This window comes from Rhizobium sp. 01L410 (assembly GCF_056400165.1).
In genome coordinates this window covers 167,541-278,891 of record NZ_JBFTST010000006.1, presented here as the reverse complement: position 1 = coordinate 278,891, position 111,351 = coordinate 167,541, and the positions used below count along the sequence as shown (strand labels likewise).

At 61.6% G+C, this 111,351-nt stretch carries 109 protein-coding genes (1 of these 109 cut by a window edge); 46 read left to right on the top strand and 63 right to left on the bottom strand.

All coding sequences use genetic code 11. From position 1 onward, the window contains the following. The 3 genes from AC1DV9_RS15665 to AC1DV9_RS15655 all read right to left on the bottom strand — a co-directional run. Positions 1-74, bottom strand: partial view of a zinc-binding metallopeptidase family protein gene (locus tag AC1DV9_RS15665; protein ID WP_477948915.1) — the 5' portion only. It extends 1,012 nt beyond the left edge of the window; only the first 74 of its 1,086 coding nucleotides appear in the window; the start codon lies at positions 72-74; its stop codon lies beyond the left edge, outside the window. An 85-nt stretch (positions 75-159) separates the two neighbouring features. Beyond that, on the bottom strand, positions 160-351 hold the full coding sequence (locus AC1DV9_RS15660) for a CsbD family protein (RefSeq protein ID WP_112386435.1): 192 nt from the start codon (positions 349-351) through the stop codon (positions 160-162). Between the two features lie 87 nt (positions 352-438). Next, the gene (locus AC1DV9_RS15655; RefSeq protein ID WP_112386436.1) at positions 439-1,044 is read right to left on the bottom strand and encodes a YqgE/AlgH family protein; all 606 of its coding nucleotides are present in this window, start codon (positions 1,042-1,044) and stop codon (positions 439-441) included. A gap of 142 nt (positions 1,045-1,186) precedes the next feature. On the opposite strand from AC1DV9_RS15655, the gene AC1DV9_RS15650 reads away from it, so the two are divergent. Together AC1DV9_RS15650 and AC1DV9_RS15645 are read left to right on the top strand one after the other, a co-directional pair. Then, on the top strand, positions 1,187-2,023 hold the full coding sequence (locus AC1DV9_RS15650) for a protein-disulfide reductase DsbD domain-containing protein (RefSeq protein ID WP_477948913.1): 837 nt from the start codon (positions 1,187-1,189) through the stop codon (positions 2,021-2,023). A 66-nt stretch (positions 2,024-2,089) separates the two neighbouring features. Beyond that, entirely contained in the window at positions 2,090-2,575 is a 486-nt protein-coding gene (locus AC1DV9_RS15645) for a peroxiredoxin (protein ID WP_112518223.1), read from the top strand. 243 nt (positions 2,576-2,818) lie between these two features. Here the strand turns inward: AC1DV9_RS15645 and AC1DV9_RS15640 are convergent, their stop codons facing one another. Next, positions 2,819-3,061, bottom strand: a complete 243-nt coding sequence (locus tag AC1DV9_RS15640) for a ribbon-helix-helix domain-containing protein (protein ID WP_477948911.1) — start codon at positions 3,059-3,061, stop codon at positions 2,819-2,821. A 243-nt stretch (positions 3,062-3,304) separates the two neighbouring features. Between AC1DV9_RS15640 and AC1DV9_RS15635 the strand changes: the two genes are divergently transcribed. From AC1DV9_RS15635 to AC1DV9_RS15625, 3 genes are read left to right on the top strand one after another with little or no spacing between them, the layout of a single operon-like run. After that, entirely contained in the window at positions 3,305-4,045 is a 741-nt protein-coding gene (locus AC1DV9_RS15635; protein WP_477948910.1) for a metal ABC transporter ATP-binding protein, read from the top strand. Then, entirely contained in the window at positions 4,042-4,914 is an 873-nt protein-coding gene (locus AC1DV9_RS15630; RefSeq protein WP_112518167.1) for a metal ABC transporter permease, read from the top strand. The genes AC1DV9_RS15635 and AC1DV9_RS15630 overlap by 4 nt, the downstream gene beginning before the upstream one ends. A 15-nt stretch (positions 4,915-4,929) precedes the next feature. After that, positions 4,930-5,829, top strand: a complete 900-nt coding sequence (locus AC1DV9_RS15625) for a metal ABC transporter solute-binding protein, Zn/Mn family (protein ID WP_477948907.1) — start codon at positions 4,930-4,932, stop codon at positions 5,827-5,829. 37 nt (positions 5,830-5,866) lie between these two features. Here AC1DV9_RS15625 and AC1DV9_RS15620 read toward each other — a convergent pair whose 3' ends face one another. Continuing rightward, complete coding sequence (locus AC1DV9_RS15620) at positions 5,867-6,175, bottom strand: Dabb family protein (protein WP_310291876.1); 309 nt, start codon at positions 6,173-6,175, stop codon at positions 5,867-5,869. 248 nt (positions 6,176-6,423) lie between these two features. Here AC1DV9_RS15620 and AC1DV9_RS15615 point away from each other — a divergent pair, with 248 nt between their 5' ends. Then, positions 6,424-7,866: an FAD-binding oxidoreductase gene (locus AC1DV9_RS15615; RefSeq protein ID WP_477948905.1), complete on the top strand. Its 1,443-nt coding sequence runs from the start codon at positions 6,424-6,426 to the stop codon at positions 7,864-7,866. 60 nt (positions 7,867-7,926) lie between these two features. Here AC1DV9_RS15615 and AC1DV9_RS15610 read toward each other — a convergent pair whose 3' ends face one another. Further along, positions 7,927-8,301 carry a DoxX family protein gene (locus tag AC1DV9_RS15610; protein WP_477948904.1) on the bottom strand — a complete coding sequence of 125 codons (375 nt, stop codon included), beginning with the start codon at positions 8,299-8,301 and terminating at the stop codon, positions 7,927-7,929. 261 nt (positions 8,302-8,562) lie between these two features. Here AC1DV9_RS15610 and AC1DV9_RS15605 point away from each other — a divergent pair, with 261 nt between their 5' ends. Further along, the gene (locus AC1DV9_RS15605; RefSeq protein ID WP_477948902.1) at positions 8,563-10,458 is read left to right on the top strand and encodes a diguanylate cyclase; all 1,896 of its coding nucleotides are present in this window, start codon (positions 8,563-8,565) and stop codon (positions 10,456-10,458) included. Here the strand turns inward: AC1DV9_RS15605 and AC1DV9_RS15600 are convergent. The 6 genes from AC1DV9_RS15600 to AC1DV9_RS15575 form a co-directional block, all read right to left on the bottom strand. Then, positions 10,455-11,258 (bottom strand): endonuclease/exonuclease/phosphatase family protein, encoded by an 804-nt coding sequence (locus tag AC1DV9_RS15600; protein WP_477948900.1) that lies wholly within the window; start codon positions 11,256-11,258, stop codon positions 10,455-10,457. The two genes, AC1DV9_RS15605 and AC1DV9_RS15600, sit on opposite strands and share 4 nt — an antisense overlap. Before the next feature lie 24 nt (positions 11,259-11,282). Continuing rightward, positions 11,283-11,723 (bottom strand): ribonuclease HI, encoded by a 441-nt coding sequence (gene rnhA / locus AC1DV9_RS15595; RefSeq protein WP_112386446.1) that lies wholly within the window; start codon positions 11,721-11,723, stop codon positions 11,283-11,285. Continuing rightward, positions 11,720-12,685 (bottom strand): homoserine kinase, encoded by a 966-nt coding sequence (locus tag AC1DV9_RS15590; protein WP_477948898.1) that lies wholly within the window; start codon positions 12,683-12,685, stop codon positions 11,720-11,722. The genes rnhA and AC1DV9_RS15590 overlap by 4 nt, the downstream gene beginning before the upstream one ends. A 213-nt stretch (positions 12,686-12,898) precedes the next feature. Beyond that, on the bottom strand, positions 12,899-13,900 hold the full coding sequence (gene ispH / locus AC1DV9_RS15585) for a 4-hydroxy-3-methylbut-2-enyl diphosphate reductase (protein WP_477948896.1): 1,002 nt from the start codon (positions 13,898-13,900) through the stop codon (positions 12,899-12,901). Positions 13,901-13,962: 62 nt separating this feature from the next. After that, entirely contained in the window at positions 13,963-14,712 is a 750-nt protein-coding gene (locus AC1DV9_RS15580) for an SURF1 family protein (RefSeq protein ID WP_477949076.1), read from the bottom strand. Between the two features lies 1 nt (position 14,713). After that, the gene (locus AC1DV9_RS15575; RefSeq protein WP_477948894.1) at positions 14,714-15,094 is read right to left on the bottom strand and encodes a DUF983 domain-containing protein; all 381 of its coding nucleotides are present in this window, start codon (positions 15,092-15,094) and stop codon (positions 14,714-14,716) included. Between the two features lie 128 nt (positions 15,095-15,222). Here AC1DV9_RS15575 and AC1DV9_RS15570 point away from each other — a divergent pair, with 128 nt between their 5' ends. Then, entirely contained in the window at positions 15,223-15,864 is a 642-nt protein-coding gene (locus AC1DV9_RS15570) for a chloramphenicol phosphotransferase CPT family protein (protein ID WP_477948892.1), read from the top strand. Positions 15,865-15,925: 61 nt separating this feature from the next. Here the strand turns inward: AC1DV9_RS15570 and AC1DV9_RS15565 are convergent, their stop codons facing one another. The 6 genes from AC1DV9_RS15565 to coxB form a co-directional block, all read right to left on the bottom strand. Beyond that, entirely contained in the window at positions 15,926-16,804 is an 879-nt protein-coding gene (locus AC1DV9_RS15565; RefSeq protein WP_112537352.1) for a cytochrome c oxidase subunit 3, read from the bottom strand. Between the two features lie 58 nt (positions 16,805-16,862). Continuing rightward, complete coding sequence (locus AC1DV9_RS15560; RefSeq protein WP_112386450.1) at positions 16,863-17,471, bottom strand: cytochrome c oxidase assembly protein; 609 nt, start codon at positions 17,469-17,471, stop codon at positions 16,863-16,865. Positions 17,472-17,475: 4 nt separating this feature from the next. After that, positions 17,476-17,616, bottom strand: coding sequence for a hypothetical protein (locus tag AC1DV9_RS15555; RefSeq protein WP_162698648.1), 141 nt, complete (start codon positions 17,614-17,616; stop codon positions 17,476-17,478). After that, the gene (locus AC1DV9_RS15550; RefSeq protein WP_310291898.1) at positions 17,613-18,569 is read right to left on the bottom strand and encodes a heme o synthase; all 957 of its coding nucleotides are present in this window, start codon (positions 18,567-18,569) and stop codon (positions 17,613-17,615) included. The genes AC1DV9_RS15555 and AC1DV9_RS15550 overlap by 4 nt, the downstream gene beginning before the upstream one ends. A gap of 66 nt (positions 18,570-18,635) precedes the next feature. Further along, the gene (gene ctaD / locus AC1DV9_RS15545) at positions 18,636-20,336 is read right to left on the bottom strand and encodes a cytochrome c oxidase subunit I (RefSeq protein WP_477948890.1); all 1,701 of its coding nucleotides are present in this window, start codon (positions 20,334-20,336) and stop codon (positions 18,636-18,638) included. 20 nt (positions 20,337-20,356) lie between these two features. Then, complete coding sequence (gene coxB, locus AC1DV9_RS15540; protein WP_112386453.1) at positions 20,357-21,244, bottom strand: cytochrome c oxidase subunit II; 888 nt, start codon at positions 21,242-21,244, stop codon at positions 20,357-20,359. 340 nt (positions 21,245-21,584) lie between these two features. Here coxB and AC1DV9_RS15535 point away from each other — a divergent pair, with 340 nt between their 5' ends. From AC1DV9_RS15535 to AC1DV9_RS15525, 3 genes are all read left to right on the top strand, one after another. Then, positions 21,585-22,190, top strand: a complete 606-nt coding sequence (locus AC1DV9_RS15535) for an invasion associated locus B family protein (protein ID WP_112386454.1) — start codon at positions 21,585-21,587, stop codon at positions 22,188-22,190. A gap of 86 nt (positions 22,191-22,276) precedes the next feature. Further along, positions 22,277-23,692: a metalloprotease TldD gene (tldD, locus tag AC1DV9_RS15530; protein WP_477948888.1), complete on the top strand. Its 1,416-nt coding sequence runs from the start codon at positions 22,277-22,279 to the stop codon at positions 23,690-23,692. An 18-nt stretch (positions 23,693-23,710) separates the two neighbouring features. Continuing rightward, positions 23,711-24,205 (top strand): GNAT family N-acetyltransferase, encoded by a 495-nt coding sequence (locus AC1DV9_RS15525; RefSeq protein ID WP_477948886.1) that lies wholly within the window; start codon positions 23,711-23,713, stop codon positions 24,203-24,205. 10 nt (positions 24,206-24,215) lie between these two features. Here the strand turns inward: AC1DV9_RS15525 and AC1DV9_RS15520 are convergent, their stop codons facing one another. Both AC1DV9_RS15520 and AC1DV9_RS15515 read right to left on the bottom strand, forming a co-directional pair. Further along, positions 24,216-24,515: a pyrophosphohydrolase domain-containing protein gene (locus AC1DV9_RS15520; protein ID WP_112537162.1), complete on the bottom strand. Its 300-nt coding sequence runs from the start codon at positions 24,513-24,515 to the stop codon at positions 24,216-24,218. Positions 24,516-24,576: 61 nt separating this feature from the next. Next, a complete protein-coding gene (locus AC1DV9_RS15515) occupies positions 24,577-25,854 on the bottom strand; it encodes a D-alanyl-D-alanine carboxypeptidase family protein (RefSeq protein ID WP_477948884.1) in 1,278 nt (425 codons plus the stop codon). A gap of 221 nt (positions 25,855-26,075) precedes the next feature. Between AC1DV9_RS15515 and AC1DV9_RS15510 the strand changes: the two genes are divergently transcribed. Beyond that, positions 26,076-27,122 carry a polysaccharide deacetylase family protein gene (locus AC1DV9_RS15510; protein WP_477948882.1) on the top strand — a complete coding sequence of 349 codons (1,047 nt, stop codon included), beginning with the start codon at positions 26,076-26,078 and terminating at the stop codon, positions 27,120-27,122. 4 nt (positions 27,123-27,126) lie between these two features. On the opposite strand, the gene pdxH is transcribed toward AC1DV9_RS15510, so the two are convergent. Further along, a complete protein-coding gene (gene pdxH, locus AC1DV9_RS15505) occupies positions 27,127-27,747 on the bottom strand; it encodes a pyridoxamine 5'-phosphate oxidase (RefSeq protein ID WP_112537160.1) in 621 nt (206 codons plus the stop codon). 66 nt (positions 27,748-27,813) lie between these two features. On the opposite strand from pdxH, the gene AC1DV9_RS15500 reads away from it, so the two are divergent. From AC1DV9_RS15500 to AC1DV9_RS15485, 4 genes are all read left to right on the top strand, one after another. Further along, the gene (locus AC1DV9_RS15500) at positions 27,814-28,272 is read left to right on the top strand and encodes an RT0821/Lpp0805 family surface protein (RefSeq protein ID WP_112518182.1); all 459 of its coding nucleotides are present in this window, start codon (positions 27,814-27,816) and stop codon (positions 28,270-28,272) included. A gap of 241 nt (positions 28,273-28,513) precedes the next feature. Further along, positions 28,514-29,695, top strand: a complete 1,182-nt coding sequence (locus tag AC1DV9_RS15495) for a J domain-containing protein (RefSeq protein ID WP_477948880.1) — start codon at positions 28,514-28,516, stop codon at positions 29,693-29,695. A gap of 122 nt (positions 29,696-29,817) precedes the next feature. Beyond that, positions 29,818-30,636 (top strand): enoyl-ACP reductase FabI, encoded by an 819-nt coding sequence (fabI, locus tag AC1DV9_RS15490; protein ID WP_112386463.1) that lies wholly within the window; start codon positions 29,818-29,820, stop codon positions 30,634-30,636. Between the two features lie 26 nt (positions 30,637-30,662). Continuing rightward, positions 30,663-31,253: a histidine phosphatase family protein gene (locus AC1DV9_RS15485; RefSeq protein WP_477948878.1), complete on the top strand. Its 591-nt coding sequence runs from the start codon at positions 30,663-30,665 to the stop codon at positions 31,251-31,253. A 6-nt stretch (positions 31,254-31,259) separates the two neighbouring features. Here the strand turns inward: AC1DV9_RS15485 and AC1DV9_RS15480 are convergent, their stop codons facing one another. After that, on the bottom strand, positions 31,260-31,520 hold the full coding sequence (locus AC1DV9_RS15480) for a DUF1344 domain-containing protein (protein ID WP_112386465.1): 261 nt from the start codon (positions 31,518-31,520) through the stop codon (positions 31,260-31,262). A 245-nt stretch (positions 31,521-31,765) separates the two neighbouring features. On the opposite strand from AC1DV9_RS15480, the gene AC1DV9_RS15475 reads away from it, so the two are divergent. The 3 genes from AC1DV9_RS15475 (at position 31,766) to ribB (ending at position 37,318) form a co-directional block, all read left to right on the top strand. Then, on the top strand, positions 31,766-34,942 hold the full coding sequence (locus AC1DV9_RS15475; RefSeq protein ID WP_477948876.1) for a bifunctional diguanylate cyclase/phosphodiesterase: 3,177 nt from the start codon (positions 31,766-31,768) through the stop codon (positions 34,940-34,942). Between the two features lie 164 nt (positions 34,943-35,106). Beyond that, positions 35,107-36,204, top strand: a complete 1,098-nt coding sequence (gene aroC / locus AC1DV9_RS15470; RefSeq protein ID WP_477948874.1) for a chorismate synthase — start codon at positions 35,107-35,109, stop codon at positions 36,202-36,204. 10 nt (positions 36,205-36,214) lie between these two features. Continuing rightward, a complete protein-coding gene (gene ribB, locus AC1DV9_RS15465) occupies positions 36,215-37,318 on the top strand; it encodes a 3,4-dihydroxy-2-butanone-4-phosphate synthase (RefSeq protein WP_477939406.1) in 1,104 nt (367 codons plus the stop codon). 29 nt (positions 37,319-37,347) lie between these two features. Here the strand turns inward: ribB and AC1DV9_RS15460 are convergent, their stop codons facing one another. Together AC1DV9_RS15460 and AC1DV9_RS15455 are read right to left on the bottom strand one after the other, a co-directional pair. Then, on the bottom strand, positions 37,348-37,698 hold the full coding sequence (locus tag AC1DV9_RS15460) for a KTSC domain-containing protein (RefSeq protein WP_112537153.1): 351 nt from the start codon (positions 37,696-37,698) through the stop codon (positions 37,348-37,350). A 118-nt stretch (positions 37,699-37,816) separates the two neighbouring features. Next, positions 37,817-39,007 carry a winged helix-turn-helix domain-containing protein gene (locus AC1DV9_RS15455; RefSeq protein WP_477948873.1) on the bottom strand — a complete coding sequence of 397 codons (1,191 nt, stop codon included), beginning with the start codon at positions 39,005-39,007 and terminating at the stop codon, positions 37,817-37,819. A gap of 98 nt (positions 39,008-39,105) precedes the next feature. On the opposite strand from AC1DV9_RS15455, the gene AC1DV9_RS15450 reads away from it, so the two are divergent. From AC1DV9_RS15450 to AC1DV9_RS15440, 3 genes are read left to right on the top strand one after another with little or no spacing between them, the layout of a single operon-like run. Beyond that, positions 39,106-39,780 (top strand): energy-coupling factor ABC transporter ATP-binding protein, encoded by a 675-nt coding sequence (locus tag AC1DV9_RS15450; RefSeq protein ID WP_477948871.1) that lies wholly within the window; start codon positions 39,106-39,108, stop codon positions 39,778-39,780. Continuing rightward, positions 39,780-40,388 carry an energy-coupling factor transporter transmembrane component T family protein gene (locus AC1DV9_RS15445; RefSeq protein WP_477948869.1) on the top strand — a complete coding sequence of 203 codons (609 nt, stop codon included), beginning with the start codon at positions 39,780-39,782 and terminating at the stop codon, positions 40,386-40,388. Before AC1DV9_RS15450 ends, AC1DV9_RS15445 begins: the two co-directional genes overlap by 1 nt. Before the next feature lie 24 nt (positions 40,389-40,412). Then, the gene (locus tag AC1DV9_RS15440) at positions 40,413-40,976 is read left to right on the top strand and encodes a biotin transporter BioY (RefSeq protein WP_477949074.1); all 564 of its coding nucleotides are present in this window, start codon (positions 40,413-40,415) and stop codon (positions 40,974-40,976) included. Here AC1DV9_RS15440 and AC1DV9_RS15435 read toward each other — a convergent pair. Continuing rightward, positions 40,973-41,374, bottom strand: coding sequence for an acyl-CoA thioesterase (locus AC1DV9_RS15435; protein WP_477948868.1), 402 nt, complete (start codon positions 41,372-41,374; stop codon positions 40,973-40,975). The genes AC1DV9_RS15440 and AC1DV9_RS15435 overlap by 4 nt on opposite strands. A 160-nt stretch (positions 41,375-41,534) precedes the next feature. On the opposite strand from AC1DV9_RS15435, the gene AC1DV9_RS15430 reads away from it, so the two are divergent. Next, positions 41,535-42,470, top strand: a complete 936-nt coding sequence (locus AC1DV9_RS15430) for a histone deacetylase family protein (protein ID WP_477948867.1) — start codon at positions 41,535-41,537, stop codon at positions 42,468-42,470. A gap of 2 nt (positions 42,471-42,472) precedes the next feature. Continuing rightward, a complete protein-coding gene (locus tag AC1DV9_RS15425) occupies positions 42,473-42,724 on the top strand; it encodes an exodeoxyribonuclease VII small subunit (protein ID WP_003545921.1) in 252 nt (83 codons plus the stop codon). A gap of 3 nt (positions 42,725-42,727) precedes the next feature. Here the strand turns inward: AC1DV9_RS15425 and AC1DV9_RS15420 are convergent, their stop codons facing one another. Continuing rightward, a complete protein-coding gene (locus tag AC1DV9_RS15420; RefSeq protein ID WP_477948865.1) occupies positions 42,728-43,078 on the bottom strand; it encodes an HVO_A0114 family putative DNA-binding protein in 351 nt (116 codons plus the stop codon). After that, positions 43,075-43,365, bottom strand: coding sequence for a toxin-antitoxin system TumE family protein (locus tag AC1DV9_RS15415; RefSeq protein ID WP_477948863.1), 291 nt, complete (start codon positions 43,363-43,365; stop codon positions 43,075-43,077). Before AC1DV9_RS15415 ends, AC1DV9_RS15420 begins: the two co-directional genes overlap by 4 nt. A gap of 108 nt (positions 43,366-43,473) precedes the next feature. On the opposite strand from AC1DV9_RS15415, the gene AC1DV9_RS15410 reads away from it, so the two are divergent. Continuing rightward, positions 43,474-44,397, top strand: coding sequence for a pirin family protein (locus AC1DV9_RS15410; RefSeq protein ID WP_477948861.1), 924 nt, complete (start codon positions 43,474-43,476; stop codon positions 44,395-44,397). Positions 44,398-44,501: 104 nt separating this feature from the next. Continuing rightward, positions 44,502-46,418 carry a 1-deoxy-D-xylulose-5-phosphate synthase gene (gene dxs, locus AC1DV9_RS15405; protein WP_477948859.1) on the top strand — a complete coding sequence of 639 codons (1,917 nt, stop codon included), beginning with the start codon at positions 44,502-44,504 and terminating at the stop codon, positions 46,416-46,418. Between the two features lie 266 nt (positions 46,419-46,684). Here the strand turns inward: dxs and AC1DV9_RS15400 are convergent, their stop codons facing one another. After that, positions 46,685-48,628 carry a methyl-accepting chemotaxis protein gene (locus tag AC1DV9_RS15400; RefSeq protein WP_477948857.1) on the bottom strand — a complete coding sequence of 648 codons (1,944 nt, stop codon included), beginning with the start codon at positions 48,626-48,628 and terminating at the stop codon, positions 46,685-46,687. Between the two features lie 1,224 nt (positions 48,629-49,852). Here AC1DV9_RS15400 and AC1DV9_RS15395 point away from each other — a divergent pair. From AC1DV9_RS15395 to AC1DV9_RS15385, 3 genes are all read left to right on the top strand, one after another. Then, entirely contained in the window at positions 49,853-49,999 is a 147-nt protein-coding gene (locus tag AC1DV9_RS15395) for a hypothetical protein (protein ID WP_477948855.1), read from the top strand. A gap of 205 nt (positions 50,000-50,204) precedes the next feature. Beyond that, a complete protein-coding gene (locus AC1DV9_RS15390) occupies positions 50,205-50,954 on the top strand; it encodes a TlyA family RNA methyltransferase (RefSeq protein WP_477948853.1) in 750 nt (249 codons plus the stop codon). Further along, entirely contained in the window at positions 50,951-52,201 is a 1,251-nt protein-coding gene (locus AC1DV9_RS15385) for a class I SAM-dependent RNA methyltransferase (RefSeq protein ID WP_477948851.1), read from the top strand. Before AC1DV9_RS15390 ends, AC1DV9_RS15385 begins: the two co-directional genes overlap by 4 nt. Before the next feature lie 109 nt (positions 52,202-52,310). Here the strand turns inward: AC1DV9_RS15385 and mcpU are convergent, their stop codons facing one another. The 3 genes from mcpU to AC1DV9_RS15370 form a co-directional block, all read right to left on the bottom strand. After that, positions 52,311-54,380 (bottom strand): methyl-accepting chemotaxis protein McpU, encoded by a 2,070-nt coding sequence (gene mcpU, locus AC1DV9_RS15380; protein WP_477948849.1) that lies wholly within the window; start codon positions 54,378-54,380, stop codon positions 52,311-52,313. A 488-nt stretch (positions 54,381-54,868) separates the two neighbouring features. After that, the gene (locus tag AC1DV9_RS15375; protein ID WP_477948847.1) at positions 54,869-55,621 is read right to left on the bottom strand and encodes a crotonase/enoyl-CoA hydratase family protein; all 753 of its coding nucleotides are present in this window, start codon (positions 55,619-55,621) and stop codon (positions 54,869-54,871) included. 8 nt (positions 55,622-55,629) lie between these two features. Continuing rightward, entirely contained in the window at positions 55,630-57,408 is a 1,779-nt protein-coding gene (locus tag AC1DV9_RS15370) for an acyl-CoA dehydrogenase (RefSeq protein WP_477948846.1), read from the bottom strand. A 226-nt stretch (positions 57,409-57,634) separates the two neighbouring features. Between AC1DV9_RS15370 and AC1DV9_RS15365 the strand changes: the two genes are divergently transcribed. After that, positions 57,635-58,630, top strand: coding sequence for a transporter (locus tag AC1DV9_RS15365; RefSeq protein WP_112386487.1), 996 nt, complete (start codon positions 57,635-57,637; stop codon positions 58,628-58,630). A 54-nt stretch (positions 58,631-58,684) separates the two neighbouring features. Here the strand turns inward: AC1DV9_RS15365 and AC1DV9_RS15360 are convergent, their stop codons facing one another. Then, on the bottom strand, positions 58,685-59,146 hold the full coding sequence (locus AC1DV9_RS15360) for a BA14K family protein (protein WP_112386488.1): 462 nt from the start codon (positions 59,144-59,146) through the stop codon (positions 58,685-58,687). Positions 59,147-59,306: 160 nt separating this feature from the next. Further along, a complete protein-coding gene (locus AC1DV9_RS15355; RefSeq protein WP_112386489.1) occupies positions 59,307-60,551 on the bottom strand; it encodes an aromatic ring-hydroxylating oxygenase subunit alpha in 1,245 nt (414 codons plus the stop codon). A 396-nt stretch (positions 60,552-60,947) separates the two neighbouring features. Here AC1DV9_RS15355 and AC1DV9_RS15350 point away from each other — a divergent pair, with 396 nt between their 5' ends. From AC1DV9_RS15350 to AC1DV9_RS15340, 3 genes are read left to right on the top strand one after another with little or no spacing between them, the layout of a single operon-like run. Then, entirely contained in the window at positions 60,948-61,553 is a 606-nt protein-coding gene (locus AC1DV9_RS15350; RefSeq protein ID WP_112386519.1) for a DUF6656 family protein, read from the top strand. A 55-nt stretch (positions 61,554-61,608) separates the two neighbouring features. Then, complete coding sequence (locus tag AC1DV9_RS15345; RefSeq protein WP_477948845.1) at positions 61,609-62,583, top strand: L-threonylcarbamoyladenylate synthase; 975 nt, start codon at positions 61,609-61,611, stop codon at positions 62,581-62,583. A 16-nt stretch (positions 62,584-62,599) separates the two neighbouring features. Then, entirely contained in the window at positions 62,600-64,024 is a 1,425-nt protein-coding gene (locus AC1DV9_RS15340) for an FAD-binding oxidoreductase (protein ID WP_477948843.1), read from the top strand. Here AC1DV9_RS15340 and AC1DV9_RS15335 read toward each other — a convergent pair. Further along, entirely contained in the window at positions 64,021-66,849 is a 2,829-nt protein-coding gene (locus AC1DV9_RS15335) for a DUF1217 domain-containing protein (protein WP_477939373.1), read from the bottom strand. The two genes, AC1DV9_RS15340 and AC1DV9_RS15335, sit on opposite strands and share 4 nt — an antisense overlap. A gap of 313 nt (positions 66,850-67,162) precedes the next feature. Here AC1DV9_RS15335 and AC1DV9_RS15330 point away from each other — a divergent pair, with 313 nt between their 5' ends. Continuing rightward, a complete protein-coding gene (locus AC1DV9_RS15330; RefSeq protein WP_112386520.1) occupies positions 67,163-67,729 on the top strand; it encodes a DUF6101 family protein in 567 nt (188 codons plus the stop codon). Between the two features lie 57 nt (positions 67,730-67,786). Here the strand turns inward: AC1DV9_RS15330 and ubiA are convergent, their stop codons facing one another. After that, complete coding sequence (ubiA, locus tag AC1DV9_RS15325; RefSeq protein ID WP_477948841.1) at positions 67,787-68,746, bottom strand: 4-hydroxybenzoate octaprenyltransferase; 960 nt, start codon at positions 68,744-68,746, stop codon at positions 67,787-67,789. Positions 68,747-68,852: 106 nt separating this feature from the next. Between ubiA and AC1DV9_RS15320 the strand changes: the two genes are divergently transcribed. Continuing rightward, positions 68,853-69,014, top strand: a complete 162-nt coding sequence (locus tag AC1DV9_RS15320) for a hypothetical protein (RefSeq protein ID WP_477948840.1) — start codon at positions 68,853-68,855, stop codon at positions 69,012-69,014. A gap of 226 nt (positions 69,015-69,240) precedes the next feature. Here the strand turns inward: AC1DV9_RS15320 and AC1DV9_RS15315 are convergent, their stop codons facing one another. The 3 genes from AC1DV9_RS15315 to AC1DV9_RS15305 all read right to left on the bottom strand — a co-directional run bounded on the left by AC1DV9_RS15315 (position 69,241) and on the right by AC1DV9_RS15305 (position 73,573). Next, positions 69,241-69,822 carry a histidine phosphatase family protein gene (locus tag AC1DV9_RS15315; RefSeq protein WP_477948839.1) on the bottom strand — a complete coding sequence of 194 codons (582 nt, stop codon included), beginning with the start codon at positions 69,820-69,822 and terminating at the stop codon, positions 69,241-69,243. A gap of 50 nt (positions 69,823-69,872) precedes the next feature. Beyond that, entirely contained in the window at positions 69,873-71,132 is a 1,260-nt protein-coding gene (locus AC1DV9_RS15310; protein WP_477948837.1) for a class I SAM-dependent methyltransferase, read from the bottom strand. Positions 71,133-71,266: 134 nt separating this feature from the next. Next, the gene (locus AC1DV9_RS15305) at positions 71,267-73,573 is read right to left on the bottom strand and encodes a Tex family protein (RefSeq protein ID WP_477948836.1); all 2,307 of its coding nucleotides are present in this window, start codon (positions 73,571-73,573) and stop codon (positions 71,267-71,269) included. Positions 73,574-73,945: 372 nt separating this feature from the next. Between AC1DV9_RS15305 and glyS the strand changes: the two genes are divergently transcribed. The 3 genes from glyS (at position 73,946) to AC1DV9_RS15290 (ending at position 77,611) form a co-directional block, all read left to right on the top strand. Continuing rightward, positions 73,946-76,141, top strand: a complete 2,196-nt coding sequence (gene glyS / locus AC1DV9_RS15300) for a glycine--tRNA ligase subunit beta (RefSeq protein ID WP_477948834.1) — start codon at positions 73,946-73,948, stop codon at positions 76,139-76,141. Between the two features lie 112 nt (positions 76,142-76,253). Next, complete coding sequence (locus AC1DV9_RS15295; RefSeq protein ID WP_477948832.1) at positions 76,254-77,159, top strand: hypothetical protein; 906 nt, start codon at positions 76,254-76,256, stop codon at positions 77,157-77,159. Positions 77,160-77,224: 65 nt separating this feature from the next. Then, on the top strand, positions 77,225-77,611 hold the full coding sequence (locus AC1DV9_RS15290) for a cupin domain-containing protein (RefSeq protein WP_405049568.1): 387 nt from the start codon (positions 77,225-77,227) through the stop codon (positions 77,609-77,611). Positions 77,612-77,648: 37 nt separating this feature from the next. Here the strand turns inward: AC1DV9_RS15290 and AC1DV9_RS15285 are convergent, their stop codons facing one another. Continuing rightward, positions 77,649-77,861 (bottom strand): tautomerase family protein, encoded by a 213-nt coding sequence (locus AC1DV9_RS15285; RefSeq protein WP_477948830.1) that lies wholly within the window; start codon positions 77,859-77,861, stop codon positions 77,649-77,651. Positions 77,862-77,957: 96 nt separating this feature from the next. Here AC1DV9_RS15285 and AC1DV9_RS15280 point away from each other — a divergent pair, with 96 nt between their 5' ends. Beyond that, positions 77,958-78,872 carry a LysR family transcriptional regulator gene (locus tag AC1DV9_RS15280; RefSeq protein WP_477948828.1) on the top strand — a complete coding sequence of 305 codons (915 nt, stop codon included), beginning with the start codon at positions 77,958-77,960 and terminating at the stop codon, positions 78,870-78,872. 101 nt (positions 78,873-78,973) lie between these two features. Here AC1DV9_RS15280 and AC1DV9_RS15275 read toward each other — a convergent pair whose 3' ends face one another. The 12 genes from AC1DV9_RS15275 to AC1DV9_RS15220 all read right to left on the bottom strand — a co-directional run bounded on the left by AC1DV9_RS15275 (position 78,974) and on the right by AC1DV9_RS15220 (position 92,064). After that, a complete protein-coding gene (locus tag AC1DV9_RS15275; RefSeq protein ID WP_477948826.1) occupies positions 78,974-80,797 on the bottom strand; it encodes a methyl-accepting chemotaxis protein in 1,824 nt (607 codons plus the stop codon). Positions 80,798-81,064: 267 nt separating this feature from the next. Next, the gene (locus AC1DV9_RS15270; RefSeq protein ID WP_477948825.1) at positions 81,065-82,882 is read right to left on the bottom strand and encodes a methyl-accepting chemotaxis protein; all 1,818 of its coding nucleotides are present in this window, start codon (positions 82,880-82,882) and stop codon (positions 81,065-81,067) included. Between the two features lie 345 nt (positions 82,883-83,227). Further along, entirely contained in the window at positions 83,228-83,695 is a 468-nt protein-coding gene (locus tag AC1DV9_RS15265; RefSeq protein WP_310292324.1) for a plant virulence effector HPE1-like domain-containing protein, read from the bottom strand. A gap of 108 nt (positions 83,696-83,803) precedes the next feature. Then, on the bottom strand, positions 83,804-85,075 hold the full coding sequence (gene purD, locus AC1DV9_RS15260; RefSeq protein ID WP_477948823.1) for a phosphoribosylamine--glycine ligase: 1,272 nt from the start codon (positions 85,073-85,075) through the stop codon (positions 83,804-83,806). A 201-nt stretch (positions 85,076-85,276) separates the two neighbouring features. Beyond that, positions 85,277-87,211 carry a DUF2207 domain-containing protein gene (locus AC1DV9_RS15255; RefSeq protein WP_477948821.1) on the bottom strand — a complete coding sequence of 645 codons (1,935 nt, stop codon included), beginning with the start codon at positions 87,209-87,211 and terminating at the stop codon, positions 85,277-85,279. Between the two features lie 40 nt (positions 87,212-87,251). Continuing rightward, positions 87,252-88,514, bottom strand: a complete 1,263-nt coding sequence (locus AC1DV9_RS15250; RefSeq protein ID WP_477948819.1) for a 3-phosphoshikimate 1-carboxyvinyltransferase — start codon at positions 88,512-88,514, stop codon at positions 87,252-87,254. Between the two features lie 74 nt (positions 88,515-88,588). After that, positions 88,589-89,140: a LemA family protein gene (locus AC1DV9_RS15245; RefSeq protein ID WP_112518686.1), complete on the bottom strand. Its 552-nt coding sequence runs from the start codon at positions 89,138-89,140 to the stop codon at positions 88,589-88,591. Positions 89,141-89,243: 103 nt separating this feature from the next. After that, on the bottom strand, positions 89,244-90,203 hold the full coding sequence (locus tag AC1DV9_RS15240; protein WP_477948818.1) for a glycine--tRNA ligase subunit alpha: 960 nt from the start codon (positions 90,201-90,203) through the stop codon (positions 89,244-89,246). A 56-nt stretch (positions 90,204-90,259) separates the two neighbouring features. After that, positions 90,260-90,709, bottom strand: coding sequence for a PIN domain-containing protein (locus tag AC1DV9_RS15235; protein WP_477948816.1), 450 nt, complete (start codon positions 90,707-90,709; stop codon positions 90,260-90,262). Further along, complete coding sequence (locus AC1DV9_RS15230; RefSeq protein ID WP_112390531.1) at positions 90,706-90,936, bottom strand: AbrB/MazE/SpoVT family DNA-binding domain-containing protein; 231 nt, start codon at positions 90,934-90,936, stop codon at positions 90,706-90,708. The genes AC1DV9_RS15235 and AC1DV9_RS15230 overlap by 4 nt, the downstream gene beginning before the upstream one ends. Before the next feature lie 54 nt (positions 90,937-90,990). Continuing rightward, on the bottom strand, positions 90,991-91,182 hold the full coding sequence (locus AC1DV9_RS15225) for a hypothetical protein (protein WP_112538087.1): 192 nt from the start codon (positions 91,180-91,182) through the stop codon (positions 90,991-90,993). A gap of 21 nt (positions 91,183-91,203) precedes the next feature. Beyond that, positions 91,204-92,064, bottom strand: coding sequence for a S49 family peptidase (locus AC1DV9_RS15220; RefSeq protein WP_477948814.1), 861 nt, complete (start codon positions 92,062-92,064; stop codon positions 91,204-91,206). 187 nt (positions 92,065-92,251) lie between these two features. Between AC1DV9_RS15220 and AC1DV9_RS15215 the strand changes: the two genes are divergently transcribed. Then, positions 92,252-93,592, top strand: coding sequence for an Nramp family divalent metal transporter (locus tag AC1DV9_RS15215; RefSeq protein ID WP_477948813.1), 1,341 nt, complete (start codon positions 92,252-92,254; stop codon positions 93,590-93,592). Here AC1DV9_RS15215 and AC1DV9_RS15210 read toward each other — a convergent pair. Together AC1DV9_RS15210 and AC1DV9_RS15205 are read right to left on the bottom strand one after the other, a co-directional pair. Continuing rightward, entirely contained in the window at positions 93,589-94,365 is a 777-nt protein-coding gene (locus AC1DV9_RS15210; protein ID WP_477948812.1) for a tRNA1(Val) (adenine(37)-N6)-methyltransferase, read from the bottom strand. The genes AC1DV9_RS15215 and AC1DV9_RS15210 overlap by 4 nt on opposite strands. 4 nt (positions 94,366-94,369) lie before the next feature. Continuing rightward, the gene (locus tag AC1DV9_RS15205; RefSeq protein WP_112390537.1) at positions 94,370-94,597 is read right to left on the bottom strand and encodes a putative signal transducing protein; all 228 of its coding nucleotides are present in this window, start codon (positions 94,595-94,597) and stop codon (positions 94,370-94,372) included. Between the two features lie 108 nt (positions 94,598-94,705). Between AC1DV9_RS15205 and AC1DV9_RS15200 the strand changes: the two genes are divergently transcribed. From AC1DV9_RS15200 to moaB, 4 genes are all read left to right on the top strand, one after another. Further along, the gene (locus AC1DV9_RS15200; RefSeq protein ID WP_112390538.1) at positions 94,706-95,722 is read left to right on the top strand and encodes a polyprenyl synthetase family protein; all 1,017 of its coding nucleotides are present in this window, start codon (positions 94,706-94,708) and stop codon (positions 95,720-95,722) included. Positions 95,723-95,852: 130 nt separating this feature from the next. Then, the gene (locus tag AC1DV9_RS15195) at positions 95,853-97,685 is read left to right on the top strand and encodes a tetratricopeptide repeat protein (protein WP_477948810.1); all 1,833 of its coding nucleotides are present in this window, start codon (positions 95,853-95,855) and stop codon (positions 97,683-97,685) included. Positions 97,686-97,691: 6 nt separating this feature from the next. After that, on the top strand, positions 97,692-98,573 hold the full coding sequence (locus AC1DV9_RS15190; protein WP_477948808.1) for a 4-(cytidine 5'-diphospho)-2-C-methyl-D-erythritol kinase: 882 nt from the start codon (positions 97,692-97,694) through the stop codon (positions 98,571-98,573). 1 nt (position 98,574) lies between these two features. Next, a complete protein-coding gene (gene moaB / locus AC1DV9_RS15185; RefSeq protein WP_477948806.1) occupies positions 98,575-99,120 on the top strand; it encodes a molybdenum cofactor biosynthesis protein B in 546 nt (181 codons plus the stop codon). A 2-nt stretch (positions 99,121-99,122) separates the two neighbouring features. Here moaB and AC1DV9_RS15180 read toward each other — a convergent pair whose 3' ends face one another. Beyond that, the gene (locus tag AC1DV9_RS15180; protein WP_112390542.1) at positions 99,123-99,641 is read right to left on the bottom strand and encodes a glycosyltransferase family 2 protein; all 519 of its coding nucleotides are present in this window, start codon (positions 99,639-99,641) and stop codon (positions 99,123-99,125) included. Positions 99,642-99,779: 138 nt separating this feature from the next. Between AC1DV9_RS15180 and AC1DV9_RS15175 the strand changes: the two genes are divergently transcribed. Together AC1DV9_RS15175 and AC1DV9_RS15170 are read left to right on the top strand one after the other, a co-directional pair. Continuing rightward, on the top strand, positions 99,780-100,937 hold the full coding sequence (locus tag AC1DV9_RS15175) for a PA0069 family radical SAM protein (RefSeq protein ID WP_112538095.1): 1,158 nt from the start codon (positions 99,780-99,782) through the stop codon (positions 100,935-100,937). A gap of 219 nt (positions 100,938-101,156) precedes the next feature. Further along, positions 101,157-101,849 carry a ribonuclease HII gene (locus AC1DV9_RS15170; RefSeq protein ID WP_477948804.1) on the top strand — a complete coding sequence of 231 codons (693 nt, stop codon included), beginning with the start codon at positions 101,157-101,159 and terminating at the stop codon, positions 101,847-101,849. Positions 101,850-102,181: 332 nt separating this feature from the next. Here AC1DV9_RS15170 and AC1DV9_RS15165 read toward each other — a convergent pair whose 3' ends face one another. The 9 genes from AC1DV9_RS15165 to apbC all read right to left on the bottom strand — a co-directional run bounded on the left by AC1DV9_RS15165 (position 102,182) and on the right by apbC (position 110,977). After that, on the bottom strand, positions 102,182-102,673 hold the full coding sequence (locus AC1DV9_RS15165; protein ID WP_477939321.1) for a F0F1 ATP synthase subunit B: 492 nt from the start codon (positions 102,671-102,673) through the stop codon (positions 102,182-102,184). Positions 102,674-102,676: 3 nt separating this feature from the next. Further along, positions 102,677-103,318: a F0F1 ATP synthase subunit B gene (locus tag AC1DV9_RS15160; RefSeq protein WP_112390546.1), complete on the bottom strand. Its 642-nt coding sequence runs from the start codon at positions 103,316-103,318 to the stop codon at positions 102,677-102,679. Positions 103,319-103,396: 78 nt separating this feature from the next. Further along, on the bottom strand, positions 103,397-103,624 hold the full coding sequence (locus AC1DV9_RS15155; RefSeq protein WP_003588243.1) for a F0F1 ATP synthase subunit C: 228 nt from the start codon (positions 103,622-103,624) through the stop codon (positions 103,397-103,399). A 66-nt stretch (positions 103,625-103,690) separates the two neighbouring features. After that, entirely contained in the window at positions 103,691-104,443 is a 753-nt protein-coding gene (locus AC1DV9_RS15150; protein WP_112390547.1) for a F0F1 ATP synthase subunit A, read from the bottom strand. 71 nt (positions 104,444-104,514) lie between these two features. Next, entirely contained in the window at positions 104,515-104,856 is a 342-nt protein-coding gene (locus AC1DV9_RS15145) for an AtpZ/AtpI family protein (RefSeq protein WP_112390548.1), read from the bottom strand. 281 nt (positions 104,857-105,137) lie between these two features. Beyond that, positions 105,138-106,319, bottom strand: coding sequence for a cell wall hydrolase (locus AC1DV9_RS15140; protein ID WP_477948802.1), 1,182 nt, complete (start codon positions 106,317-106,319; stop codon positions 105,138-105,140). 172 nt (positions 106,320-106,491) lie between these two features. Then, positions 106,492-108,390 (bottom strand): potassium transporter Kup, encoded by a 1,899-nt coding sequence (locus AC1DV9_RS15135; RefSeq protein WP_477948800.1) that lies wholly within the window; start codon positions 108,388-108,390, stop codon positions 106,492-106,494. An 18-nt stretch (positions 108,391-108,408) separates the two neighbouring features. After that, a complete protein-coding gene (locus tag AC1DV9_RS15130) occupies positions 108,409-109,386 on the bottom strand; it encodes a magnesium transporter CorA family protein (RefSeq protein ID WP_477949072.1) in 978 nt (325 codons plus the stop codon). A gap of 424 nt (positions 109,387-109,810) precedes the next feature. Next, positions 109,811-110,977, bottom strand: coding sequence for an iron-sulfur cluster carrier protein ApbC (apbC, locus tag AC1DV9_RS15125; RefSeq protein ID WP_477948798.1), 1,167 nt, complete (start codon positions 110,975-110,977; stop codon positions 109,811-109,813). Between the last annotated feature and the right edge of the window lie 374 nt (positions 110,978-111,351).

Genomic DNA, 111,351 nt, shown 5'->3' with positions numbered 1-111,351 from the left:
TGATTGCAGCGAACGCATTGGCGATTGTCGAAATGGACGACCTGATCGCAATTGTCGCAGTCGAAAAGCCTCATGGCACTACCCCAAGCATACCGGACGGACTAAAAATGCCTGCCGCGCGGAGGCGCAACAGGCATTGTCATTGAAATCGTTGAAGGATCAGAGCCGATCGACGGCACCCTTCAGCTTGTCCTTGGCCTTGCCTGCGGCGACCTGGGCCTTGCCCTTGCCTTCCTGCACGGCGCCCTTGGCCTGCAGGCTGTGATCGTCGGTGGCCTTGCCGATGGCCTGCTTGGCCTTGCCTGCAATTTCGTTTGTCTTGCCGGAAATCTTGTCGCTGGTGCTACCCATGTGAGATGCCTCCTAAATCGCACCGGGCAGGTTTGCCCGGGTTTGCGGAGAGGAAACGTCGCCTGCCAGATTTCGTTCCGAAGAAATTCAGGCGTGACCGGCATCGGCGGAAAGCATCGCCGCCGTCACACCCATGCCCGCAAGAGCACGTTCATATTTGTCATCGAGGCCGCGATCGAAGATCAGCGTCTCATTGGCAGCGCAGGTCAGCCAGCCGTTGTTTCCGACTTCGCTCTCGAGCTGTCCGGCCCCCCAGGAGGAATAGCCGAGCAGCATCGTCGCCCGCTTCGGACCGCCACCCTTGGAGATGGCGCGGACGATATCGAGCGTTGCCGTCAGGCAGATATCGTCGCTGACCGGGATGCTGGAATCGCTCAGATAGTCATCGGAATGCAGCACGAAGCCGCGGCCGCTCTCGACCGGGCCGCCGGTCTGGATCGGGAAATCGCGCGCGAAATCGGGCAGCACGATGGAATCGCTGTCCTTGATCATGTCGAGATGCAGCAGCACATCGGTAAATGTCAGGCTCTGCGGGCGATTGATGACGAAGCCCATGGCTCCGGCGTCGGAATGGGCGCAGATATAGACAACCGTGCGCGCAAAATTCCTGTCTTCCATGCCAGGCATGGCAATGAGGAACTGCCCGTCGAAAAAGCCACGTTCCCGTCTGTTCTTCAGCGTCGATAAGGACATAATTCCTCCTGCTGCCAGACCGGTGAAAAGGCCCCGACACTGGAAACATGGGGCAATGTCACAAATCAATCAACCGAAAATGAAGAAATAGACCTGCTGTCCTTGTGGCAGGCTGGTGCAGTTTTCGATAAACCTTTGTTCCATGACGATTATTTCTTTCGCATCCGGCAGCGCCCGGCTCCTCTGTCTTTATGCCGCAGCCTCAGGCTGCCTGGGAGACACCGCATGGGCGGAAATGAGCCCCTGGGTCGACAACGAGGGCGGCCGCATGCGGCTGATCGCGCTGCCGCCGGAGCGTGATGGAACGGTTCATGGCGGCCTCCAGATCGAGCCGAAAGCCGGCTGGATCACCTATTGGCGGGAACCCGGAAACAGCGGTATTCCACCGCAGATCAGCGTCGCGCCCGGAAGTGGCATGACGCTGACGGGGGTGCGCTATCCGGTTCCGAAGCATATCAATGACGGCAAGGTGGACGACATCGCCTATGACGCACCCGTCATCCTGCCGCTGACATTCAAGGCGGAAAACCAAGCCGCAGAGATCAAGGCCACCGCCTTCATCGGCATCTGCAAGGATCTCTGCGTTCCCTTCCAGGCGGCGTTTTCCCTGCCGCTGTCGAGTGCGAAGCAATCGCGGCCGGAGGAGGAAGCGTTGCTGAAGACGGCGGAGGCATCGCTGCCGGAAGCGGCATCCGCGGATTTCAAGGTGGTGTCGCACAGGCTTTCGCCTGACATGAAGGAACTCTGGCTCGACATCGCGCTGCCCGGCGGCGGCGACACGGCGCCGGCTGTGATCGTTACCGGTCCCAGCGGCTACGTCTTCACCAAGCAACTGATGAGCAAGCGCGACGGCAAGACCTTCTCGACCTCCGTGGCGATCGGCAAGCTGCCGAAGAACTACAGCATCTCGGGCAAGCGCTGGAGTGCGCTCGTCATCGACGGCGATCGCGCCATGGAGACACCGCTTGCCTTTGAATGAGCGGCTTTTATAGTCGCCGCCAGCCTGCGGCCTGTGCCGCTTGATCATCCGAACGAGGAGAGTTTCATGACCATCGCAATCGGCGACAGCCTTCCGGCCGCCACCTTCAAGGAAAAGACATCGGACGGCCCGGTCGAGACCTCGACCGAACAGCTGTTCAAGGGCAAGCGGGTCGTGCTCTTCGCCGTTCCCGGCGCCTTCACCCCCACCTGCTCGCTGAACCATCTGCCTGGCTATCTCGAAAATCGCGATACAATTCTCGGCAAGGGCGTCGACGACATCGCCGTGGTCGCCGTCAACGACTGGCACGTGATGGGCGCCTGGGCGCAGCAATCCGGCGGCCTCGGCAAGATCCACTTCCTGGCAGACTGGGACGCGGGCTTCACTAAGGCACTCGGCCTGGAAGCCGACCTCTCGGCTGGCGGCCTCGGCGTACGCTCGAAGCGCTATTCGATGCTCGTCGAGGATGGCGTCGTGAAGTCGCTGAACGTCGAGGAAAGCCCCGGCCAGGCGACGGTGTCGGGCGCGGCTGCGATGATCGAGCAGCTGTAAGCTATCTCAGTTGGCGGCGGGCCGGTTCCGCCGTTTTCTTTTTGGAGATGCCGATTACGCTATCGCTCCCACAGTAGGGATGGGTGTCCCTTGGCAAGACATATCCCTCATGCCTGTGCTTGTCACAGGCATCCAGCCAGCCCAAGTCCTTGGGCTGAAAGACTCTCCCCACCGCGCCGACGCGCGGTGACTGGATTCCTGTGACGAGCACAGGAATGAGGGAGGATAGGTGCGAGCATCTGGTTAGCGTTGGGCTCTCAGGCAAGCGATCCGAGTTTCCAGCACTGCTCCCAGCTCGTCATCGCTGATGTCTCCGCCCGCAGCAATTGACGCATCGATGATCGCGCGCAAGCCATCGAGCCTAGCCTCTTGCTGAGCGACGAGGCTCAATCCTACGGTGACGACCTGTTCGGCTGACTGGTAGCGCCCCTCGGTGACCAATCTCTCGACGAAATCTTCCCACTGCTTTTCGATCGATACCTTCATGGCGAAGCTCCCTTTCTGACAGGCTAATAGAAAGTCGTTGGCACTGCACCCTCCCGCTTGCATCCGCCGTGCTTTTGCCATATTCGTTATAACATAACTGTTATGTTATTACATTTTAGAAAGCGCTTCGATGCCCCGCCCCTTTCCCAACCTGCTCCGGCAATCCGCTGCCGTGCGTGCCGGTTTCGTTTTGTTGATGATCGCCGCGCTGTGGCTGGCGATCCATTGGGCGGTGATCCTGCCGTGAGTGCCATTCTCATCGAGCTCGACAACCTGACAGTCAGCTACGACCGGCATCCGGCGGTGCATCATGTGTCCGGCAGCCTTCGCGAGGGCAGCCTGACGGCGATTGCCGGGCCGAATGGGGCGGGTAAATCGACGCTCTTGAAGGCGCTCATCGGTGAGATCCGGCCGGCGGCGGGGCAGATCCGTCACCGGCTGGCGCGGCTCGACTTCGGCTATCTGCCGCAGGCTGCCGATATCAACCGGCGCTTTCCGATATCGGTTCTGGATACGGTGATGCTGGGCGCCTGGCGGCAGGCTGGGGCCTTCGGACGGGTGGCCGCGAACGAGCTGCAGAAGACGCTTGAGGCGCTGTCGGCCGTCGGGCTCGAAGGTTTCGAGAACCGGCATATCGGCGCGCTTTCCGCCGGACAGTTCCAACGCGTGCTGTTTGCCCGGCTGTTGCTGCAGGACGCCAAGGTTATCCTGCTAGACGAACCATTCACGGCGATCGACGCGCGCACCACCCGCGACCTTCTCGACATCGTGGCGCGCTGGCATGGCGACGGGCGGACGGTCATCGCGGTGCTGCACGATTTCGAGCAGGTCCGGGCACATTTCCCCGAGACGATGCTGATCGCCCGCGAGCTGATTGGCTGTGGGCCGACCGCGGAGGTGATGTCCGCGGCGAATCTGATGACGGCGCGGGCGATGGCCGAACGCTGGGACGAAGACGCCGCGATCTGCGAGCCCGCCGCATGACCGCCTACGATATCTTTCTGGCACCTTTCGTAGACTATGGCTTCATGCGCCGCGCGCTCGTCGCCTGCCTCTGCCTCGGGCTCGGCTCCGGGCCGATCGGCGTGTTCCTGATGCTCCGGCGCATGAGCCTTGTCGGCGATGCGATGAGTCATGCGGTGCTGCCGGGGGCGGCGATCGGCTATCTCGTTGCCGGGTCCCTGTCGCTGACGGCGATGGGCATCGGCGGGCTGGTCGCCGGGCTTTCGGTGGCGCTGCTTTCAGGCGTCGTCAGCCGCGTGACGGTGCTGCAGGAGGACGCCAGTTTTGCGAGCTTCTACCTGATTTCGCTGGCGCTCGGCGTGCTCATCGTCTCGCTGCGCGGCTCGAACATCGATCTGCTGCATGTGCTGTTCGGCACGATCCTGGCGATCGACACCCCTGCCCTGACGCAAATCGGTGCGATCACGTCGGTGACGCTGCTCGCGCTTGCTATCATCTACCGGCCGCTGGTCGCCGAGTGTTTCGATCCCGGCTATCTGCGCGCCGTCGGCGGACGCGGCTTGCTCTATCACTTCCTGTTTCTGCTGCTTGTAGTGCTCAATCTCGTTGCAAGCTTCCAGGCACTCGGCACACTGATGGCAGTCGGGCTGATGATGCTGCCGGCGGCGATCGCGCAGCTCTGGTCGCGCAGCCTGCCCCGGATGATGACCATTGCCGCGGTCAGCGCCACGGCCTCCGGCTATCTCGGCCTTGTCGCCTCCTACCATCTCGAACTTGCCTCCGGGCCGACGATCATCATGACAGCGGCTGGCTTCTACGCGCTTTCGATCTTCTTCGCACCGTCCGGCCTCGCCCGGCGCTATTTTCCCCGCCCGCATCTCAAGGGCTGAACCATGGAGACCATCATGAGATCCAAAACCCTGCTTCTGTCTGCCGCATTGCCCGCGCTGATTGCCGCTTCGGCGATGCCGGCTTCGGCGGAAACGCTGAAGACCGTTGCCTCCTTCACTGTGCTTGCCGACGTCGTCAAACAGGTCGGCGGCGATCATGTCACAGTGACCAGCCTGGTCGGCCCGAACGGCGACCCCCATGAATTCGAGCCGTCGCCGGCCGATGCCAAGCATCTGAAGGCAGCGCAGGTCACCTTCGTCAGTGGCGAGGGCCTGGAAGGCTGGATGGACCGGCTGATCACCGCCTCTGGCTACAAGGGTACGCCGGTGACCGTCTCCGAAGGTATCGACACCCGCACCATGGAAGAGGACGGCAAGACCGTGACCGATCCGCATGTGTGGAACAGCCCGGTCAACGTGAAGATCTGGGTAAAGAACATCGAAAAGGCGCTGTCGGATGCCGATCCTGCCGATGCCGCAGCCTTCAAGGCCAACGCCGAGCGCTACACCAAGACGCTGGACGAGCTGAACAGCTATGCGCATGCGAAGTTCGACGCGATGCCTGAAGACCGGCGCAAGGTGCTCACCAGCCACGACGCCTTCGGCTATTTCGGCCGCGAATACAAGGTGAGCTTCCTGGCACCGCTCGGCGTCTCCACCGAAACAGAAGCGTCGGCCGCCGACGTTGCCAAGCTGATCGAACAGATCAAGACCGAGCATGTGAAGACGTATTTCTTCGAGAACTCCAACGATCCGCGTCTCGTCAAGCAGGTGGCCAAGGCAACCGGCGCAGAGCCGGGCGGCGAGCTCTATGTCGAGTCTCTTTCCGACGCCAAGGGACCGGCTCCGACCTACGAGAAGATGTTCCGGTACAATGTCGACCAGATCACCGCGGCGATCGCAAAGTCGAGCTGAGCAGCTTGGGCCGCGGAGCAATCCGCGGCCTTTCCTTTCAGATATTCAGATCGAAGACCAGCAGGCCGCCAAGGCCGCCGTCGACGGATTCGACGATGCGCTGGCCGACCGTCACATGCTCCGGATGGACGAGATAGGCATCGCGCGCCTCCGGGCTCTCGAATGTCACGGCAAAGCCATCGACGAAGCCGCCATGCAGCCCTTCGGGCGAGACGTTCGGCCCATGCTGGATGTCGATGATGCCGGGGATGACCTGCTTCAGCGCCACGACCGATTCGAACAGAGCCTGCTTCTCTTCGGCCGTCATCGCGGCCTTCAGCCGCAAGAATACGCAATGCAGGATCATATGGTGGCCTCCCTGTTTTCGTTGCGGCCAGAATAGTGGGAAAGCCACCGAGGGCAACCCCGTGCGGCACAAAGGCCAGCCATAGTCCCCCGCTCGCAGATGAACGGCATAAAAACACGCCAGGCGGGCGCCAAAACGGCCCGCTCCATCGCTGGATACATTTATTAGCGATAGCTTGTTAACCATGGCCGGGGGGCGCAAAATGCGGCCCCGGCGGGGACGGGGCTTCCTGCCGCAGGGAGGACATCATGGACGACTTGAACCTCACGACCCTGCAACGGGGCCAAACCAGGGTGAAGGGCAGTACCATAGAGGCGTTCGCCGCCGCATTGCGCGGGCGGCTGATCACCAAGGACGATGCCGACTACGACGAGGCGCGGACGATCTGGAACAACATGATCGACCGGCGTCCGGCAATGATCGTGCGCTGTGCCGGTGCTGGTGATGCCGTCAAGGCGGTGCGTTTTGCGCGCGACAACGGCCTGCTTCTGGCGATCCGCGGCGGCGGCCACAACATTGCCGGCAATGCGATCTGCGATGGCGGCGTCGTCATCGACCTGTCGGCGATGCGATCCGTCTGGGTCGATCCCGCGACGCGGCGCATGCGGGTGGAGCCCGGTGCGACACTGGCCGATGTCGATGCGGAGACGCAGGCCTTCGGGCTTGTTCTGCCGACCGGCATCAACTCCACGACAGGCATTGCCGGGCTGACGCTCGGCGGCGGTTTCGGCTGGACGACCCGGAAATTCGGGCTGACGCTCGACAATCTGATCTCGGTGGATGTCGTGACCGCGGCAGGCGAACTGAAACGCGTCAGCGAAAAGGAAGAGCCGGAGCTGTTCTGGGCGCTGCGCGGTGGCGGCGGCAATTTCGGCGTGGTCACCTCGTTCGAATTCCGGCTGCACGATCTGCCCGGAGAGGTGCTGGCGGGGCTCGTCGTCCATCCTTTCGCCGATGCGGAGATGGTGCTCAGGCAATATCGCCAACAGTTGGAAACGGCGCCTGACGAACTGACCTGCTGGGCCGTGATGCGCAAGGCGCCGCCGTTGCCGTTCCTGCCTGCCGAGTGGCATGGCAAGGAGGTGCTGGTGCTTGCCATGTGCTATTGCGGCAATCTGCAGGCCGGTGAGACGGCGACCGCCGGGTTGCGGTCGATCGGCAAGCCGATTGCCGATGTCGTTGGACCGGCGCCGTTCGCCGCCTGGCAGCAGGCCTTCGATCCGCTTCTGACGCCCGGAGCGCGCAATTACTGGAAGAGCCAGGATTTTGCGCGGCTTTCCGATCCTGCCATCTCCGTGCTGCTCGATGCTGTGCGTAAGCTGCCGGGGCCGGAATGCGAGATCTTCATCGGCCATGTCGGCGGCGCGGCGGGACGGATCGGCCACGAGGCCACGGCCTTCCCGCAGCGCAGCTCGCATTTCGTGATGAACGTCCATGCGCGCTGGCGGGAAAAGGCGATGGACCAGGCCTGTATCGGATGGGCAAAGGGCCTGTTCGAGGCAACGCGGCCGCATGCGATCGGCACGGCCTATATCAATTTCATGCCAGAAGACGAGGCCGATCGCGTGGAAGCGGCTTATGGCATGAACTACCGGCGTCTTGCGGAAATCAAGAGACGCTATGATCCGCAGAATCTCTTCCGGATGAACCAGAATGTGAAACCTCTGGCGGAGATGCGGGCGGCCAGCTGAGGCGCGCTGGCGGCAGGTGCGCCCGAAACACACGGCTGGCGGCCGCGAACCGCCAGCCGCTTAAGCTTTGGGTAGCGCGAAGGGCCAGTCGATCAAACCTCCGGCATAAAGTGCCCACCAGACGAGCACAGGCTGAAAGGCAAGCCTCGGCACATGGTAAAGCCAGGCGTAGATGCTTGCGTCCACCGCCGACAACCCATCGATCGCATGCTTGATATTGGCTGGGTAGACGCAGACCGCGTAGGCGGCGAGCGCAATGCCCGCGGCAGCGCGATAGGGCGACGACAGCAGGCCGGCGGCGCCCGCGACCTCGCACGCGCCCGTCACGAAAATCACAGAGGCTGGAAACGGCACCAGGGCTGGCATGATCCGCAGAAATGGCCCCGGCAGCAGCATGTGCAGGATACCGGCGATCAGATAGATCGCCGACAGCACGACACGCCACCAGAATCTGGGTTCCAGGGATGGCTCAAGCCAGGTTCCTGCATGCACAGCCGTCTCATCCTCGGATCGTCGCTCAATAAAGGTCGATACGAAGGCCAGCGGCTTCTGGATGTGTCCGTTTGGAACACGGCCGTTTCAGGCGTTTAAGTTTGACGCATGATTTTCTTGTGTAGCCATCGCTAAGTTAAACCCGTTGAAAGGAAAAAGCCTTAGAAATGCGGGGATTGGCGCGTCTGGGTTCACTTGTACTGTATGAATACAACCTGGCAAATACTAACGGGCAATCTTGCCATCGTTGCATTGGTGATCTCGGTCTGGGCTCACATCTATTTCCGATTCCGTCAGCTCAGCGACCTCAATACCAAGCTCGCCTTCGGCGCCGTCATGGGGGCCGGGACGATGGCCTCGATGATGATGTCGGTGCCGCTGAGCAACGGCGTGTTCATAGACCTGCGTTATTCGCTGGTGGCGATATCGGCGCTGTTTGGCGGCGCACCTTCGGCCATTCTGACGATCCCCATGGCCGTCGCCTTCCGGCTCTACATGGGTGGGGCGGGCGCGGTTGACGGAGTGATCAGCATTGCATGCGCCGGTGCGGTCTCGCTGACGTTGCGCATATTGCAGAAGCGCCGCAAGGCGAAGCTCAGCGATATCTTCATCCTTGGTGCCACCGTCTCGCTGACGCTGCTGGCGACGATGCTGATCCTGCCCAATCAGGTCAGCGCCATGACGCTGCAGCTCGTCGGCATTCCCGCCATCGTGCTGAATTTCGGTGCTATCGCCGTTGCCGGAGCGCTGCTCCTGCAGTTCGAGAACATGGCGCAGGACCGTGACCTGCTGACCGCGGCGCTGACGCAGACGCCGGATTTCCAATACGTCAAGAACCGCGATAGCGTGTTCGTCGTGGTCAATCGCAATGTCGCCGAGCACCACCATTTCAGCTCGCCGGAAGCGATGATTGGCACCACGGATTTCCACATCGCCACACAACGCCGCGCCGAAGTGCTGTTTGCCGAAGAGCAGGACTTGATGCGCCGGGGCGAAGCGCAGATCAACAAGATCGAATCCCTGATGCAGGGCGAGCGCGAACACTGGTTCCGCACCTCGAAAGTGCCGCTGCGCGACCGCGACGGCGTCATCATCGGGCTTGCCGGCGTCACCCGCGACATTACAGAGGAGCGCCGCATCGAGCGGGAGCTGCGCGACAACCGCAACATGTTGTCGCACGCGATGTCCGGCATGTCGGACGGGTTTGCGATGTATGATCCGCAGGGCAAGCTTGTTTATGCCAACCCGCAATATTCCAACCTCTTCCCGCTCTCAGGCGTCGTGCGCGTCGCCGGTTACAATATCCGCGATATCCTGCGGAAGGCCATCGAGACGCAGGAGCGCCGCAACTTTCCCATTGCCGTCGATGAGCAATGGATCGAGACAGCAGCCCGCGACCTGCATCGCGACAAGGACGAGGAAATCGATCTCTATGACGGCCGCTGGCTGAGCCTGCGTACGCGCATGACTGCTGATGGCATGGCGCTTGTCGTCGTCTCCGACGTGACCGCCATGAAACAGGCAGAGCATTCGCTGCGCGCCGTTGCCGACCGGATGAAGAGCCTCGCCGAAACCGACGGCCTGACGGGCATCGTCAATCGCCGCGCCTTCGACGAAGCCCTGGCGCTCGCGCTCGCCCGCAGTGTTCGCGAGCGCACGCCGCTCAGCCTGCTGATGATCGATGTCGACCGCTTCAAGGCCTATAACGACACCTACGGGCATCTGGCCGGTGACGAATGCCTGAAGGCGGTGACCGACTGCCTGCGCAAGGCGGCGCGGCGCGACACCGATATCGTTGCCCGTTTCGGCGGCGAAGAGTTCGTAGTGCTGATGCCGGAGGCCGACGAGGCCGATGCCTGCCGTGTCGCCGGACAATTCCGCGACGCGCTGCACGCGCTGAACCTGCCGCATACTGGCAGCGAATTCGCCCGGGTGACGGCGAGTGTCGGCGTTGCCGTCAAGCAGAGCCGCGGCCGGGCGATCACACCCTCAGAATTCATGCAGCATGCCGATGAGGCGCTGTATGACGCCAAGCGCAGTGGCCGCGACCGGATATCGATCTGGGAATCGGCGAGCAACGCTAGGGCGGTGAACGGCTAGGCTATTTCCAGCATCAAGGCGCAGTGATCGGAGACTTCGGGCGTGCTGACGACCTCGAAACGGGTGACCTCGACATCTGCCGAGACCAGCATGTAGTCAGCAAACTTCCCCTCTTTCGGATAGAGAGACGTTCGCGTGCCCTGAAAGCCGCGGGAGGTCACGAGATCGGTGAGGCCCAGCCTGCCGAGGATCTCGAAGGTGGCGCTTTCGGGCAGGACATTGAAGTCGCCGCAGACGATGAGCGGATCGCCCGGCCGGTGGATGCTGCCGATCAGCGCCACCAGCGCTTCGGCCTGTGCGATCCTTTCAGGCGTGTCGCCCTTGCCCGCCATGTCGCGCAGGCCGTGAAGCTGCGCGATGGTCACGGTGCGGCCCGTGGCATAGTCGAAGAGCCTGAAGACATGGGCGTTGCGCGCACGCGGATGGGCGCCGTATCCATCTGGCGAGAAACTGCCATGGACGAAATCCGCCGCCTGGCCGGTGATCGCCAAGGCGTGGTGGATGAAGGTGGCAAGGCCGAATTCCGAGGTGACGGCGCGATCGCCATCGAACAGCTCGCCGCGCGTCGCCGGGGCGAAAAAGCCGTCATGCTCAGGAAGAACGGCCTTCAGATCATCGAAGAGATTGGGACGCTGCGGCAGGATGTGGCTGCCGTCGCGATATTCCAGCCAGTCCGCCGTGACACCTGACGAGCGGGTGATTTCCTGCAGGCAGAGCACATCCGCACCCGCGGTGGCGAGATACTCGATCAGCGGCTGGTAGATCTTGCCGCCCCAGGCATTCAACGATATGATCCGCACGATGCCTCCCCCGCCCGGCCAAGCCTATTTCTTCTTGTAGGGGGCCATGCCCATGCGCGCCAATTCGTCGGCGCGTTCGTTTTCCGGGTGGCCGGCATGGCCCTTGACCCAGTGCCACTTGACCTTGTGGCGCTGGTTGGCGGCATCGAGTGCCTGCCACAGCTCGCCATTCTTCACCGGTTTCTTGTCGGCGGTCTTCCAGCCGTTCTTCTTCCAGCCGAAGATCCACTTGGAGATGCCGTCCATGACGTATTTGCTGTCGGTGTGGAGATCGACTTCGCAGGCGCTGTTCAGCGCCGAAAGCGCCGAGATCGCCGCCAGCAACTCCATACGGTTGTTGGTGGTCTCGGCTTCGCCGCCCGACAGTTCCTTCTCGACCTCGCCATAACGCAGGATCGCACCCCAGCCGCCGGGACCGGGATTGCCCGAGCAGGCGCCATCGGTGAAGATATCGACATGTTTCATGCGGAAAGCCCGTATTCTGCGGCAGACTTGATCTGGCGGTGGAAGCGCAGCTTGCGCAGGTATTCGAGCGGATCCTTCTTGGTGACCATGGCGCCTTCGGGCGTCGTCAGCCAGTCGTAGAGGCGGGTCAGGAAGAAGCGCAGCGCCGAGCCGCGCGACAGGATCGGCAGCGCCGCACGTTCGGCTTCGCTCAGCGGGCGGACACTCTGGTAGCCCTCCAGCATCGCCGTGCCCTTGGTGATGTTGTAGGCGCCGTCCTTTTCGAAGCACCAGGCATTGAGGATGATCGAGACGTCATAGGCCAGCAGGTCGTTGCAGGCGAAATAGAAGTCGATCAGGCCCGAAAGCTGATCGCCGAGGAAGAAGACGTTGTCGGGGAAGAGATCAGCGTGGATGACGCCTGACGGCAGCTCCCGCGGCCAGTGGGCGGAGAGGAAATCCATCTCGCCGCGCACCTCAGCCGACAGCCCCTTTTCCACCTCGTCAGCGCGGGCCTCCGACTTGTCCCAAAGAACCTTCCAGCCATCGATCGACAACGCATTCGGGCGCTTCAACTCGAAGCCTTCGCCGGCGATGTGCATCTGCGCCAAGGCCTTGCCGACCTCGCGGCAGTGTTTGGCTTCTGGCTTGCGCAGCCACATGCCTTCGAGGAAGGAGATCAGCGCCGCGGGGCGCTCCGACAGATGGCCAAGCAGCGCGCCATCCTTGCGCGGCAATGGCAGCGGGCAGGACAGGCCGCCGGCGGAGAGATGCTGCATCAGCCCGAGGAAGAACGGCAGATCGTTCTTTTCGACGCGCTTCTCATAGAGCGTCAGAATCAACGGATCCTTCGTGGTGTGCAGCAGGAAATTCGAATTCTCGACGCCCTCGGCGATCCCCTTGTAGGAGAGCAGCTCGCCAGCATCATATTCCGTCAGGAACCACTTCAGATCGTCTTCGGAGATATCGGTGTAAACGGCCAAGGTGGGGTCTCGTTTCGGGTTGGGTGGTCGCTCGGAGATGATACCCCCCTCTGCCCTGCCGGGCATCTCCCCCTCAAGGGGGGAGATCGGCAGATGGTCAGGGTTTCCCCAAACAATTGATGTCGAGCGAGCGATTTCTCCCAGCTGATCTCCCCCCTTGAGGGGGAGATGTCCGGCAGGACAGAGGGGGGTATCACGCCCTCCGACAGAACACTACCCATTCACAAACGCCATATCCGCCGCCGTCAGCTCGATATTGCGCAGCTCGCGATTGACGAGGAAATGCTCGTTTTCCTGCACCGTCTCGGCAAGCTCGACCTGCGCATCGAAACGGGCGCGGAAGGCCTCGATGATTTCGTTGACGATGACTTCGGGGGCCGAAGCGCCGGCGGAGAGGCCGAGCGTCGAGATGTGGCCGATGTCGTCCCAGTTGAGCTCGGAGGCGCGCTGCACGAGGATCGACTTCTTCGCCCCTGCCCTCAGCGCCACTTCGACGAGGCGCTTGGAGTTCGAAGAATTCGGGGCGCCGACGATGATGAAGAGGTCGCAGCCGGGGGCCGCCTGCTTCACCACTTCCTGGCGGTTCGTCGTGGCGTAGCAGATCGAATCGGCAGCAGGTGCAGTCAGGTTCGGGAAGCGCTGCTGCAGCCTTGCGATTACGCCAGCGGTATCGTCGACCGAGAGCGTCGTCTGCGTTACGTAACCGAGATTATCGGGATCGGCGGGCTCGTAGGTGTCGGCGTCCTCGACGGTCTCGATCAGCGAGACCGAGCCTTCGGGCAGCTGGCCCATCGTGCCGATGACCTCGGGGTGTCCGGCATGGCCGATGAGGACGACATGGCGGCCGAGGCGGTTGTGGCGCATCGCCTGCTTGTGGACCTTGGAGACCAGCGGACATGTGGCATCGAGATAGAATAGGTTGCGACTGTTGGCATCCTCGGGGACCGACTTCGGAACGCCATGCGCCGAAAACACCACCGGCTGGGCGCGATGCTCCTCCGGGATCTCGTTCAACTCCTCGACGAAGACGGCGCCCTTGGCTTCCAGGCCCTCGACGACGTAGCGGTTGTGAACGATCTCGTGACGGACGTAGACAGGTGCGCCGTAGGATTTCAGCGCCAGAACGACGATCTGGATGGCACGGTCGACGCCGGCGCAGAAGCCGCGCGGCCCGCAAAGCCTGATCGTCAGAGGAGGTTTCGCTGCTATGTTCATCTTGCGTCCGGTATCCATCGTCTCGGGTGTCTAGCCCAATATAGGAAGGAATTGAAGCGATACTATTGCGCCGGTGCGTTGCTGCTGCGCTTGCGGAACCAGGAAACGCCGACGATGCCGACGAGCACTGCCGCCAGACCATACCAAGTGAAGGCATATTCGAGGTGGTTGTTCGGCAGATCGATTTCGGTGACGCCGCCGATCGGCATGCCCTTCGGGTTCGGCGTCGAGTCCGCATCGACGAAGAAGGGCACGACTTTCGCCGGGTCGAAACCGTCGCTCGACGTCATCGCGTCGATGTCCTTCCAATAGAAGACATTCTTGGCGAGATCGTTTTCGGGCACGACCCAGGACGGCTTGCCGGGCAAGCGATTGCGGGCAAGACCGGTGACGGTCTGCTGGCCGGTCAGCTGGCCCTGCATACGCATCTCCGGCTCCTTGTTCTCATAGGGAACGAAGCCGCGATTGACGAAGAGATAGCGCCCGTCGGCCAATTCCAGCGGGGTATAGACGTAGAAGCCGGTCTGGCCGCGCCAGGTGGCGAAGAAGTGCCGTTCCTTGTTGTTGACGTAGCGGCCGCTGACGGTGACCGGACGGTATTCGATATCGGTGCCACCGGCGTGCATCGCCTCGATGGCGGAGAGCTCGACGGGGGCCGAGGTTCGGCGCGAAGCGATGTCGGCGAGAAGGCCTTCCTTCCAGTGCAGCCGCTCGACCTGCCAGGTGCCGAGCGAAATCAGGATGGCGAGCGCAATCAGCACCACGATGCCGGTGAAAACAGGCAGCTTGCGGCGCGTGGCCGGAATGTTCATGTCAGTCACTCAGGCGTCCTTCGCGGGCATTGTGGCGGTATTGCATGGCGATCAGGATGCCCTTGCACCAGCGCAGGGTCAGCAGCGACAAGATGATCGTCAACGGACCGAAGAGCAGGATATGCAGCCAGATCGGCGGCGAATAGTTGACCTCCAGCCAGAGCACCGAGCCGATGACGATGAAGCCGACGATGAGGATGACGAAGACAGCCGGGCCATCGCCCGAATCAGCAAATGCATAATCCAGCCCGCAGGCGGCGCATCGCGGCTTCAGCGACAGCATGCCATCGAACAGCTTGCCGTTGCCGCAGCGCGGGCAGCAGCCGTTGATGCCGGTCTTCACCGGATCGACCGGTGGAAAAAGAGCTGTGTCTTCTTTCATACCCATTCCCGATAGCGGCGATCTCACCTAAAGCCGCCTTAACTCTCCCATAGAGTATCCGCAGGACGAAGGGAAATACCTGCGCGATTTCGCCTCAGCGATTCGCGCCAAACAGAAGAAGAAGACGCATGGACAACGACAACACCGCCGCGCAGATCGTCATTTTGAACGGCGCGCCGCGCAGCGGCAAAACCACGATCGCGAGGGCGATCCAGCAGCAATTCGACGGCCCCTGGATGAATCTCGGGGTCGACGGCTACAATGCGATGACGCCGGCCGAGTATCTGCCGGGCATCGGCCTCAGGCCCGGCGGCGAGCGTCCCGATCTCGAGGAACTGGTGCCGTTTTTCTATGCGGCGCTCTACGAATCGATCGCCATCCATGCCGGGCTCGGGCTCAATGTCGTCGCCGATCTCGGCCATCACGACGCCTACTCGCAGCCGCTCGGCATCCTGGCCGATTGCGCGAGGCGTCTCGAAGGCTTTCCGGTGCTGTTCGTCGGCGTGCGCTGTCCGCTCGACGTCATCATGAAGCGGCGGGAGATCGACGAGCCCGGCCGCGAAGAACTCTATGCCAAGGCGACGGCCGAAACAGCGGTTCCCGAAGCCGTGCGCCGCTGGCAGGAAGAGGTTCACAAGCCCGGCATATACGATCTCGAACTCGATACCTCGGTGCTGACACCCTATGAATGCGCCGAGGCGATCCGCCATCAGCTCGATATCGGCATTCCCGAACCTTCCGCCTTCGAGCGAATCTCCGGGGTGCGGTAGAGCAAAGAAAAAGGCGGGCGCCAATGGCACCCGCCTTTTCAATATCAGCCTTTCGACCGGATCAGCCGTGGGCGACCGGTGCGCCCCATCCACCCCAGATGTAGATGGAGAAGAACAGGAACAGCCAGACGACGTCCACGAAGTGCCAGTACCAGGCAGCCGCCTCGAAGCCGAAATGCTGCTTCGGCGTGAAGTCGCCGCGGATGGCGCGGATCAGGCAGACGACCAGGAAGATCGTGCCGACCAGAACGTGGAAGCCATGGAAGCCGGTCGCCATGAAGAAGGTCGCGCCGTAGATCGACGCCTTGAAGGCGAACGGAGCGTGGGCGTATTCGTAGGCCTGGACGCAGGAGAACAGGATGCCGAGCAGAACGGTGAGCGTCAGACCCTGAATGAGGCCCTTGCGGTCGTTGTGCAGCAGCGCGTGGTGCGCCCAGGTGACCGTCGTGCCCGAGAGAAGCAGGATGACGGTGTTGTAGATCGGCAGGTGCCAGGGATCGAGAACCTCGATGCCCTTCGGCGGCCATACGCCACCGGTGAAGGCGAGGCGCGAGGCCTGAATGGCTTCATGCGGATAGAGGCTGGCGTCGAAATAGGCCCAGAACCAGGCAACGAAGAACATCACTTCGGAAGCGATGAACATGATCATGCCGTAGCGAAGGTGCAGCGAGACGACGCGGGTATGCGCGCCCTCATGAGCTTCCTTCACGGTATCGGCCCACCAGCCGTACATGACGTAGAGGATCAGCGCGAGACCGATGAAGAACAGCCACGGATGCGCCCATTCGATGCCGAACAGGTGCAGCGATCCGCCGTTGATGTAGCGCATGAATCCGACGCCACCGAAGGTGATGATGAACGCGCCGATCGAGGCGAGCAGCGGCCACGGGCTCGGATCAATAATATGGTAGTCGTGGTTTTTCTGATGCGCGTCGGCCATCTTGTATCCCCGGATCTCTTCCTCGCTCGTTCCCGGCATAGCCGGAAACGGACCTCAATCAAAGTTTCTTTTCAACCTTCTCCGCTCCACCCTCATTCGAAGCCACCGGCTTCGGTCCCTCTTTCGGGTAGAACGTATAGGATAGCGTGACCGTGTGAATGTCTTTCGATTCCACGGCCTTGGTAATTTCCGGATCGATGTAGAACACCACCGGCATTTCAAGCTTTTCGCCCGGCTTCAGATCCGTCTCGGTGAAGCAGAAGCACTGGACCTTGTTGAAATAGGCCCCGGCTTCGCCCGGCGTGACGTTGAACACCGCCTGGCCGCGCTGGGTTTCGTTCGAGCGGTTCTCGGCAACGAAATTGACCTGGATCGTCTCGCCGATGCGCGGGTTGACTTCGCGCTGGACCGGCTTGAATTCCCAGAACAGGCCGGGAGCGACATTGGCATCGAATGTGACGCGCATCTTGCGGTCGAGGATCACGGTCGATGCCTGCTCAACGCGCTGCGTCGTGCCGTTATAGCCGGTGATCTGGCAGAACATGCGGTAGAGCGGAACGGCGGCATAGCTCATCGCGCCCATGCCGACGACGAAGCTCAGGCACATCATGACGACGGCGCCGTTATTGCGGCCCTTCTTCGTCGGCGCGTCCACGGTTTCGCTCATTCGCTCAGCCTCCGTGTCCGGTGAACTTGACGATGGTGATCGCATAGAACAGCACGCAAAGACCGGCCAGCACGAGGCCGAGCGCGACGTTACGATTGCGGCGCGACTTGCGCTGCGCTTCGGTCAATTTGACGGTTTCGATCAAATCAAACCTCCTGCGTGGAACACCAGGATAGAGGCCACGCGATCGAACATGAGAGCAGAGAAGATGGCAAACAGATAGAAGATCGAGAAAGCGAACAGCTTCTTTGCCGGGATCATCTTCAGATCGCCATCCGGCATCCGCCAGACGGCGATGGAACAGCTTATGAAGATTGCGCCAAGCAGAGTGGCGACTAGGCCGTAGCCGAAGCTGGCAAAGCCGAGCAAGGACGGGACGACGCCGCAGACGGCTGTCAGGACCGCATAGGCAACGATCTGATGCTTGGTGGTGCGCTCGCCTGAGACATTCGGCAACATAGGCACGCCGACGGATTCGTAATCGTGCATCTTGAAGAGCGCGAGAGCCCAGAAATGCGCAGGCGTCCATAGGAAAATGATCAGGAAGAGAACGGTGCTTTCGATGGTGACCGAATTGGTCACGCAGGCCCAGCCGATCATCGGCGGGAAAGCGCCTGCCGCGCCGCCGATGACGATGTTCTGCGGCGTCGAGCGCTTCAGCCACATCGTATAAACGACGGCATAGAAGAAAATGGTGAAGGCCAGGATCCCGGCCGAGAGCCAGTTGACGGCGAGGCCGAGGATCGAGACCGAGAAGCCCGAGAGCACGAGGCCGAAAGCCAGTGCTTCGCGCGGCTGGATGCGGCCCGCCGGGATCGGGCGCTGCGCGGTACGGGTCATGACAGCGTCGATATCGGCGTCATACCACATGTTCAGCGCACCCGACGCACCAGCACCGACAGCAATGCAAAGGATCGAGATGAGGCCGAGGATCGGATTGATGTGTCCGGGCGCCAGCACGAGACCGGCAAAGGCCGTGAAAACCACCAGCGACATGACGCGGGGCTTCAGAAGCTCGAAATAATCGCGTGCGCCTGCTTCCGACAGGCGGAAGTCGCCTTCGTTCGCAAGTGCCTCGTGATTGTCGATGACCGTCATTATTCCGTCCTGCTTACATTAAGGCCGGACGCCGCATCTTGGTGCGGCGTCCGGTATTCCAGCATCTTACTTGATGCGCGGAAGCTGTTCCCACTGGTGGTACGGCGGCGGCGAAGGCAGCTGCCATTCGAGCGTCGTTGCACCCTCACCCCACGGATTGTCACCAGCCAGGCGCTTCTTGGCGAAAGCTTCGAAGACACCGAAGAGGAAGATCAGAACCGCGAAGGCCGAGATGTAGGAGCCGATGGAGGACACGTAGTTCCAGCCGGCGAATGCATCCGGATAGTCGATGTAGCGGCGCGGCATGCCGGCGAGGCCGAGGAAATGCTGCGGGAAGAACACCAGGTTTACGCCGATGAACATGACCCAGAAGTGCAGGTTGCCGATCCACTCGCTGTACATGTAGCCCGACATTTTCGGGAACCAGTAGTACCAGGCAGCGAAGATGGCGAACACGGCGCCGAGCGACAGAACGTAGTGGAAGTGAGCCACGACGTAATAGGTGTCATGCAGCGAGCGGTCGAGACCGGCATTTGCCAGCTGAACGCCGGTGACGCCACCGACCGTGAACAGGAAGATGAAGCCGATTGCCCAGATCATCGGCGTGCGGAAGCTGATCGAGCCGCCCCACATCGTTGCGATCCAGGAGAAGATCTTCACGCCCGTCGGAACGGCGATGACCATCGTTGCGAACACGAAGTAGCGCTGCGCATCGAGCGACAGGCCGACCGTGTACATGTGGTGCGCCCAGACGACGAAGCCGACGGCACCGATCGCGACCATGGCGTAGGCCATGCCGAGGTAACCGAAAACCGGCTTCTTCGAGAAGGTCGAGATGATGTGGCTGACGATGCCGAAGCCCGGCAGAATCAGGATGTAGACTTCCGGGTGACCGAAGAACCAGAACAGGTGCTGGTAGAGGATCGGGTCGCCGCCGCCTTCAGGCGCGAAGAAGGACGTGCCGAAGTTGCGGTCGGTGAGCAGCATGGTGATGCCGCCTGCCAGAACCGGCAGCGAGAGCAACAGCAGGAAGGCAGTGATCAGAACGGCCCAGGCAAAGAGCGGCATCTTGTGCAGCGTCATGCCCGGAGCGCGCATGTTCAGGATCGTAGTGATGAAGTTGATCGCACCAAGGATCGACGACGCACCGGCGATATGCAGCGAGAAGATCGCCAGATCGACGGCCGGGCCAGGCTGGCCTGCGGTTGCGAGCGGCGGATACATCGTCCAGCCGCCACCAGCGCCGTAAGCACCGGCCGGGCCTTCGACGAACATCGACAGCACGAGCAGCAGGAAGGCCGGAACGATCAGCCAGAAGGAGATGTTGTTCAGACGCGGGAACGCCATATCAGGCGCACCGATCATGATCGGCACCATCCAGTTGGCGAAGCCGCCGATCATCGCCGGCATGACCATGAAGAAGATCATGATCAGGGCGTGAGCGGTGGTGAAGACGTTGAACATATGCTTGGCGCCGTCGATCGCGGCGTCGCCTTCGAAGCCGTAAACCATCGAGGCCAGACCGTGGAAGATCTGGATGCCAGGCTCCTGAAGCTCCATGCGCATGGCAACGGAGAGCGCGCCGCCGATGATGCCGGCGAAGATCGCGAAGATCAGGTAGAGCGTGCCGATGTCCTTGTGGTTCGTCGAGAAGAACCAGCGATTGACGAAGCTCGGCGTATGCGAGCGATTGTGATGGTCGTCATGTGCATGTGCGTCATGGCCATGCTGATCATGAGAATGATCGTGAGCGGAAGGTCCAGCCATTGTCCCGAGTCCCTTCTAGATTACTGAGCGTTTTCGGCGACATCGACGGTCTTCGGACCATCGGTTGCTGCCATGAGGCTTTTGTAGGCCCCGGGAAGATCGGAAGCGGCGGCCGTCAGCCACTGCTTGTACTTGTCTTCGGAAACGACACGGATCGCGATCGGCATGAACGCATGGTCCTTGCCGCAGAGCTCGGAACACTGGCCGTAGAACAGGCCTTCGCGCTCGGTCTTGAACCAGGTTTCATTGAGGCGGCCCGGAACAGCATCGATCTTGACGCCGAAGGACGGCATCGCGAAAGCGTGGATGACGTCGGTCGGAGCGGCGGTCACCAGAACGCGGACGGTCTTGCCGACAGGCAGGACGACTTCGTTGTCGACAGCGAGCAGGCGCGGATAGGTGGAGAGGTCGGTCTTGCCGGCAGCGGCACGATCCGGATCCTTCAGCAGGTAGGAATCGAAGGCCAGCGGATTGTCGCCAGTGCCTTCATATTCGTAATTCCACTGCCACTGGGTCGCGGTTGCCTTCAGCGTCACATCCGGATTTTCCGGCAGCGTCAGCTGGGCGGTCAGAAGGTTGAACGACGGAACAGCGAGGAAGAGAAGGATCAGAACCGGCCCCACGGTCCAGATGACTTCAATAACCGTGTTGTGGCTGGTCTTCGACGGCACCGGATTGGCGCTCGCACGGAACTTCCAACAGACAACGATGAGCAGGATCAGAACGAAGAGCGTGATCGGTACGATGAACCACAGCGTATATTGTTCGAACCAGCGGATTTCCCGCATAATCGGCGTCGCCGCCGGCTGCAGCGTTGCCTGCCACGGCATCGGCTGATCGGCATATGTGCCGGAAGCAAAAAGCAGACAGACCAGCGCGGTCAGAGCTGCATAAGCCTTCTTAATCACCTTAGTATCTCCCTCGAGCGCTTGACCTGCCATAAATCGAACGCAGAATCCTTGCCATCTTCTGCGCTTCAAACCACAGTTTGCCATGGACCGCAACTGGCCAAAGCAATTGTCTATGCGGCATTTTTGCGTAACGACAAATTCGCAAGCAGGCACAAAACATTACCGCCGATTTGCACCATCATACGGAAAAGCCTTACGCGGGCCAATCCAAAGCCCGAACATTCTTGCCGAAAGGTCCTATTTCTGCCGTAGTCCCCCGGTTTTCACGGGGCAGGTCTTTTCATTTTCGGCGACGGCCTTCAACAATACCGTCACCGATTCGAATCCAGAGGTTTTTATGGGTTTCCGTTCCCTTGCGCGGTCGCTTGCCGTGACCACCATACTTGCAGCAGCAGCGGCCACCCCCGTCTTCGCGCAGCAGCAGCCGGCCGCCAAGCCGCCTGCACAGGCCGAACCCGCGCCCCCGGCACCCGGACAGCAGCAGGCCGTTCCCGGCCAGAGCCAGCCGCAGGCACCGGGCACGGTGAAATCCAACCACGGCGCCTGGTCCGTCGTCTGCGACAAGCCGGCCGGCGCTTCGGCCGAGCAGTGCGCGCTGATGCAGAACGTGATCGCCGAAGACCGGCCGGAGGTCGGGCTTTCGGTCGTCGTACTGAAGACCGCCGACCGCAAGTCGAAGATCCTGCGCGTGCTGGCGCCTCTCGGCGTGCTGCTGCCGAACGGCCTCGGCCTCAATGTCGACGGCAAGGATATCGGCCGCGCCTATTTCGTCCGTTGCTTCGCCGATGGCTGCTACGCCGAAGTCGTGCTCGAGGACGAGCTGCTCAAGACCTTCCGCAGCGGCACCAGCGCCACCTTCATCGTCTTCCAGACGCCGGAAGAAGGCATCGGCATTCCTGTCGATCTGAAGGGCTTTGCCGAAGGCTACGACGCGCTTCCCTGATAAGGGCCTGATTGGGGCTTGCTCGAACACCCGTCCGGACCTACATCGGCTTGAAGCATTGCAGCTTTGAAGCGGAGCATACCATCATGAATACCGACCTCCTGACGCTCTTCGATGCCGACGAAGCGACGATGCGCAAGCTCGTGGCCGAAGCGCTCTCCGGCTCCGATGACGGCGAGCTCTACATCGAGCATGCGCAGGCGGAATCGCTGATGTTCGACAACGGCCGCCTCAAGGGCGGCAGCTTCAATACCGAGCAGGGTTTTGGCCTGCGCGCTGTAGCTGGCGAAGCGGTTGGTTATGCTCATGCCGGCGACCTCTCTGTTTCGGCGCTGAAGCGCGCTGCCGATGCCGTCGGTGCCGTTACCCGCGGCTATTCCGGCAGCTACGCCGCCGCCCCCCAGGGCACCAACAAGAAATTCTACAACGACGAGAATCCGATCGGCTCACCCTCCTTCGAAGAGAAGGTGAAGGTGCTGACCGATATCGACGCCTATCTGCGTGGCAAGGACGACAAGGTGCGGCAGGTGACGGCTTCGGTTGCCGCCAGCTGGCAGGTCGTCGACATCCTGCGTGCCGACGGCCACCGCGTCCGCGACATCCGGCCGATGACCCGCATCAACATCTCGGTCATGGTGGGCGAAGGCGACCGGCAGGAGAGCGGCTCCTACGGATCCGGCGGGCGCATCGGCTTCGGCGACTTCATCACCGAGGGCAGCTGGCAGACCGGCGCCGACGAGGCGCTGCGCCAGGCGCTGGTCAATCTCGAAGCCATCGAAGCGCCCGCAGGCACGATGGATGTGGTGCTCGGCTCCGGCTGGCCCGGCGTCATGCTGCATGAGGCTGTCGGCCACGGGCTGGAAGGCGATTTCAACAGGAAGAAGACCTCGGCCTTTGCCGGCCTGCTCGGCCAGATGGTCGCCGCTCCAGGCGTCACCGTCGTGGACGACGGCACGATCGACAACCGCCGCGGCTCGATCACCATCGACGACGAAGGCACGCCTTCGGCCTATAACGTGCTGATCGAGAACGGCAAGCTCGTCGGCTACATGCAGGACCGGCAGAATGCCCGGCTAATGGGCATGAAGGCGACAGGAAACGGGCGCCGCCAGGGCTATGCGCATGTGCCGATGCCGCGCATGACCAACACCTATATGCTCGGCGGCGACAAGACGCCCGACGAGATCATTTCCTCGGTCAAGAAGGGCATCTATGCCGTTTCCTTCGGCGGCGGCCAGGTGGATATCACTTCGGGCAAGTTCGTTTTCGGCTGCACCGAAGCCTACCTGATCGAAAACGGCAAGATCGGCGCGCCGATCAAGGGCGCGATGCTGATCGGCAATGGCCCTGACGCGATGAAACGCATCTCCATGGTCGGCAACGACATGAGGCTCGATACCGGCATCGGCAATTGCGGCAAGGCCGGACAATGGGTGCCCGTCGGCGTCGGCCAGCCGCACCTGCGTATGGACCAGGTTACCGTTGGCGGTACGCAAACCTAACAACCTCAGGAGACGGCGATGAGCGAGATCCTGATACGGCCCTTTGCCATCGCCGACATCGACGGCGTCTTCTCGGTGATCCTGCCGATCCAGCGGGATGAATTCGGCATCGCCATCACCGCCGACGACCAGCCGGATCTGGCAGTGATCCCCGACTTCTACCAGGCCCGCAAGGGGCAGTTCTGGGTCGCCGAACTCTACGGAACGATCGTCGGGACGCTCGGCCTCAAGGATATCGGCAATAACCAGACGGCGTTGCGCAAGATGTTCGTGGCGGCCCATGTACGCGGCCGCGAGCACAATGTCGCCGTCCGCCTGCTCGACGCGCTCCTTGCGCATGCCGGGGAGCATGAGATCACCGATATCTTCCTCGGCACCACTGACCGGTTCCTTGCCGCCCACCGGTTCTACGAAAAGAACGGGTTCAGCGAGATCAGCCGGAACGACCTCCCCCGCGCCTTCCCTGTCATGGGCGTCGACAGCAAGTTCTACCGGCGGGCACTCGGCAAGTAACCCCGCGCATTCACGGCCTAAACAGCCATTTCCGCTCGACGGAGGGTGCGAGGTCGATGCCGTTGTGGTGGGCAAAGAGGAGGATGTGGCCGAGGAGATCGGCGGTCTCGTCGGCGAGGTCCTGCTTCATCTCGGCGGATGTCCGGCCCTTGGCGCGTCCCCTCCCCGTCAGGCGGTTCCAGGCCTGGGTGAGTTCACCCATCTCTTCCTGAAGCTTGAGCAGAAACCAGTCGGGATCGCGCTCCACGCCGTTTGCCGTGGCATAGGCCTTTGAGGCCGCCTCGAATTTTTCGGCAAGATCAGACAGCATTTCGTTCTCCTTCCGTACTCATGAAAGAGAACCGTGATTCCTGGCTATTGTCCAGTCCGGATCAGCCGTTGCCGCCGACCATTACGCAGTCATAGGAGCGCTTCTTCAGGGCATCGCAGGCAGCGGCGGCGGCATCGCGGCTGCCGAAACCGGTGAAGCGGGCGCGGTAGACGGCGCTCGCGCCGGAGCCGACGGCCTGGGTCAGCGGCGAGGCGGATTTCAATGCCGCGCCGCCTTCAGTCTTGGCCTGCGCGAGCAGTGCCTGTGCGGCCTCGGCGCTTGGTGCCGCGGAGATCTGGATCTGCCAGCCGCTGGCCGACGCCTGCAGCTTGCCGCCCTTGCCCATCTTGTCGAGCGCGGCCGGACGGTCGAGCGGAACTGTGGTGCCGCTGTAGCCGAGTGCAAAGGGGATTGCCTCGGCATCGCCCTGGGCGCGCGGTGCGTTCACCGGAACCGGCAGATCGCCGTCATCCGCAGCGGAAGCGACTTCAACGGGCGCTGCCGGCTGCGGCTTGCTGCCGGCACTGGCAACCAGCTTGGCACCACCCGATGCGCGGTCGAGATACTTGTCGAGCAGTGCTGCCATCTGGGCATCGCGGCTGCGGGCCGTGCGGCCGCCGAGAACGACGCCGACGACGCGGCGGTTGCCATCGCGCACGGCGCTGACGAGATTGAAGCCGGAGGCATTGGTATAGCCGGTCTTGATGCCGTCCATGCCTTCGTAGCGGTACATGAGATTGTTGTGGCCGCGGATCGTCTTGCCGCGGAAATTGAAGGAAGCCACCGAGAAGAGCTGGTATTCCTTCGGGAAATTGCGGATCAGCGCCACGCCGAGGGTCGACATGTCGCGGGCCGTCGTTACCTGACGGGCGTCGGGAAGGCCCGAGGCGTTGTAGAAGGTGGTGCGGCTCATGCCGAGCTGCCGGGCCTTCTGCGTCATCATCCGGGCAAAGTTGCTCTCCGAACCGCCAAGCTTCTCGCCCATGGCAGCGGCAGCGTCGTTGGCCGACTTGACGATCATGCCATAGACCGCTTCGCGCACGGTGATCGTGCCGCCGGGGCGGACGCCGAGTTTCGTCGGCGGGCGGCTCGCGGCATATTTCGACATGACGATCTGGCTATCCCAGCTGAGCTTGCCGCGATTGATCGCTTCGAAGGCGAGATAGAGGGTCATCATCTTGGTCAGCGATGCCGGGTGATTCAGCACGTCGGCATTTTCAGAGGCGAGGACCTTGCCGGTGCGGGCATCGAGGATGAAAGAGGCGTTGCCGGCGATCGCCGCAACGGGTGCCGAAAAGGCAAGCGTCGCAGTCAAGAGTGTGGCCAACAGCCTGTTCATGGATTTCCCCTCTAGGTGCCACGCGCGCGCAGCATTGCCAAAATGTGTCCCGTTCTGTGACAGAAGCCCGCACTTTGGCGCGACTTTGAGGCAACGAACACTGGTTCTCTGAGTTTTTTCCACCCGTGGTGAAGGAAACGTAAAGATTTCAGTCCGAAAAGCAATCTTCAGCAAGGTTTAACACCAGAATTGGTAGGGTCCGGACCTTTCACGGAGCTGACATGCAGGGATTGTGGAAAAAAAGGGCGAAAAGGGCCGCCATCACCGCCGGCCTTGAAGCGGCGCATCTGATCAGCGCTACGCGGCTGATGCGCGGCGCGCGCGGCCGTGGCGCAATCTTCACCCTGCACCATGTCCGCCCTTACGAGGCGCATGACTTCGAACCCAACGCGCATCTCGAAATTACGCCGGAATTCCTCGATGCGGCGCTGTCGCGGCTAACGAAGGACGGATATCGCTTCGTGGCGCTTTCGGACGTCCCTGCCCTGCTCTCTGCACCGGCAGGCGATGCGCCGTTTGCCGCCTTCACACTCGACGACGGTTATCGCAACAATCTCGTCCACGCCTATCCGATTTTCGAAAGGCACGAGGCGCCGTTCACGATCTTCGTGGCCAAGGGGCTGACCGAGCGCACGCACAGTATCTGGTGGGAAACGCTGACGCTGCTGTTGCGCCGCGCCGATCTGCTGCATTTCGATTTCGGCAGCGGCGACGAGGTACTCAAGCTTGAAAATCCGGCCGATCAATACGCGGCATTCGCGAGATTTGCCGCCTTTCTCCATAGCACAGACGAAACGGCGGCGATCGCGCGGCTCGACGCCCTGGCGCGGCAGCACGAGATCGATCCGCTCGGCATCGTCGACGATCTGGTGATGGGCGAGGCCGAACTCAACCTGCTGGAGGCGAGCCCCCTCGCCTCGCTTGGCGCGCATACGATCAGCCACCGGGCGCTCGCCCGGCTGCCGGAAGCTGACGCCCGCGAGGAGATGCTGATTTCGGCCGATCACGTAGAAGTGGTTACCGGCCATCGGCCCGTGACGATCGCTTTTCCCTACGGCACCCGGGAGGCGGCGACGCAACGCGAGGCGGCAATTGCCGCCGGCCTCGGCTTCACGGTGTCCGTGACGACGCAGCCCGGCGTTATAAAGACCGGGCTATCCGGTGGCACCCATTACCTGCCGCGTCTATCGCTGAACGGCCTCTACCAGAAGCCGCGCTACGTCTCGGCGCTGGCCTCAGGCATTCCACTGAAACTGATGGGGAAATAAGAGGTTACGGATACATCCGGACCTTTTCCCAATCGCCCTCAGGCTCCGCACGGCGGAACTCGATGCGGTCGTGGAGACGGAAATTCTGGTCTTTCCAAAACTCTATCGAAACAGGCTTGATGCGGAAGCCGGACCAATAGGCCGGGCGGGGAATTTCACCGATCGCATAGCGGGCGGTATATTCGGCAACCGACTTCTCGAGTGCGAAACGGCTTTCGAGCGGACGGGACTGTTTCGAGGCCCAGGCACCAATGCGGCTGCCGCGGGCGCGCGATTTAAAATAGACGTCGGCCTCTTCGTCGGTTACGACTTCCACCGGACCACGCAAACGCACCTGGCGGCGCAGCGTCTTCCAATGGAAGCACATGGCCGCCTTTTGCTGTCCCAAGATTTCGCGACCTTTCTGGCTCTCGAAATTGGTGTAGAAGACGAAGCCTGCGGTATCGAATCCCTTCAGGAGGACCATGCGGACATTGGGAAGACCAGCCTCATCGACGGTTGCCAGCGCGACGGCATTGGGATCGTTGACCTCCGAAGCCTCGGCTTCCTTCAGCCATTCCGCGAAAAGCTTGAATGGTTCGCCGCGTTCGGTAAAGTCACTGCTTGTTAACTCATTTGCCGACATATTAGCTCAAATGCCCCGGGTTATCAGGTTAAATGCCCAGCTATTCACGACTGGACAGGACACAGGGTGGAAGTCATAGCAAAGTCAACTCACCATACAAAGGGCTTCCTGCGCCGCAGTGGTTCGCTCCTTCTCATCGGCATGGCGACACTCTCGCTGTCAGGCTGCATGACCGGTGGTTTTGACTTCCTCAGCGATTCCAAGGTCGACCGCTCCGTCTCGACCGGTACCGTGCCGCAGAATCCGCCGAGCACCGATACGCTTTCAGACGAAATGACCGTGCGCAATGCGGTGACCTCTGCCGATGTCGGCAAGGTCGGCGCGCAACCGCTGGCCTGGGCCAATGCCTCGACCGGCAGTGCGGGCGTGATCGATACGATCGTCGAGAACAACGATTCCGGCCAGGTCTGCCGGCAGTTCCGCACCACCCGTCATTCCTATGACGGCATTGCCAAATTCATGGGCAAGACCTGCCTCGTCGGCGGCGGCAACTGGCAGCTTCTGAGCTTCCAGCCGGAAGGCTGAACCTTTTCCACAGGCATGCTTAATGCGCGCGGCGGCGGCATGACAATGCTTAGCAGAACGATAACCATTTGCCGCGAAAGCCACCGACACCGGCGGCGAAAATAACAAGTGATTAGCAACTCTCCCGCACGATCCAGCCCATAAGCGCGAGGTCCGGTTGAACCGGATGGCGCGCAAAGAGTTGTTATTGGGCTTTCGGTTGCCAAAAGGTGGCAGCCGGATCGGACACCGGCGGATTACTATGCGCGATCCATATAAGGTTTTGGGCGTCCAGAGGGACGCAGGAGCTGACGAAATCAAGGCTGCTTGGCGCAATATGGCCAAGGCGGTCCATCCTGACCACAATCAGAGCGACCCGAACGCCACGGCGCGTTTTGCCGAGGTCGGCCGCGCCTATGAGACGCTGAAGGATCCGAAGAAGCGCAGCCTCTTCGACACGGCTGCGCGCATGGCGGCGGCAAAGGTCAGCGGCGAAACCATCATGCAGCAGCGCCAGGCCGCGCGCGAAGCGGCTATCCGTGCCAAGCAGGCGCAGGAGAATGCCGAGCGCGTGATGGAAGAACTCGCGCGCGCCAACGCCCAGAAAGCGGCGAAAGCAGCGGCGGAGGAAGCGCAGAAGCAGAAGGCAGCCGGCTCCGAAAGTGCAGAAGACGTCGTCGAGCGCATTTTCGGCGCGAACGCGCAGGCCAAGACTGCGGGCGCCGGCGCAACGGGTCAGGCCCAGCAGCAGGCACAATCGCAGGCAAAGGCAAAACCTGCCGAACCCGAGGCTGCCAAGAGCGAGCCGGACGCGGCCAAGCCGGATGGCGACAATGCCGACGCGAATGCCGCTGCAGCAGCAGCCAACATATTGCAGCCTTTCAGCATTCTGACATCACTGGTGCGCCGGTTCACCGGCGCTGCGCCGGCACCCGAAAAGGCGCCGGACCAGTTTGCCCAGGCGACGGTGACGATCGAAGACATCCTGAAAGGCAACCGTATCACCGTTCCGCTGGGCGAAGCGCAGGAGGCGAGCTTCACGCTTTCCTCAGGGACAACAGACGGACAGCAGGTTCGCCTTAAGGGACAGGGGCTGAAACTGCCGAACATGCAGCGCGGCGACGCCGTGATCAGCGTGCGCATCGCATCCGACCCGAAATTTACCGTGCACGGCTACGACCTGCACACCGTTCTGCCGCTGACCATCGAGAACGCAGTGCTTGGCACGGAAGCCGAGATCGATGGTCCCGACGGCAAGGTCCGGGTCAGCGTTCCGGCCTGGTCCGGTTCGGACAAATCGATCCGCGTCCAGAACCAGGGACTGCCTGACGGCAACGGTGCGAAGGGCGATCTCGTCGTCGAGTTGCGCATTATTCTGTGGGAAAAACCAGACGATAAGGTCACCGACCTGATGAGAAGCATGCGCGAAGGGCTTTTCCTGTGAAATTTTCGTGACAAGAGCACCCTTTGTTACGATCCCTAACAGTTGATGATTGCTCGCAATCTTGAACCGATTAGCTGCCTATGCCATAGGCACGTTTGAATTGGTTCATTAGGGGGCAAAATATGGCTCAAGCAACAGGCCTCATGTCAGGCAAGCGCGGCGTCATCATGGGCGTTGCGAACAATCGCTCGATCGCGTGGGGCATTGCGAAGGCCATTCATGCACAGGGCGGCGAAATCGCCTTTACCTATCAGGGCGAAGCGCTGAAGAAGCGCGTCGAGCCGCTGGCTGCCGAACTCGGCGGCGTTCTGGCCGGCCACTGTGATGTCTCCGACGAATCCACCATCGATGAAGTCTTCGCCAATGTCGAAAAGATGTGGGGCAAGATCGATTTCGTCGTTCACGCCATCGGCTTCTCCGACAAGGACGAGCTGACCGGCCGCTATGTCGATACCTCTGCCGACAATTTCAACAAGACGATGCAGATCTCCGTCTTCTCCTTCACCTCGGTCGCACGCCGCGCCGAGAAGCTGATGACGGATGGCGGTTCGCTGCTCACCCTCACCTATTACGGTGCCGAGAAGGTGATGCCGAACTACAACGTCATGGGCGTTGCCAAGGCCGCTCTCGAAGCCAGCGTCAAGTATCTGGCCGTCGACCTCGGACCGAAGAACATCCGCGTCAACGCGATCTCCGCAGGCCCGATCAAGACGCTCGCAGCATCCGGCATCGGCGACTTCCGCTACATCCTGAAGTGGAACGAGTACAACGCTCCGCTGCGCCGTACCGTGACCATCGAGGAAGTCGGCGACGTCGGCCTCTACATGCTGTCCGACCTGTCGCGTTCGGTCACCGGTGAAGTTCACCACGCCGACAGCGGCTACCATGTCATCGGCATGAAGGCTGTGGACGCGCCCGATATTTCGGTTATCAAGGACTGACCGAACTCCAAGAAACGGGACATGCCGTGCTTATCTATGTGGTCCGACACGGCCAGACCGATTGGAATGCCGAACGCCGTCTCCAGGGACAGAAGGACATTCCGCTGAACCCCATCGGCCGCGAACAAGCGCGGCTGAACGGTATCGATCTCGCAGAGATTCTGAAGGTCGAAGGCATCCCCTTCGACTTCGTTGCCAGCCCGCTGACCCGCACGCGCCAGACGATGGAGATCATCCGCGAGGCCATGGGCGTCGATCCCAAGGCCTACCGCACCGACGAACGGCTGGTCGAGGTTTCCTTCGGCGATTGGGAAGGCTCGACGATCAAGGAATTGAAGGCGACGCAGCGTGATCGCGTCACCGAGCGCAACCTCAACAAATGGGATTTCATTCCGCCCGGCGACGACGCCGAGAGCTACGAGATCATGTCGTGGCGGATTGCGTCCTGGCTAAATTCCGTTGATAAACCAACAGTTTGCGTGACGCATGGCGGCGTCATTCGCAGTCTTTTCAAGATGATTGCCGATGTGCCGAAGCACGAAGCCGCCGAAGGCGACATTCCGCAGGACCGGATCTTGAAGATCAACAGGGCGGAACGGCTGATCGGCTGGATCTAATCCCGGTTACTGGACGATATCGAGGTCGTTGATGACGCGCTTGCCGTCGACCTCAGTATAGAAGATCACGACCTTCACGCCGGCCTTCAGACCATCGAAATTGAATTCTTCCGGCGCCTGATAGGTCTTGCCGTCGTCGAGCGTCAGGCTGAGATTGGCCGTATCAACCTTCTTGATCGTCGCTTCGACGTCGGCGCTTTCAGCAAAACCGCTGATCGGCGACAGGAAACTGGCGGTGGCCAACAGCGTGGCAACAAAAAAACGCATCGCGGCGACCCTCTTCACACTCGACTCAAAAATCTTATGGAACACAGATAACCCTCTGAATATGGCAAAAATTGCCCGGAACAATGGCTTTCGCCGCCCAATTGATGAATAGCATTTTAACAATAATCAGCAGCAGTGATTAACCATTATCCCCGGGTTCTTTTGGCGCCCGAAATATAAAATCGCAGGAAATCGTAAATTAACAAGTTCCTCTTACAGTTGCCGTTAAACAAGGGAGACTGATTTTGCTTTTCCGGCTGGGCGGCAACAGGCAACTGCGGCGAATTTTCAAGAATACATGGCTTTCGCTGCTGGTCTCCGGCTTTGTAGCGTTCATGATCGTTGCTGTCGGCATCACCCTTGATCGCGCCAATACTGCCGCGCATCTGCGCGAGCTGCAGATCCGCACGGAAAACGAGACTAATCTGATTCGCGCCCGCATGGCTGCACAGATCAACATGGATATCACCATCGTCCGTGACCTCTCGAACATGATTTCGCTGAGCGCCCGCACGAATGCCGAAGAGATGGAGCGGCAGATCAACTGGCTGCTGATCCAGAACCCGCATTTCATCAACGTCGCCGTCGCCCCCGGCTTTATCGTCAGCAACGTCTACCCGCCGCAATCCAACAAGTCGCGGATCGGCAAGGATGTGCGCGAAGTGCTTTCGGGCATGCAATCGGTCGCCCGCAATACCGGCGACCAGCAGGCGCGCTTCTACGGCCCGATCAAGACATCCGAAGGCAAGGATGCGTTTGCGATCTTCTTCCCGATCTTCGTCAAGGAAGATGGGCAGCGGAAGATCTGGGGCGCCGTCGAGGTCACCATCGACCGCGACATGTTCTATGAGAACACCGGCCTGAAGCCGGCGCGCAACAGCGAAAACCAGGAGCGCTATCCGCATCTCGATCACCTGGCAATCGCGGTGCGCGATCTTGGGACGGCAGCGGCCGATTCGGCAGCGCCCTTCTTCGGCGACACCGATGTTTTCGACAAGCAGCCGCTGCGCCGCAAGATCGCCTTTGCCGGCGGACGCTGGGAGCTGTCGGCCGTGCCGATGACCGGCTGGGAAGAGGCGCCGCCGAACCAGTCGCAGCTTAGGGTCATCATCATTACCGCCGGCTGCGTGATCATCATCCCGATCTTCTTCGCAACCCTGCTGCTCGGCGAGCGCAACCGCAACATCTCGCAGTTGGAACGCCGCGAGGTGAAGCTACTCGAGCTGTCGCAGCGCCTCAATCTGGCGCTCGATTCCTCCAATATCGGCATCTGGGAACTCGAGGACGGCGGCCACAGTCTCTATTGGGACGGCCGCGCTTCGGCGCTGCACGGCGAAGGGACCGGCGAAGGAAGCCACCCGCTGGAAAGCTGGCTTTCGAAGATCGCGGCCGAAGACCGGCCGATCGCCGAGGCGCATTTCTTCAATTGCAGCGTGGCGGGCACCTCCTGCACCGCGCAGTACCGCATCTTCCTCGCAGACGGCACGGTCCGCCATCTGCGCTCGGTCGGCTCGTTCTATACCGACGCCGGCGGTGTTGGCCGAACGATTGGGATCGTCGCCGATGTGACCGCCGATGCAGAAGCGGCCGACACGCTGCGCCGGGCGAAAAACACCAGCGATATCAAGAATGCCGAGCTGGAGCTGGCGCTCGACGAGATTTCACGCCGCGAGGCCGAGCTGACCGAAGTGTCCGGCAAGCTGGATCTGGCGCTCGATGCCTATCAGTGCGGCATCTGGGATGCCACGGTCGGCAACCAGGGTTCACTCTGGGACGAGCGCATGCACGAGCTCTACGGCCTGGCTCCGCGCAACGGCTTCGTCACCGAAGATCTCTGGCTCTCCTGCATCCATCCGGACGATCGCGCGGCTGCGGTCGAGGCGTCGCGCTTCTTCAACCAGCCGGGCGATACGCATACGCTGATTTGCCGCGTCCCCTGCCCCGACGGCGGCGTTCGCTATGTCCGGTCCACCGGCAAAGTGCATCAGACGCCCTCGGGCGCCACCAAAGTTATCGGCGTTGCCTTCGACGTCACCGAGGACGCGCTGCTGACGGCGGAACTCAAGGCCGCCAAGGACGAGGCGGTTGCCAAGAATATCGAGCTTGAACTTGCCAAGAACCGCATCGAGCACAATTCGCTGCATGACCCGCTGACCGGCCTCGCCAACCGCCGCAAGATCGATATCGCGCTGGAAAGCCTGACGATCGACGCGCGCTCGCAGCGCCAGAAATTCGCGATCCTGCATATCGACCTCGACCGCTTCAAGGAAATCAACGACACGCTCGGCCACGCCGCCGGCGATGCGATGCTGGTGCATGCTTCCAAGGTGCTGTCGAAGAATGTGCGCGGCAGCGATCTCGTGGCGCGCATCGGCGGCGACGAGTTCGTGATCCTGGCGCATGACGTCAGCGACGTCGACATGGCCGAGCTTGCAGGCCGCGTCATCGAGGAAATGCGCCAGCCGATCGACTTCCAGGGCTTTTCGTGCCGCTGCGGCGTGTCGATCGGCATTGCGCTTGCCAACGGCATCCATGTCGATGCGCGCAAGATGCTGATTAATGCCGATATCGCGCTCTACCGCGCCAAGAGCATGGGCCGGAACCGCTACGAGTTCTTCAACCAGAACCTCCAGGCCGACATCATCAACAACAAGCGCACGGCCGACGAAATCCTCGCCGGTATCGACAACAACGAATTCACCGCCTGGTATCAGCCGCAATTCTGCGCCCGCTCGATGAAGCTGACCGGCGTCGAGGCGCTGGTGCGCTGGCACCATCCGACCCGCGGCGTGCTGACGCCGGACAAGTTCCTGCGGATTGCCGATGAGATCAACGTGGTGCAGACGCTTGACAGCATCGTTCTGGAAACCGCGCTGAAGGACAAGATGCGCTGGGCGGCCCACGGTCTCCTGGTGCCGCAGGTCTCGGTCAACGTCTCGGCGCGGCGCCTGCATGACGGCAGCCTCTTCGAGTCGCTCAGCCACCTGCATATCCGCCCGGGCGAACTGTCCTTCGAGCTGGTGGAATCGATCTTCCTCGACGAGAGCGAAGACGTCGCCGCCCAGAACCTCGACCGGATCAAGGCGCTCGGCATCGACATCGAGATCGACGATTTCGGCACCGGCCACACCTCGATCGTCTCGCTCCTGAAACTGAAGCCGAAGCGGCTGAAGATCGACCGCCAGCTGGTGCAGCCGATCCTTCACTCCTCGCAGGAACGCACGCTGGTGCGCTCGATCATCGATATCGCCCGCTCGCTTGGCGTCGAGACTGTGGCAGAAGGCGTCGAGAGCATCGACCATGCCGACATGCTGCGCGATCTCGGCTGCGATATCCTGCAGGGCTACGCCTTCTCGCGGCCGCTTGCCTTCGAGGACTTCACGCAGGCCGCACTCGGCACCGCCTGGCGCCTCGCGTCGTAAGCCCATCGTTTCCAAATTGCAGAAACATCATTCTCAGATTGCGCCGCTTTTCGGCAAAGAAAGGCGTTTGCCCGCTTTGCTTTTTGGCCTATGAGTGACCGCGAATTTCTGGAAGTCTGGCGCTGCCGGCGACGGCCTAGGCGGCGCCCATTGGTCGGTAACACATGTCGCACAACACATTCGGTCATCTTTTCCGCGTCACGACCTGGGGCGAAAGCCACGGTCCGGCACTCGGCTGCGTCGTCGATGGCACGCCGCCCGGCCTGCGCTTCAAGCTCGAGGACATTCAGGTCTGGCTCGACAAGCGCAAACCCGGCCAGTCGCGGTTCGTGACGCAACGCCGCGAGGACGATCTGGTCAAGGTTCTCTCCGGCGTGATGCTGGATACCGATGGCGAGACGATGATCACCACGGGCACGCCGATCTCGATGCTGATCGAGAATACCGACCAGCGCTCGAAAGACTATGGCGAGATCGCCCGCCAATACCGGCCGGGCCACGCCGACTATACCTATGACGTGAAATACGGCATCCGCGACTATCGCGGAGGCGGCCGCTCCTCGGCACGCGAGACTGCGGCCCGTGTGGCCGCCGGCGGTATTGCCCGCCTCGTCGTTCCCGAGATGAAGGTGCGCGCCGCGCTGATCCAGATCGGCAAGCACAAGATCAACCGGCAGAACTGGGATTGGGCTCAGGTCGATCAGAACCCATTCTTCGCACCTGATGCCGCGATCGTGCCTGTCTGGGAAGAGTATCTCGACGGCATCCGCAAGAGCGGCTCATCCGTCGGCGCTGTCGTCGAGGTCATTGCCGAAGGCGTTCCGGCCGGTCTCGGCGCACCAATCTATGCCAAGCTCGATCAGGACATCGCCTCTCTGCTGATGTCGATCAATGCCGTCAAGGGCGTCGAGATCGGCAACGGCTTTGGTGCGGCCGAAATCACCGGCGAGGAGAATGCCGACGAGATGCGGATGGGCAATGACGGCAATCCGCTGTTCCTGTCCAATCACGCCGGCGGCATCCTGGGCGGCATTTCCACCGGCCAGCCGGTGATTGCCCGCTTCGCCATCAAGCCGACCTCGTCGATCCTGACCGAGCGCCAGTCGATAGATGCCGATGGCAAGAATGTCGATATCCGCACCAAAGGCCGTCACGACCCCTGCGTCGGCATCCGCGCCGTGCCGATCGGCGAGGCGATGGTTGCCTGCGCCATTGCAGATCATTACCTCCGCGACCGTGGCCAGACCGGCCGGCTGAAATAGGAATTGCTCCATGCCTTATGACCAGAAGCGCGTCGTCGATGCCATCCGGGCCTTCGAAGCCGGCGAAATCGTCGTCGTCATGGATGACGACGACCGTGAGAACGAAGGCGACCTGATCGTCGCTGCCGTCCACTGTACACCGGAGAAGATGGCCTTCATCGTGCGCCACACCTCAGGCATCGTCTGCACGCCGATGCCGAAGGAAGAGGCGAAGCGCCTGAACCTCAATGCCATGGTCGCCGAAAACGACTCGGCGCATACGACCGCCTTCACGGTCTCGGTGGACTTCAAGCACGGCACGACGACAGGCATCTCTGCTGACGACCGGACGCTGACGGTGCGCAACCTCGCCAACCCGAATGTCGGTGCCGCCGATTTCGTCCGTCCGGGCCACATTTTCCCGCTGGTTGCCCGCGAGGGCGGCGTGCTGATGCGTTCCGGCCATACTGAAGCAGCCGTCGATCTCTGCAGGCTTGCCGGCCTGCCGCTGATCGGCGTGATCAGCGAGCTCGTCAACGACAACGGCACCGTCATGCGCGGTCCGCAGGTAAGCAGCTTTGCGGAGGAATACGGCCTCAAGCAGGTGTCGGTTGCCGACCTGATCGCCTACCGCCAGCGCAAGGAAACGCTGATCGAGCTCGGCGCGAGCTTCGAGATCGAAACCCCGTTCGGCAAGGCCAAGGCCCATACCTATTCGCTTCCCTGGGATCCGATGCAGCATCTCGCAGTCGTCTTCGGCGACATCCGCGACGGCATCGACATTCCGGTGCGCCTGCATCCGGAGAATGTTGCCGAAGATCTGTTCGGCAAGAAGAGCCCTGTCGACCACTACATGCAGAAGATCGCCGAGGAAGGCCGCGGCATCATCGTCTATCTACGCGAAGGCTCCGTCGGTGTCGGCCATATCGACAACGGCCGCAAGGCTCGCAGCCAAGGCCGCGAGGCGCATGCCGAAGCAGCAACGCGCGAGAGCGAATGGCTGGAAATCGGTCTCGGCGCACAGATCCTGAAGGATCTCGGCGTGACCTCGATCAAGCTTCTGACCAGCCGCGAGCGGCATTACGTCGGGCTCGAGGGTTTTGGGATCAAGATCACCAAGACTGAACTCGGCTGATCACAGAAAATGCGCCTATTCGCCCGCGCTCAGGCGGCGATACGCTTGAAGCGGGGGCGCACGTTGCGCATGTAATATTTGCCCGGCGACTGCGAGGTGACCATGGCAATCACATGCGCCTCGTTGACGCCCTCAAAGGTCCGGTCCTCGCCATTGCTGAGGCAGACGCGAAGACGGCCATCCTCCTGACTGAAATAAACCGCGTCGATCAGCGCCGACTTTACCGCGACCGGCTTCATCGGCTCTCGCTGTTCGCCCGGCGAGAGCGTTGAGGCCGCCGCGGCACGGGCGTCGCGGCGGTTGCGGATCAGAGCCCTGACCCTGCGGCCCAGGTCGTTCCAAGCCAACCATGCGGCATATCTGATGAGGTGCGTTTTCATGCGCCAACCGTAGGGGAACGGTGCTTAACAAGTTTGGCATGGGCATGGTAAACCGGCGTCAAGATTAACGCCGGGTAATTTCGAAAAAACTGCTTAAAATTCAAACGACTGGCATCAACTACCCGAGCCAGCCATTGGCAAGGATCACGCGCTCCACGCCGGCAAAGCGGGCGACGCGGTCGAGCTCGGCAGCGAGCCTGTCGAGACGTCCGGCCGAGCCCCGCACACCCGGCTCCAGCCACAGACGCTTCACATCCAGCGTGCCCTTCTTCCTGTCAGCCTTCATGTCGATCCGGCCAATGAGCCTGTCGCCTTCGAGCAGCGGGAAGACGTAGTAGCCATATTCACGCTTCGGCTCCGGAACGAAGATCTCGATGCGGTAGAAGAAGCCGAACAGGCGTTCGGTGCGGTTGCGGTCGCGGATCATCGGGTCGAAGGGGCTGAGCACGCGGATGCGGGGCGGCGCATCCGGATAGCCGTCTATCGTGGCCGGGAATTCGGCAAGCGCCCAGGACGGGCGCGGTTTGCCGCCGAGCGCCGGTTCAATGATCACCTCGGTGAGTTCGTCGCGATGGGCGACAACCCAGGCTTTGGCGGCTTCTGGAGAAATCAGGTTCCAGAAGGCGGCGATCTCGCCTGATGTGGCAAAGCCGAGACGCGTCAGCGCGCTGCGGCAGGCCCAGTCGATGAACTCTTCGCGATCGACTTCGGGCTCACGGAACTCGTCCGGGATAACCCTTTCCACGAGGTCGTAGATCTTCTGGAAGTTCGAGCGCCCGGCGATGGCGAACTTGCCCGTATGCCAGAAATATTCGAGCGCAGTCTTGTTCGGATGCCAGTTCCACCAGCCGCCGGAGACATGGCCATCCGCCTTGATCTCGCGGGCGAGGATGGCGCCGTTTGCCACGACACGGTCGTAGGTTTCCTCGAAGGCATCCTCAAAACCCTCGCCACGCCATTTGCGCCAGCGCTCGACCAGCACTTCCTCCTGATGGACGAACTTGTGCTTCCAGTATTTGAAGAAGGCGCTCGGCAGGATCGAGGCGTCATGCGTCCAGTGTTCGAACAGCGCACCGTCCTTTTCCAGAAGCGAAGTCAGGTGTTCGCGCCGGTAGGTCTGGTTGCGGGAGAACAGGATCTGGTGATGGGCGCGCTCGACCGTCTGGATGCTGTCGACCTGCACGAAGCCGAGATCGTGGATGAGCTGCAAGAGCCCGTCCTTGGTCAAGGCGCGGTTCGGCGGTGCGCTCAGCCCCTGCTTGGCAATGAAGACGCGGCGGGCATCGGCATTCGAGAGCAGATTCGTCATGGCTTCATCATATGCCGGAAAATCTTCCTAGCCACCCGCTTTTGCACTTTCCGCGCCGCCGCTGTAGAAGCTTGCGCCTGATCTATGAGGGACTGAATTTGGACATCCGTTTCGAAGGCGCTGCGGTCAGCTACGGCGCGCGGCAGGCGCTGCAGCCGCTAACGCTGCAGCTTGCCGAAAACCGCATCGGCGTGATCGGGCTGAACGGCTCCGGCAAGACGACCTTCGCGCGGCTGATCAACGGACTTGCCAAGCCGACGGCCGGACGCGTGCTCGTCAACGGGCGCGATACGGCCGATGAGCGGGGTGCGCTTGGCGATGTCGGCTTCATCTTCCAGCAGCCGCAGAACCAGATCATCCTGCCCATCGTGAAGGATGATATCGCCTTCGGCCTGAAGAGCCGCGGCGTGCCGAAATCCGAGATCGAGGCAAAGGTCGAAGCCGTCCTGACGCGTTTCGGCGCCGCGCATCTCGGCAGCCGGCGGGCGCACGAGCTTTCCGGCGGCGAGCTGCAGATCGCAGCGCTCGCCTCGGTGCTCGTCACCGGCCCCGATATCCTGATCCTCGACGAGCCGACCAACCAGCTGGATCTCAAGAACCGTGCCCTTGTGCAGCGGCTGATCGAGGGACTGCCCGAAAATGCCATCGTCATTACCCATGACATGGAGCTGATTGCCGGTTTCGGCCGCGTGCTGGTTTTTCACGAGGGGGCACTTGCAGCCGACGCGCCGGCGGCAGAGGCGATCGCCCGCTACCGGGAGATCGCTGGCTGATGCAATCGCTTTATGTCGAGGGTAACAGCCTCATGCACCGGCTGCCGGCGCGCGCCAAGCTGCTCGTGCTGGCTATCCTCGGCGTCATTCTTTTCACCACGCGCGATATTCCGCTGCTGTCATTCGCCGTGCTGGCAAGTGCCATGCTCTATTTCCGGCTCGGCATTCCCTTTGCCCAGGCACTGCAGCGGCTGAAGCCGGTGCTGCTGACGATCGGCATCGTCGCGCTGTTCAGTCTTGCCTTCAATCCCTGGCACGGCGCCGTCGTCGCGCTTCTCAGGCTGACGTCGCTGATGTTCTTTGCCGCCGCCGTGACGGCGACAACGACGATCGCCGAATTCATCGACGAGATCACGCTGCTTGCCCGCCCGCTCGAGCGGTTGGGGCTGGTGCAGGCCAACGATGTCGGGCTGGCGGTCGGGCTCGTCGTGCGTTTCGTGCCGGAGATTCTAGGCCGCTATCAGGCGATCAAGGAAGCGCATTCGGCGCGCGGCATCAAGGTGCGTCCGGTGACGATGCTGGCGCCGCTGATCATCCTGACGCTGAGAGATGCGGATAACATTGCCTCGGCAATTGACGCGCGCGGCATTCGGCGGCATGTCAGTTAACCGATCGTAAACACGGAGCCCATGATGAGCACCCGCGACCTTGTCCTCTCTGCCCTTTTTGCCGCGATCATCGTGGCGCTCGGCATTCTGCCGCCGATCACGCTCGGCTTCATTCCGGTGCCGATCACCGCGCAATCGATGGGCGTGATGATGGCTGGCGTCGTGCTTGGCGCGCGTCGCGGCGTGGTTGCCGTACTGATCGTCTGGGTGCTTGTCGCCATCGGCCTGCCGGTTCTGTCCGGTGGCCGCGGCGGACTTGCCGCCTTTGCCGCGCCGACGACGGGCTTCCTGATCGGCTGGCTGTTTGCCGCCTTCACGACCGGCTATCTCAGCGAACGCCTGGTGAAGGCCGAGCAATCCGGTCTCGTGCAGACGGTCGGCTTCTTCCTGTCGGCGATGATCGGCGGGATTATCGTGCTCTATGCCTTCGGCATCGGCTATCTGGCGCTGGTCAGCGGCGTCAACCTCGAGCAGGCCTTCGTCGGCTCCATGGCTTTCGTACCCGGTGACGTCGCCAAGGCCTTTGTCGCAGCACTGGTCGGCCGCGCCGTCATGGTCGGCTATCCGCTGCTGCCGGTGCGCGCCTAATCGAGAAAGCTATAGAGCCAGTCGCGCGTCTCTTCCGGCAGCGCGACCGGCTCGCCACTCTCGCGCCCGCGCGCCTGCCAAGTTAGCTCCACTTCGGCGGCCCTCTCTCCCTTGGCATCGACGGAAATGATGAAGCCGACGGAGCGAAGGCCGATCTTGTCGACGGTAGCGGTAAAGGTCGCCTCCTCGTCATAGGCGAGCGGGCGGTGCAGCGTGCAGGATACTTTGGCGGCCACATAGAGCGGTTCGTCATCAAGCTCTGGCCGCATCGACCAGAAGCCTGCAAGCACCGCTTCGGCGTGGGAAATATAGGACGCGAGAAACATCTGACCGTTCATGTCCACATCCCGGAACGGTATTCGTATCTGCGCCACATTGCTGCGTTTCGGCTTTGCCATCGAATTGTCTTCCCCCTGCCCCGCGCGGACACTAGGCGCCGCCAGAGATGAAGTAAACGCTTGCGATGATAGGCACGCGACGGCGCGCACCTGTTGAAATAGCCATGCCCGGCACCATCTGCTGTGGATCATGACAGGGCCAGAGGATAAGAGTGTCGCCATGAGCACCCGCCTTTACGAACACCCGATCTTTCTTGAGCATGTCACGCCCGAAGGCCACCCCGAGCGGCCGGACCGGATGCGCGCGATCAACGTCGCGCTCGGCCATCCGAACTTCGAGCGGCTGGACCGCAAGGAGGCGCCCCAGGCCAACGAGGACGCGGTTCTGCTTGCCCATCCGGAAGAGCATCTGATCGCCGTCATGCGGCAGATTCCGGAAGAGGAAGGCGAGATCAACCAGCTGGAAGCCGACACCTATGCAAGCTCGAAGAGCCTGCAAGCGGTGCTGACGGGCGTCGGCGGCGCCATGGCTGCCGTCGACGACGTGTTCACCGGCAAGGCCGACAACGTCTTCGTCGCCGCGCGCCCGCCCGGCCACCATGCCGAGAAGAACAAGGCAATGGGCTTCTGCTTCTTCAACAATGCCGCGATCGCCGCCCGCCATGCGCAGAAGCGCTATGGCGCCGAACGTGTCGCGATCGTCGACTGGGACGTGCATCACGGCAACGGCACGCAGGACATCTTCTGGGACGATCCTTCGGTGCTGTTCTGCTCGACGCACCAGATGCCGCTCTATCCGGGGTCCGGCGCGAAAGACGAAACCGGCAAGCACGGCACGATCGTCAATGCGCCGCTGTCGCCGAATGTCGGCAGCGACCATTTTCGCGAGGCCTTCAAGTCCCGCGTGCTGCCGGCGCTCAACGACTTCCGGCCTGACCTGATCATCATCTCCGCCGGCTTCGACGCGCATCACCGCGATCCGCTGGCGCAGATCAATCTGGTTGGCGAGGATTTCGACTGGGCGACCGGAAGATTGCTGGAGATAGCCGACAAAAGCGCCTCCAACCGGGTCGTCAGCCTGCTGGAAGGCGGATATGATCTCGAAGGCCTCGCCGAATCGGCAGGGCTGCATGTGCTTCGATTGATGAAGGGTTGAGTATGACTGACAGCGCCAAGCCTGAAGTTTCAGGTCTTTCCTTCGAAAAGGCCGTGGCCGAACTCGAAAGCATCGTTGCCCGCCTGGAACGCGGCGACGTGGCGCTGGATGAATCCATCGAGATCTACGAGCGCGGCGAAGCGCTGAAGAAGCATTGCGAAACCCTGCTTTCTGCAGCCGAAAACCGCATCGAGAAGATCCGTCTCGACCGTGCCGGCAAGCCGCAGGGCGTGGAGCCGCTTGACGGGGCTTGAGGGCTACAGGGCGATGACTGTCCTGATTTCGTCGTATCCAGCGCGCAAACCAGTGCCGTCGCGCTCTATGAGACCGGCTTCGGAAAGAATCTCGACGTCTTCGTGCACCCGCCGGTAATCGCGCTTGAGGCTTTTCGCCAGCGCCGAGATGCTGGTTTGCGGATGCCGGTGGAGGTGGCGTAGCAGCTCCAGACGCTTGGCCGTCATGGTGCGAGAGAAGGCATCCCAGCCGACGAAGGTCAGATGATCTTCCGATACGCTTTCACCCGTTTCTGCCCTGTGCCATGCATCGGCAACACGCTTCGCCGTGTCGGCAAAGGAGCCGCCGATATGCAGTTCGATATCCTTGCTCATATCCGTTCTCCTCTCAGCTTCTCGACATCACGTCCGAAATCTTCGAGTATTTGTTCGATCGACACACACCTGTAGCGTTCCTCGCGATTGCCATAGTGCCGATGGTCGCCTTTTCCGCGCTCGTTGTCGTAACCTATCAGGCGCGAACCGGGCCTTCCGTAGAAAAGCGAGTATTTGAGCCAGTGCGTCGAACCCGGCACCTGCACCGGAACACGCCAGATCCTTATCTCAATTATCGCGCCGTCACCGAAAACGATGCGTTCACGAATGACGAGTTCCGCTTTCATATAGGAACTATGTCTTCATGCGCCATATGTCGTCAAGTGACATAGGAACTTTTGCTATCGCTCGACCAGTTATGCGGCTAACTTGGCGCCTCAGTTTGGAGACAACCCATGTCCTTCTTCCCCGGTAAAGACCCCCTGCCCGGCGATGCCTTCGCCTGTGATGCGATCGAGAATCTGATCATTCCGCGCACCAGCGATATCGGCGGTTTCCAGGTGCGGCGTGCGCTGCCGACGCGGCAGCGGCGGCTGGTCGGGCCGTTCATCTTCTTCGACCGGATGGGACCGGCGATCCTGAAACCGGATGAGGCGCTGGATGTGAAGCCGCATCCGCATATCGGGCTTTCGACGGTTACTTATCTCTTCGACGGCGAAATCCGTCATCTCGACAGTCTCGGCACCGAAAAGGTGATCCGGCCGGGCGATATCAACCTGATGACGGCGGGGCGCGGCATCGTGCATTCGGAACGCACACCCGACAATCTGCGCGGTCATCCGCTGCTGATGTCCGGTTTGCAGACATGGCTGGCGCTGCCTGACGACAAGGAAGAGATCGATCCGGCCTTCGCCCATACCGAAAAGAGCGAGATGCCCCTCATCGAGGATACCGGCATTCGCGGCCGCGTCGTCATCGGTTCGTTCGAGGGGCTGAAATCGCCGGTCAAGGTTCTCTCCGATACGCTCTATGCCGACATCAACATCCAGCCGGGCGCCAAGTTTCCGTTTGCTGCGGCCCATGAAGAGCGCGCGGTCTACGTGCTGTCGGGCGAGGTCGTTATCGCGGGAGACCGGTTTGCGGCCGATCAGCTGCTGGTTTTCCGGCCAGGCGATCCGATCACGCTGGAGGCAGGAAGCGAAGGCTGTCACCTGATGCTCTTCGGGGGCGCGGCTCTGAATTCCAAGCGCTACATATGGTGGAACTTCGTCTCCTCCTCGAAAGAGCGCATCGAGAAGGCCAAGGAAGAATGGCGCACCGGCCGTTTCGATATCGTTCCAGGGGATGAAGAGGAATTCGTGCCTTTGCCTGAGGGCTGAACTTCTCTAGAATGGCGGGGTTGCGGTTCTTGAAACGCACTTGTTTTGCCGCAATTTAATCGGAATAAGCATAAGCCTAGAATGACAAGAAAGAGCGCCCGCCCGTGACAAACCCGCTAAAGACACCGCTGCTTGATCAGGTCACCTATCCCGCCGACCTGCGCAAGCTCGATGATCGCGAGCTGCCGCAGCTTGCGCGCGAGGTCCGCGACGAGATGATCGACGCTGTTTCGCGCACCGGCGGACATCTGGGTGCCGGCCTCGGCGTCGTCGAATTGACGATCGCCATCCACAGCGTTTTCAACACGCCCGACGACCGGCTGATCTTCGACGTCGGCCACCAGTGTTATCCGCACAAGATCCTGACCGGCCGCCGCGACCGCATCCGCACCCTGCGCCAGGAAAACGGCCTGTCCGGCTTCACGCGCCGTGCCGAAAGCGAATACGATCCCTTCGGCGCCGCCCATTCCTCGACCTCGATCTCCGCAGGTCTCGGCATGGCTGTCGCCGCCGAGCTCGACAAGACTGACAAGCGGGTGATCGCGGTGATCGGTGACGGCGCGATGTCGGCCGGCATGGCCTACGAGGCGTTGAACAATGCCGGTGCGCTCGACGCCCGGCTGATCGTTATCCTCAACGACAACGACATGTCGATCGCCCCGCCGACCGGCGCGATGAGCGCCTATCTGGCGCGTCTCGCTTCCGGCCGCACCTATATGGGCTTCCGTGATTTCGGCAAGAAACTGACCGCCTATCTCGGCAAGAAGGTCGACCGCGCCATCACGCGCGCCGTCGAGCATGCGCGCGGCTATGTGACCGGCGGGACGATGTTCGAGGAGATGGGCTTCTATCATATCGGCCCGATCGACGGTCATTCCTTCGAGCACCTGCTGCCGGTTCTGCGCAATGTGCGCGACCATGCGGAAGGACCTGTTCTGATCCATGTCGTGACCCAGAAGGGCAAGGGCTATCCGCCGGCGGAAGCCGCAGCCGACAAGTACCACGGCGTCAACAAGTTCGACGTCATCACCGGCGCCCAGGCGAAGGTGAAGCCGAATGCACCGAGCTATACGAGCGTCTTCGCCGAAGCGCTGGCGCAGGAAGCCGAGCTCGACGACAAGATCGTCGGCATCACCGCCGCCATGCCGAACGGCACCGGCCTGGACAAGCTGGCAAGCCTTTATCCGGCCCGCTGTTTCGACGTCGGCATTGCCGAGCAGCATGCGGTGACCTTCGCGGCCGGTCTTGCCGCTGAAGGCTACAAGCCGTTTGCGGCGCTCTATTCCACCTTCCTGCAGCGCGCCTATGACCAGGTCGTCCATGACGTGGCGATCCAGGGACTGCCGGTGCGCTTCCCGATCGACCGCGCCGGTTTCGTCGGCGCCGACGGGCCAACGCATGCGGGATCCTTCGACACGACCTTCCTTGCCGCCCTGCCGGGCTTTGTCGTCATGGCTGCCGCCGACGAGGCGGAGCTAAAGCATATGGTGCGCACTGCCGCTGCCTATGATGCCGGTCCGATCTCTTTCCGCTATCCGCGTGGCGAAGGCGTCGGCGTCGAGATGCCGGTGCGTGGTGAAATCCTGCAGATCGGCAAGGGCCGCATCGTCAAGGAAGGCACCAAGGTGGCCCTCCTCTCCTTCGGCACGCGCCTTGCCGACAGCCTGCTGGCTGCCGAAGATCTCGATGCCGCCGGTCTTTCGACCACGGTTGCCGACGCGCGCTTTGCCAAGCCGCTCGACCACGACCTGATCCGCCAGCTCGCCGCCCACCACGAGATCCTGATCACCATCGAGGAAGGCTCCGTCGGCGGCTTCGGCAGCCATGTGATGCAGTTCCTGGCGATGGAAGGCCTGCTGGATAACGGCCTGAAGGTGCGCTCGCTTGTCATGCCCGACATCTGGATGGAGCAGGCAAAGCCCGAGGCTATGAATGCCCATGCAGGGCTGGATCGCGCCGGGATTGTCTCGACGGTATTCCGGGCGCTCGGTCGCAGTGCTGCGGTTGGGGTTGCGGGGTAAATCTCAAAACGCCTGACCCGGAGCCCCCTCTCCCTACCCTCTGCCCGAGGGGAAAGGGAAATCGAGTTTGGAACAGGCCTTTCGTTCTCACTCGCTGACAGGGCGAGCGAGTGTCACACTCCCTTCTCCCCTCGGGAAGAGGGTGCCCGAAGGTTTCAGGTGCAACTCGTTGCACCGGGATGAGGGGCCAAACCTGCAAACGCCCAAAAACAAAAAGGCCCCCGAAGTTTCCCTCGGAGGCCCTGTCTCAGACGATCAGGCTCGTCTCAAAACTCTTCCCAATCTTCCTGCACGGCCGCAGCGGCCGTTGCAGTCCTGCCGCCGAATGCGGAGGCGACGCGGTTGTTCAGAGCCCGGGCCGGAGAGGTGACCGGGCGTGAGGCCGGCTGGGCGACTGCCGCGCGCGGGGCGACGGCAACGGCTGCGGCGGCACCGAGCTTGAACTGATGCAGGAGAGCGTCGAGGGATGCGGCTTCCTGCGCCAGCGAATGACTGGCAGCCGTCTGTTCCTCGACCATTGCGGCGTTCTGCTGCGTGCCCTGGTCCATGTTGTTGACGGCCGTGTTGATCTCCTGCAGGCCGATCGACTGTTCGCGAGTGGCGGTGACGATCGCGCCGACGTGGCGGTTGATCTCCTGGACCTCGTTGACGATTTCGGCCAGCGCCTTGCCGGTCTGATCGACGAGCGAGACACCGGTATTGACCTGTTCGCCCGAGGTATTGATCAGCGCCTTGATTTCCTTGGCGGCCTGGGCCGAGCGCTGGGCAAGCTCACGGACTTCCTGAGCGACGACGGCAAAGCCCTTGCCGGCTTCACCGGCACGCGCCGCTTCGACACCGGCATTCAGCGCCAGAAGGTTGGTCTGGAAGGCGATATCGTCGATGACGCCGATGATGTTGCTGATCTCGCCCGAGGACTTTTCGATCTGCTCCATGGCGGTGACGGCCTTGCGGACGACGTCGCCGGAGCGCTCGGCGCCGACACGGGCACGCTCGACCAGATGGCCGACATCTTCGGCGCGCTTGGCGCTGTCGCGAACAGTTGTCGTGACCTCTTCGAGGGCTGCGGCGGTCTCTTCGACGGCTGCGGCCTGCTGCTCTGTGCGGCGGGCGAGATCGTCGGCGGCCGAGCGGATTTCACCGGCACCGGCATTGATCGCCGAGGCGTTGCGGCCGACCGACTGCAGCGTTGCCTGCAGCTTGCCCGCGGCATTGTTGAAGTCGGTGCGCAGGCCGTCGAACTGTTGGGAAAACGGCGTGGTGATGCGGCTCGCGACATCGCCATTGGCGAGGTTCGAGAGGCCGGTTGCGAGACCTTCGATCGCCGAACGGATTTCGGCCGCTTCGCGGGCCTTGTCCTCATCGGAGAGCAGGCGCTGACGTTCGGCTTCGCTGCGCATACGGTCGGTTTCGCCTGATAGCCGCAGCTTTTCGGCGGCAGCTTCCTTGAAGACCAGCACCGACTGGGCCATGCGGCCGACTTCATCGCGGCGGTCGAGGGCCGGAACGTCGACGTCGTGGTTGCCGTTTGCGAGGCGGTCCATGGCAGCCGTCATGCCGATGATCGGCTGAACGATGGCGCGCGACAGCAGCCATGCGAGAACAGCGGCGGCCAGCGAGGCACCGATGCCGCCGAAGAGCAGCGTGTTGTTCAGATCGCTATCGGCATCGGCCTGAATAGCGGCGAGCGAAGCAGACTTGTCGCGGGCGGCGGCCTTGATCTTGGCGGAGGCCTGACGGAAGCCGTCGAGCTGGCCCTTGGTGGCGTTGACGCCGATCTTGACGACGTCGGCGATCGGGGTTTCGGTTTCCTTGCGGGCCTTGGCCTGCGGCTCGGCGAGCTCGTGGAAATAGAGGTCAGCAGCCTTCTGCATACCGTCGATCATGTCGAGCACGGCGGGTTCGTCTGCCGCACTTTCCTTGGCCGAGGCGATCGCCTTCAGCATGCGCTCACGATTGGCGAAAATATCGCCATAGGTGCTGTCGGAGCGGAAGAGAATGAAGCCGCGCAGATTGACGGCCTGCTCGAGCATGGCCTGCAGTGCGTCGTCGATCTGGTTGACGAGCAGCTCGGATTTTTCCTGCTGGGCGGCGGCAGCAGATGAAGCACCGGCCTTGACGTAAACATAGGACGAGACGGCAACGAAAATGACGATGAGGGCTGCGAACGTGGCCGCAAGCTTCCCCTTGAGTGAGATATTGGCGAACACCGGTAATTCTCCTGGCAAATAATCGGCGCGGCAAAGGACGGGCCGCCGATGGGCAGCGGCGGCAGACGGAAAATCGGAAGGAACATGAACTGCGGGCAGGGAAATGCGTGCCATCATGGCGAAAGCGATTCAAGCGAACCGCTGCAATCGTCCCAAACCTATGGGGCGGGGCTTTAAAATTGTTTAAGTTTGCACCGCACAAATATTGGGTGCGCTATTCATCCGGCGCGTTGAGGATCAGGATGTTCGCCACTCTCTGCCCTTTGGCAAGGTTCTGGCCTGATTTCAAAAAAACTTAGTCCATTCAGTAGCGGCGGGTACATCCAACTGCCGACGCACTAACGATCGACATAACGGTTCCCGCGCACAGCTCTGCCGCGAATTGGACGGTCTTCTCATGCGGATACGAGCGCCGGGTGGAGAGCTCGTTGTCGATAGTTATAGCGATGGCGTGCGATAGGAGTGCAGCAACTAGGAATTCCAGACTGAGATTCCCGTTGCAAACTTAAGCGCGAGCTTTCATTCTCAACATAAGCCGGGAAAGCGAGAGGGTTAGATGAAATACTATGTAACGTTTCAGCAGATGGGTGATCACGGTCGCCCAGTCGATCATCCTAGCCAATCAGATTTTGAGACCGACGATAAGGGCTTCGCTTTGATCCCGAGGGAGTTTTCAGCGTTTGGGAACGCCAGTTTTCGATCAAGGTGTTTCACCCTTATCGTTCGGACCAACATCAGGTTTTAATGTTCGCAGACTGGCACTTAAAATTTTGCGTATCGGTTTCTTGGAGGGTGCTGACGTATTTGTCTCGCACCGAAAGTGCGCAGAAGCTGAGGCCAAATCACTCTACAAATGTAGCTCAGGCTCTCGCAACTTGGGAACGCTTTCTTAAAGGTGAGATCTCGAATCCCGGGCGCTTCGAGCAGCATCTACTCCCTGTTGGAGGTATCGAAAGTACTATTGTTCCAAACTTGCCGCCCAACATCAACAGGTACCTGGCGCGATCTGCCCACATAGATCTGGTCACGAGTGAGGCAGGGTTCTGCGCGTCATATGCGAAGATGGGTCCATTTCTGCTGTTTGGGTTTGCCTCGCCTCCCACCGAGAAGTGGAAGGGCACACGCGTGCCCGTAAGTGGCGGAGCGATTCGACCCACAAACTACGAGCTGCCACGTGCGGTCTTGGAGTATGTCATAGCTTCAGCAACATCGAGTGGAACTGCGATGGCATCGATGTCGGTTGCTCAGCAGCAAAAGGTGGATGCAAGCGTTACAGAGAATATCGAGAAATTCAAAAACTCGGAGCTGCTTAAGGCCATCGACGCCGACGTCCGCATGTTCGGGACAGACGCCGCCCTGCGCAAGTCCTAGTGGGGGTACAACCTGACCATATCGGTTGCCATATGAATCTGCGCGCTTAGCCATTTGATTTTGCGCGCTGCACAAATCGTCCCGCATGCCGCGCCTCTTCCGCTATCGCCAAGGGCAGAATTATCGCCGAACGCAAAGAGGCGTCAACGGCAGCGGTGCAAACAAAAGGCTTGCAAGCGCGGGCTTTGCCAGTCATGGACAGCCCATGTCCGATCAGAACAACACACAGCGCCTCGACCAGCTTCTCGTCAGCCTCGGCCTTTTCGCCAGCCGCTCGCGGGCGCGCGACGCCGTCAACCGCGGAACGGTGAAGGTGGGCGGCAAGGTCGTCACCAAGGCCGGAGCGCTCTTTGGCGAAGACGCCGCGATCGAAATCGACGATCCGGCACAGGATTATGTCTCGCGCGCCGCCCTGAAGCTGACGGCGGCACTCGACCATTTCGGCCTGGATCCCGCGGGACACCACTGTCTCGATATCGGCGCCTCGACCGGTGGATTCACCGAAGTTCTGCTGGAGCGCGGTGCGGCGCATGTGACGGCGATCGACGTCGGGCATGGGCAAATGCATCCGCGCATTGCCGCCGATCCGCGTGTCGCCAATATCGAAGGCTTCAACGCCCGCAACCTGACGGCTGACGATGTCGGCCACGACGTGACCTTCATCGTTTCCGACGTGTCGTTCATCTCGCTGCGGCTGGCGCTGGCGCCGTCCCTCAAGATCGCCGAAAGCGGTGCGACCGCGGTTCTGCTCGTCAAGCCGCAATTCGAGGCCGGGCGCGAGGCGATCGGCAAGGGCGGCATGCTCAAGGATCCCGCCTCGGCGCCCGATGTGGCGGCTTCGCTGGAACGCTGGTTCGTCGAAGAGATGGGCTGGAAGAGCCTTGGGCTCATCGCCTCTCCCATTGCCGGCGGCGATGGCAACCAGGAATATCTACTCGCAGGAACGAAGCCGTGAGCACCGAAACAGTCACCATCCAGAAACTCGGCGGACAGGGCGATGGCATTGCCAGCGGCAAGGACGGCCCGATCTATGTGCCGTTTGCGCTGCCCGGCGAAGAGGTGGCAATCGCCCGTGTCAAGAACCAGGGCACGATCATGTCGATCGCCAAGGCGTCGGCGGACCGGCAGGAGCCCGCCTGCCGCCACTTTGGCCCCGACGGCGTCAACGGCACCTGCGGCGGCTGCACGCTGCAGCATCTTTCCGACGCGCCCTACCGCGCCTTCAAGCGGCAGCTGGTAGTCAACGCGCTGAAATCGCAGGGTATCGAGGCCGAGGTTGGCGAGCTGGTCGCGGCCCATCCCGGCGAGCGCCGCCGCGTGGTGTTTGCGGCGCGCAAGACCGAGAAGGATATGCTCATCGGCTTCAATCAGGCCGAAAGCCACCACATCGTCGATATCGAGGAATGTCCCATCTCGTCGGCGGGGATCATGGCCCGGCTGCCGGCGATCAAGGCCATCGGCGCCTCCATGGCGGCCAATGCCGAAGCCTTCCGCATCTCCGTGCTGGAGACGGCGTCGGGGCTCGACCTTGCCGTCGATGGCATCAAGAAGCTTTCCGACCAGCAGCGCCGCAAGGCGGTGGAAACCGTGCTCGGCATGCGCGGCATCGCCCGCGTTTCGCTGAATGGCGAGATCCTGGTAGAGCCTGCCAAGCCGGTCGTCGATTTCGGCGGCGTCCAGGTTTCCCCACCGGCCGGCGGCTTCACGCAGGCGACCAAGCCGGCGGAAGACGCGATGGCCGAGCTGGTCGTCGCCCATGTGGGCAAAGCCAAGCGCATCGCCGATCTTTTTGCCGGATCCGGCACCTTCTCGCTCAGGCTTGCCCGCATCGGCCGGGTGCATGCCGTGGAAGGCGAAGACAAGGCTCTCGCCGCGCTCGACCAGGCGGCACGCAAGGCGCAGGGGCTGAAGCCCGTCAGCATCGAAAAGCGCGACCTCTTCCGCCGCCCGCTGATGACCGCCGAGTTCAAGCATTACGATGCTGTGGTATTCGATCCGCCGCGCGCCGGTGCGGAATTCCAGAGCCAGGAGCTGGCGCGCTCCGCGGTCAAGAAGGTCGTCGCCGTCAGCTGCAATCCGCTGACACTGGCGCGCGATCTCGCCATTCTCATTGCCGGTGGCTATCGCCTCACCAGCGTCACGCCGATCGACCAGTTCCTCTGGACGGCGCATGTGGAAGTCGTGGCGACGCTGGAGAAGTAATTCTCCGCCCTCATTCCTGTGCTTGTCACAGGAATGAGGGAAAGTGAGAAAAGCCCAAAACAAAAATGCCCGCGTCTCCGCGGGCATTTTCAGTTCACAGCAGGCCTTATCAGGCCACGCGGCGGTGACCCGACGAAGCGCCGGACTGGCCGCTACCGAGATTGAACTGCGACAGGAGCTGCATCAGCTTGGCGGCCTCGGCGGCGAGGCCGTGGCTGGCGGCGGTCTGTTCCTCGACCATGGCGGCGTTCTGCTGCGTGCCCTGGTCCATGGTGTTGACGGCCGTGTTGATCTCGTGGAGACCGGTCGACTGTTCGCGGGTGGCGGTAACGATCGCGCCGACGTGGCGGCTGATCTCCTGGACCTGCGTGACGATGGCTTCCAGCGCCTTGCCGGTTTCGCCGACCAGCGTCACGCCGGAGCGGACCTGGGCGTTCGAGGTGGTGATCAACGCTTCGATTTCTTTCGCGGCCTTTGCTGAACGCTGGGCGAGTTCACGCACTTCCTGCGCGACAACGGCAAAGCCCTTGCCGGCCTCGCCCGCACGCGCCGCTTCGACACCGGCGTTCAAGGCCAGAAGGTTGGTCTGGAAGGCGATGTCGTCGATGACGCTGATGATGCTGGAGATCTGCTCCGAGGACTGCTCGATGCCGGTCATGGCATCGACAGCCTTGCGGACGATCTGGCCGGATTTTTCGGCACCGCTGCGGGTGTTGGAAACCAGATTGCCGGCTTCCTCGGCGCGGCGAGCGGTATCCTTGACCGTCGTGGTGATCTCTTCCAGCGCCGCTGCGGTCTCTTCGACGGAAGCGGCCTGCTGCTCGGTGCGGCGGGCAAGGCCATCGGCGGCGGTGCGGATTTCGGTTGCACCGGCGTCGATCGCATTAGCGTTGCTGCCGACGGTCTGGAGAGCGCCATGCAGCTTGCCGACAGCGCTGTTATAGTCGCTGCGCAGGCGGTCGAGATGGGCGGCAAAGGGCGTTTCGATGCGATGCGCGAGGTTGCCGTCCGACAGCGCGCCGAGTGCCCCGCCAAGGGCGTCGACGGCGGTGCGGATTTCAGCGGCTTCGCGGGCCTTCTGTGCCTCGCGCTCCTGACGCTCGCGCTCGGTCAGCGAGCGGCCTTCTTCGGCCTCGCCTTCGAGACGCTGACGATCGATAGCGTTCGACTTGAAGACCGCAACGGCCTCGGCCATCGAGCCGATCTGGTCACGGCGCTCCTGGCCGGGAATGGCGGCCGAGAGATCGCCTGCGGCAAGCTTCTGCATCGCGGCGGTCATCGCCGTGACCGGCTGAACGACGAGGCCGTGCAGCAGCCAGGCCATGGCAGCGATCATCAGGCCGACGGCGAGTAGCGTGGCGATGGTTGCGGCAATGCGGAATTCGTTGAGTGCGGCAAAGGCCTTGTCGCTATCGACGACGAAGCCGAGAGACCACTCGACCGTCGGCAGGCCGGCGACTGGCATGAAGCTGACGAGAACGGGCTTGCCGGCGAATTCGGTGGCGACGAGGCCGGTGCCGATCTTCGGGGTCTGCTTCGGGAAGGCATCGGCGAGCGTCTTGGTGACCAGCTTGGCATCCGGATGGATGAGGATCTGGCCGCTCTTGTTGACGAGGAAGGCCGTGCCCTGGCCGCCGAGATCGATCTCCTTGATCATCTTGACCATGGTTTCGAGCGAGAAGTCGGAGCCGACGACGCCGGCGAGCTTGCCATCACGCTGAACCGGAACGGCAGCGCTGATGATCAGGTCGCCGCTGGACGCATCGACATAAGGCTCGGTCATGACGCTGGCATTGGCCTTGACGGCGTCCTGATACCACGGGCGCTTGCGCGGGTCGTAGCCATCGGGCATCGGCAGCTTCGGCCACATGGTGAAGACGCCTTGTTCGTCACCGAAATAGGTGCTGACGAACTGGCTGGTGAGAACGTCGTTCTGCAGCACTGTTTCGATCCCGGCCTGATCGGACGCGCGGCCGATGGCGTTCGCGACCATGGCGGTCAGCGTCACGCGGCCGTTCATCCAGTTGGCGAGGCTGTGTGCGGCCTGCTCGCCAGAGGACTGGATATTGGCTTCGATCGAGGCGGTGGTAACGTCGCGCTGGACGGAGTTGATGTAAAAGGAGAAGGCGGCAAAGGCCGCCAGGACAACTGCGGACGCGGCGACGAGAATGCGCGTCATCAAATTCGTCTTCTTCAAGTGCGTTCTTTCGAAGTCTTCCGCCTTCTCGTTTGCGCGGGTGGAGGGCGCTGCAACGCGGATCGGGCGAATGGGCTTGGGGGCAAAGCTGCGCAAGGCGCGTCATGCGCCTGGACGAACGGGCAATTCGTCACATCTTGATTAGTAGGGCCGCATTAAAACACACTTAAAATTTAGCTAAAACCCTATGTTTTTATATTAGAGCGTTTGCTGGTTATATTGAAGCATTCTGCCGGAGCCGGTTTTCGACAGGGCAAAGGCGATTGGCGAAGGGTATACCCCAGGTACGGTCGAGCCGATCGCCTTTGATCCTGGCGGAAAGATGCCCGGCCCCTGCGGGGTTGGCTGAAACGGGCCGCCTGATCGACCGGCTGGCTTGGCCGTAGATCTGGGCTACGACGCGCGCCAGCCGGTCGACCATCCGACTCCGTTTGAGCCAACAGAATGCTTCAATATAACCAGCAAACGCTCTAACGCCGCATGAAAGCCTCGAAGGCTTTTCTTGCCTCGTCGCTTTTCAACTGTGCGGCGAAGTGGCGTGCTTCTTCATCTATACGTGCAGCAATCTCTTCGCGCGGACCGCGGACAAGATCGCGGGCGATCTTCAGCGCCTTGGCGGGCTTGGCCGCAAGCTTGGCGGCCGTTGACAGCGTCAGATGCTCCACCTCGCCCGGAGCGCAGACCTTCCAGATCAGCCCGGAATCGCGCGCTTCGGCCGCCGAGAAGTCCTCGCCTGCGGCCAGCAGCGCGAAGGCGCGCTGGTGGCCCATGATGCGTGGCGCGAGCAGGCTGGAGGCGGCTTCCGGGACCAGCGCCAGATCGACAAAGGGGGTGCGGAACTGGCTGCGAAGCGAGGCGATCGTCAGGTCACAATGCATGTGCATGGTGGTGCCGATGCCGATCGCCAGACCATCGACGCCCGAGATCAGCGGCTTCTGCGCATTGACCAGAGCATAGAGGAAATCGAGAAGCTCGTGGCCGAGGCTGCCGCCCATGGCGGCGGCGAGGAAATCGGCGATGTCGTTGCCGGCAGAAAACGCGCCTTCGGTGCCGAGGAAGGCGGTGGCGCGGACGGTGTCATCCGCATCGGCGGCCTTCAGCGCTTCGGTCATCTTCACATACATGGCGCGGGTGATGGCATTCTTCTTGTCCGGCCGGTTGAAGCGGATGATCTGGACGCCCGGGTGCTCGGCGGACTGCTCGACGACAATATGATCGGTCATGGTGATCCTCAGGCCAGGATGGCGCGGGCTGCGGCAAGGCTTGCGGCACCGTTGACGGTGCGGTCCTTCAGGGCAGCAGTTTCGGACAACAGGTTTTCGGCAGCGAAGCGGCAGAGCGCGATGCGGCCCTCTTCGGCGCCGTCACCTGCTTTGGCGAGGCCGCCCTTGGCGAGATAGGCGCTGGTCAGCACCAGACCGAACAAACGCTGATAGGGCGTGGCGCCCGAGAGGGCTTCGGCGATCTTGCCTTCGGCCTGGGCTTTCATCAGCCACTCCGTTGCCTCGGCCAGATAGGCGATGGCCGCATCGAGGCGGGCGGCGGTTTCGCCGAAGGCAGAGAGGTTCGCCCCGCGCACGCCGGCGGCGATATCGCTCAGCTCTGCGATGAAGCCTTTCACATGCTCACCATTCGAGAGCGGCAGCTTGCGGGTGACGAGGTCGATTGCCTGGATGCCGTTGGTGCCTTCATAGATCGGGGCGATGCGGGCATCGCGCAGGAAGCGGGCAGCACCGGTTTCCTCGATAAAGCCCATGCCGCCATGGACCTGAATGCCGAGCGAGGCGACATCGACGCCCGCATCGGTCGAGAAGGACTTGGCGATCGGCGTCAGCAGGGCGGCGCGCTCCTGCCAGTGCTTCGTATCGCTGCCTGCGTGATGCGACATGTCGATCGCATGGGCGCAGGCGTAGGAGATGGCCCGCGAGCCCTGGGTCAGCGCCTTCATGGTCAGCAGCATCCTTACGACATCGGGGTGCTCGATGATCGGGCTCATGCCGGAGCCGGTCCAGCCGGGCGCCTTACCCTGGGTACGCTCCTTTGCAAAGGCGATCGCCTTCTGCGTCGCTGCTTCGGCAATCGCCACGCCCTGCATGCCGACCGTCAGGCGGGCATTGTTCATCATCGTGAACATGCAGTTGAGGCCCTTGTTTTCCTCGCCGATCAGCCAACCGATAGCGCCCTTCTCTCCGCTGAACTTGCCGTCGCCATAGATCATCGTGCAGGTCGGCGAGCCATGGATGCCCATCTTGTGCTCGAGAGAATGGACGAAGACGTCGTTGCGGGCGCCAAGCGAGCCGTCGTCGTTGACGAGGAATTTCGGCACCAGGAACAGCGAGATGCCGCGGGTTCCCGCCGGCGCATCCGGCAGACGGGCCAGAACGAGATGGATGATATTGTCGGTGGCGTCGTGCTCGCCCCAGGTGATGAAGATCTTCTGGCCGAAGATGCGGTAGGTGCCATCGTCACGGCGCTCGGCGCGGCTCTTGAGCGCGCCGACATCGGAGCCTGCCTGCGGCTCGGTGAGGTTCATCGTGCCGGTCCACTCGCCGGAGACGAGTTTCGGCAGATAGGTCTGTTGCAGGTTTTCGGAGCCGTGGGCCAGAAGTGCTTCCACGGCGCCCATGGTCAGCGTCGGGCAGAGTGCGAAGGCGGTGGCGCCGGAATTCCACATTTCGAGGGCAGCGACATTGAGGAGAACCGGGAGCCCCTGCCCGCCGAATTCTTCCGGGCCGGTCAGGCCGTTCCAGCCGCCGGCGATCCAGTCCTGATAGAGCTTCGCCCAGCCATCCGGCGTCTTGACCTCGCCATCGATCAGTCGGGAGCCCTGTGTATCGCCGATCTCTCCAAGCGGCGCGACCTCATCCGTGGCGAAGCGACCGGCTTCCGTCAGGATCGCATCGACGAGATCTTCGCCGAGATCGCCGAACAGGCCCTTGTCCAACGCGTCCTTCAGGCCGGCGACATGCTTTAGCGTGAAAGCGATCTCTTCGACGGGCGCCTTGTACATGGTGTCTCCTCGCATATCCGGCCAGTGATCGGTACCGGCCATCCTCCAGCCTCAGGGCTAATTGATTTTTACGTAAACGTCAATTTCGATTTTGAAGCGTGTCAGGGCTGCGCCACGTTGTCTCGCCTCTTGCTTATTCGCAGCGTTGTGCAAACAAACGTCATGGAGAATCTCTAGAGCGGAATGCCAAAAAGAGAATGACGGCTTTGCGAAGGACCGGTGACTGATGGATACACTGCCTGCCAATATCCCCGGCCTCATCTGGGCATACCGTTTCCCGGCAGGCTCGAAGACCGCGATCCGGCTTGACAACAGCGCGATGGCGGCGGAGCTGACGGCCGGAGACGGCTTCTACTGGCTGCATCTGAACCTGGCCGATGCGCGTGTCCCGGCGCTGCTGGACACGCTTGAAGGCCTGACCGAGGATGCCAAGTCGGCGCTGACGACGCGCGATACCCATGCGGCGCTCACCGTCGACGAGCAGATGCTCTACGGCACGCTCATCGACTGCCAGCGCGAATTCGACCAGGATACCGCCGATCTCGGCTGGCTGCATTTTGCGATCTCCGGCCGCTTCATCGTCACCACCCGGCTGCAGCCGCTGCGCAGCGCCGACCGGGCGCGGATCATGATCGAAAAGAACCCGGCAAAGTTCGAGCGGCCGGTCGATATCTTCGAACTGCTGGTGATCGAATTCCAGCGCACGCTGATCTCCGTCGTCATGGAACTGACGGAAGAGCTGAACCTGATCGAGGATTTCGTCTACGACAACACGCCGCGCGACGAGCGGCGGCGGCTGGCGCCGGTGCGCCGCACGGTCGTGCGTCTCCACCGCCACCTCAGAAACGTGCTCGCGCTGATGCGCCGGGCTTCGGCATCCGACGAGGACGAGATGCCCTTCGGTTTCGACGACATCGCCGGGAGACTGACCAGCCGGCTGGAGACCGTCGATCACGACATCTACGCGCTGCAGGAACGCGCCCGGCTGCTGCACGAAGAAATCGATTCGAAGCTGTCATCGGAGACCAACCGGCACCTCTACATCCTGTCGATCATGACCGCCTTCCTGCTGCCGCCGACGCTGGTCACCGGCTTCTTCGGCATGAACACCGCTAATCTGCCCTTCGCCCAGGGGTCAGGCGGGACGGAATATGCGGTGGCGCTGATCCTCGCCTCGATCGTATTTGCCTGGTGGCTGCTGAAACGCGTCAACATTCTCTGACAGCAAAAAGCCCGGCATCTCTGCCGGGCCTTTATCATCTCGATGCCTTTTGTATCAGTAGGGCGAGTAGCACTGCTGGCGCGGGCCGTTATACGGCTGGAAGGTATTGTCGTAGACACGATACGAGCGGTAGCGGTTCTCGCACCACGACACATGGGCGGCCGTCAGGCGCGGGGCGGCGTAGCGGGGCGGCGGCGCATAGTAGCGCGGCTGCGAAGCGATGGCACCACCGATGATCGCACCGGCACCGAAGGCAGCCAACGGATACCAGTAGCCGTTATAGTGGCGGTAGCCGTTGCGATAATACGGATAGCCACGATAGCCGCCATACCAGCCGGGGCCCCGGCGCGGATAATAGCGGCGATATTGGACGTCCTGAATGCTGGAAGCCTGTTCCTGCTGCTGAATGACCTTCGGCGCTGCTGCCAGCGGCATGGCCTCAGACGGCAGGAAGCTCGTCAGGACAACAGCGGCGGACAGCACAGCGGCCGAAATCTTCTTACTGAGACCAATCATTGTCGTTCTCCATCCCAAGAGCGGAATTTGCCTGTCAGCAAACGCGCAGGGAGGGAAAAGGTTCCCGGCACCGTTTTCTTCAAGCACGGGTTGAAGTTACGAAAGCGCCGATGAACCGGAGATTAACCGGCTCATCGGCGCTGGCAAGATCACGCAAATGTCAGGCGACGACTGAGAGCTTCGCCTGATCGCCCTGCAGGCGATTGACCATGAAGTTCGAGTACCATTCGAGGAACTGCATGACGCCGCCCTCGTGCAGCATCGAATAGGGACCGGGCTCATAGGCCGGCGAGTGAATGCCGAAAGCGTTCTCTTCGACGATGCGGCGGTCCTGGTCGTTGGTCTCGGTCCAGACATGCGTCAGTTCTTCGAGATCGTAATCGACGCCTTCGACGGCATCCTTGTGAACGATCCACTTGGTCGTCACCGCCGTCTCGTTGGCGCTGAGCGGGATCACGCGGAAGGAGATCGCGTGGTCACCGAGCAGGTGGTTCCAGGTGGTCGGATAGTGGAAGAGCAGCATCGTGCCGATACGGTCGATGGTGACGTCCTCGGACAGCTTGCGCTTGACCGCCGGGCGGCCCGACATGGTGTAGCTTTCGGCGTCCTCGATCAGCGGCATGCGCGCGGTACGGAACTGGCCGTCAGGCGAGATCTGGAACTTGCTCGGCAGGCCGGCAGCCTCGCAGCGTGCCCAGTGGCCAGCGATCTCCGGATCGTCAGCGCCGCCATCGGTACCGGTGACGCTCGGCGCTTCCGGATAGGTGCGGCAGAGTTCCGGGTGGTTTGCGGCGCAGTGATAGCACTCGCGGTTGTTTTCCCAGACGAGCTTCCAGTTGCCCTTCTCGATGATGGTGCTCTGGAAGGCGATCTTACCTTCGGCGAGGCGATGCGGCAGCATGTAAGGCGTCACCATGTCGCGAACCGGCTGGAAATCCGGTGCCTTGTCGGCGAGGCATATGAAGATATAGCCGCCGAAGCTTTCGCAATGGATCGGTTTCAGGCTGAAACCGCTCTTGTCGAAATCGTCGCCCATGTGGCGGGCGAAGGCGAGCTTGCCGTCAAGATCATAGGCCCACTGGTGATAGGGACAGACGAGGCGGACCGACGAGCCGTGTTCCTTGGTGCAGACGCGGGACCCGCGGTGGCGGCAGGAATTGTGGAAGGCGCGGATGACATTGTCGCGGCCGCGGACGATGACGACGGGATACTGGCCGATCTGCACCGTGAAATAGGCGCCGGGCTTCGGCAGTTCGCAATCGTGACCCATGAAGAGCCAATCGCGGTAATAGATCATTTCCATATCGAGCTTGAAATAATCCTCGTCGATATAGAAAGGCTGCTCAAGGCTGAAGCCTTCGCGCCGGTTTTTGAGCTGCCGCAAAACGTTGCTTCGAATGTCCATTTGCATATCCTCGTGCAATCGGCTCAGCCATCAAAGGCATGGCTTTTGGAAGCGATCGCTTCCCTCCCTTCCGGGAGCATTGGTCATGGGGGCATTTAAGCACCGGGCATCCCCGGTTCTTGGTTGTAAAGCGACATCGGCTTCGAAATTGACGACAGGATGACGGGCGGCTGCGAAAATCGGAGCCCCGATGGATTTTCCACTCTTTTCATTCGATTGCGACATCACAAGAAGAACTGCCGCCGCCCGCTTTCCGCTTTCCCAAAGGCAATATTATCCCAGATACGACACGATGGCACTGCAAGTTTTCGGGGGTTGATGCCATTGGCGGCTTTAAGGGCGCATTAAGCATGAACTCCTATTCTTGCGGCAGAGACAAACGCGGGAATGCGGATCATGGCGAAACTTCGCTATTTCGACGCCAAGGACGAAACCAGACCGGAGGAGGCCCCTGCGGCGCCCCATTCCGAGTTTCTGCGGACGGGAAAGATCACCCGTGACCGCGCTCACTGGCTAGCGGAAGAGCGCCGCTACCTGACGCATGACGAAGTTGCCGAGAAGACCGGCCGCAAGCTGCAATCGGCAGGAAACCAGGCACATCAGCAGATCAACGGCTTTCATCGGGCCATCCAGTTCCCGAAGATGGTGTTTCACCGGACGCTCAGCGACAGCCCGCATCTCGGCTACTGTCATGTGACGGCGTCGCGCACCAAGTTTGCGCGCTACGAGGAAGTCAGCTGGGCTTTCTATATCGCCAATTTCTATGCCGATATCGGCGACAACGACAACTTCTTCCACAAGATCAACATGCAGTATTCGCGCATGTATTTCGCCGTGGCGATCAAGCCCGGCGAGCATACGGCAGAGAAGATGACGATCGACCGGTCGGTGCGCGGCAACGGCGTGCTATTCCGCACCGACGATCCGCAGGCGGCGATCCGCAACGTGCTGCTGCTTGGCGCGCGCAACGAACAGCTCCGGGAAATCATTCGCCAGCTCTGATATTGATCGCAGGCGCTCAAGAGCATAAGGGACTGCCTGAGATTATAGGCAGTTCATGGCACGTATCATCGACATTACCGCAAGCCGCGAAGAAGCGCTCAGCGCAGCCTCTGCCGTGCTTGGCGAAGGCTATCCGGTGGCGATCCCGACAGAGACCGTTTACGGGCTTGCGGCCGATGCCACCAACCCCGCCGCCATTGCCCGGATTTATGAGACCAAGGGCCGCCCGCAGTTCAATCCGCTGATCTGCCATATGGCCGACCTTGCGATGGCGGAGGAATATGCGGTCTTCGATCCGCTCTCGCGGCTTCTGGCGGAGGCTTTCTGGCCTGGGCCGCTGTCCCTGGTGCTGCCGCTGAAAGAGCAGAGCGGCATTCATGCCCTGGCAACCGCTGGGCTCGACACCGTCGGGATCCGGGTTCCGAAGGGTTTTGCCGGCGAGCTGATCCGCACCTTCGGAAAGCCGCTTGCCGCCCCCAGCGCAAACACATCCGGCAAGATCAGCGCCACCAGCGCAGACCACGTCGCCGATGATCTCGGCGGCAAGATCCGTTTGATCCTCGACGCGGGGGCAAGCGACGTCGGCGTCGAGTCGACGATCGTCAAGGTCGAGAACGGCGAGATGACACTGCTGAGGCCCGGCGGGCTGGCGGCCGCGGACATCGAGCGTGTTGCGGGCAAGCGCCTGCGCCGCAGGAAGAAGGCCTCAGCCGCCATCGAAGCGCCGGGCATGCTTGCCTCGCATTATGCGCCAGGTGCCGCCGTGCGGCTCGATGCCGATACCGTCCTGCCTGGCGAGGCGGTGATCCTGTTCGGGCGACCTGAAATCCGCGGCATTGCAGATGCAGCAATCCAGCTGAACCTCAGCCCGGCAGGCGACCTTGCCGAGGCAGCCACCAACCTGTTTGACTATATGAAGAAAGCCGATGCCAGCGGCGCGTCAACGATCGCGTTTTCACCAATCCCCGATGAGGGACTTGGCGAGGCGATCAACGACCGCTTGAGGCGCGCTGCCGCACCGCGCGAATAACAAGGACCGAGCCCCGATGAGCGTATCCCCGGAACTTCTCGACCGCTTCACCGCCATCGTCGGCGAAAAATATGCACTGCGCAGCGAGGCCGAACTTGCACCGCACCTGGTCGAGAACCGCGGCCTCTATCACGGCTCCTCCCCTCTCCTCCTGAAGCCTGCCAATGCCGGTGAAGTCTCAGCGATCCTGAAGCTTGCCACCGAGACCGGCACCGCAGTCGTGCCGCAGACAGGCAATACCGGGCTGGTCGGCGGGCAGACGCCACGCGAAGGCAAGTCGGACATCATCATCTCGCTGGAGCGCATGAACAAGATTCGCGATGTGGATCCGGTCGCCAACGTTCTGGTGGCCGATGGTGGCGCGATCCTCGCCGAAGTGCAGAGAGCGGCGGAGGCGCATGGACGGCTGTTTCCGCTGTCGCTCGGCTCCGAGGGCTCCTGCCGTATCGGCGGCAACCTTTCGACCAATGCCGGCGGTACGGCGGTGCTGGCCTATGGCAATATGCGCCAGCTCTGCCTCGGCCTCGAGGTGGTGCTGCCGACCGGCGAAATCTGGGACGGACTGCGGCGGCTGAAGAAGGACAATACCGGATACGACCTGCGCGACCTCTTCATCGGCGCCGAAGGGACGCTCGGGATCATTACCGGCGCGGTACTGAAGCTCTTCCCGCAGCCGCTCGGCAAGCAGGTGGCCTTTGCCGGGATCGGCAGCGTCGAGGACGCGCTGGCGCTCTTCAATCTCGCAGGCAGCCTTTGCGGCACCTCGCTGACCGGCTTCGAGCTGATGCCGCGCTTCGGTGTCGAGATCACCAGCAAGCATATCGACGGTGTACGCGATCCGTTGGAAAGCCCGCACCCCTGGTATGTGCTGATCGACATCTCGACCTCGGATTCGGCCGAAACCGCCGAGCGGATGATAAACGCGCTTCTGGAAAAAGGTTTTGAGGAAGGCCTGGTACAGGATGCGGCGATCGCCTCATCGGTTGCCCAGCAGCAGGCGCTCTGGCACATGCGCGAAAGCATGTCGGAGGCGCAGAAGCCCGAGGGCGGTTCGATCAAGCACGATGTCTCGGTGCCAGTTTCGCGGATCCCGCATTTCATGGCGGAAGCGGCCGAGGCCGTGATGGCGGCGATGCCTGGCGCGCGCATCTGCGCCTTCGGCCATATGGGCGACGGCAACATCCACTACAACATCTCGCAGCCCATCGGCGCCGACAAGAACGCCTTCATCGCCCGATGGCATGAAATAAACGTGATCGCGCATGGCATCGTGCGCGCCCATGGCGGCTCGATCTCGGCCGAGCATGGTATCGGTCAACTGAAGCGCGACGAGCTCGCCGCGATCCGCTCCGAAATCGAGATGGATCTGATGCGCCGCATCAAGCGCGCCTTTGACCCCGCCGGCATCATGAACCCCGGCAAGGTCGTCAGTCTCGATTAGCCGAGGACGCCGGCCGCCTTGGTGGTTCCACCATTCGTCAGGATCTGCAGGGCGGGCGCCTGGGTGGTGCTATTCTGGATGTCGTACATTGCCGTGAAGCGCTTCACCAGCTTGTCGACTTTCTTGGGATCCCCGAGATCCTTCAGATCCATGAACTTCTGCAGCATCGCCACCTGCTTGTCGACATCCATGCTGGAAACCTGGCTCGGCAGGTTGAAGGCCGTCTGGACGACCTGGAACAGCGCCTTGTCGCCAAGGATCGTGTAGAGCGACGTAATGTTCGGCGCCTGGCGGGTGAAGTAGAGCGCAAGACGGGTTCCGTCGTTGTTCTGCCCCTGCTGCGTTTCCAGCGTCTGCGCCAGATAGCCCTGCTGCGTACGGTCGAGCGCACCCTGGTCCTGGACCGCGCCCAGCTTGGAGCGCGTCAGATTGCCGTCCTTGTCGAAGTTGAAGTCGGCGACGATGTCCTTGAACTTGGTATCGGCCTTGGTGTTCAGATAACTCTTCGGATCGGCGGGATCAGAGGTGAAGATCTTCTTCAGCGTATCCTTCTTGTAGTCCTTCGGGTCGAGACCGACGGACTTGAGGATAAAGTCGGTGAGCTTGGTGTTGCCCAGCAAGTCGTCCAGCGACTTCACATCGTCCATGCCCTTGGCGAACGCATCGACGTCCTTTGCCGCATCCTTCGATGCCTTGTCCTTGGCCGGGCCGTCAGCCATGAACATCAGCAGGTGCGACTTGTAATTGGTCGCGTATTTCGCCATCGACGCGTCGGAGAGCGGCGCCAGATGCTGACCGATCTTGCCATCGCTGCCGAAGTTGAAGGCGCGGGCGAAATTGGTAATGCGCTCATCCTTCAAGGAAGCGACATAGCCCTTCGGATCGTAGGCATCGCTCGTCAGCACCTTGCGGGCCATCGACTTCGGGAGGTCCGCTTCCGTCAAGCCAAAGGCCTGCAGCGCGACATGATACATGTCGGGAAGGTCGTCGTTTCTCTTGCTGAAGTCGATCTGCTTGTTGTCGCGCAGGAAGTCGTTGATATTCTTGACGTCCGAGAACGTTCCTGTGCCGACGCTCGAGGTGATGAGGTTCTTATAGTTTGTGGTGATGTCATCCATGAAGTCGTTGGCTTCATCGTCGTAGCGCTTCATATACTGCGTCGAGGTCTGCGTGGTAGCTGCAGCGCTCTGGGCACCATCGGGCGACGTCACCGTCCCATCCGTATTGAAGTTAAAGGCGTCGTGAAGCTCTGTGAGGCCAAGCTGGCCGGCGAGGCCCGAATTGACCAACACCTGGCGCAGGCCGGTATTATCAAGCCCGTCGACAAGACCGCTACCATAGCCATGCCTGCCAAGGCTGTAGGCTGCCTTGATGTAAGACGTCATGCGGTCGTCGGCCATCAGCTGATCGACGTTGGTGATCGTCTTGATCGTCTTTTCGAAATAGGACTTGTTGAAGGCCGCCGCCGCTGGCGTGACGTAATAGACGTCGTCAGGCTCGCCTGGTGCGTCGTCGTAGTCCACGACCTTCTGCAGAGAATTCAGTGTGTACTTCTCGAGGATGCCGTTCTTCTGATCGGTCGTCTGCGCTGCGCCGACCGTCGAACCATCGGCATTGAAATTGAAAGCCGAGGGCGCATCGGGCGCGCCGACCGAGGCCGCGTAGGCGGGGTCGGTCAGCAGCTTCGTGACATTCTCGTCGGTCATCGACATCGGCACGCCGAAGGCGACCTTGACATAGGAGGATAAGCCGGGATCGGCGACGATATCGTCGGCACCGGTTACGGTTTCCATGATCCGCTTGTAGTAAGCCGTCGACTGATCGAAGCGGGTAGCGGCGGTCACCGTCTGCGCAGCGGTCTGCGCGCTGCCGTTGACACTGCCATCGGCGTTGAAGCTGAAGGCCGAATTGAGCGTCGTGTAGCCCTTGGCCGCGGCTTCCGTCGGATCGGTCAGATAGGTCTTCAGATCGGCATCCGAAACAGTGCTGCCAACATTGTAGACCGCGCGGACGAAATTGTTGAGCTTCTGGTCCGACAGCAACTGATCGACATTGGCAATGCTGCCGATCGCCGACTGGAAATAATCCTTGCCGTTGGCATTGGCGCGGCTGACCAGATCGGTCTGCTGTGTGGCAGTCTGCGGCGGCTGCGGCGTCGCACCGGTCGTGCCGTCGGCAGCGAAATTGAAGTAGCTGGCCATATCCTGATACTTGGCGTTGGCCTGCGTATTGACGAAGCTGTTCGGATCGCTGACGTCGCTCGTCAGAACATTCTTCAGGAAACTGTTCGAGACATAAGTGCCGTCGATGCCGAAGGTCTTGAACACGAAGTCCTTGAGACGCGGATCGCCGACCAGATCATCGACACTCGTTACATCGCGCATCGCCGATTTGAAATAGGCAGACTCGGTCGCGGCGTCCTTGCCGCTATCCTGATACGACTGCGTGTAGAGGCCGATCATGTCGTCCTCCTGAGAGGAGGTCTGAGCCTGTGGCGCTGCCGTGTGAAAATTAAAGGCGGCGGCGAATGTCTTGTAACGGGAATCGGCCAGCTTGTTGGCGAAGCTGTTGGCGTCGGTCAGATCGCTCTCCAAAACCTTCTTCATGAAGGCCTTGGCATAGGTCATATCGCTGAGACCGTAGGCGTCCATGGCATAGCTATAGAGCTTATAGTTGCCGAGAAAATCGTCTACGTCTTTGACCTTGTTGATGTTCGCCGCATAGTAATCGGCATTGCTCTTGACGGTCGACTGGGATGCGACGCGATCGAGGCTCGTCTTCATATCTTTCGACAATATCGCGTAAGCAACGGAAGATGAAATCATCGAGAGCGCCCTTTTCGGGAAAATACCTAAAAGAATAACGGGATATCCTGTCTCGATTTTGCCACTTAAAGCTTACTTGAGGCTTACCGGCGCGGGTGCCGTTATGGCACACGCCCTTATGAGACAACGTTCACATTCCAGAAACCCTGCCACATTCGATTTTGATAACCATCAGGAAAGGCAGCGTTTTCTTAACCGCAAATTTTAAGCGGTCCGGAAGAGGCCGCGCCTATTGTCGAGCCATAGAGGGCGAAAAAGCCCCGAGGAGAAGACCGGAAACCGGCTCTCAGGTAAGACAAGGGTAGAAATGAACATGAACAACACCGTTATGAAGCCCGCATGGGCTGGTACGACACTGCGCCTCGATCCGTCGCGCTTTCCCCAGCAGGTCAGCTACGCCATCCATGACGCCTCCGGTGACGTCAACATAACGATCGACGAACGTGGCGCGATCCTGCGCAAGGTTCTCCCCTCCAGCGGCCTGCCGCTCTCCATCGCCCTGCCGAAGCGCGCCTTCAAGGGTGTTGCAGCCCGGGCGATCGACCATGGTGACGGCGAAGTGACCGTGACCCTGGAACTCCACCACGAAGATCCCGATCTCTGTGTTCCCCTGCTGGTCGCCCATGACCTCGGCGACATCGCCGCCGACTGGCGTGGCTGGTCGGAAGCCTTCCGCATTCCGATGCTGATGGTCGAGGCCGATGGCGTTGCCCGCCCGCTGGAAGAACATCTCGGCGATCTGCGCACCAGCCACATGAAGCCGCGCCGCCGCCACTCCTATTTCGCCAACCGCCGCCCGCGCTTCCTGGTGCGCCGCACGACCGGCAAGCTCGGTGTCTCGATGAAGATCGAAGGCAAGGAAATCATCGCCCGCAACTGATCGCGGCGACTGAACGCAAACAGAAAACCCGGCCTTGCGCCGGGTTTTCTGTTTTGATCAGGGCAGCGTCAAAAGCAGCGACACAAACAGTCCGGCAAAGATGATCAGGCCGATCCGGTTGTTCGACTTGAAGAGATAGAGGCACTGGTCGCCATCGTTGATATCGAGCTTGACGATCTGCCAGGCAAACATGCCGGCAGCGATCGCGAGGCCGAGATAGGCGACAAGGCCGACGCCTGCCAGCCAGAAGGCAAGCAGCATCAACGCCAGCGTCGCCCCGTAAAGGCCGACCAGCCATTGGCGGGTGCGGTCGCCAAAGAGACGCGCGGTGGAACGCACGCCGATCAGCTCGTCGTCTTCCTTGTCCTGATGCGCATAGATCGTGTCATAGCCGATCGTCCAGACGACAGAAGCGATGTAGAGCGAGACGGCGGCGAACGACAGCGCGCCGAAGGTTCCGGCCCAGCCCATCAGCGCGCCCCAGGAGAAGGCAAGGCCGAGGAAGAATTGCGGCCAGTCGGTGAAGCGTTTGGCGAAGGGGTACAGTGCCACGATGGCAAGTGACAGGATGCCGAGGATGACGGCAAACCAGTTGAATTGCAGCAGCACGATCAGGCCGACGAGGGCCTGCAGGACGATGAAGATCTTTGTCTGCGTGCGCGTGACGCGGCCTGATGGCAGCGGCCGCGAGCGGGTGCGCGCCACTTCCATGTCGATGTTGTGGTCGACGAGATCATTGTAAGCGCAGCCCGCTCCGCGCATGGCGACGGCGCCGATGAAATAGAGGATCAGATGATAGACGGTGCGCCCGCCGGAAAAGCTGCCCTGCATCGCCGCCGCATTGGCAGCAAGCGCCACCGACCAGAAGCACGGCCACATCAGTAACTGCCAGCCAATCGGCCGGTCCCAGCGCGCCAGCTGCGCATAGGGCCAAAGCCAGGGCGGCAGGATCCGGTAAACCCAGTTGTCCGAAGGCGCGTCGGCGACTCGCCCGTTCAGTCCGTCGATCTTTTGCATGAGGGCATGTAGCGACGGCCGGCGCGGCGGGTCAAGCGGTCATGGTGGCGCGGGATGTTGCGGTTTGGGAGTGAAGGTCTACCATGATGATATCCGGAGGTGAGCCATGACCAAGACCAAGGGAAACACCATTTCGAAGACACAGCGTATCCGGGAAGAAGCTGCGCGTATTCGAGCCAATGCGGCAGAAGAAGAGGATGTGATGAGGTGGATTGCCGAGTACGGCGTGCCCATCGACTCGGAAGAGCGGGCTTCATCGCGGAAATGAAATTCCCTCGTGTCTGGAGCCCCCTCACCCTACCCTCTCCCCAAGGGGAGAGGGGAAATTGGCGCAAGCAGCGCCGAAGAGGTCCCTTCTCCCTTGGGGGAGAAGGTGCCCGGATGGCGGATGAGGGGGCTGCGGGCACAGCCATTGATCCAAAGTAGTTTTTCGCCGCGCAGACGCGCGTCGGCTGGATTCCTGTGACAAGCACAGGAATGACGGAGGGCGTAGATTACCGCCCGTTCCACCGCCGGATCACCGGCTCGGTCAGGTCGTGCTCATAGCCCAGCACACTGATGCTCGCCGTATCCAGCACGAATTTCGCGCCGTCTTCCGGCGGCAGGCCGAGCCAGCGCGCAGCGAGGACGCGCAGGAAGTGGGAGCTGGAGAAGATCAGCACCGGGGCGTTGGCGCTGCGCAGTCCGGCGATGATGCGGTCGGCGCGGGTGCCGGTATCGGCGGCGGTTTCGCCGTCAGGGCAGCCGTCTCGGAAGAGTTGCCAGCCGGGGCGGCTTTTCAGGATTTCCTTGGTGGTGATGCCTTCATAGGCGCCGTAGTCCCATTCGGCGAGGTCGTCCTTGACGACGGCACCGGCGCCGAAGCCGGAGAGTGTGCAGGTGTTGCGGGCACGCTGCGACGGGCTGGTCCAGACGGCGGATGCCTGCACGCCCTGGAGACGGGCGGCGAGGCCGCGGGCGGCTTCCTCACCCTTGGCGGTCAGCGGGATATCGCTGCGGCCGGTATGCTGGCCGGACAGGCTCCATTCGGTTTCGCCGTGGCGGACGAGGGTTATTTCGGGATGGGCGCTGGCCATGATTATGATCCTTGAAGCAAAAAGCGCGGCTCGATGGCCGCGCTCGATTGTCAGAAGCTAATCTTTTCCAAAGGCGGACGCACCGCCTCGAATTCCTTCAGCTTCGTTTCCGCCGCCGGAATGTAATTGCGGTTATCGGGCGTCGAATACTGGTTCTTGGTGATCTGGATCTGCATGATGAACAGCTCGTCCCAGCGGAAACCGATCTCTGAACCGGCGAGATAGAACTCCCACATGCGGAAGAACCGCTCGTCGTAAAGCGCCACCGCCTCCGCCTTGCGGGCGACGAAGCGGTCGCGCCAATGGCGCAGCGTGTAGGCGTAGTGCAGCGGTAGGACTTCGACATCGCGGACCAGCAGCCCGGCCTTCTCGATTGCCGGGATGGTTTCGCCGATCGAGGGAATATAGCCCTGCGGGAAGATATATTTCTCGATGAAGGCGTTGGTGGCGAAGCTCGGTTTCGGGCGGGCGATCGAATGCAGGACCATGACGCCGTCATCGGCCAGAAGTTCATGCACTTTACGGAAATAATTGGCGAAATTGCCGATGCCGACATGCTCGAACATGCCGACGGAGACGATGCGGTCGAAGGGCTGTGCCCGCATCGTCCGGTAGTCCTGCAGCTCGAAGCGCACGCGATCGGCAAGTCCGCGCTTTTCGGCCCGATCACGCGAGATCTTCAGCTGCTCTTCGCTGAGCGTGATGCCGGTATGATCGAGACCCGGCGTCGCCTCGGCGATATAGAGACCCATGCCGCCCCAGCCGGAGCCGATCTCCAGCACGCGCTGGTTCGGCTGCAGCAGCATCTTGGCGGCGATATGGCGCTTCTTGGCGACCTGCGCCTCCTCCAGGCTGATGCCCGGCGGATCGAAATAGGCGCAGGAATATTGCCAGTCCTCATCGAGGAACAGCTCGAACAGCCGCTCCGAGAGATCGTAATGATGGGCAACGTTACGCTTGTTGTGATTGACCGGCAGACGGCTTTTCAGCTGCTGCAGGGCGATGCGGCCGATGAGCAGCGCCGCCATCGGGATATCGAAGATCTCGTTGGTGGTGTTCTGCTTCACCATGGCGAGGAAGTCATAGATGTTGCCCTGTTCAAGAATGAACCGGCCATCCATATACATTTCGCCAAGCTTGAGGGTGGGGTCGCGGCGGATCAGCTTTTCCGCCTCTTCATCGGCGATGCGAACGGCGACCAGATCGCCGCTACCATCACCGACCGTATGTGTCTCGCCGTTGGCGAGTGTAAGCTTCAGATTACCCTTGCGGATGATTTTCTGGACAATCGACAGGAATCCCGACGCCATGATGAGGCCTCGCAATGTGACAGGACGGTCACATCAACTTAATAGCTCTCTCGTGTCTGACAAGCGCACAGTTTAGCACTTTGGCAACAACGCTGCCAAACTGTGACATTTTTGCAATTATCAGCACTAAGTGCTTATTTTCGCTTCATGGCTTCGGCCAGCGCGGCGCCAAAAGCGCCCTGGCTCTCAGGTTTTGATGGCGCAGGGCGCGAAGAATTCTGCGACCGGGGCGCGTTGTTCGTGCGCTGCTCGCCTCGCGGCGGGGGTGCTGTACCATCGTCCTTGCGCATCGAAAGAGCGATGCGTTTGCGCTTGGCATCGACCTCGACGACGCGGACCTTCACGACATCGCCAGCTTTGACGACCTCATGCGGATCCTTCACGAAGCGGTCGGCAAGCTGCGAAACGTGGACAAGGCCATCCTGATGCACGCCGATATCGACGAAGGCGCCGAAGGCAGCGACATTGGTGACCGTGCCCTCGAGAACCATACCGGGCTTCAGGTCGGAGATTTCGTTGACGCCTTCGGCGAAAGTCGCGGTCTTGAAGCTCGGGCGCGGGTCGCGGCCGGGCTTTTCCAGCTCCGAGATGATGTCCTTGACGGTCGGCAGGCCAAACTGCTCGTCGATGAACTTGCGCGGATCGAGACCCTTCAACAGGGCGCTGTCACCCATCAGCGAACGCAGGTCGCGGCCGCAGGCGGCGACGATCTTCTTGGCGACGCCATAGGCTTCCGGGTGCACCGACGAGGCGTCAAGGGGCTCCTTGCCATCGGGAATGCGGAGGAAGCCGGCGGCCTGTTCAAAGGTGCGGTTGCCAAGGCGGGCGACCTTCAGGAGATCCTTGCGGCTCGCAAAGGGACCATTCTGATCGCGATGGACGACGATGGAATCGGCGATCGAGCGGCTGAGGCCGGAAACGCGCGACAGCAGCGGCGCCGACGCCGTGTTCAGATCGACACCGACGGCATTGACGGCATCTTCGACGACGGCATCGAGCGAGCGGGAGAGTTTGCCCTGATCGACATCGTGCTGGTATTGCCCGACGCCGATCGACTTCGGCTCGATCTTGACGAGCTCGGCGAGCGGATCCTGCAGGCGCCGCGCGATAGAGACGGCACCGCGCAAGGAAACATCGAGATCCGGGAATTCGGCGGCGGCGGTTGCCGATGCCGAATAGACGGATGCGCCGGCTTCGGAGACGATGACCTTGGTGGGTTTCGTGCCCGGAAGCTCGGCCAGCATGTCGGCCACCAGCTTCTCGGTCTCGCGGCTGCCGGTGCCGTTGCCGATCGAGATCAGCTCGACATTGTGCTTGCGGATCAGCGAGGCGAGCTCGACCTGCGCGCCGCGTACATCGTTTCTCGGCTGGAACGGATAGACGGTGGACGTCGCGACCACCTTGCCGGTGCCATCGACGACGGCGACCTTGACGCCGGTGCGGATGCCCGGGTCGAGGCCCATCGTGGCGCGGGAGCCGGCAGGCGCCGCCAGAAGCAGGTCCTTGAGATTGCGGGCGAAGACGTGGATCGCCTCTTCCTCGGCGCGCTCGCGCAGCTCACGCATCAGGTCGAGCGACAGCGACATGGAGAGTTTGACGCGCCAGGTCCAGGTAGCGACATCCATAAGCCAGCGATCGCCGGGGCGGGAGTTGCCGATCTCGTAGGCGATGGCGATCATCCGCTCGACCGGCTTGTTCGGCGATGCGGTCTCGGCATCGGCCTCGATGGTCAACGTCAGCACTTCCTCGTTCCAGCCGCGCAGCATGGCGAGCGCGCGGTGGCCGGGAGCGGTTGCCCAGCGTTCGGAATGGTCGAAGTAGTCGGAAAACTTTTCGCCTGCGGCCTGCTTGCCATCGACGACCTTGGCTTTCAGGAACGCGGCGCTGCGCATATGGGCGCGCAGCTTGCCGAGCAGGTCGGCATTTTCGGCAATGCCTTCGGCAACGATATCGCGGGCGCCCTCGAGCGCGGTCTTCACGTCGGGGACGTCGGCGGTGATATAGGCTTCGGCCAGCGTTGCCGGCTCCTTTGCCCTATCGGCGAGGATGGCTTCGGCGAGCGGCCCGAGGCCGCGCTCGCGGGCAATCTCGGCGCGGGTGCGGCGCTTCGGCTTGTAGGGCAGATAGAGGTCTTCGAGCTCGGCCTTGGTGGCGGCACCGGAAAGCTTACCCATCAGCTCCTCGGTCATCTTGCCCTGCGAATTGATCGACTCGACGATGGTATCGCGCCGCGCTTCGAGTTCGCGCAGATAGACCAGTCGTTCGGCGAGGTTTCTGAGCTGCGTATCGTCTAGGCCGCCGGTCACTTCCTTGCGGTAGCGGGCGATGAACGGAACCGTCGCGCCCTCGTCCAGCAACTCGATCGCCGCCTTGGCCTGATCCGGCCGGGCGTTGATTTCCGAGGCGATGACGGCGGAGAGCGAGCGAAGGTCTGCGGCCATGGGATTCCCTGATCGTTGACGAAAGTTGGCGGACCATAGCGGCGAAAAACGGCAAGGCAATGCCCGAGGGCGGTTTCCACAGCGGAGTCTTGTCAATTCGCAAACGCTATCGTCCGGAGCCCCCTCATCCGACCCTTCGGGCCACCTTCTCCCCGCTGGGGAGAAGGGGAAGAGGTGGTGCGGCATATCCCTTCTCCCCAGCGGGGAGAAGGTGGCGGCAGCCGGATGAGGGGGCCAAGCACTCTACGGAAACGAAATGCCCCACCCTCCCCACCACGCGGCGTTTTTGCGGTTGTGCAGATGCGGCATTCTTTGGTAGCAGAGGCGACCGTTTTGGACCGTCCCGGACCCGGTGACGCAAGGAAAAGTGACATGCCTGATCTGCTTCTAGAACTCCGCTCCGAGGAAATTCCGGCCCGTCTGCAGCGCAAGGCTGCCGGCGACCTGAAGAAGCTCGTTACCGATGCGCTTGTCGAAGCCGGTCTTTCCTATGAGGGTGCGCGCGAATACTGGACGCCGCGCCGCCTGACGCTCGATATCCGCGGCCTGACGGCGCGCTCCGCCGATGTGCGCGAGGAGAAGAAGGGCCCGCGCACCGACGCCAACGAGAAGGCGATCGAAGGCTTTCTGCGCAGCGCGGGGCTCTCTTCGATTTCGGAGGCACAGGTCCAGAGCGATCCGAAGAAGGGTGATTTCTACGTTGCCGTCATTTCGCGTCCGGGCCGTGACGCCGAAGAGATCATCGCCGGCGTGATGCCCGGCATCATCCGCGACTTCCCGTGGCCGAAGCCGATGCGCTGGGGCAAGGCGTCGGCCAAGCCCGGCTCGCTGCGCTGGGTGCGTCCGCTGCAGTCGATCGTCTGCACCTTCGGCACCGAGCATGAAGAAACCACGGTCATCCCCTTCGAGATCGAAGGCATCGTCGCTTCGAACATCACCTACGGCCACCGCTTCCATGCGCCTGCCGCGATCACCGTCCGGCGCTTCGACGATTACGTCGCCAATCTGGAGAAGGCCAAGGTCATTCTCGATGCCGAGCGCCGCAAGGAGATCATCGCTTCCGACGCCGCCAATCTGGCCTTTGCCAGCGGCCTTGAACTGGTCGAGGACGAAAGCCTGCTGGAAGAAGTTTCCGGCCTCGTCGAATGGCCGCAGGTGCTGATGGGCGCCTTCGAGGAAGACTATCTGTCGATCCCTTCCGAGATCATCCGCCTTACGATCAAGACGAACCAGAAGTGTTTCGTCACCCGCAAACAGGGTGAGGAGACGCTTTCGAACAAGTTCATCCTGATCTCGAACATTGAGGCGACCGACGGCGGCAAGGAAATCATCCACGGCAACGGCAAGGTCGTGCGTGCCCGCCTCTCCGACGCGCTGCATTTCTGGAAGCGCGACCAGGGCAACCTGCCCGATCTGGAAACGCTGGAAGCCTCGGCCAAGGCATTTGATCTTGACCTGAAGAAGCCGCTCGACCAGCGCATGGCGAAGCTCGATGCGCTCAACGTCACCTTCCAGGCAAAGCTCGGGACGCAGGGCGAGCGGGTGCAACGCATGCGGGCCATGGCGGCGAAGATCGCCTTTCCGCTCAGCGCCGACCACAAGCTCGTCGACCGGGCCGTGGTGCTCGCCAAGGCCGATCTGCGCACGGAAGCCGTCGGCGAATTCCCGGAACTGCAGGGCGTCATGGGCCGCAAGTATGCGGTGCTGCAGGGTGAAGATACTGCTGTCTCGACCGCCATCGAGGACCATTACAAGCCGCAGGGCCCGTCCGACCGGGTGCCAGAAGACAAGATCGCCATCAGCGTGGCGCTGGCCGACAAGCTCGACACGCTGATCGGCTTCTGGGCGGTCGATGAAAAGCCGACCGGCTCCAAGGATCCGTTTGCGCTGCGCCGTGCCGCGCTCGGCGTCATTCGCATCATTCTGGAGCGGAACGTCCGCCTGACGCTGATGCCGCGCATCGTCAGCCATATGGGCCGGATCGATGACGACATCGCCGACAAGGCCGGCGTACCGAGGGCGGAGCAAGGCGTGAACCTGTCGCGTCAGCTCGACCTGCTGTCGTTCTTCCACGATCGCCTCAAGGTCTACCTGCGCGATCAGGGCGCCCGCTACGATCTGATCGATGCCGTGCTGACGCCGGAGACGGACGATCTCCTGATGATCGCGCGGCGCGTCGAGGCGCTGACCGCCTTCATCACCTCCGAGGACGGCAAGAACCTCTTGGCCGGCACCAAGCGCGCCACCCAGCTGCTCGCCGCCGAAGAGAAGAAGGGCACCGTGGTTGCCGATGGCGTTTCGGATGCGCTGCTGAAGCTCGACGCCGAGAAGGAACTCCATGTGGCCGTCGCCCATGCCTCTGCCGAGGCTTCGGCTGCGATCGTCAACGAGGACTTCCGCGCGGCGATGGCAGCACTTTCGAAGCTGCGCGCCCCTGTCGACCGGTTCTTCGAGGACGTGCTTGTCAACGACGAGGACGCGGCGGTCCGCGCCAACCGGTTGGCGCTGCTCAGGCTGATCCGCGAAGCGACCGGCACTGTCGCTGATTTCTCGAAGATATCAGGATAACTCGGCGTCAAGCCGTCATCCTCGGGTCTGTCCCGAGGGATCTACCGAGCGAACCGGATCGTGAAACTGCAGATCCTCGGGACAAGCCCGAGGATGACGTTGGGAGAGACGGGTGAAGGCCTACAATATCGAAGTCCTCCCGCAATCGGTTTCGGAGGAAGGGCCGCGCGGCGGTGGCTGGTGTTTCGGCCTGCCGCCTGGAATCGTCGAGGAACAGTGGCCGCTGGATGCCAATACCGGCTATCCGCTGCAGCACGGCTTCACGCTGGTGCTGCCGCCTGAATATCGCGGCTTCGGGGCCGATATCGTCGCCCTCTCCTTCTTCGGCAGTGCCCATGACGAAGACGAGGGGCGTGTCGCCGAGATTGCGGCGCTGATTGCCGATCCTGATGCCAGCGAGCCTAACGATGGCGATCTCTATCCCTTCTGGATGAGCGAGCGGCTTCGCCATCCCCGCCTTCACCGGATGGCGGATTTCCTCGGGCGCTCGCATGCGGTGATCCTGCTGACCGAAGCGGAATTCAACGCGCCGTTCTGCCAGCCGCCGCGTCTCCGGCCCAACGCATACCGTGACCGCATCCGGCGCCCCGAATGGCTGCAGCGCGGCACTGCTGCGGTCTATCTCGACGATCAGACGGAGAATTACGGGTTGTTGCAGATGCTCGGCGACACGGAGCATGCCGACCTCGCCTATAACCGCGCCCTCGACATCACGCCGCGCGGCGAAGACCCCAATGCCGGTATCGCGCCGCGCGACGAGTGGGCGGCGGCCGAAACGGGATACCAGGCCTTCTATTATTGGGAAGGCGACGAGGTCGAGGAAGAGAATTACCGCGAGCATGCCTGGGCGGCGGATCACCTGCCCGATCATATCGGCGGCTCGATGCGCCCGGCGCAGAACATCCCCGATATCAGCCCTTACTACATCGAGTTCGAGGAATATCTGGGGGGTTTCAACTTCGGCGGCGGCAATGCCTGGCTCGACCTGCAGACGCTGACGTTCGACTGGGCGCAGTAAACGCCGGCACAAATGTACAAGACGGTCTGTGAGCCCTGATCTACACTTGCCCCGGCAAGATGGAGATGAGCATGGACCAGCCGACCAAGACATATAGCGCTATCAATTTCGCAGAGAAGCTCACGAAATTCAGCGACCAGTGGCAGCCGCGGGTGATTGCGGAACTCAACGACTACCAGTTCAAGATCGTCCGCATCGAGGGCGATTTCATCTGGCACGACCATCCCACGACCGATGAGGCGTTCATCGTGCTCGAGGGCGTGCTGCGGATCGATTTTCCCGATGGCGCGGTGTCGATCGGCCCCGGCGAGATGTATGTCGTGCCGAAGGGCCTGAAGCATAAGCCCTATGCCGCTTCGGAAGTGAAGATGCTGCTGATCGAGCCGCGCGGCACGCTGAATACCGGCGAGGAGGGTGGCGAGCGGACGGCGAAGAGCGATCTCTGGATCTGAGACGAGTGGCTGGCGACAACCCGCCAGCCTCACTGCGCTACTGCCGCTCCTTCTGCATCTTGGCGACGGTGAAGGTCTCGTCGGCGCGGCCATAGCCGCCATCGATCACTTCATCGACGAGAACCATCGTATAGGGACGGACGCCTTCGCCGAAATAACCGACGAAAATGGCTGTGGTTTTGTGGATGAGGTCTTCCTTCTGCTCGGCGCTCATGGTGCCCTGCGGGACCTTGAAATTGGCGAATGGCATGGTCGTCTCCCTGATTGGGTGGTTGGAATGACCACAAGCTATGCCGGGTGCCGTCATACTTGAAATCGATAGTCGATATATGCATTCATCCATGACATGGATTTACACGGCATCGATCTCAACCTGCTTGTCGCCTTCGACGCGCTGATGCAGGAACGCAGCGTCACCAAGGCAGGCATCCGCATCGGGCGGACGCAGCCGGCAATGAGCGCGGCGCTCTCGCGTTTGAGGGCGCTGTTTCAGGACGAGCTTTTCGTGCGCGGGCCGGCCGGACTGCAGCCGACGCCGCGGGCCACGGATCTGGCGGGACCGCTGCAGCAGGCACTGGCGGAAATCCAGAAGACGCTCGCCTTTACGCAGCGCTTCGAGCCGCAGGCCTCCACCCTCACCTTCACACTCGGACTATCGGATCACCCGGCCTTCGTACTGTTGCCGCAGCTCATCCGGCGACTCTCGGAGATGGCGCCTGATATCACACTGCAGGTCCGGAATTTCAGCGCCCGCGACGACGCTATCGACATGCTGGATTCCGGCGCCGCGGATGTGACGATCGGCGTACCCTCGGCATCCGCAGGGCGGATCCTGACGCAGCCACTTTTCGAAGAGCGGTTCGTCTGCATCCTGCGCAAGGATCATCCGCTGGCGAAGGCGCCGCTCGATCTCGAGACCTTCCTGAGCCTAGGGCACCTGCTGGTGTCGCCTGAGAACGACCGTTTCGGTCATGTCGATATGGCTCTCGCCAAGCAGGGTCTGGAGCGGCGCTTGGCACTGACCCTGCCGCATATGTATGCGGCGCCGCTGCTGGTCGCCCGGTCGGACATGATCGCGACATTGATGGAAGGTGTCGTCGATGCCTCCGGCCAGGCGGACAATCTGATCGCCCGGGCGCCGCCTCTCGATCTGGCGCCCGTGCCTTTCGTCATGTCCTGGCACCGGCGAAATGACGCGCATCCGGCGCAGCGCTGGTTTCGCGCGGTCATTGCCGCCCTGCCCGTTGCTGCAGGCACCTGATCGCCGTAAGGGCTTGAGGGAAGAGCCAGAACGAGCACGGCCGCCGGATTTCTCCGGCGGTCGCTAATGCTGGTCTTGATGAAAAGGTCTGTAATAAAAACTCAGGCTGCGCGGCGGTGGTGAACTGCCGGTGCTGCGTGCGCGACATTGCCGACGCGGAAGCCCCGGATCAGATCGAGCAACTCGTCGGTATCGGCAGCCAGCGTTTCTGCCGAAGCGGTGGTCTCTTCGGCCATCGCTGCGTTCTGCTGAGTTGCCGCATCCAGCTGGTTCATCGAGGACGAGATCGAGCGCAGCGTGGTGTCCTGTTCGGAGGCGCTGTGAGCGATCTTGGCGACGATTTCGTTGGCCGACTTGATCTGATCGGAGATGCGCTTCAGGGCTTCACCTGCTTCGCCGACAAGGCGGACACCCTGGTCGACCTGGCTGGAGGAGCGGGCGATCTGATCCTTGATCTCCTTGGCGGCAGCGGCGGAACGCTGGGCCAGTTCGCGGACTTCCTGAGCGACGACCGCAAAGCCCTTACCGGATTCACCGGCGCGTGCCGCTTCGACGCCTGCATTCAGAGCCAGCAGGTTGGTCTGGAAGGCGATCTCGTCGATGACGCCGATGATCTTGCCGATTTCATCCGAGGACTTCTCGATGCCGCTCATCGCGGTGATCGCTTCGGTGACGACCGCGTCGCTGCGCGAGGCTTCGGTGCTGACTTCGCGGACGCGCTGGCTGGCTTCATGGGCACCTTCCGCCGTCTGGCGAACGGCAACGGTGAGCTCGTCGAGAGCCGCCGAGGTTTCTTCCAGGCTGGCTGCCTGGCGCTCGGTGCGCTGCGACAGTTCGTTCGATGCGCGGCGGATTTCTTCCTTGCTGACACCGATGTCGCTGCCCTTGGTGCTGACCTTCGCCATGGCGGCTTCGAGGTGTGACAGGGCGTCGTTGAAATTGTCGCGCAGGGCTGCGTATTTCTGGCCGATATCGGCGCAACGGACGGTCAGGTCGCCGCGGGCGATCTGTTCCAGCGCTTGGCCAATGGTGGTGACGACGCGGGCCTGAACCGACGCTTCGTCCTGCTGACCGCGCAGGTTGGTCTCGCGCTCCGTTTCGAGCGCTAGTGCCTGAACCGCTTCGCGTTCGGCCATGGCGTGACGTTCGCGCACCTTTTCTTGCAGCGACTGCGTCGCCTTGGCCATCATGCCGATCTCGTTATTCATGCCGGTATGCGGAATGGCAATCGACACATTCTCGTTGGCAACGGCCTCAAGAGCCTGATGGACATCCTTCAGCGGCAGCGAAATGCCGCGGATGACCAGATAGGCCGCAACGATGGCGAGAAGCGAAAGGATCAAGCTGCCGGAGAGAGCGCTCAGGATCTTGTCATTCACCTGGGCGTCGAGGTCATCCATATAGACGCCGGTGACAACCACGACCTTCCAGGGATCGAAAGCCAGTGCATAGGCCGTCTTGCGGAAATCGCCTGCCGGCTGACCGGGCTTGGCGGTCGAATAGTATTCGACAAGGCCGCCGCCCTGCTGGCCGAGCTTGACCAGCTCTTCGCGATAGAGCTTGCCCTTGCTGTCCGGCTGACCCTTGTTGATCTGCCCGACCTTCGAGGCGTCGTAGTGGAACATCATCTGGATGTCGTAGCTATAGCCGAAGAAATAGCCATCCGGATCGTATTTCATGGCGTTGAGCGTGGCGTAAGCCTGCTTCTGGGCGTCTTCCAGCTTCATCTCGCCGGCATCGACCTTCGCCTGGTATTGTTTAAGGACGGAAACGCCCGACTGGACCTCCGACCGGAGCATGTCATAACGCTCCTTGTAAATCGCATTGACCGAGGACCGGACCTGCAGAGTGGTTGCGATCGCAAAGGCGACCATCAATCCAGTAACCAGCAAAATCAGTTGTTTTGAAATCTTCAGCTTTTTCATGGTGCCCCACAGCGGAAAGGACGAAAGGGTTCCGGCGCGGTCTGATACCGCTTGTGCGAGCGAGTCCGTGAAGACCGCTTATACCGCTGCTTAAGAACATGCTGCGGCCGGCAAGAGGACAATGGCATAAAAACGACTAAAAAAGCCTTAAAAAGTAAGCCGACCTAACAATAAAATCATTTAAAATCATATAGTTATGAGAAATCACCGGGCAAATGCCCGGTGATTTCAGATCATCTGTTATCGCGTGTTTTGGAGCGCGGGAAATCAGGCCGCGCGGCGTGTGCGGACCATGTCCTGCTGGGTGTTTCCGATGCGGAAGCCGCGGATCAGGCCGAGCAGTTCGTCGGTATCGGCAGCGAGTGTTTCAGCCGAAGCGGTGGTCTCTTCGGCCATCGCTGCGTTCTGCTGAGTTGCCGCATCCAGCTGGTTCATCGAGGACGAGATCGAGCGCAGCGTGGAGTCCTGTTCGGACGCGCTGTGAGCGATCTTGGCGACGATTTCGTTGGCCGACTTGATCTGATCGGAGATGCGCTTCAGGGCTTCACCTGCCTCGCCGACCAGACGGACGCCCTGGTCGACCTGGCTGGAGGAGCGGGCGATCTGATCCTTGATCTCCTTGGCGGCAGCGGCAGAGCGCTGGGCCAGTTCGCGGACTTCCTGAGCGACGACTGCAAAGCCCTTGCCGGATTCACCGGCACGTGCCGCTTCGACACCGGCGTTGAGAGCCAGCAGGTTGGTCTGGAAGGCGATTTCGTCGATGACGCCGATGATCTTGCCGATCTCGTCGGAAGACTTCTCGATACCGCTCATCGCGCTGATCGCTTCTGTAACAACCGCGTCGCTGCGGCTGGCTTCGGTGCTGACGGCATGAACGCGCTTGCTGGCTTCATGGGCGCCCTCGGCCGTCTGGCGGACGGCAACGGTGAGCTCGTCGAGAGCAGCCGAAGTTTCTTCCAGGCTGGCAGCCTGACGCTCGGTGCGCTGCGAGAGTTCACCGGATGCGCGGCGGATCTCTTCCTTCGCCATGCCGATATCGCCGCCCTTGGCACTGACCTTGGCCATGGCCGCCTCGAGGTGTGAGAGAGCCTCGTTGAAATTGTCGCGGAGGGCTGCGTATTTCTGACCGATGTCGCCGCAACGAACGGTCAGGTCACCCTGAGCGATCTGTTCCAGCGCCTGGCCAATGGTGGTGACGACACGGGTCTGTGCGAGAGCTTCATCGCGCTGGCTGCGCTGGTTGCTTTCGCGCTCGCTCTCGAGCTCAAGCTGCTGAACCGCTTCGCGCTCGGTCATGGCGTGACGTTCGCGAACCTTTTCCTGCAGTGACCGCGTGGCGCGGGCCATCATGCCGACTTCGTTGTTGAGTTCGGTATGCGGGATCTTTGCATCGACGCGCTCGTTGGCAACGGCCTCAAGTGCTTCGTGGACATCCTTGAGCGGCCTGGAAATGCCGCGGATGAAGTAGAACGCGGCGCCGATGCCGGCCAGGAAGACGATGCCACAGGCAATGAAGGCCTTCCACAGCGTCGCGTCGATCTGCGCCTGCAGGTCATCGAAATAGACGCCGCAGCCGACGACCAGCTGCCAGGGATCGAAGGCCTTGGAATAGGCGCCCTTCAGGAACACTTCCGTCTCGGGCTGCCCGGGCTTGCTCCAGAAATAGATCGTCTCGCCGCCGCCGGCCTTGCCCTTTTCGACCATTTCCTTGCTGAAATGGGTGCCGCGCTTGTCGACCTGGCCGCTCATGTCCTTGCCGATATTGACCGGGCTTGGATGGAAGCGCTGGAAGACGTTGTAGTCGAAGCCGAAGAGATAGCCGTTCGGGTCGAACTTGACCTTGGAGAGAACCTTGAACGCCTCGGCCTGGGCGGCCTCATGCGTCATCTCGCCTGCCTTCTCACGCTCATAATAGGTGTTCAGGATGGAGATGCCAGACTCGACCTGCGTACGCAGCAGATCGAAGCGGTCTTCGTAGATGGATTGCGACGTTGTGCGGATCTGGAAATAGGTGGCAACCGCAAAGGCCGCCATGAGGACACCGACAAGAGCAAAAAGCTGATGGGCAATTTTAAGCTTTTTCATAATTGTCTCGCGAAAGTGGTGAAATTTATAAAACACCGGATCGGGAAACTCCCGTCCTTTGCACGTGTCACCACGCACTTTCAGCAAGCGCAATCATGCTCGCTCCGGCCTCCGGTGGCTAGAATTATGGTGAATGGTTAAACGATGCCTTAACGATATCGGCGCGCGGAACGGTCAATTATGAGTCCCGTTTTTTCGCATAAGCGCATGCGTTGTATGCGTAATTTATCATTCAATCAAAATAAAGAATGCGCCCCTGCTTCTCTCAGGAGCGCATTCAATCCGCGCTAAGCGGACCCCAGCGATCAAACCTTGACCGGGTCAGGGGCAGGGAACTTTTTGCTGCTACATGCGCAGCTTGAAGGAGGAAATGTCCAACGGCGCGGTTTGTTCCGTCTCTGCCGTCATACCTGCCGTGGCCGGCTTGGCGTCAAGGCCGATGACCGACGTCGTGGCAGTCGGATCGATGCCTTCTGCGGGCGTGGCACTCTTGTCGAAAGCCTGCAGGACTTCGGGCGTTGCCTTGGTGACGAAGACGACGGGCGATCCGCCCATCCAGCCTTCGGTGCGGTAGAGCTTCTTCTCGCCGCCGACATCGCGCAGCTCGCTGGCCTGCAGCGAACCGGACGCCAGGGTCGGAACGGTGTAATCCTTCTTGCGTTCGGCGACGGCAAGCGGCGGGCAGCTGGTGCAGGTTTCCTTGAGAATGCTGCCATTGCCTTCAGGCGCGGTTGGCTTGATGACATCGATGGACGATGCCATTGCCGAACCGGCGATAAGGGCGATTGCCGCACCGAGGATGAACTGACGCATGAACGCTACTCCGTCTGACTATGAACAGGAGAATAGCGCGTCTTTATTTCCATCCGGTCAGGGGAAAGGGTAAAAATTTAGCGAACTGACCCGATTTCGAGCCAGCTCTCACGTATTTTCGCGCTCGACTGCGCGCCAGCCGATATCACGGCGGCAGAAACCGTTGTCCCACTCGACCTGATCGAGCAGCGCATAGGCATGGCGCTTGGCATCGCTGACGCTGGTGCCCGTTGCCGTGACGTTGAGTACGCGGCCACCGGTGGCAACCAGCTGGCCGTCCTTCAGCGCCGTGCCGGCATGGAAGACCTTGGCCCCCTCGCCCGCTTCCGGGATTGAGGCAATCGGCGTGTTCTTGTCATAGGAACCCGGATAGCCCTTGGAGGCCATGACCACAGTAAGCGCCGGATCGTCGCTCCACTCGGCACTTGCCTGATCCAGCGTGCCGTCGGCGCAGGCGAGCAGCAGCGGCAGGAGGTCGCTCTTCAGCCGCATCATCAGCACCTGGCATTCCGGATCGCCGAAGCGGACGTTGTATTCGATCAGTTCCGGACCCTTGGCGGTGATCATCAGGCCGGCGAAGAACACGCCCTGGAACGGATAGCCGCTCTCGGCCATGCCGCGCATGGTCGGCTCGATGATTTCCTTCATCGTGCGCTCGACCATCTCTTCGGTCATCACAGGTGCCGGAGAATAGGCACCCATGCCGCCGGTATTGATGCCGGTATCGCCCTCGCCGACGCGCTTGTGATCCTGCGCCGTCGCCAACGCCAGCGCATGCTTGCCGTCCGAGAGGCAGAAGAAGCTGGCTTCCTCGCCATCGAGATAGGCTTCGACGACGACTTCCGCACCGGCAGCACCGAAGGCGCCTTCAAAGCAATCATCGACGGCGGCCAGCGCCTCATCGACGGTCATTGCGACGGTCACACCCTTGCCGGCCGCCAGGCCATCGGCCTTGACGACGATCGGGGCGCCCTGCTCGCGGATATAGGCCTTGGCCTTGGGCGCGTTGTTGAAACGCTGATAGGCGCCGGTCGGGATATCGTAGCGGGCACAGATATCCTTGGTGAAACCCTTGGAACCCTCAAGCTGCGCAGCGGCCGCGGACGGGCCAAAGACCTTGAAACCGGCAGCCCGGAGCGTATCGGCCAATCCGGCGACCAGCGGCGCTTCGGGGCCAACGACGACGAAATCGATCGCCTTGTCGCGGCAGAAGGCGATGACCGCATCCTGGTCTTCGGTGTTGATGGGGGCGAGGACCGCATGCTCGGCAATGCCGGGATTGCCGGGTGCCGCATGGAGTTCCGTCAGCAGCGGCGACTGCGCCAGCTTCCAGGCGAGAGCATGCTCGCGGCCGCCCGAACCGATCAACAGAACCTTCATGCGCGATCCCTTTCCGTTTTCCGCTTGGCGGTTAAGCGGAGCGGGGCGAAAGGTCAAGTGTTGGGGTGATTAATAGGCTCCTATGTGCCGCGCGGCCCCCTCATCCGGCCCTACCGGGCCACCTTCTCCCCGCTGGGGAGAAGGTGCCCGAAGGGCGGATGAGGGGGCGGTGCGATAGTACGTCAGGGCGAAGCCCAGCCACTACCAGCCTCCTCCACCACCGCCGCCTCCGCCGCCACCGGACGAGCCGCCACCGCCGGAAAAGCCCGAGGACGAGCTCGAAGGCGGCGGGCTCGGGATCGTCGAGGCGATGGTGGAGGCCATCGAGGACGAGAAGCCGCCGATGCGATCCGAAAAACTGCCGCTGTTGAAATTGCCGGAATACCAGGTGGGCGCATAGGCGGCGGCAGCACCGGCTGCGGCGGCGGCCAGCCAGGTCTCGAAGGTCCGGCTCCAGGGCTTTTCGACCCCGAGCGCCACCGCATAGGGCAAGAGCTTTTCAAAATGTTGCGGCGACATTTCCGGCGCGCCCGCCATGTTCATCCGGTCTTTCTCGGCAAGCGTCAGATATTGCCGGAGACCATCGATGCCATCCATCATCTTGGCGCCGAGCATGGTCGGGGCGCCCATGATGAAGACGTAGAGCATGTTGAGGAAGACGATGCCGCCGACCGCGAAGAGCATCGGCGTTTCGTGAAGCTCCATCAGCGACGAGAAGAGAGCCAGCGCCAACGACGAAACGATGCTGAAGCCGATGAAACCGCCGATGCCGATCGCCACGACCGACATGATCTTCGAGCCGAGCGAATGGCCGCGCCGGAAAGATTTTGCGAAACCGGCGACGAAGAGCGAGAGGAAGGCGACGACGGCGATCGGGATGATCATCAGCGCAATCGTATCCGGCTGCAGCGAGCCGAAGACGAAGAGAATGATCAGCACCGCAACACTGAGCACGACCCCGCCGGTCACATAACCGGTATTGGCGTTGTAATATTTGCCGCGATGTTCGCGCTCGATCGCCGAGCGGAAATTCTGGCCGACGGATTTCACCCGCTCGCCATTGGCCTTGTCGATGGTGAGCGATCCCCGGCTGCCAACGGCATTCAGCAGGCTCGCCTCGCCCGCCTCGAATTTTTGCCCGACATTGGGCTTGTCGGTGCGGCGGATGACGATCGACTGCTTGAGATCCTCAAGCACGACGAAGCCGCGCACCGCAAGGTTCAGCGCGCTCGCGGACAGCGCCGTCCAGCCCTGGCCGGAGAAGCCCTTGTTGTCGATGTAGTTCACCAGCGCCGGCGAGATATTGTCAGGCGCATCCCAGCGCGGCACGACGACACCGCGGGCCGGATCGCGCCCGACCCTCAGCCAGGAGCGGGTGTAATAGAGGAAGACCAGGATCAGGCCGCCGAAGCCGATGAAGTAATCGCGGTTATCCTTCAGCCACCAGATGTTCTGATCGGATTCACTCGGCGGATCGATGGCGCCCTTCGGGAACTTGACGGCGATCGTCAGGCCCTCCTCGGCGTTCAACGGCTGCGTCGTGGAAAAGACCGGGCGCGTGTTGTTGCCGGAGACGCGGGCGTTCTTGTCCTTCGCGCCGAAGGGGCCGGTGAAGAAATTGGTATCTGTAGCGCTGACGCCATCAGGCAGATTGACCGTCGCGGTGGCGGCCATGATCGGGAAGATCCAGCCGTTGCCGGTGACGTTCCAATAGAGTTCGTCATGATCGGCAAAATAACGGATCTGCCGGTTCGTCCGGTAGGTGAAGACATATTGATGGCGGCCGGGCGAAAGCATCACGTCTTCCGAACCCGCATAGATGCGGATGCCGCCGGAGATCGATTCCGTTTTCCAGGGCTCGTCATTGCCGTCACGGGTCACCGAGACGACGTCGAAATCGACGCTGCGGAGGCGTCCGTTCTCATCGGTGAAGGTCAGCGGGAAATCGCGGAAGATGCCGCGGCGGATGCGATTGCCTTCGGCATTGACGGTGATGGTCTCGGCCACCGTCATCGCCCCGCTCTTTTCGAGCCGGATATCGGAATTGAAGGAGGAGATGATCTCCGCGCCGAGTGCCGTGCGCACCGTCAGCGCCATAAACAACGCCAGGCACACGCCCAAAGACCGCAGGATCATTCCACCCCTCCCCGATCGCGGCAGCTGCCGCTTTGCTATCTCAACTTTCGTTGGCGTAGGTAACGCCGAGTGCTGCCAGCATGCGCCAATAGGCCGGAACCGTCTTGCCGACGCAATCCGGATCCAGAATGGTGATGCCGTCGATCTTCAGGCCGGCCAGAGCAAAGCTCATGGCGATGCGATGATCGGCGAAGGTATCGATTGACGCCGGCAGATGCTGACCCGCAAGCTTCGGATCGGCATTGACGATCAAGTCGTCGCCTTCCTCGCGTGCCAGATCGGCGCGGATCTGCGTCAAACCGGTCGATAGCGCGCGGATGCGGTCGCATTCCTTGACGCGCAGATTGGCGATGCCGACGAAGCGGACCGGCGTGTTGTTGAAGGCCGCGAGAACGGCCAGCGTCGGCACCGCGTCCTGCATCTGCGAGCCGTCGATTTCGGCAGGCAGGTTCGGGAACTTCGCGATGACGTCGTAGGCCTTGGCATCCGGCTGGGTGAAGGCGGCATTGGGAACGCCGAGATCGATCTTGCCCGAGGTCAGCACTTCGGCGGCCCAGAAATAGGTCGCGGCCGAGGCATCCGGCTCGATGACGTAGTCGGCAGCCGTATAGCCGGTCGGCTCGACGCGCCAGGTGACCTCGCTGGTCTTCTCGACCTTGGCGCCGAAGGCACGCATCGCCGAGGTCGTCAGGTCGATATAGCCGAGAGCGCCGATATCCTCGCCGAGCAGCTCGATCGTGACGGACTTGTGGCCACCGGCGGCCATCATCAAGAGGGCCGAGACATACTGGCTGGAAAGGCCGCCATCGATCTCGATGCGGGTAGCATCGAAAGTGCCGGTGCCGTTGACGGTCACCGGCGGGCAGCCTGTTGCCGTGCTGGCATCGATGCCGAGCGTGCGTAGCGCATCGACCAGCGGGCCGATCGGCCGCTTGCGCATGTGCTGGTCGCCATCGACGACAACAGTGCCATCGACGAGCGCGGCGGCGGCCGTCAGGAAGCGGGTGGCGGTTCCGGCGTTGCCCAGGAACAGCGGTTCCTTCGGCGCCTGCAGCTTGCCATTGCCGGTGACGACGAAGCTGGTGTCATCGGGCTCGTCGATCTGAACACCCATGGCCCGCAGGGCTTCGGCCATATAGCGGGTGTCGTCGCTTTTCAGCGCGCCGGTCAGCCGGCTGGTGCCCTTGGCAAGACCGGCAAGCAGCAGCGCCCGGTTGGTGATCGACTTGGAACCGGGAGGCACCGCGCGGCCTTCGAGCGGTGCCTTGACCGGGATGATGGTGAGTTTCTTGTCTGTACCCATGACGATTGTATTCCGTCCATTACGCTTAAGCCGTGACCGGCCTGCTCATAGCAGCTTTTGCGCAAAGACAAACGTCAGAATTTGACTGTGGGAACGGCGCGATCGGCCTCGTTGGTGATCTCAAAATATTCCTTCTTCTGGAAACCGAACTGACCGGCAACCAGATTGGAGGGGAAGCTCTCGACCTTGACGTTCAGATCACGCGCGGCGCCGTTGTAATAACGGCGGGCCATCTGGATTTCGCTTTCCATGGTTTCCAGCGAGGTCTGCAGCTCGGCGAAATTGGTGTTGGCTTTCAGATCCGGATAGGCTTCAGCAAGGGCGATGACCCGGCCAAGTGCGGCCCCAAGCAGACCTTCCGCCTGCGCCCTGCCGGCGACGTCACCAGCGGGAACCGCCTGCGCCTTGTTGCGCAGCGCGACGACCTCTTCCAGCGTGCTCTTTTCGTGGGTGGCGTATCCCTTGACCGTCTCGATCAGGTTCGGGATCAGATCGGCACGGCGCTTCAGCTGCACATCGATGCCTGACCATGCCTCCTCAGCCATCTGCCGGGCGCGGACGAGGCCATTATAGATGAAAATGGCATAGAGGGCGATCAGGACGATCAGGCCAAGTATGATGTACATCAAGAATCCCCCGCAACGGAAATAGAGTTGCGGGGAGACTATGCATGTTCACAAGACTTGTCATCCGCGAACTCACGGTATCGTGAGCCCCTGATATGCGGATTTAAGCAGCGTCCCTGGAGAGGTTCACCCCACCGGCATCCGTCAGCAGGAAGGCCTCACCGCAGGCTTTGGCCAGCGTGCGAACGCGCAGGATGTAGCCCTGGCGTTCGGTGACCGAGATGACGCCGCGGGCGTCGAGCAGGTTGAAGACGTGGGAGGCCTTGATGCACTGGTCGTAGGCCGGGAAGACGCATTTGTGGAGGCGGTGATTGTCGCTGTCGCCGGGAGCGCCGGCGGCGAGAAGCGCCTGGCATTCCTTCTCGGCATCGATGAAGTGGCGATGCAGCATCTCGGTATTGGCGAATTCGAAATTGTGACGGGAATATTCCTGCTCGGCCTGCAGGAACACGTCGCCATAGCTGATCTTCTCGTCGCCATCGCGGCCGTTGAAGTTCAGGTCGTAAACGTTGTCGACGCCTTGGACATACATGGCGAGGCGCTCGAGGCCATAGGTCAGCTCACCCGCGACCGGCGAGCATTCGAGACCGCAGACCTGCTGGAAATAGGTGAACTGCGAGACTTCCATGCCGTCGCACCAGCATTCCCAGCCGAGACCCCAGGCACCCAGCGTCGGGCTTTCCCAGTCGTCCTCGACGAAACGGATATCGTGCAGAAGCGGATCGAGGCCGATGGCTGCCAGCGAGCCGAGATAAAGCTCCTGCAGGTTCGGCGGGTTCGGCTTCAGGATGACCTGATACTGGTAGTAGTGCTGCAGGCGGTTCGGGTTTTCACCGTAGCGGCCATCCGACGGGCGGCGCGACGGCTGGACATAGGCGGCCTTCCACGGCTTCGGGCCAAGGGCGCGCAACGTGGTTGCGGGATGGAAGGTACCGGCGCCGACTTCCATGTCGTAGGGCTGCAAGACCGCACAACCCTTGTCCGCCCAGTAATTATGCAGGGTGAGGATCAGCGCCTGAAAGGAGCGCTTCGGGTTCATATGGTCGGGGATCGATGCAGACATTGGAAGTCACCGGTTGCTTATTTTGCCGGGACAGGTGCCACGGCGGGGGACAAGGGTCAAGGCTTTTGAATTTGACCCTGCGCCTCATTCTTCGCAGCCGCCTTGAATGGATTTGTTATCGTCAGGCGGCTCTCGATCACGAGCCCATCGTGCATGTCTTCCGAATAGAAGCACTCGCATTGAGTACGAAGCGCCGCAGCTATCATGGCGGCATCGTAGAAGGAAAGATTATACCGGGCGGCAAGTACGACGGCCTCCTGAGATAACGTCTCGTCGACTGCGACGACAGCCGCCGCAACAGTCACGACGTTTTGCAGCAGCTCCCCAATATCCAGCCACGACATGCCAAGCTTCTTGTGAGCGGCATTAGCGAACTCATTGAGCGCCTGAGCGCTGATAATGAACGGCCGCTCAAGAAGCTCACCAGCCACCATGGACTTTGGGTCGTCGCTGACCGCGTAAATCAGGATGTTGGTGTCGAGGAAATGCGGAGAGATTGATCTCATCGCTGATTTGCTTCATCCCGACCGAACTTCCAGCCTTCCGGCAGCTTGATTTTGAGCGACCGGATTTTCGCGAGTGCTGTGGAGCGCGTATCGTTGCGCTCAATCTCGAAGGAGCGGTCACCGGCAATCCTGATCGCGATGTCATCGCCTTCTCTCAGGCCCAGCGCGTCGGCTACTGCTGACGGGATCCGTACAGCAAGACTGTTACCCCATTTCGCGACCTGCATGACCGTACTCCATGATATACATTAAGAATGTATATCATCATATGACGCCAAAAGCTACTCCTCCTCCCGCTTCACCCTGTACTCCCCCGTCACCGGATCCTTCACCAGCGTGCCGACAGCGCCCGTCTGGCGTTCCTTTTCAGCGCGGCGGGATTTTTCCTGCAGGCGCTGGGCGTCGGAAATAAAGCGGCGGTAGAGCCACCAGCCGGCGCATATCAGGATGATAACAGTAAAAAGCTGCGCCATTGCCCCTCGTTCCGCCCCTTCTTATAGTCCGAACCGGCTCCACAATGCCTTTTCTTCGGCCGCTTCGACAAGTCCCGTCGCGAGACCGGATGCCGCACCGTCGAGCGACATGCTGGAGATGCCGGGAACGCGGCGGCCGAAGAGACCGCGGGCAGCGGTGACGAGTTCCAGTTTGGTCTTGTGGCCGTAGCGCTTCTTCAGCTCCTGGCGCATGTCGCCGAGGCCATCGATCAGACCGAGTTCGAGGCCGCGCGCGCCGGTCCAGAACAGGCCGGAGAACACCGTCTCGTCATCCTTCAGCTTGCCGGCGCGGCGCTCGCGCACCATCGCGATGAAGACCTGATGAATCTCGAGCTGCAGGGTCTTCAGGTATTCGATGTCCTTTTCCTTCTCCGGCTGGAAGGGATCGAGGATCACCTTGTTCTCGCCGGCGGTATAGACGCGGCGCTCGACACCGATCTTCTTCAACAGCTCCGGAAAGCCGAAGCCGCCGGAGACGACGCCGATCGAGCCGACGATAGAGGTCGGGTCGGCGATGATCTCGTCACCCGCCAGCGCGATCATGTAGCCGCCGGAGGCCGCGACATCCTCAACGAAGACAAGCACCTTCTTCTGCTTCTCGCGGGCGAGCTCGCGGATGCGGGTGAAGATGAGGCGCGACTGCACCGGCGAGCCGCCCGGTGAATTGATCGAGATCGCGACAGCCGGTGCATCCTTGGCGGAGAAAGCCTTTTCCAGCATCGGCGCGACCGAGGCCAGATTGAGCGCCGGACGGAACTGATTGCCGCCGCTCATGATGGCGCCCTGGAGCCTGACGACAGGAATAACCACCCCTTCCTTTCGGAAGCGCTTCGGCATCAGCTTTCTCAAAAATCCGGCCATTTCAAATCCTTCTTCGCGTTTCGGCGTCGCAATCCATGTATGCAGCGGAACGGCAAACGCAATGGGTGCGTTCCGAAAAGACCCGGAATGCAGGCGAAAGGCTGTTGTTGCGATTTCTTGTTGCGAATGACTTGCATTATCATTCTAATCGGTCATAGTGCGAAAATAGGAAACAGGTGGAAATGACATGGATGTTTTGAATCCGCAGAGAAAAGGCGGCTGGCGGTTCGACCGCGAGGAGGCTTCGCTCTCCGACGTCTATCGCAGCGTCAACACGAGACGCGACGGATCGAAACTCCGCAGGATCGCCGCCTTCGCCGGTCCGGGCTACATGGTCGCGGTCGGCTATATGGACCCCGGCAACTGGGCGACGTCGCTCGCCGGCGGCTCGAAGTTCGGCTATGCGCTGCTGACGGTTGCGCTGCTGTCGAACCTGATGGCGATCGTACTGCAATCGCTTTGCGCGCGTCTTGCCATCGCTTCCGGCCGCGATCTGGCGCAGGCCTGCCGCGATGCGTTTCCGAAGTGGGTTTCCATTCCACTCTGGGCATTCGCGGAAATCGCCATCATCGCCACCGATATCGCCGAGGTGATCGGCACAGCGATCGGCCTCAACCTGATCTTCGGCGTGCCGCTGGAACTCGGCGTGCTGATCACCGCACTCGACGTCTTCCTCATTCTCTATCTGCAGAAAATGGGTTTCCGCTGGGTCGAGGCCTTCATCATCACCCTGCTCGGCGTCATCGCCGTCTGCTTCGGCGTACAGATCCTGCTCGCCGATCCGCAGTGGGGCGCCGTGCTGACCGGCTTCTTCCCGACGACCGAGATCGTCACCAATCCGGAGATGCTCTATCTGGCGCTCGGCATCCTTGGCGCCACCGTCATGCCGCATAATCTCTACCTGCATTCCGGCATCGTGCAGACCCGCGACTTCGGCCACACGCTGCCGGAAAAGCGCGAGGCGCTGACGTTTGCGACGATCGACTCGACGGTTGCGCTGTGTTTCGCGCTGCTGATCAATGCCTCGATCCTGATCCTGGCCGCCGCCGCCTTCAATGCCAACGGGCAGACTGACGTGGTGGAACTCGGCGAAGCGCATTCGCTGCTCGCGCCGCTGCTCGGTCTTGCGATTGCCCCGACGCTGTTCGGTATCGCGCTGCTCTGCTGCGGCCTGAATTCGACGGTGACGGCAACGCTTGCAGGCCAGATCGTCATGGAAGGCTTCATCAAGATGAAGGTGCAGCCATGGGTGCGCCGTCTCATCACTCGCGCGATCGCCATCATCCCGGCCGCCTTCGTTACCATCTGGTACGGCGATGCGGGAACGGCAGAGCTGCTGATCCTGACGCAGGTGGTGCTCAGCCTCCAGCTCTCCTTCGCCGTCTTCCCGCTGGTGATGTTCACCGCCAGCAAGGCGAAGATGGGCGAACTTGTCGCGCCGCGCTGGCTCTCGGCGATCGCCTACCTGATCGCCGTCGTCATCGCCGGGCTGAACGTCAAGCTGCTACTGGATTTCGTGATCGGCTAAAGCCGCTCATAGGCCGCGCGGCCATTGTTGAAATCATCGACGAGAGGGGAGAACTTGTGGCTCCCCTCTTCGTGCATGATCAGCGGCGCCCGCAGCGAAAGCCGCGCCCGCGAACCCTTGATCGCGGTCACCAGGATGCGGACCGCGTTTTCGCCCTGGCGCGGATGAATGGCGGTGATCTCGATGCCGCCGAAGCGGCGGCCGCAGGCGGCGATGATCTCGGCGATCGATTCCGGGCGGGCAATCAGCGACAGCTGGCCGCCGGGGATCATGATGGCGCCGGCGGTGCGAATCCAGCTTTCGAACAGGCCTGATGTCATCGCATGCGCTTCCGCCTTCAGGGCATCGGGCGTCTTGCGGTCGCCTGCATCGTTGAAGGGCGGGTTCATGATGACGTGGTGGAAGCTCTCGTCGAGCAGCCCGGCGTCGTTGCGGGCCTTGGCGGTCAGCGTCACATCGGCTTCGACCACAGAGACACGGCCCGCCATATGGGCATTGTCGGGCAGCGCCATGCTGCGCCTCGCATAATCGGCCATCTCGGACGAACGCTCGAACAGCACGGCTTGCGCGTTCGGCAGCCGCGACGCAACCGCCAGACCGGCCGCACCGGCGCCCGCTCCGAGATCGGCGACCTTGATAACCCGGTCGTCGGCAACCAAAGCGGCGAGCAGCATTGCATCCATGCCCGAGCGGTGCCCCCGGCCCTTCGGCTGGACGATATGGAAGCCGCCGCGGTGGAAGGCATCGATCGTTTCGGAAACCGCTGGCGCCATCGGCTCACTTTTCCGCGCGCAGCTCGTCGGCCAGACCGGCATCGGTGAGGATACGGCGGGCCTGGGCGGCGCGCTCGTCGTCAACCAGCAGGCGGCGCGGCAGCATGCCGAGCGAACCTTCCAGAATGCTCATGCCCTGATCGGCCACGAAGCAGTGAATTCCGGCGTCCTTTAACAGGCTCTCCGCAAAAGAGAGCAGGACGGGATCGTTGGCGCGGATAAGTTCATGCATTTGCGGTCAATTCCGTTTCAAATTTGCGCTACGCGACAATTCACCCCTTGCCGCTTCTCCCGCCCCTTTCTATTGTCAAACTCAATGAGTGAACAGGAGTCCGGGTCGTTGGGCGTGGTCATACCGCTTGAAGAAAGCAAAAACAAACTGGCATCCGTCAAGCCGCTGGTCGATTTGACAAAGGCGGATATGGATCGGGTGAACCAGCTTATCCTTTCGAAGGCCGGTTCCGACGTACAGATGATCCCGGAGGTTGCCAACCACCTGATCTCCTCCGGCGGCAAACGTCTGCGCCCGATGCTGACGCTCGCCTCGTCCTGTCTGTTCGGCTACAAGGGCGAAAACCACATCAAGCTCGCGACCTCCGTCGAATTCATGCACACGGCAACGCTCTTGCATGACGACGTGGTGGACGAAAGCGATCTGCGCCGCGGCAAGTCCACCGCCCGCACCATCTGGGGTAACCAGGCCAGCGTTCTCGTTGGCGACTTCCTGCTCGGCCAGGCCTTCCGCATGATGGTCGATGTCGGTTCGCTCGATGCGCTCGACGTTCTCTCCTCGGCTGCCTGCGTCATCGCCGAAGGCGAAGTGCTGCAGCTTTCCGTCGCCAAGAACATGGAAACCACCGAGGACGACTATCTCTCGGTCATCCGCGCCAAGACGGCGGCTCTCTTTGCCGCGGCGGCCGAAGTCGGCCCGATCGTTGCCGAGGCCGGCAAGTCCGGCCGCAATGCGATGAAGTCCTACGGCATGAACCTCGGCCTCGCCTTCCAGCTGGTCGACGACGCGCTGGATTACGGCGGCAAGGCTGCCGATCTCGGCAAGAATGTCGGTGACGATTTCCGCGAGGGCAAGATCACCCTCCCGGTTATCCTGGCCTACCGCCGCGGCACGCAGGAAGAGCGCGCCTTCTGGCGCGATGCGATCGAGGGCGGCAACAGCACCGATGCGAACCTCGAAAAGGCGCTCGGCCTGATCACCAAATATGGCACGCTGAACGATACGATCGCCCGGGCGGTCCACTATGGCACGATCGCGCGCGACGCCCTGGCGCCGCTTCCCGATACGCCATGGAAATCGGCCATGATGGAAGTCATCGACTTCTGCATCGAGCGCGTCAACTAATCAAAGGTCTTTGATCGCGGGCTGATTTTGTTGCAGGGCCGCTTCAAAAAAGCCATCCTGTTGTGAATCAGTCATCGCAGCTGATTTCGCGGCCGGAGCTTTGCCGGCTGCATTGAAGAGAGGTTTTCTAATGCGGCAGAGATTTGCCATCCGTCTTCTTTCGAGCGCAGCCCTTGCAGCCGTCCTTTCGCTCGGCGCATTGAGTGGCGCGCATGCCGAAGACGCGGCGAAGACGGAAGAAGCCAGCCCGACCGTGATGTTCGATCCGGATACGGTTTCCACCTTCTCCGGTGCCTTCCTTGCTGCCCGGACGGCCGATGTCGATCACGACTACAAGACGGCAATCGAGCTCTACAAGAAGGCGTTGCAGATCGAGCCGGGCAATCCGGAAATCCGCCAGCGCCTGATGATCTCGCTGCTGCTCAGCGGCGATTTCAAGGAAGGCGTCAAATACGCCAACGAGCTGAAGCTCGACCCGAGCATCGAGCGCGTGACGACCGTCGTTCGCAGCATGGATGCCGTCAGCCGCGGCGACTACAAGGGCGCCGAAGCGATCCTGAAATATGATGGTCCGAACGATCTGGACCGGATGATGAACGACCTGCTGTCGGCCTGGTCGCGCCTTGGCGCCGGACGCGGCAAGGAAGCGCTGGCGATGGTCGAGAAGATGAAGGGACCGGACTGGTTCCGCATCTTCCAGAACTACCATGCCGGTGCGATCGCCATCGTCAACGGCAATATCGCCTCCGCCCGCAAGCACCTGAACGATGCCGTGCTCGACAAGGATGGCGGCGCCACGGCGCCCGATACCTTCATGCGCTCGATCATGGCGCTGGCGCGCCTCGAGGCATCGCAGGGCAACAAGCAGAAGGCCCTGGACGCCATTTCCGTCGGCGATAACCTGCTGCCGAACTACGCGCCGCTGAAGGCGCTGCGCCAGAGCATCGAGAGCGGCGAAAAGCCGAAACAGCAGGTCGAGAACGCAGCGCAGGGTGCGGCTGCCGTGCTCTTCTCCGTCGGCGCCGCGCTGAACCGCGATGGCGCCGAAGACATCGTTTCGCTCTACCTGCAGACCGCCAATGCGCTTGATCCCGACAGCCCCGATACGCTGGTTCTGCTCGGCGGCATTGCCGAGAAGCAGGAACAGATGGACCGCGCCATCGAGTTCTATCAGAAGGTTCCGGCGGATTCGCCGATGCGCCGCATCTCGGAACTGCAGCTCGGCCTGGCGCTCGCCCAAGGCGGCAAGGTGGACGAGGCGCGCAAGCATCTGCAGCAGCTGATCACCTCCGACCCGAGCGATATCCGCAGCTACCTCGCCTATGGCAGCGTCCTCTCGGACGCCAAGGACTATCCGGCGATGGCGGCCAATTACGACAAGGCCGTCGAGGCAATCGGCGCGCTGCCGGGCCGCTCCGACTGGACCGTGTTCTTCCAGCGCGGCATTGCCTATGAGCGGCTGAAGAAGTGGGATCAGGCCGAGCCGAATTTCCGCAAGGCGCTGGAACTCAATCCGGACCAGCCGCAGGTTCTGAACTATCTGGGCTATTCCTGGATCGACATGAACAAGAACCTCGACGAAGGCCTGACGATGATCAAGAAGGCCGTCGATCTCAGACCTGACGACGGCTACATCATCGACTCGCTCGGCTGGGCCTACTACCGCCTCAACCGTTTCGACGACGCCGTTGGTGAGCTGGAGAAGGCCGCTGAAATCAAGGCTGGCGACGCGACGATCAACGATCACCTTGGTGATGCCTACTGGCATGTCGGCCGCAAGCTTGAGGCCGTCTATCAGTGGAACCGGGCGCTGAACTCGCAGCCCGAGGAAGCCGAGATCCCCAAGATCAAGGACAAGATCGCCAACGGCCTGAAGCCCGAGAACGACGACGCCAAGTCTGCCGACAAGAAGCAGCCGGACCCGGCTCCGGTCGCTCCGCCGCCGGTCGACAAGAAGTCCTGATAGCGCATGCCGGATGCGGAGAGCCGCCGTTTCACGGTGACTGAAGACGCGCCTGCGAAAATCAATCTGGCCCTGCATGTGACAGGCCAGAGAGACGATGGCTACCATCTGCTCGACATGCTGGTGACCTTCACGGCGCATGGCGACCGGCTGAGCTTTACCTCTGCCGGTCGAGACGGCTTTACCTTGGGCGGGCGCTTTGCCGCTGACATCGGCGGCGAGCCGGACAACAATCTGGTACTGAGGGCGCGCGACCTCCTGCGCCAGGCGGCTTTCGCCCAGGGTGGCCACGCGCCTGCGGTTTCCATCCATCTCGAGAAGAACCTGCCTATCGCCTCAGGGATCGGCGGCGGTTCTGCGGATGCGGCCGCGGCTCTGCGCGGCTTGCAGCGCTTCTGGAATGTGCGCGTGTCTGCCGATATCCTTTCGGCGCTCGCCCTGCAGCTTGGCGCCGATGTGCCGATGTGCCTGGAAAGCAGGCCGCTGATTGCGCGCGGGATTGGCGAGGAGATCGAGCGGATCGCCCTGCCCCGGCTCTATCTGGTATTGGCCAATCCGCTGAAGGCCGTCTCGACGCCTCAGATCTTCCGGCTGCTGACCGAGAAGAACAATCGGCCGCTCGATCTTGCGGCCGGAGACTGGATGGCGGCGATTGCCGCCAACCGCAACGATCTGGAGCCGCCGGCACGCAGCCTGACGCCTGAAATCGCCGAGATCTCCGCGCTGCTTTCAGAGAGCGGCGCAGGGCTCGTGCGGATGTCCGGATCGGGCGCCACCTGCTTTGGCATCTTCCCCTCCCTTGCGACGGCTGAAGCGGCCGAGCAGCAGCTTCACAGGCTGCGGCCGGACTGGTATTTCCAGGCAACGGAAACAGCCGCGGGAGAGTGACATGCCTGGCATAGACGAGAACCGTCCGTTCGTCCCCGTCGGCATCGCCGTGCTGACCGTCTCGGATACCCGCAGCCTGGAGAACGACAAGTCGGGCGATACGCTCACCGCCCGCATCGCCGAGGCTGGTCACAAGCTGATCGACCGCGCCATCGTGCAGGATGACAGACAGGCGATCGCAGCGCGCGTAAAGGCCTGGACGGAGACCGACGGCATCGACGTCGTCATCACCACCGGCGGAACCGGCTTTACCGGCCGCGACGTGACGCCTGAAGCGCTGGAGCCGCTGTTCGAGAAGCGCATGGACGGCTTCTCGGAGGTGTTTCACCGCATCTCCTATGACAAGATAGGCACCTCGACGATCCAGTCACGCGCCACCGCAGGCGTTGCCAATGCCACCTTCATCTTCGTGCTGCCGGGCTCTCCCGGCGCCTGCAAGGATGCCTGGGACGGGATATTGAAGGCACAGCTCGACTACCGGCACATGCCCTGCAATTTCGTGGAGATCATGCCGCGGCTCGACGAGCATCTGAAACGCGGCGGCTGATTCTAGCGAGCGGCCCGCGCCACCCAGGAAGGAATCAATTCACTGGAGAGCTGCCTGAGCTTCTGTCCCTTGGGAAATTCCGACAGCCGCATGCCGCTCTTTGCCGAGGCGATCGCCTGGTTCTTGGGGACAAGATAGGCAAGCTCCAGCGGTGGCACCGAGCGGCCGAGACGCTGCAGCAGCGGACGGCGATAGGCACGCGAGGCGGTGAAGCGGGCGGGCAATCTGTTCAGCGCCACATATTCGGCGATCTCGTCGATCCAGCCCGCCTGCGGGCGCGCGCCCGGCTCGACGAAGAGCAGCCATTCGCCACGCGCCGAGCGCAATATGTCGTTGATATCCCACTCAGAATGAAAGCGGCAACCGGCCGCGTCCGCCACCCGCGAGGTGCCGTCGCGCGAGCCGTGATCAAGCACCACGACATCGCTGACAAGGCCTTCGACCGCGCCTGCAACCAGCACCGATAACGTCTGCGCCAGCTCCGGTTCCTGATCCTGGCACTCGAGAACAACTGTCAACATTGCCTATTTATAATGCGCCGCACAAAACTTTGCCAGCGCGACTTTCCTCATTTTGTTCTTGCATTGTTCTCGTTTTCTGATTAGGAATTTAATCATCAAGAACGGGCGAAGGTAACGCCTCCGCTGCGGGAGAATCCGATGAACGAACAGTCCCTTGCAGGGCAGGCCGCATTCGCGCCTGCCAACACGGCAGATATTGCCGAAGCGCTGATCGCCCAATCTGGTCTGCGCGTGGATGCCGAACGCCGCCGCGGACGCGGTGCCGGACTCAATCCCGGCGGACGGTTCGAGCCGCAGAGCCGCGAGGCCTTCGACGACGGCTGGCAGACGCTGGAAGAACTGCCGCCCTTCAAGACCGAAGTGCAGATCGAGAAGCCGCGCACGGCGATCACCCGAAACGAGTCACCCGACATTCCGTTCGACCGGTCGATCAACCCCTATCGCGGCTGCGAGCATGGCTGCATCTATTGCTTCGCCCGGCCGAGCCACGCCTATATGGGGCTTTCGGCGGGGCTCGATTTCGAGGCCAAACTGTTTGCCAAGCCGGATGCCGCCAAGCTTCTGGAGCGCGAGCTCGCCAAGCCCGGCTACAAGCCGCGGGTGATCGCGATCGGCACCAATACCGATCCCTATCAGCCGATCGAGAAGGAATGGCGCATCATGCGGCAGATCCTCGAGGTGCTCGACAAGGCCAATCATCCTGTCTCGATCGTCACCAAGTCGGCGATGATCATGCGCGATATCGATATCCTGAAAAGCATGGCGGAACGCGGTCTGGTGCGCGCCTCGCTGTCGGTGACGACGCTCGACCGCAAGCTGGCGCGGACCATGGAGCCGCGCGCCTCGACGCCGCCGCGGCGGCTGGAAGCGATCCATGCTCTGAGCGAGGCCGGTATCCCGACCTCCGTCATGGCGGCGCCTGTGATCCCGGCGCTGAACGACCACGAGATCGAACGCATTCTCGATGCCGCGCATGCTGCCGGTGCGCGCGAGGCGGGCTATGTCATCCTGCGGCTGCCGCTGGAGGTCTCGCCGCTGTTTCGCGACTGGCTGCTGCAGCATTACCCGGATCGCTACCGGCACGTCATGTCGCTGGTGCGCTCGATGCGCGGCGGCAAGGATTACGACGCCGATTTCGGCAAGCGCATGAAGGGTGCCGGCCCCTATGCCTGGCAGATCGCCCGGCGCTTCGAGATGGCCACCAAGCGGCTCGGCATGGTCAGGCGCAGCATGCCGCTGCGCGACGATCTCTTCGTGCCGCCCGATGGCAGCGGCGTGCAGCTGTCGCTGCTCTGAAGCTTCCCGCCCGCTGGCACGGGCGCGAGGAGAAACGGCACGTCCGTTTCAAACGGCAGGCAGACGATGCCTGCTGAGGAATTACCCGCAGGAGACCGCCGCCCTGGTCTCTTGCACGCCGCGAATGGGTCCCCTGCCCCTTCGCGGTCCTAGCCCCCGGCCCGCCGCCCTGTTCCGGGGGCTTGCAGGAAATCGGGTTGGCGTGCGAGGTTCAGCCGCATGAAACGTCGCACGCCACCCGATTCTCCTCTGCTTTTCGAAGACGCGCCGCTCACTCCGGATTTCAAGCTGGAACTGAGGGCCCGCAAGGCCGGTCACTGGCCGGTTGCCGGTGCCGACGAAGCCGGGCGCGGTCCTCTGGCTGGTCCGGTGGTGGCTGCCGCCGTCATCCTCGATCCCAAACGCATTCCCGAGGGGCTGAACGATTCCAAGCAGCTCTCGGCGGCCAAACGCGAGGAGCTGTTCGTGCAGATCCTGGCGACGGCGACGGTCTCGATCGCCTCGTCGAGCGCCACCCGCATCGACGGTACCGATATCCGCAAGGCGAGCCTTGATGCCATGCGCCGGGCGATCTGCGGCCTTTCCCTTCCGGCCGCCTATGTGCTGACCGACGGCCTCGACGTGCCCCAGGGGCTCGATTGTCCGGGCCAGGCGGTGGTCAAGGGCGACGCGCGCTCCGTCTCGATAGCCGCCGCCTCGATCGTCGCCAAGGTCACCCGCGACCGGATGATGACCCGCGCCCACCTCGTCTTCCCCGACTATGGCTTTGCGGCCCATGCAGGCTACGGTACGGCCCAGCACCGCGCGGGGATCGAGCGGTACGGCCCGTGTTCGCTGCACCGGATGACCTTCCGGCCGTTGCGCAAGGATGGGGCGGAGCTTGCGGTGACGCAGGAGATGCTTGGGGATTGAGGGTGCGGTACGGGCTGAGTTTACGTCACCCGTTGCACTTCGCTTCCGCAAACCAGCCCAAGTTCAACGCTCGGCGTAGCTACCAAGGTTCGATTCCATCTGCGAACTGGCCCCCTCACCCTACCCTCTCCCCGAGGGGAGAGGGGAAGTTGGCGCTGCGGTTTCTGTCCCTTCTCCCCTCGGGGAGAAGGTGGCCCGAAGGGCCGGATGAGGGGGCTACGGGCGCAATCTCCCACCATTCAGCGACTATCCAAAGACGCTAGGCTATCTCAACGCCCCAAAACAAAAAGCCCCGCACGATGGCGGGGCTTTTCAATCCTATCGACCGAACCTTAGTTCAGGCGGGTCTTCACTTCGCCGACGGCGGTCTTGAAGAGATCGGCCTGGACCTTGCCTTCGGCCTTCTGGGCCAGCACGGTCTCGGCAGCGGAGATGGCGAGATCGACGGCGGCTGAACGGACAGCCTTCATCGCCTCGACTTCTGCCTGCTTGATCTTCTGCTCGGAAAGCGCGGTGCGGTTGGCAACGAACTCTTCGGTCTTCTTCTTGGCTTCAGCGGTCAGCATCTCTGCTTCGCGTTCGGCGGCAGCGACGATGTTCGCAGCTTCGGCTTCGGCTTCCTTGCGCTTGCGCTGGTATTCGGCCAGCAGGTGCTGGGCCTCTTCGCGCAGGCGCTTGGCTTCCGCCAGTTCGTTGCGGATCTGATCGGCGCGGTCGTCGAGCGACTTCGCCATCATCCCCGGAACCTTCAGGTAGACGACCAGCATGATGAAGAGAACGAGGCCGACAAAGGCGAAGAAAGTTGCATCAAGAGCAAATTCCATCGATCAACCCTCCTTCTTGGCGGCTGCGACAGCCGCTGCAACGTCAGCCTTGGCCGCGGTGCCACCGATCAGCTGCTGAACGACGGCGACAGCCGTTTCCTCAGCGATCGTGCCGACGTCTGCGAATGCCTTCGCCTTGATATCGGCAATGCGGCCTTCGGCAGCCTTCAACTTTTCGGCAAGGCTTGCTTCGACAGCGCGGCGGTCGGCTTCAGCCTTAAGCTTGGCGGCATCGCGAGCGGCGGTGCCGATCTGATTGGCCTTGGAGCGGGCTGCGGCGAGTTCGCCTTCATAGGTTGCGACCGCTGCGTCGGCTTCGGACTTGAGGCGTGCTGCCTCGTCCAGATCCTGCGCAAGCCGGTTATGGCGCTGCTCGAGGATGCCGCCGATGCGCGGTGCGATGACCTTTTGCATGAGCACGAAGAAAACAGCGAACGTAATCACCAGCCAAAGCAGCTGGGATGCGTAGGTCGACGTATCGAACGGCGGGAAAACGCCGCCATGATGCTCGCCACCGGCAACGCCGGTTTCGGTATGGACTTCGCCAGCAGCCGGAGCGGCATGCGGATCCGTACCGGTGGCTGCACCCGTTTCTGCCGTTCCCGCCGGAGCTTCTTCAGCATAGGCCGGGGTCACAAAAAACATGCTCACCTCCAGGTGTACTGCAAATGCAAAGGATCACGGCTTGCGGTCTGCAGGCCGTGATCCTTCAATCCACCGAAATTAAACGGCGAAGAGCAGGAGGAGAGCGACGAGCAGCGAGAAGATGCCCAGAGCTTCCGTAACGGCGAAGCCGAAAACCAGACGGCCGAACTGGCTGTCAGCGGCAGACGGGTTGCGCAGAGCGCCGGACAGGTAGCTGCCGAAGATGTTGCCGAGGCCGAGAGCCGTACCGGCCATACCAAAGCAAGCCAGGCCTGCACCGATGAACTTTGCTGCTTCCGCTTCCATGTTGAACTCCTTGAGATGGTTGTTGCGGCGAATGACTGACGCCCTTTGACGTCGATGTCGTTATCCTTAGTGCCCGCCGGGATGGATCGCGTCGTTGAGGTACATGCAAGTCAGTACCGCGAAGACGTAAGCCTGGAGGAAGGCGACGAGGAACTCGAGACCGGTCAGGGCGACGGTCATGATGAGAGGAAGAATGGCACCGCCGATACCGAGTGCACCAAGGGCTCCGAGCGAGGCGACGAAGCCTGCGAACACCTTGAGCGTGATATGACCAGCGAGCATGTTGGCGAAGAGACGAACCGAGAGCGAAATCGGACGCGACAGGAAGGAAATGATTTCGATCGTCACGACCAGCGGCAGAAGAATGCCGGGAACGCCTTGCGGCACGAAAACATTCAGGAAGCCAAAGCCATGCTTATAGAAGCCGTAAACCAGGACCGTGCCGATGACGAGAAGCGCCAGCGCGAAGGTGACGATGATCTGGCTGGTGATGGTGAAGAAGTAGGGGAACATGCCGAGCAGGTTTGCCGTCAGCACGAACATGAACAGCGAGAAGACCAGCGGGAAGAACTTCATCCCCTTGGTTCCGGCGCCTTCCTTCAGCATCGAAGCGATGAATTCGTAGGACATTTCCGCGACGGACTGCGAGCGGCCAGGAACGATGGCGCGGTTCGACGTCGAGAAATATAGGAAGCCCGCAGCAACAGCTGCCGAGGCCACCATAAAGAGCGAGGCATTGGTGAACGAGAAATCAATCCCGCCGACTTCGATCGGCACAATCTTCTGGATCAGGAACTGATGAGTCGGATCGTTAGACACCGCTTGTTCTCTCTTCTTTGGCCCGCGGGCGCGGGATCATCATAATGAGCGGAGCGCTGGCGCGCCCTGCCCTATTTGCTGCCGTTTCCGTTTCCGGGCTCGGGTTTTGCAACCTTGCCTGCGGCACGGAGAACATTCAAAACACCGGCACAAAATCCGAGAAGCAGAAGAATAATCAAACCCCAAGGCGCCGTGCCGACAAAACGGTCGAGGAGATAGCCAAGAAGAGCACCGACAATGATAGCGGAGATGAATTCGCTCGAAAGCTTCATCGCCTGGGCATAGCCTTTACGGCTTTCCTCGGCGCGGGCCTCGCTCGCCTGTTCCTCTCTCGCCTCTACACGCTTTGCCTTGAGCTCTGCTCCCAGCTGCGCGCGGCGCCTGTCCAGACTTTCTTCCCGGTCATCCGACATGGTTCCTCCTCCTATGCCTCTATCCCCAATCCCGCTACCCCGGTCCTGTGGACGTCAGAGACATGGAATATAGAACCTTTCGGCCCGTTCTGAAGTCGCGCGCAACATAGTTTTAGGGATTGGTATAGTCAAGGCATAGGGCGCCTGCGCTCAGACATAAAATAATCGAGCTAGATCAAATACTTGATCTCAATTTAGGCGGCCTGGCAAAATTCGAGCGGGAGAATCCGCTTTATAGGCGCTGCAAGCTGCAGAGAATCCACAGCTTAGGCGGCTTCCGGTCAGCTCCAGCCGCCGCCATAGGTGCGGTAGAAGACGTGCAGACCGATACGGCCGACCTTCTCCATGGTCTTTGCCCATTTCGGACGGACATAGACGGCGTGGTAGTGGGTGGCGGAGCCGACCTGCGGCAGCCAGATCTTGCCTGCTGTCACCGCCATCGCCACTTCACGAGCCATGCGCCAGTGATATTGCGAATTTACGCGGTCCTTGATGTTGTCGCAGGCAAAGGAGAACTGGCAGCGGTTTCGCCAGTCTTCGTTCTGATAGACGACGCCGCAAATGGTTTTCGGATAGGCCGGATTGCGGACGCGATTGAGGATGACCTGGGCGACGGCCGCCTGCCCCTTCACCGATTCGCCGCGCGCTTCGAAATAGATGCCTGAAGCCAGGCACTGCTGCTCGGCGGCCGAAAACACCGCCGGCGGAAGAATGCTGGCGGCCCAGGCATGATCCCTGGCGCCGATCTGCGGCACGAAGCGGCCGTCATTGGCGCTCTTGTCGGTGAGGATCGAATCGAAGGGCGACTGACGCGAATAGTCCGGGCCGGCCGGCGCATAGGCGGTTGCCAGCACATCCGGCTTGTTGTTGTTGACGAGGTCGGCCAGGAAGGTCGGCACCACGGTTTCCGGCTTGACCGGCTCCTTCTTATAGAAGGCCGTGGCGATCTCGATTTCCTTGCCCTTGATCTTCGGCTTCACGAAAGCCGACTTGTCCTTGAGATTGAAGCTGGGTTCGAACAGCAGCTTGGTGCGCTGGAGAATGGAGCCGGCGGTGAAATCCTTCGGTGGCTGCATCTTCTCGACGGCGACGACGCGGCCCTTCTTCAGGCTGCGATTGACGCGTTCTTCATCGGTGGTGTCCTCATGCCCCTTCCCTTCGGCGACGAAGGCGATCTTGCGGCCATCGGGCAGAACCATGCCGGCGCCGGCTGCGACCGTGCCGGTAACGATTGGATCGGCGAAGGTGAGTTCCGCCTGATGGATGGAGCCGGCCGGCGAATTGGTCATCACCATGCGCCAGTTTTCGCGGCTCTCATCAAGGCCGGCAAGCATGGCGGCAAGGTCCGCATGCGAAACGATGCTGGGGAACGCGAGCCACCCGCAGATACCGAAGATCGCGGGTGAGATCCAGTTTTTGGGCAGATAACGCAGCTTGCTGCTTAAAACGCTCTGTCGACGCAACGCCAGACTCCGGAACACGGGACGCATGAACACTGCATTGAAAATCTCTCATTAACCTTGATGCTTGGTTAATTCGCCGTCCCGGAATCTATCCGTGAGCATTTTTTCATATAGCGAAACGCAAGAACCCGGCGCGAAGGCCGGGTTCCCTGAATTGCGATCTGGCGCGAGGTCAGATGATGACGTGCGATCCGAGCTCGACCACGCGGTTGGCCGGCAGGCGGAAATAGTCGGATGGATTGGCGGCCGCATTGGCGAGCGCAATGTAGAGGCGGTCCTGCCAGTAAGGCATGCCCGACTTCGCATCCGGCACCAGCTTGCGGCGGCCGAGATAGAAGGACGTCGACATGATGTCGAACTTCAGCCCGGTCTTTCGCAGCGTCGCCAGCGCCTGCGAGACGTTCTGAGTTTCCATGAAGCCAAACTGGAGTTCGACGCGCGAGAAGCGCTCGGAAATCGGCTCGACCTTGTAGCGGTCGACGCTCGGAACGCGCGGCTTGTTGACGGTACGGATCGTCAGGATGACGTTCTTGTCGTGCAGAACGTGATTGTGCTTCAGATTGTGAAGCAATGCCGCGGGCGCCGATTCCGGATCGCTGGTCAGGAAGATCGCGGTGCCCGGAACATGGGCCGGCGAGTGATCGCTCTTGCGCTCGATCGAGCTGACGAAGGAGGCCAGCGGAATATCCGTGTGGCGGGTCTTTTCGGTGAGGATCGCGGTGCCACGGCGCCAGGTCCACATGATGACGATGAAAGCGGTGGCGATCAGGATCGGGATATAGCCGCCGTCGTGGATCTTCAGCAGGTTTGCGCCGAGGAAGATCAACTCGAGCGCAAGCAGCGGCAGCAGAACGATCGCAGCAACCGGGATCGACCAGTTCCAGCGGGTACGGACGAACTCGAAAGCCATGATCGAGGTCACGACCATCGCGCCGGTGACCGAGATACCATAGGCCGTTGCCAGCGCATCCGAGGTCTTGAAGGTGATGACCAGGAACATGACGCCGAGGAAGAGGACGGCGTTGACCGACGGCAGGAAGATCTGTCCGGTATTGGTTTCCGAGGTGAAGAGGATTTCCATTCGCGGCAGGAAGCCGAGGTTGATCGCCTGACGGACCAGCGAAAAGGCACCGGTGATGACGGCCTGGCTGGCGATGATGGTGGCGCAGGTGGCGAGAACGACGCCGAACGGCAGCGCCCACTTCGGAAACATCAGGTAGAAGGGATCCGACATCGCCAGCGGATTGCCGAGAACGAGAGCGCCCTGCCCGAGATAGTTCAGCGTCAGCGAGGGGAAGACCAGTGCGAACCAAGCCCACTGGATCGGACGGCGCCCGAAATGGCCTAGGTCGGCGTAAAGCGCTTCCGCACCGGTGATCGTCAGGAAGACGGCGCCCAGCACGACGATGCCGTAGAAGCCTTCATTCAGCAGGAAACTGACGGCATAGTATGGGTTGAAGGCGGCGAGGATGCCGTAATCATCCGAGATGTGCGAGATGCCGACCAGCGCCATGACGATGAACCAGATCGCGGTGATCGGCCCGAAGAAGCGGGCCATCGTGCCGGTGCCGCGCGATTGAAAGGCGAACAGCCCGACAAGGATCGCCACCGAGATCGGTACGATATAGGGCGAGGCATTCGGCGCCACGAGCTTGATACCTTCGACCGCCGACAGAACCGACAGTGCCGGGGTGATCATCGCGTCGCCGAGAAAGAGCGCGGCGCCAGTGAGTCCGAGCGCGACGAGGATCGCCGTATGGCCATTCGCCGTTTTCATCAGCAAGGCGAGCAGCGACAGCGTGCCGCCTTCGCCTTCGTTGTCGGCGCGCAGCAAAAGCAGCACGTATTTGAGGGTGACGATAATGGTCAGCGCCCAGATCATCAGCGAGATCAGGCTGATGACTTCGAAACGGGTGAGACCGTCCTGGGCAACCGGCTTCAGCGCTTCGCGGAATGCGTAAAGCGGGCTGGTACCGATGTCTCCATAGACGACGCCAACGGAGCCGAGCGCAAGATAAAAGAGTTTGCGCGGCGTCATGTGGCGATCGTGCGAATGGCTTTCGTCGGACATGAAGTTACAACAGGCTCCTCAGAGCCAGCCTTTCCATCGGAAAAAGAAAAACGGAATGATGGCGGATACGACCATCAGGCCCAGCGAATAGGGATAACCCGCGGCCAAGTGCAGTTCCGGCATGAATTCGAAGTTCATACCATAAATGGATGCGACGAGGGTCGGCGGCAAGAAGACCACGGATGCGATCGAGAAGATCTTGATGATCGAGTTCTGTTCGATGTTGATCAGGCCGAGCGAAGCGTCCAGCAGGAAGGTGATGTTGCCGGCGATGAACGATGCATGTTCGTTGAGCGACTGGATATCACGTGACACCGTGCGGCAGAGTTCCTTGGTGTTCTGATCGTGCTGGACGGCAGGCACGGTATAAAAGAAGCTTGAAAGCCGGGAGAGCGATGCCAGGCTATCGCGCACCTTAGAGACCAGCCGGTGGTGGGCAGCGATATCGCGCAGCTTTTCTTCCAGATAGTTCGACGGCTTGCGCACCTTCTTGGCGCGTTCGCCGAAGACATGGGTCGAGAGAATGTCGATGCGGGCAACGGACAGTTCGAGGATCTCGGCGGTGCGGTCAACGATCGTTTCGAGCAGCTTGGCGAGCAGGGCTGCGCCATTGCGCCACTGTTCCGGCACGCGATGGAGCGCTGCGATGAACAGCTTGAAGGATTTCGGATGGGCGTAGCGGATGGTGATCAGCCGGTTGCCCGACAGAATGAAGGCAACATCCGTCAGCGTCGGAGATGCGGTTTCGGCCTGCCAGACCAGCGAAGCGGTCATGAACACGTCGTCGCCTTCGGTGTAGAGGCGTGCCGAGGGTTCGATGTCCTTGAGGTCGTCGCGGGTTGGCACTTCGATGCCGATCACTTTTTCGACATAGAGCTCTTCCTCGCGCGTCGGCTCGACCAGATCGATCCACACGACGTCATCCGGAAATTCGTCCATCTTCGACAGATCACGAATCTCGACGGACTTGCAGTTGGAGCAATAGGCGGTGATCAACGGGCCTGTCTCCAGCCGCGCTCGCGCCATGCCATCATCGCCATCATCGAACGCCCTTCCATCACGCGGCTGCCAAGAAGGCAGCGCTGAGGCTGCAAGCCTTGGAGACTAACGGAAACGGATAAAAAAAGTTCATACAACTCCGGCTGCGTCCGGCCGTTTGCCGGGTGCGCATTGTGCTCAACCGCATCGCAGTCACCAATCCTTCAACCGACAAGTCAACTCCGAACATGCAGGCTGGCCGGGAACCCTGGGGCAAAGGCGGCCGTCATCGAGCATCTGCAGAAACCGCCCTCATGGCGACGGCGGGGCATATGACGGAAAGCGGCGAAATAATCAAGACGTGTTACGTGAACTGCGCGTTTTCACCACATTTCCCCCGCAATTTGGGGTATGCGGCGCCCGCCCGAATCCGGCGTCTGTGCTATTCGAAGACAATTGCAGGCGCCGGACGCTGCGGCTGTCCGCCGACCTCTGCCCAGACCTTGGCAGCGATGTCCTTATAGATCCCGGCGACGATGCCGTTCGGCTCGGAAGCTACCAGCGGCGTCCCGGCGTCCGACGTTTCGCGGATGTTGATCGTCAGCGGCACTTCGCCGAGGAACGGCACGCCGATGCGCTCGGCTTCCTTGCGGGCGCCGCCATGGCCGAAGATGTCGTAGCGGGTGCCCGTATCGGGAGCGATGAAATAGCTCATGTTCTCGACGATGCCGAGAACCGGAACTTCCACCTTCTTGAACATGTTGAGGCCCTTGCGGGCATCGATCAGTGCCAGATCCTGCGGCGTCGAGACGATGACGGCGCCAGCGAGCGGCACCTGCTGGGCCATGGTCAACTGCGCGTCGCCGGTGCCGGGCGGCATATCGACGATGAGAACGTCGAGTTCGCCCCATGCGACTTCACGCAGCATCTGCATCAGTGCCGACTGAACCATCGGGCCGCGCCAGATCATCGCGGTCTCTTCATCGACGAGGAAGCCCATCGACATGACCTTGAGGCCGTAATTTTCCATCGGGTTGATGATGCGGCCGTCGATCTGCGTCGGGCGGCCGGAAATCTTCAACAGGCGCGGCATCGACGGGCCGTAGATATCGGCATCGAGGATGCCGACCTTGAGGCCGTTGGCCAGAAGACCGAGCGCCAGATTGACTGCGGTGGTCGACTTGCCGACGCCGCCCTTGCCGGAGGCGACAGCGATGATCGCGCCAATGCCGGGCACGCCGATCTTGCCGCTGCGCTGCTGCTGGGGCTGCGGGGCGTGAGAATGGGAATGGCCGTGGTGATCGTGGCCGGAATGGGATGCGGCCGGACGGGCGGCGGGAGCGGTTTGCGAGGCGGCCTTCTTGTCGGCGGTCAGCGTGACCAGCGCGCCCTTGACGCCCGGCATTTCCTTGATGACGCGCTCGGCGGCCTGGCGCAGCGGCTCGAGTTCCCTTGCCCGTTCGGCAGGCACGGTGATGGAAAAATAGACCTTGGCATCGGAAATGAAGACGTCGGACACCATGCCGAGCTCGACAATATTGTGTTCGAGATCGGGACCGCGCACGGTCTTCAGCGTTTCAAGAACCTGTTCCTTGGTGACCTCAGTCATGCATTCCTCACGCGTATCTTTGCAGACACGTAGATAGTGGAGGGCTGCGCCTTCGCCAAACGAAATCGGCAATGAGGAACGGAAAACGCGCGATCGAATTCCGTTGCGGCCATCTGGTCCGCCAGGCTTTCGCCTCGATGGCCGCAACGGTCTCCCCGAGAACCGGCGCGATCAGACCGACCTAGCGCAATGGCCAAAAATGACCAGAGACAAAATCACACTAATAATTGGGGGGTGGGCACGATGGCGAAGGCGCCGTCACATAAAAGCAACAACCGCCGCCAGCGACCGGATGCAAGAGAAACGCATCTACAATCGTGGGCGGCGGCTGGCCGAAACGGCGCCATTCTTGGCGCTCTTTTCAAAGTCCCCTC

What these genes read in the sequence shown, in the direction of transcription:
- AC1DV9_RS15660 (WP_112386435.1), bottom strand. Translation starts at nt 351, where the DNA reads ATGGGTAGCACCAGCGACAAGATTTCCGGCAAGACAAACGAAATTGCA.
- AC1DV9_RS15655 (WP_112386436.1), bottom strand. Translation starts at nt 1,044, where the DNA reads ATGTCCTTATCGACGCTGAAGAACAGACGGGAACGTGGCTTTTTCGAC.
- AC1DV9_RS15650 (WP_477948913.1), top strand. Translation starts at nt 1,187, where the DNA reads ATGACGATTATTTCTTTCGCATCCGGCAGCGCCCGGCTCCTCTGTCTT.
- AC1DV9_RS15645 (WP_112518223.1), top strand. Translation starts at nt 2,090, where the DNA reads ATGACCATCGCAATCGGCGACAGCCTTCCGGCCGCCACCTTCAAGGAA.
- AC1DV9_RS15640 (WP_477948911.1), bottom strand. Translation starts at nt 3,061, where the DNA reads ATGAAGGTATCGATCGAAAAGCAGTGGGAAGATTTCGTCGAGAGATTG.
- AC1DV9_RS15630 (WP_112518167.1), top strand. Translation starts at nt 4,042, where the DNA reads ATGACCGCCTACGATATCTTTCTGGCACCTTTCGTAGACTATGGCTTC.
- AC1DV9_RS15625 (WP_477948907.1), top strand. Translation starts at nt 4,930, where the DNA reads ATGAGATCCAAAACCCTGCTTCTGTCTGCCGCATTGCCCGCGCTGATT.
- AC1DV9_RS15620 (WP_310291876.1), bottom strand. Translation starts at nt 6,175, where the DNA reads ATGATCCTGCATTGCGTATTCTTGCGGCTGAAGGCCGCGATGACGGCC.
- AC1DV9_RS15615 (WP_477948905.1), top strand. Translation starts at nt 6,424, where the DNA reads ATGGACGACTTGAACCTCACGACCCTGCAACGGGGCCAAACCAGGGTG.
- AC1DV9_RS15605 (WP_477948902.1), top strand. Translation starts at nt 8,563, where the DNA reads ATGAATACAACCTGGCAAATACTAACGGGCAATCTTGCCATCGTTGCA.
- rnhA (WP_112386446.1), bottom strand. Translation starts at nt 11,723, where the DNA reads ATGAAACATGTCGATATCTTCACCGATGGCGCCTGCTCGGGCAATCCC.
- ispH (WP_477948896.1), bottom strand. Translation starts at nt 13,900, where the DNA reads ATGAACATAGCAGCGAAACCTCCTCTGACGATCAGGCTTTGCGGGCCG.
- AC1DV9_RS15580 (WP_477949076.1), bottom strand. Translation starts at nt 14,712, where the DNA reads ATGAACATTCCGGCCACGCGCCGCAAGCTGCCTGTTTTCACCGGCATC.
- AC1DV9_RS15575 (WP_477948894.1), bottom strand. Translation starts at nt 15,094, where the DNA reads ATGAAAGAAGACACAGCTCTTTTTCCACCGGTCGATCCGGTGAAGACC.
- AC1DV9_RS15570 (WP_477948892.1), top strand. Translation starts at nt 15,223, where the DNA reads ATGGACAACGACAACACCGCCGCGCAGATCGTCATTTTGAACGGCGCG.
- AC1DV9_RS15565 (WP_112537352.1), bottom strand. Translation starts at nt 16,804, where the DNA reads ATGGCCGACGCGCATCAGAAAAACCACGACTACCATATTATTGATCCG.
- AC1DV9_RS15560 (WP_112386450.1), bottom strand. Translation starts at nt 17,471, where the DNA reads ATGAGCGAAACCGTGGACGCGCCGACGAAGAAGGGCCGCAATAACGGC.
- AC1DV9_RS15550 (WP_310291898.1), bottom strand. Translation starts at nt 18,569, where the DNA reads ATGACGGTCATCGACAATCACGAGGCACTTGCGAACGAAGGCGACTTC.
- ctaD (WP_477948890.1), bottom strand. Translation starts at nt 20,336, where the DNA reads ATGGCTGGACCTTCCGCTCACGATCATTCTCATGATCAGCATGGCCAT.
- AC1DV9_RS15535 (WP_112386454.1), top strand. Translation starts at nt 21,585, where the DNA reads ATGGGTTTCCGTTCCCTTGCGCGGTCGCTTGCCGTGACCACCATACTT.
- tldD (WP_477948888.1), top strand. Translation starts at nt 22,277, where the DNA reads ATGAATACCGACCTCCTGACGCTCTTCGATGCCGACGAAGCGACGATG.
- AC1DV9_RS15525 (WP_477948886.1), top strand. Translation starts at nt 23,711, where the DNA reads ATGAGCGAGATCCTGATACGGCCCTTTGCCATCGCCGACATCGACGGC.
- AC1DV9_RS15520 (WP_112537162.1), bottom strand. Translation starts at nt 24,515, where the DNA reads ATGCTGTCTGATCTTGCCGAAAAATTCGAGGCGGCCTCAAAGGCCTAT.
- AC1DV9_RS15515 (WP_477948884.1), bottom strand. Translation starts at nt 25,854, where the DNA reads ATGAACAGGCTGTTGGCCACACTCTTGACTGCGACGCTTGCCTTTTCG.
- AC1DV9_RS15510 (WP_477948882.1), top strand. Translation starts at nt 26,076, where the DNA reads ATGCAGGGATTGTGGAAAAAAAGGGCGAAAAGGGCCGCCATCACCGCC.
- pdxH (WP_112537160.1), bottom strand. Translation starts at nt 27,747, where the DNA reads ATGTCGGCAAATGAGTTAACAAGCAGTGACTTTACCGAACGCGGCGAA.
- AC1DV9_RS15495 (WP_477948880.1), top strand. Translation starts at nt 28,514, where the DNA reads ATGCGCGATCCATATAAGGTTTTGGGCGTCCAGAGGGACGCAGGAGCT.
- fabI (WP_112386463.1), top strand. Translation starts at nt 29,818, where the DNA reads ATGGCTCAAGCAACAGGCCTCATGTCAGGCAAGCGCGGCGTCATCATG.
- AC1DV9_RS15480 (WP_112386465.1), bottom strand. Translation starts at nt 31,520, where the DNA reads ATGCGTTTTTTTGTTGCCACGCTGTTGGCCACCGCCAGTTTCCTGTCG.
- aroC (WP_477948874.1), top strand. Translation starts at nt 35,107, where the DNA reads ATGTCGCACAACACATTCGGTCATCTTTTCCGCGTCACGACCTGGGGC.
- ribB (WP_477939406.1), top strand. Translation starts at nt 36,215, where the DNA reads ATGCCTTATGACCAGAAGCGCGTCGTCGATGCCATCCGGGCCTTCGAA.
- AC1DV9_RS15460 (WP_112537153.1), bottom strand. Translation starts at nt 37,698, where the DNA reads ATGAAAACGCACCTCATCAGATATGCCGCATGGTTGGCTTGGAACGAC.
- AC1DV9_RS15455 (WP_477948873.1), bottom strand. Translation starts at nt 39,007, where the DNA reads ATGACGAATCTGCTCTCGAATGCCGATGCCCGCCGCGTCTTCATTGCC.
- AC1DV9_RS15445 (WP_477948869.1), top strand. Translation starts at nt 39,780, where the DNA reads ATGCAATCGCTTTATGTCGAGGGTAACAGCCTCATGCACCGGCTGCCG.
- AC1DV9_RS15440 (WP_477949074.1), top strand. Translation starts at nt 40,413, where the DNA reads ATGAGCACCCGCGACCTTGTCCTCTCTGCCCTTTTTGCCGCGATCATC.
- AC1DV9_RS15435 (WP_477948868.1), bottom strand. Translation starts at nt 41,374, where the DNA reads ATGGCAAAGCCGAAACGCAGCAATGTGGCGCAGATACGAATACCGTTC.
- AC1DV9_RS15430 (WP_477948867.1), top strand. Translation starts at nt 41,535, where the DNA reads ATGAGCACCCGCCTTTACGAACACCCGATCTTTCTTGAGCATGTCACG.
- AC1DV9_RS15425 (WP_003545921.1), top strand. Translation starts at nt 42,473, where the DNA reads ATGACTGACAGCGCCAAGCCTGAAGTTTCAGGTCTTTCCTTCGAAAAG.
- AC1DV9_RS15420 (WP_477948865.1), bottom strand. Translation starts at nt 43,078, where the DNA reads ATGAGCAAGGATATCGAACTGCATATCGGCGGCTCCTTTGCCGACACG.
- AC1DV9_RS15415 (WP_477948863.1), bottom strand. Translation starts at nt 43,365, where the DNA reads ATGAAAGCGGAACTCGTCATTCGTGAACGCATCGTTTTCGGTGACGGC.
- AC1DV9_RS15410 (WP_477948861.1), top strand. Translation starts at nt 43,474, where the DNA reads ATGTCCTTCTTCCCCGGTAAAGACCCCCTGCCCGGCGATGCCTTCGCC.
- AC1DV9_RS15395 (WP_477948855.1), top strand. Translation starts at nt 49,853, where the DNA reads ATGGCATCGATGTCGGTTGCTCAGCAGCAAAAGGTGGATGCAAGCGTT.
- AC1DV9_RS15390 (WP_477948853.1), top strand. Translation starts at nt 50,205, where the DNA reads ATGTCCGATCAGAACAACACACAGCGCCTCGACCAGCTTCTCGTCAGC.
- mcpU (WP_477948849.1), bottom strand. Translation starts at nt 54,380, where the DNA reads ATGACGCGCATTCTCGTCGCCGCGTCCGCAGTTGTCCTGGCGGCCTTT.
- AC1DV9_RS15375 (WP_477948847.1), bottom strand. Translation starts at nt 55,621, where the DNA reads ATGACCGATCATATTGTCGTCGAGCAGTCCGCCGAGCACCCGGGCGTC.
- AC1DV9_RS15370 (WP_477948846.1), bottom strand. Translation starts at nt 57,408, where the DNA reads ATGTACAAGGCGCCCGTCGAAGAGATCGCTTTCACGCTAAAGCATGTC.
- AC1DV9_RS15365 (WP_112386487.1), top strand. Translation starts at nt 57,635, where the DNA reads ATGGATACACTGCCTGCCAATATCCCCGGCCTCATCTGGGCATACCGT.
- AC1DV9_RS15360 (WP_112386488.1), bottom strand. Translation starts at nt 59,146, where the DNA reads ATGATTGGTCTCAGTAAGAAGATTTCGGCCGCTGTGCTGTCCGCCGCT.
- AC1DV9_RS15355 (WP_112386489.1), bottom strand. Translation starts at nt 60,551, where the DNA reads ATGGACATTCGAAGCAACGTTTTGCGGCAGCTCAAAAACCGGCGCGAA.
- AC1DV9_RS15350 (WP_112386519.1), top strand. Translation starts at nt 60,948, where the DNA reads ATGGCGAAACTTCGCTATTTCGACGCCAAGGACGAAACCAGACCGGAG.
- AC1DV9_RS15345 (WP_477948845.1), top strand. Translation starts at nt 61,609, where the DNA reads ATGGCACGTATCATCGACATTACCGCAAGCCGCGAAGAAGCGCTCAGC.
- AC1DV9_RS15340 (WP_477948843.1), top strand. Translation starts at nt 62,600, where the DNA reads ATGAGCGTATCCCCGGAACTTCTCGACCGCTTCACCGCCATCGTCGGC.
- AC1DV9_RS15335 (WP_477939373.1), bottom strand. Translation starts at nt 66,849, where the DNA reads ATGATTTCATCTTCCGTTGCTTACGCGATATTGTCGAAAGATATGAAG.
- AC1DV9_RS15330 (WP_112386520.1), top strand. Translation starts at nt 67,163, where the DNA reads ATGAACAACACCGTTATGAAGCCCGCATGGGCTGGTACGACACTGCGC.
- ubiA (WP_477948841.1), bottom strand. Translation starts at nt 68,746, where the DNA reads ATGCAAAAGATCGACGGACTGAACGGGCGAGTCGCCGACGCGCCTTCG.
- AC1DV9_RS15320 (WP_477948840.1), top strand. Translation starts at nt 68,853, where the DNA reads ATGACCAAGACCAAGGGAAACACCATTTCGAAGACACAGCGTATCCGG.
- AC1DV9_RS15315 (WP_477948839.1), bottom strand. Translation starts at nt 69,822, where the DNA reads ATGGCCAGCGCCCATCCCGAAATAACCCTCGTCCGCCACGGCGAAACC.
- AC1DV9_RS15310 (WP_477948837.1), bottom strand. Translation starts at nt 71,132, where the DNA reads ATGGCGTCGGGATTCCTGTCGATTGTCCAGAAAATCATCCGCAAGGGT.
- AC1DV9_RS15305 (WP_477948836.1), bottom strand. Translation starts at nt 73,573, where the DNA reads ATGGCCGCAGACCTTCGCTCGCTCTCCGCCGTCATCGCCTCGGAAATC.
- glyS (WP_477948834.1), top strand. Translation starts at nt 73,946, where the DNA reads ATGCCTGATCTGCTTCTAGAACTCCGCTCCGAGGAAATTCCGGCCCGT.
- AC1DV9_RS15290 (WP_405049568.1), top strand. Translation starts at nt 77,225, where the DNA reads ATGAGCATGGACCAGCCGACCAAGACATATAGCGCTATCAATTTCGCA.
- AC1DV9_RS15285 (WP_477948830.1), bottom strand. Translation starts at nt 77,861, where the DNA reads ATGCCATTCGCCAATTTCAAGGTCCCGCAGGGCACCATGAGCGCCGAG.
- AC1DV9_RS15280 (WP_477948828.1), top strand. Translation starts at nt 77,958, where the DNA reads ATGGATTTACACGGCATCGATCTCAACCTGCTTGTCGCCTTCGACGCG.
- AC1DV9_RS15275 (WP_477948826.1), bottom strand. Translation starts at nt 80,797, where the DNA reads ATGAAAAAGCTGAAGATTTCAAAACAACTGATTTTGCTGGTTACTGGA.
- AC1DV9_RS15270 (WP_477948825.1), bottom strand. Translation starts at nt 82,882, where the DNA reads ATGAAAAAGCTTAAAATTGCCCATCAGCTTTTTGCTCTTGTCGGTGTC.
- AC1DV9_RS15265 (WP_310292324.1), bottom strand. Translation starts at nt 83,695, where the DNA reads ATGCGTCAGTTCATCCTCGGTGCGGCAATCGCCCTTATCGCCGGTTCG.
- purD (WP_477948823.1), bottom strand. Translation starts at nt 85,075, where the DNA reads ATGAAGGTTCTGTTGATCGGTTCGGGCGGCCGCGAGCATGCTCTCGCC.
- AC1DV9_RS15255 (WP_477948821.1), bottom strand. Translation starts at nt 87,211, where the DNA reads ATGATCCTGCGGTCTTTGGGCGTGTGCCTGGCGTTGTTTATGGCGCTG.
- AC1DV9_RS15250 (WP_477948819.1), bottom strand. Translation starts at nt 88,514, where the DNA reads ATGGGTACAGACAAGAAACTCACCATCATCCCGGTCAAGGCACCGCTC.
- AC1DV9_RS15245 (WP_112518686.1), bottom strand. Translation starts at nt 89,140, where the DNA reads ATGTACATCATACTTGGCCTGATCGTCCTGATCGCCCTCTATGCCATT.
- AC1DV9_RS15240 (WP_477948818.1), bottom strand. Translation starts at nt 90,203, where the DNA reads ATGTCTGCATCGATCCCCGACCATATGAACCCGAAGCGCTCCTTTCAG.
- AC1DV9_RS15235 (WP_477948816.1), bottom strand. Translation starts at nt 90,709, where the DNA reads ATGAGATCAATCTCTCCGCATTTCCTCGACACCAACATCCTGATTTAC.
- AC1DV9_RS15230 (WP_112390531.1), bottom strand. Translation starts at nt 90,936, where the DNA reads ATGCAGGTCGCGAAATGGGGTAACAGTCTTGCTGTACGGATCCCGTCA.
- AC1DV9_RS15225 (WP_112538087.1), bottom strand. Translation starts at nt 91,182, where the DNA reads ATGGCGCAGCTTTTTACTGTTATCATCCTGATATGCGCCGGCTGGTGG.
- AC1DV9_RS15220 (WP_477948814.1), bottom strand. Translation starts at nt 92,064, where the DNA reads ATGGCCGGATTTTTGAGAAAGCTGATGCCGAAGCGCTTCCGAAAGGAA.
- AC1DV9_RS15215 (WP_477948813.1), top strand. Translation starts at nt 92,252, where the DNA reads ATGGATGTTTTGAATCCGCAGAGAAAAGGCGGCTGGCGGTTCGACCGC.
- AC1DV9_RS15210 (WP_477948812.1), bottom strand. Translation starts at nt 94,365, where the DNA reads ATGGCGCCAGCGGTTTCCGAAACGATCGATGCCTTCCACCGCGGCGGC.
- AC1DV9_RS15205 (WP_112390537.1), bottom strand. Translation starts at nt 94,597, where the DNA reads ATGCATGAACTTATCCGCGCCAACGATCCCGTCCTGCTCTCTTTTGCG.
- AC1DV9_RS15195 (WP_477948810.1), top strand. Translation starts at nt 95,853, where the DNA reads ATGCGGCAGAGATTTGCCATCCGTCTTCTTTCGAGCGCAGCCCTTGCA.
- AC1DV9_RS15190 (WP_477948808.1), top strand. Translation starts at nt 97,692, where the DNA reads ATGCCGGATGCGGAGAGCCGCCGTTTCACGGTGACTGAAGACGCGCCT.
- moaB (WP_477948806.1), top strand. Translation starts at nt 98,575, where the DNA reads ATGCCTGGCATAGACGAGAACCGTCCGTTCGTCCCCGTCGGCATCGCC.
- AC1DV9_RS15180 (WP_112390542.1), bottom strand. Translation starts at nt 99,641, where the DNA reads ATGTTGACAGTTGTTCTCGAGTGCCAGGATCAGGAACCGGAGCTGGCG.
- AC1DV9_RS15175 (WP_112538095.1), top strand. Translation starts at nt 99,780, where the DNA reads ATGAACGAACAGTCCCTTGCAGGGCAGGCCGCATTCGCGCCTGCCAAC.
- AC1DV9_RS15170 (WP_477948804.1), top strand. Translation starts at nt 101,157, where the DNA reads ATGAAACGTCGCACGCCACCCGATTCTCCTCTGCTTTTCGAAGACGCG.
- AC1DV9_RS15165 (WP_477939321.1), bottom strand. Translation starts at nt 102,673, where the DNA reads ATGGAATTTGCTCTTGATGCAACTTTCTTCGCCTTTGTCGGCCTCGTT.
- AC1DV9_RS15160 (WP_112390546.1), bottom strand. Translation starts at nt 103,318, where the DNA reads ATGTTTTTTGTGACCCCGGCCTATGCTGAAGAAGCTCCGGCGGGAACG.
- AC1DV9_RS15155 (WP_003588243.1), bottom strand. Translation starts at nt 103,624, where the DNA reads ATGGAAGCGGAAGCAGCAAAGTTCATCGGTGCAGGCCTGGCTTGCTTT.
- AC1DV9_RS15145 (WP_112390548.1), bottom strand. Translation starts at nt 104,856, where the DNA reads ATGTCGGATGACCGGGAAGAAAGTCTGGACAGGCGCCGCGCGCAGCTG.
- AC1DV9_RS15135 (WP_477948800.1), bottom strand. Translation starts at nt 108,390, where the DNA reads ATGTCCGACGAAAGCCATTCGCACGATCGCCACATGACGCCGCGCAAA.
- apbC (WP_477948798.1), bottom strand. Translation starts at nt 110,977, where the DNA reads ATGACTGAGGTCACCAAGGAACAGGTTCTTGAAACGCTGAAGACCGTG.